A 115,343-nucleotide genomic window follows, 5' to 3' on the forward strand; every position below is an offset into this window, starting at 1 on the left:
TAGCGCGGTGGTCCCACCTGACCCCATGCCGAACTCAGAAGTGAAACGCCGTAGCGCCGATGGTAGTGTGGGGTCTCCCCATGCGAGAGTAGGGAACTGCCAGGCATCAAATTTAGCGTGCTGATATGGCTCAGTTGGTAGAGCGCACCCTTGGTAAGGGTGAGGTCCCCAGTTCGACTCTGGGTATCAGCACCACTTTATTCGGATAAAGTTCGGCACATTGTAAAGAATTTGTCTGGCGGCTTTAGCGCGGTGGTCCCACCTGACCCCATGCCGAACTCAGAAGTGAAACGCCGTAGCGCCGATGGTAGTGTGGGGTCTCCCCATGCGAGAGTAGGGAACTGCCAGACATCAAATAAAACAAAAGGCCCCGTCTAACGACGGGGCCTTTTGTTTATGCATTATTGAATTAGCATTAATAAGAAAGGCCATCCTGACGGATGGCCTTTTATATTGGTATAAAGTGTTAATGAATTACTTGCGACAAGAAGGCGCGGGTACGTTCTGATTTAGGATGCGCAAAGAACTCATCCGGTGGCGCCTGCTCAACAATTTCACCACGATCCATAAAAATCACTCGGTCTGCTACCGTTCTGGCAAAACCCATCTCATGTGTAACGCATAACATCGTCATGCCGGATTGCGCCAGGCCAATCATGGTGTCCAGCACCTCTTTAACCATCTCCGGGTCCAGAGCAGATGTGGGTTCATCAAAAAGCATGATTTTCGGTTTCATACAGAGTGAGCGCGCAATTGCCACGCGCTGCTGCTGCCCGCCGGAGATCTGGCCCGGGAATTTGTGGGCATGCTCGGCGATACGTACACGTTCCAGATAGTGCATCGCCAACGCCTCGGCCTCCTTTTTCGGCATTTTGCGTACCCAGATGGGGGCCAGCGTGCAGTTCTGCAGAACAGTCAAATGGGGGAAAAGGTTAAAGTGCTGAAACACCATGCCTACTTCCTGACGGACACGTTCGACATTGCGAATATCTTCATTCAGCTCAATTCCATCCACCACAATCCGGCCCTGTTGATGCTCCTCCAGGTGATTAATGCAGCGAATCGTTGTTGATTTACCAGAGCCGGATGGCCCGCAAAGTACAATACGTTCCCCCTGTTTAACCTTCAGGTTAATATCCTTTAGCACGTGAAACTGCCCATACCATTTGTTCACATTTTCCAGCGTAATCATCGCGTCAGCGGGTGACATAGTAATCGGGTTCATAATTTCCTCAGTGCGGTGTACGCCCGGTGTTAAAGCGCTTTTCCAGATGCTGGCTATAGCGCGACATGCTAAAACAGAAGATCCAATATATAAGTGCTGCGAAAACATAGCCTTCGGTCGACATCCCCAGCCATGCGGGGTCAACCGTAGCCTGCTGCACGCTGCTGAAAAGATCGAATAACCCGATGATGATCACCAGGCTCGTATCTTTAAAAAGCGCGATGATGGTGTTAACCAGTCCAGGTATTACCAGTTTGAGCGCCTGGGGCAGAATGACTAAGCCCTGTGTTTTCCAGTACCCCAGGGCAAGTGACTCCGCTGCTTCATACTGGCCTTTTGGTAGTGCCTGCAACCCACCGCGGACCACTTCGGCAACATAGGCTGACTGGAACAGAACGACCCCCACCAGGGCGCGGATCAATTTGTCGATGGTCGTTCCTTCTGCCATAAACAGCGGCAACATGACCGAAGACATAAACAAAACAGTAATGAGCGGTACACCACGCCAAAACTCGATGAAGATAACGGAGAGGATACGCACCACTGGCATGGTTGAACGACGGCCCAGCGCCAGTAAAATACCGAGCGGTAGCGCGCCGGCGATCCCGACAGAGGCGATGATCAATGTTAACGTCAGCCCGCCCCACTGACGTGTTTCCACGCGCTCCAGCCCCAGCCATCCGCCATACAGCAACCACCAGACTAAAATGGGATATACCACTGCCCAGCATGCGATGTACCGCCCCCGACGGGGGAGCTGTTTTATGAACATCGGCACAATGGAACACAGCCCAATGATTAAGGCGATGTTGATCCGCCAGCGCTGGTCGTGCGGATAGAGCCCGTACATAAACTGGCCGAAACGTTGATGAATAAAGACCCAACAGGCTCCCTCTTTAGTGCAATCTGCGCGAGTGGTGCCCAGCCAGTTAGCCTGTAAGAAAGCCCAGTTCAGCAAGGGGGGAATCAACGTCCACATTAGCCATAAACAGAAGAGAGTCAGCAGGCTGTTACTCCAGGAGGAGAACAGATTCTTTCGTGCCCAGGCGATAAAACGCCAGCTTCCGATGCTGGACGAACGCGGAGCGTGAGACAGTACGGCTTTAGTCATCATGGCTCCTTAGCGCTCAACCAGCGCGATGCGGCGGTTATAGAGGTTCATCAACAGTGAAATTGTCAGACTGATAATCAGATAGACAGACATGGTGATGGCGATAGTCTCGATAGCCTGGCCAGTCTGGTTCAACACGGTTCCGGCGAACAGTGACACCATATCGGGATAGCCGATAGCGGCAGCCAGCGAGGAGTTTTTAACAATGTTGAGATACTGGCTAGTCAGCGGGGGAATAATCACTCGCATCGCCTGGGGGATGATGACCTGGCGTAGCGTTACCGGGTTAGGTATGCCCAGAGATCGGGCGGCTTCGTGCTGACCATAAGGAACGGCCTGAATTCCGGCGCGAATAATCTCGGCAATAAAGGCAGAGGTATAAATGGATAATGCCAGCGTCAGCGCTGCCAGTTCAGGAATTAACACCATTCCACCGCGGAAATTGAACCCGCGTAGTGCTGGGACGTCCCAGTGTAAAGCTGGGCCAAATATCCAGTGCGTCAGAAGCGGCAGAACAATAAGCAGTCCCAGAGTGACAGGCCAGGTGCGTCGTAACTGACCGGTTTTTATCTGATACGCGCGGTTATAGCGAAACAACCCAATGGAAATGGCAGCCACAATAACCAGCGCGGCGATAAATGGCAGTAAACCTTCGGCCATCTGCGGTGAGGGGATATACAACCCGCGGTTGCTTAAGAAGGCGAGCTCGAACGCATTAACAGCCTGCCGGGGGCCGGGCAGATTACGTAGTACAGCAAAGTACCAGAAAAAGATCTGCAACAGAGGGGGAATATTACGGAACGTCTCAATATAGATCGTCGAGATTTTACGCAGGAGCCAGTTATCGGACAGACGCGCCAGGCCCAGAAAAAAACCCAGGATGGAAGCAAACACAATACAAAGCGCTGAGACCAGCAGCGTATTGAGCAGGCCTACAAGGAAAACGCGGCCGTAAGTGTCGCCCTCATCGTAATCAATTAAATGTTGGACAATACCGAACCCCGCACCACGGTCCAGAAATGCGAAGCCCGAAGTAATACCCCGATTGCTCAGGTTAGTAACGGTGTTATGAATCAGATAGATCGCGACGGCCAGTACAGCAAGAATGGCAAGGATTTGAAACAGCCATGCGCGAACTGCAGGATGAGAAAAAGAGAGCGCGCCTTTGACGGCTGAGCGGCGATGAAACATAGAAACCTCGGTAACCATGACTCTGGGCTGGGCACTGCCGCAGCAGTGCCCGTTACAGCAAAATGCTTAACGTACCGGCGGTGCGTATTGAATGCCGCCATTGTTCCAGAGGTTGTTCTGGCCACGCTTGATCTTCAGCGCGCTCTCCGATCCTACGTTGCGCTCGAAGATCTCCGAGTAGTTGCCCACCTTTTTAATGATGTTGTAGGCCCACTTGTTATCAAGCTTCAAATCTTTGCCGTAATCACCCTCTTTACCCAGCAGGTGAGCCATATCGGGAGTAGAAGGATTCGCGGCTTTTTCATCGACGTTTTTCGAGTTAATGCCCATCTCTTCTGCATTAAGCATGGCAAACAGCGTCCAGCGCACAATAGCGTTCCACTCGTCATCACCTCGACGTACGACCGGACCCAGCGGCTCTTTTGAGATCACCTCCGGCAGAACAATCCATTCAGTCGGGTTGCTCAGTTTAATACGCAGGGCATACAGCTGAGATTGGTCAGAGGCCAGGGTATCGCAACGGCCAGACTCCAGCGCTTTAGCAGATTCGTCGGAGCGGTCAAACGTGACGGGGGTATAGTTCATCTTATTAGACTTGAAGTAATCGGCCACGTTCAGCTCAGTATCTGTACCTGCCTGAATACAGACTGTGGCACCATCCAGCTCTTTCGCGCTTTTCAGCCCTGCTTTATTGTGAGTCAGAAAGCCGATACCGTCGTAATAGGTTACGCCAGTAAATGTCATACCCATTCCTGCATCACGGGAGGAGGTCCAGGTGGTATTACGTGAAAGCAGATCCACTTCGCCGGATTGCAATGCGGTAAAACGCTCTTTCGCCGTCAGCGGGGTATATTTCACTTTTGTATCATCGCCAAACACAGCCGCGGCGACCCCACGGCAAACATCCACATCAATACCCGAGAATTTACCGTTGGCATCGGCATAAGAGAAGCCTGGTAACCCGTCACTGATCCCGCACTGAACGAACCCTTTTTTCTTCACGGCATCCAGAGTTGCCCCCGCGTGAGCCTGGTTAGCGACTACGAGCATGACCGCAACGGCGGCCAGACTGGCTATCATCGTTTTTTTCATATTGCATCCTGTGTGGCGAGAATTATCGTTATAGTGAAGCGCTTATATACGCTTTAACCTGTCTGTGGCTATGGCCAACGTTTTCTAAGCAAACGCAATGCCAGTTTTTGCATTCAACGCAATTAACGAATACGCGATGCGTAATGCTGAGTGTAGACAGCAATAAATATTTCGAGCGCCCTGAAATGGTGCGAAATGACAACCTGCGCCACAATTTAGAGCAAAAGTTTGAATAAAACGTGATGAGGAAATAAAGTGATTTCTAAGGTGAATATTGGCAGGCGAGTTAATTTAAATAACTTGTGAATAGCATCACGCGGTTATTCTGATAAAAGATAAATAAGGCAAAAAAGATGTGAGCAAGAACTAAATATTAATTAACGCAAATGCGTAGCGGAAATTAGACGGGAAAAGCTAAAGCGCGGACAGCTGTCCGCGCTTCAGGATTATTTCGTCAGAGCAACGATACCCAGCGTCAGCCCGGCGAGAGCCGCGGCACCACCTGCGATCGCGCCAGCCGTTTCCCAGTTATCCTGAGTGGTTCCTTTCATGCAGGTGTTGGTGTGAACCAATCTGCCCTGGTCGTCATAGACCGGAACGCAGGGTGAATCATGTGCACAACCCGCGAGGAGTGCAGTAAGCAGGGCAACTGAAATGAATCTTTTCATGATCTTACCTCAAAATTAATTCTTACTTTACGATGCCATCAGCAGGTATTCCGCAAAGCAGGAGGCCATTTTAACATCGGTTTAATGGGGCCATACAGGATGATTAATCTCAAATTATTTGGATTGTAAACTTCGTGGAGAAAAAGGGACTGCGGGGGCTTAATAATGGAGAGATTAGGGAGACACAATATCTGCTCGGGGCGAGCCTGATTTATTAACTGGCTAATCTATTAATTAATCTAAACAATGTTCTGTGACATTAAAGAGGTCCGCGACATGCTCGCAAAGGTAAATTTTGACGTGCCAGCAATCTGTCGCAAAACACACTGTCACCAGGGCTGCGTTAAATACGGGTCGCATTAAGGCGCCTTAGCGTGGCGCCTGTCGTTTAATGCTACGTAGAGAGCAGGGCTTGGGGATCGTGGCATAGCGAGGCAATGGTCTGCGGCGAGACAGGCCGTCCAAGCAGATAACCCTGCAATGTATTGCACCCCAGTTCGGTTAAGAACTCTTGCTGCTGCGGAGTCTCTACGCCTTCTGCCACCACCTTCAGATTAAGCGTTTTGGCCAACGCAACGATGGCCGAAACGATAGTTGCATCGTTACTCTCACCGCTGAGCTCTTTTACAAAGGCGCGGTCGATTTTGAGTTCACAGGCGGGCAACCGTTTTAAATAAAGCAGGCTGGAGTAGCCGGTGCCAAAATCGTCAATCGAGGCTTTTACCCCCGCCTGCGTCAGCTCGGTGAGTACCCTTACGCTCTCCTCCGGATTATTCATCGCCGTGGTTTCTGTCACTTCCAGAATCAGGGTATGCGGTGGAATATGATGGCGCGCAAGGCTGTTCATCACCGTCTCTACCAGTTGCGGTTGTTCAAATTGCAGCGTAGAAAGATTAACGGCCACCGACCACGTCTCGTGGCCTTGCAAATGCCACTCACGGAGCTGGCGGCAGGCCTCATCGATAACCCAGTTACCGATAGGAATGATAAGCCCGCTCTTTTCGGCGAGCGGCAGGAACAGGTCAGGTGAGAGCAGCCCGTCTACAGGATGATGCCAGCGCAGCAGGGCTTCAAAGCCGACCACGGGCCCCACTGGAGCCTTGAACTTTGGCTGATATACCAGTTTTAGCTCGTCACGTTCCAGCGCCATCCAGAGATCGTTCATCAGCTGGAGCTGTTTTTGCGCCAGGGTATTCATCGATGGCTGGAAGAAATGATAGCCGTTACGACCCATATGCTTGGTGTGATACATCGCGGCATCGGCATTGAACATCAATTCACGGGGGTTTTTACCATCGTGAGGGTAAAGGGCAATCCCGATACTGAGGGTCACATTCAGCTCATGAAGATCCAGGCTAAAGGGTTTATCGATAACATGAACCAGCGAGCTGGCCAGCGTCGCGGCATCGTCCGGGGCTTCGATCTCCGCGAGCAGGACAAACTCATCGCCACCAATACGCGCCAGAGTATATTGCCCTTTCAGCGGTTGCTTCATCCGCTCAGTGGCCGCGATCAGCAGTTTATCCCCGGCATCATGTCCCCAGGCATCGTTGACGGCTTTAAAGCCATCCAGATCCATAAACAGCAGGGCAAATGTCCGCCCTTCGCGATCGGCTTTGCTGATTGCCTGATCGAGACGGTCTTCAAGTAATACGCGATTAGGTAAACGGGTCAGGGTATCGTGTAACGCCAACTGGGCCAGCTCACGGTTAGCCTCCGCCAGCGATGACGCCAACAGAGCGGTGCGAGCCTGTAATCTGGCATCGAACATCGATACCAGCAGAGTAATACCGAGAATAGAAAGCGCCACAACGCTCACCAGCACGGCCAGCCAGCTGCCGTTCACCCCCTGGTGCTGCATATGCATCTGAACAGGGAACTGCGCGGCCATCATGCCAGTAAAGTGCATGCCGGCGATGGCGAGTCCCATCAGGATCGCCGCGCCAGCGCGCATGAGTGCAACCTGTGCGGCATCATGACGTAAACGGAAAGTGAGCCACAACGCCGCCAGCGAAGCGAGCATTGCAATCGCGACCGAGAGCACCACCCAGCGTATATTCCAGACGATTGCCGGTTCGACCTGAAGCGCCGCCATACCGGTATAGTGCATCGCTACAATGCCGGTACCCAGAATGAGCGCCCCCAGGAACAGTCGACGTAAGCGCAGTTGCTGCTGGCTGACGAACCAAAGGGCAAAGATCGATGCGCCGATAGCAATCAGCATTGAAACCAGCGTCACGAGCAGGTCATAGTTCATGCGCATCGAGACATCCATCGCCAGCATGCCGATAAAGTGCATGGCCCAGATCCCAATGCCCATAGCAACGCCGCCACCGGTCAGCCAGACGCGGGCTGCGGTTCCGGTACTGCCAGCCACCCGGCCGGCCATGTTCAGCGCAGTGTAAGATGCGAGGATGGCAACAACAAAAGAGATAACCACAAGGACTTGGTCGTAATGACTAACCAGCATGATCACTTCTACTCATACATAGTGAGGTATTCGGTTATACCGGGTAAGAAGGGGGGAGACATTATCATCCAATGGATACGCCTGAAAGGGTTTTAAGTCCGTACTTTTTTAGCGGGAATGTCGTGAGTTCGTCTCTTTTCACTGCATTTGGATGATTATTCCAAATCTGAACAGTTAATCAATTTAAGTGGATTAACGGAATCCATATTGCGGCACTTGTCAGTTTCCGTAGACATCATCTCGATCCACTGCATTAAAAGTGCATCAAAAAGAAAAATGGTGATTGCGAAGACAACGAGCCACCCATACTTACGGATCATGCGGATTTTTCCGGGAATAATTGACAAGAGTGCAGGAAATATACACGAAAAATAGCGGCTGAGAAGAGGGGAAGTCAGGCTTTACGTTTCTGCAGAGAAGAGGGGGATTGTCCGTCATATTTTGCCTGCGCGAGGCATAAAAAAGGCGCTTCCCCATGCCGAGTAGCGCCTTTTTAAACAAGCATTTAGCTAATCGAAATTAGTTCATGCCGTATTTTTTCAGTTTCTTACGCAGAGTACCACGGTTGATACCCATCATCAGCGCAGCGCGGGTTTGGTTACCGCGGGTGTATTGCATCACCATGTCCAACAGTGGCTGTTCAACTTCAGCCAGTACCAGCTCATACAGGTCATTAACATCCTGACCGTTCAGTTGAGCAAAATAGTTCTTCAGTGCCTGTTTAACCGAGTCACGCAGGGGCTTTTGGGTTACCTGGTCCTGAGAGTTAACGGTAGAAACGGTCAGTACGTCAGAATTTACGCGTTGTTCGAACATAGTTCTGTCAGCTCTTTATTTCATTACGCAAGATTTTCGAAGTATGCCTCCAACGCCTCCAGCTGTTCGCTGGCATCCTCTATGGCGTTGAATGTGCGCCGAAACTGGTCATCTGGAGCGTGCTCCTGGAGATACCAGGAGACGTGTTTACGCGCAATTCGGTACCCTTTTGCCTGACCATAATGGTCGTGCAGTTCCCGAATATGCGAACAAAGCAAGCGCTTAACCTCTGCCAGAGGCAGCGGGGCAAGCAGCTCCCCAGTGTCCAGATAATGCTGGATTTCCCGAAAGATCCAGGGTCTTCCCTGAGCGGCACGTCCTATCATCAGAGCATCAGCTCCCGTATAGTCGAGCACAGCTCTGGCTTTAAGCGGGTCAGTAATGTCGCCATTCGCGATAATCGGAATGGAAACCTTCTGCTTGACTGCCCGAATACTGCTGTATTCAGCTTCACCATTGAACAAACAGGCGCGTGTGCGTCCATGAATTGTCAGGGCCTGAATGCCACAGTCTTCGGCCAGTTGGGCAATCTCTACACAGTTACGGTGTTCCGGCGACCAACCCGTGCGAATCTTCAACGTAACAGGAACGTCCACCGCGCTGACAACCGCCGTCAGGATGGACTTCACCTGGTCGGGGTATTGCAGAAGGGCTGAACCTGCAAGCTTGCGATTCACTTTCTTGGCCGGGCAACCCATATTGATATCAATAATCTGGGCGCCACTTTCCACGTTGATACGCGCGGCATCTGCCATCTCTTCAGGAACGCTTCCGGCAATTTGCACGGTGCGGATACCTGGTTCATCAATGTGCACCATCCGAAGACGAGACTTATCGCTTTCCCAAACCTGCGGGTTAGACGACATCATCTCGGATACGGTTAAACCGGCTCCCATCTCGTAACACAGCGTCCTGAACGGCCGGTCGGTAATACCTGCCATAGGGGCTGCAATCAGGCGATTTCTGAGCTGGTGGTTTCCGATGCGCATGAGTTAAGAAATGACCATACTGTGACTGCAAGGCGGCGTATATTACGCATTTTTTGCACGAGATGAAAGGCCAAACTTTGAACAATCACCTGTTGCAGATCATGGAATCCGGAGCGAAGCATAACGAAGAGAATTATATGCGATATAAATCATTAGCTTAACAGAATAAGGTGATTTTATAGCCGCTTACAATTTCCCAAAACTTCTCGTTTTTTCTTAATCAATGAAACCGAAAACCGAATAATCTGCTGTTTTTAGCAGCAGATTTTTCCAGTTCTTTGCGATCTGAGTCGCATTTTAGAACATGATCGCAGTCGGGGAGTTGCCTGTTTTTTGACCGACCTAACAGTTTGAAAAACAGGCGCTCGCATCGTTTTTACTTTTTGCGACCCGTGATACGACACCACTCTTCTTTCTCGACCACAGGATCAAGCGCGAACAGCTCGGTGTAGGCTTCGCAAACACTCTCCGCCTGGCTGGCAAGGATACCTGAAAGTCCCAGCAGACCGCCCTCAACCGGCAGCACGCTGATTAACGGAGCCAGCTCGCGTAACGGGCCCGCCAGGATGTTAGCCACCACGACATCGGCTTTCATGGAAGCTGGCTGGTCTTGCGGCAGATAGAGCTCAAGGCGATCGGAGACGCCGTTACGTTCAGCGTTATCGCGGCTGGCCTGGATAGCCTGGGGATCGATGTCGATCCCGATCGCTTTGGCTGCACCCAGCTTCAGCGCTGCAATCGCGAGGATCCCCGAGCCGCAGCCAAAGTCGATCACGGTCTTGCCTTCCAGATCCAGCCCGTCCAGCCACTGCAGGCACAGCGACGTGGTAGGGTGCGTGCCTGTACCAAATGCCAGACCCGGATCGAGCATCACGTTTACCGCGTTTTCATCGGGAACGTCGCGCCAGCTCGGGCAGATCCACAGGCGTTTACCGAACTGCATTGGATGGAAGTTATCCATCCACTCGCGTTCCCAGTCTTTGTCTTCGATCTGCTCGATCTTATGCACAAAACCAGCACCCAGAAGCGGGTGGTTTTCCAGAATCGCGACAACCTCGTTCATGTCGGTTTCGGCATCGAACAGGCCGATAACGTCGGTGTCGCCCCACAGGCGGGTTTCACCCGGAAGCGGCTCGAAAACCGGCGTATCATGCGTGTCCTGGAAGGTGATGGAAACCGAGCCGGCCTCCATCAGCGCATCGCTCAGCTCTTCGGCATTCGCGCCCGTTGTATTCAGTTTCAGTTGGATCCACGGCATGGCAAAACTCTTTATTTATCAGTAGAAATCATAGCGGGCTGTGGGACGGGTTGACCAAAACGGTTCCCCACCACAAACGCCAGTAAGCTTAACAGTAACGAAGGCACAATCGGATGGAAGCCCAGGTACTGAATATTAAACGTCGCAAGAACGGCGTACAGCACGCCGCCGACAATCATAGCGCTCAGTGCGCCTGCGGCATTGGCTCGCTCCCAGTAAAGCCCCAGCACCAGCGGCCACAGGAAGACCGCCTCAAGCCCGCCGAACGCGAGCAGGTTGAGCCAGATGATCATCTCCGGCGGACGCCAGGCGGCCAGCAGCAGCAATGCCCCTAACAGCAGCGTAATCACGGCTGACATCCGCTTCAGGCGTCGCTCGTTTTCGACCTGCTCCGGGCGCAGGTTCAGATAGAGGTCTTTAATGATCGTAGCGGAACTTTGCAGGAGCTGAGCATTGATCGTCGACATAATGGCGGCCATAGGCGCGGCGAGGAATATCCCGGCGGCAAAAGGTGGAAGCACTTTGACCATCAGCGTTGGGATCACCAAGTCAGGGACCGTCAGGTCCGGGATCACTGCGCGGCCTAACGCGCCTGCCAGGTGCATACCAAACATCAGGATCGCCACAACGATAGTGCCGATGATGATGCCTCTGTGCACCGCTTTGCTGTCTTTATAAGAGATGCATCGCACCGCGGTATGCGGCAGGCCAATCACCCCAAAGCACACCAGCACCCAGAACGAGGTCATAAACGTCGGGGAGAGGATATCGTCCGCGCCCTGCGGCGAGACCAGTTTCGGGTCGATCGCTTCCAGGGTTTCCACGGCATGGCTCAGTCCGCCTGCCGCATGAACAATGCCCACCAGCAGAACGATAGTGCCAATAAGCATCACCATCCCCTGCATCGTATCGTTCAGCACGCTGGCACGGAACCCGCCAAAGGCGGTGTACAGCGCAATACTCACCCCGAAGATGATAAGGCCCGTCTCATAGGGGATCCCCGCTGCCGTCTCCAGCAAACGCGCGCCGCCAATAAACTGTACCGTCATCGCACCAATAAAGGCGACCAGCAGGCTCAGGCTTGCGAGCCACACCAGCAGGCGGCTCTGATAGCGCGCAAACAGCATATCGTTGAGCGTCACGGCGTTATAGCGGCGAGCCAGAATGGCAAATTTTTTGCCAAGAATACCCAAAGAGAGCCAGACGGCAGGCAACTGGATCATTGCCAGCAGCACCCAGCCTAACCCGTATTTATAGGCGGCACCGGGACCACCGATAAACGAGCTGGCGCTGATATAGGTGGCGGTAAGCGTCATGGCCAGCACAACGCCGCCCATCGAGCGGCTACCGAGAAAATACTCATTCAGGAAGGTGCCGGTGGTCCTTTTACGCATCGCATAAACGGACAAACCAAACACCACTAACAGGTAAGCGATAAGCGGCAGAATGACTTCAGGCTGCATCATCGTCCTCCAGCGGAATATCGCGATAAATGAATTTCACCATTGCCCAGCACAGCAGGATAAAGACCAGCGGCACCAGCAGACACGCCATCTCAAACCAGTGAGGCAGGCCGGTAATGCCAATGGCTGAATCAGGTAGGTAAGCAGTTACTAACCAAGCGGCGAGATAGAGAAGGGTTAGCCACAATGCCCAACGGGCTTCTTTATGGGCCTGAACAAAGCGCTTGTCCATTTTTTGTCCCTTGTGGATGAAGAAAGCGGGGATTGTACATGATGGGGCATGGCTCCCCCCAGAAATAAAAAAAGGCCGGATTAACCGGCCTTTTCGCGTTGCTGCAAACTTACTTCTCGTTCAGACCGAGTTTCTTCTCCAGATAGTGGATGTTAGTCCCACCATTCTGGAAGTGCTCGTCGCTCATGATGCGCATCTGCAGATCAACGTTGGTTTTGATACCATCGATAATCAGCTCCTGCAGGGCGTTCTTCATGCGGGCAATCGCCACGTCACGGTTCTCGCCGTAGCAGATGAGTTTACCGATCATTGAGTCATAGTACGGCGGTACGGTGTAACCGGCGTAAATATGAGACTCCCAGCGCACACCAAAGCCACCCGGCGCGTGGAAACGCGTGATTTTACCCGGGCTTGGCAGGAAGGTGTTCGGGTCTTCGGCGTTGATACGGCATTCTACCGCATGGCCTTTGACCACAACTTCGTCCTGTTTGATGGACAGAGGCTGGCCGGCAGCGATACGCAGCTGCTCTTTGATCAGGTCAACGCCGGTGATCATTTCGGTAACCGGGTGTTCAACCTGAATACGGGTGTTCATCTCAATGAAGTAGAACTCGCCGTTTTCGAACAGGAACTCGAAAGTACCCGCGCCGCGATAGCCGATATCCACACAGGCCTTGGAGCAACGCTCGCCGATGTAGCGACGCAGTTCCGGGGTAATGCCCGGCGCTGGTGCTTCTTCGACCACTTTCTGGTGACGACGCTGCATGGAGCAGTCGCGTTCTGCCAGATAGATGGCGTTACCCTGACCGTCAGCCAACACCTGAATTTCGATGTGGCGTGGGTTTTCCAGGTACTTTTCCATGTAAACCATGTCATTGCTGAAAGCCGCTTTCGCTTCCGCTTTTGTCATGGCAATGGACTGGGCCAGCTCTGCATCGCTGCGCACAACGCGCATACCACGACCGCCGCCGCCGCCGGACGCCTTGATGATTACCGGGTAGCCAATGCGTTTTGCATGGGCACGGTTAACATCCATATCGTCGCCCAGAGGGCCGTCGGAGCCTGGTACAGTTGGAACACCGGCTTTCTTCATTGCGGTGATCGCAGACACTTTGTCGCCCATCAGACGAATGGTGTCGGCTTTCGGGCCGATGAAGATAAAGCCAGAGCGTTCAACCTGCTCGGCAAAGTTGGCGTTCTCAGAGAGGAAGCCGTAACCCGGATGAATTGCCACCGCGCCGGTGATTTCAGCGGCGCTGATGATAGCCGGGATGTTCAGATAGCTTTTTACGGACGGAGCCGGGCCAATACAGACCGTCTCATCCGCCAGCAATACGTGTTTTAAATCGCGATCCGCGCTTGAGTGCACGGCCACGGTCTTGATGCCCAGTTCTTTACAGGCACGAAGAATACGCAGTGCAATCTCGCCACGGTTGGCGATAACAATTTTATCCAGCATGTTCGCCTCGTTACTCGATGACGACCAGCGGCTCGTCAAATTCTACCGGCTGACCACTTTCGACCAGAATCGCTTTCACAGTACCTGACTTGTCTGCTTCGATCTGGTTCATCATTTTCATGGCTTCGACGATGCACAGGGTATCGCCAGCATTGACTTTCTGACCCACTTCGATGAACGCTTTCGCGTCCGGGCTCGGGGTGCGGTAGAAAGTACCAACCATTGGGGAACGTACGATGTGACCACTGATTTCTGCGGCTGCGGCAGGTGCAGCTTCTGCTGCTGGCGCAACGGCTGAGGCAAGCGCAGGCTGCTGCTGCATCATTGGTGCTGCATAAGCTTGCTGCATTACCGGGAAGCTAGCGGCTGGGGCTGCACGGCTGATGCGTACAGACTCTTCGCCTTCAGAAATTTCCAGTTCGGAGATGCCTGATTCTTCAACCAGCTCGATCAGTTTTTTAATCTTACGAATATCCATGAGTGGGTTCCGTACTCTTGTTTAGTGTGATTGTGACAGGCGTTTTACCGCTGTCTGTAAAGCGTATGAATAACCGTCTGCACCCAGTCCACAGATAACGCCTGCGGCGATATCCGACAGGTAGGAATGGTGGCGGAACGGTTCTCGGGCATGCACGTTACTCAGATGGATCTCGATAAACGGGATACTCACCGCAAGCAGTGCGTCGCGGATAGCAACACTGGTGTGCGTAAACGCGGCCGGATTGATCAGGATATAGTCCACATTGTCTTTAGCCTGATGAATACGGTCGATGATTGCGTACTCCGCATTTGACTGAAAATGGTCCAAATCCACATCTAATGACGCTGCTTCCGTACCCAGACGGTTAACAATTTCACTCAATGTTAGCGTGCCATACTTCTCTGGCTCACGGGTTCCGAGCATGTTCAGGTTCGGTCCGTTAAGAACTAAGATTTGAAATTTACCAGCCATTATGCCGCTATCTCCTGCGAATCTCGGGTAAAAAACAAAATATACCTTCGATGCGCGATTGTCACCCTTTCAGAGGCCCAAAACCTCTGTCAGGAAAACCAAAGTCGCACATTATAACGATTTCGTAGCATTTGGCAGCTAAATACTGGTCTTATCAGGGAAGATTATCAACCGCAAACCCAAAAAGATTCACGGATGATAAGTATTCTGCGGGAAAACGCACAGTTTCGCGAACTATCGCAACCACTGGCGGAACTTCTTATAACGCCACGCCAGCAGGCCCAACGCCAGCAACGCATAGATGATGGGCTGCGGCGAGAGAATTTTCACCGACCACAGGTAATGAATGGGGGCGAGGATCGCAACAAGATAGACGAAGTTGTGCAGATACTGCCACCGTCGGCCCAGTTTTCGCTGGGCATACTGCGTCGAGGTGAGCGTCAGCGCCAGCAGAATCAGCCAGCTTACAATGCCCAGCGTCAGGTAAGGGCGCGTCACCAGTTCGCGGCCCAGTAGCGACAAATTGTTAATCCCCAGCTCAAGCAGCGCATAGCTGGTGAGATGGATTGTCGCCCAGGCAAAACACCATAGCCCTAACAGACGACGGGTGCGTATCAATAATGGCTGTTTAGCGTAACGCGCCAGCGGTGAGACCAGCAAGGTTGCCAGTAAAAATTTCAGAGCCATCCTACCCGTAAAATGCTGGATATCTTTCGCCGGGTCGGCGCTGAACGCGCCAGCATTCACTGCCCAGAACAGCCATATAAAAGGAAGCGCTCCGGCAAGATGCAGGGCGACCTTCAGCCAGGTAATCTGTTTTGCCGTCAGCCGCACTAGAAATTCTCCCGGAGATCGAGGCCGCGATAGAGCGATGCCACCTGATCGGCATAGCCATTGAAAAGCAGCGTAGGCTGGCGTTTCACATCCAGCGCACCGCCGGAGCCGATAAAACGTTCAGTAGCCTGCGACCAGCGAGGGTGGTCCACATGCGGGTTCACGTTGGCATAAAAACCATATTCATCGGACGCGGCGAGGTTCCAGGTGGTCGGCGGACGTTCACGGGTCAGCTTAATGCTGACGATAGATTTAATCCCTTTAAATCCATACTTCCACGGCACGGTCAGGCGAACAGGGGCACCATTTTGCGGGGGCAGCGCTTTGCCATATACCCCAACGGTCAACAGCGTGAGAGGATGCATCGCTTCGTCAAGACGCAGGCCCTCTACGTAGGGATACTGCAGCCCGCCGCCGATAAAACGATCTTTTTGGCCAGGCATCTGCTCAGGGGAGTAAAGCGTCTGGAAGGCGACATATTTTGCATTGCTGGTCGGCTCTACCATCGCCAGCAGTTTGTGAAGCGGAAAACCGATCCACGGCACCACCATCGACCAGGCTTCTACGCAACGCATACGATAGATGCGCTCCTCCAGCGGAAAGCGGGTGGTGAGGTCATGGTGATCCAGCGTTAAAGGTTTCGCGACTTCACCGTCAATAGTTAACGTCCAGGGATCGGTCTTCATACTGCCGGCATTGGCCGCAGGATCGGCCTTATCCAGGCCAAACTCATAGAAGTTGTTATAGCCGGTGACCTTATCTTCCGGCGTCAGGGCAAGTTTGCTCTGCCATTGATCGGGTCTGGAGAACGTCAGTGGCTTACCAGCGGGGGCTTTCGGACGATCATTGCCTTTGAACCAGTCGAGCAGATCGGCGTGAGCCGAAGGGGTAAGGGTGAGTGCAGTGGCGCTGATGCCAAGCATTTTCAGGATCTGTCGGCGCTGGAGCATAAAAGCCGATTCAGCAGTTACATCGGCTTCCGTCAGTTTTTTCATTTTCATGGCATCCTCCGTCATGCGATGAGGTAAGCATGACGGAGGAGTGAGGTTAATGCGAATATGTCACGAAAAATTGAAGATTAGGCGATTTTAACCAGCGTACGACCCTGGGCCTGGTTGGAGATAATCTTCGCAGCATATTCTGCCGCCTGCTCGAGGCCAATCTGGGTTGCACTCTGGGCAAAGAACGCTTCCGGCAAATCGCGAACCAGCCGCGTCCATGCTTCGGTACGGCGAGCGGCGGGCGTCATAACGGAATCTACCCCCTGCAAACGCACGTTGCGCAGAATAAATGGCATCACCGTGGTGGGCAGTGCAAAGCCGCCCGCCAGACCGCAGGCCGCCACGCAGCCGCCGTAGTTCATCTGAGCCAGCACTTTCGCCAGCACTTTATCGCCGACGGTATCCACCGCACCGGCCCAGAGCTGTTTTTCCAGCGGACGGGTTTCAGCGAATTCGTCGCGGCCCAGAATGCGGCTCGCCCCCAGCTTGCGCAGATAATCATGGGTGCTTTCGCGACCAGAGACCGCCGCGACCTGATAGCCGAGCTTATGTAACAGTGCGACCGCGGTGCTCCCTACGCCGCCGCTGGCGCCGGTCACCACGATTTCGCCCGATTGCGGCGTAACACCCGCCTCTTCGAGCGCCATAACGCAGAGCATGGCGGTGAAGCCGGCGGTGCCGATGATCATGGCTTTACGGCCATCAAGGCCTTTCGGCATAGGAACCAGCCAGTCGCCCTTCACGCGAGCCTGAGCGGCGAGGCCACCCCAGTGATTTTCGCCAACGCCCCAGCCGGTCAGCAGCACCTGCTGCCCGGCATGGAAGCGAGGATCTTCACTGGTATGAACGCGACCCGCAAAGTCGATACCCGGAACCATGGGGAAGTTTCGGATAATTTTACCCGCACCAGTAATGGCGAGCGCGTCTTTGTAGTTCAGGCTCGACCAGTCAATATCAACGGTCACGTCGCCTTCAGGCAGTCGGCTCTCTTCGATGGCTTGCACTGTGGCAAGCGTTTTGCCGTCCTGCTGTTCTAAGATCAAAGCCTGCATACAGGTTCCTTACTAAGCATGATGATGGGAAAATAATTTCTGAAGACTATACTCGCACAGTGAAACGCGATGCCGATTTAACGCAATAAATTGCCAGAAACACCAGGTTTGGTAGTATGCCGCTGTTTAAAGCGAGTTAGCGCTCACTCGCTATCCTCATTCACTCACGGAGTAATCTCAAGGATGCGATTATCGACGAAGTTCTCCGCTTTTATCACCTTGCTGACCGGCATGACCATTTTCGTCATTCTGATTGGCTGTTCACTGAGCTTCTATAACGCCGTTCAGGACAAACTGGTCAACCGCGTGCAGGCCGTGGCCTCGGTCATTGATACACGACTTGTCAGCACGTCGTTTTCCCAGCTCTCCGGCCAGCTTGACGAACTGATGGCACCAACTGACATCGTCAGCATTGAGATAAAGCAGGGCAGAGAGACGGTCTTTCACCATCAGCGCACCGGGGTATACCACTCTGCAGGCATACAGATGCAGTATCGCGAACAGGACATCCATTCGCTGAAAAATCCGGGTATGACCCTCAGACTGATATATCAGGATCCGATGAACAACTACCTCCACTCGCTGATGACCACCGCGCCACTCACCCTCGCCGTTGCCTTTATCGCGTTGTTACTCCTGTTGGCCGTGCGCTGGCTGCGCCGCCAGCTCAACGGGCAGGAGTTACTTGAATCGCGTTCGGCGCGTATTCTGAACGGAGAGCGGGGGGCACAGGTTCGCGGGTCAGTCTATGAATGGCCATCCCGTACCAGCAGCGCGCTCGATGTCCTGCTCTCTGAAATCCAGTTTGCCAGCGATCAGCGCAGTCGCATGGACACCCTGATTCGCTCTTATGCCGCGCAGGACAACAAAACCGGTCTCAATAATCGTCTCTTCTTTGATAACCAGTTGGCCACGCTGCTGGAAGACCAGGAGAAAGTGGGCTCCCACGGCGTGGTTATGTTAGTTCGCCTGCCAGACTTTGATCTGATGAAAGATAACTGGGGACGTACGGTCGCAGAAGAGCATCTGTTTACCCTTATTAATCTGCTCTCAACATTTATTATGCGTTACCCGGGCGCGTTACTGGCCCGCTATCATCGCAGTGATTATGCAGTGTTGCTTCCCCATCGCACGTTGAAAGAATCCGAAAGTATTGCCAGCCTGCTGCTTAAAACCGTGGATGCCCTGCCGCCTACGAAAATGCTCGATCGCGATGATATGGTGCATATTGGCATCTGCGCCTGGCGTGGCGGGCAGACGACGGAGCAAGTAATGGAACACGCCGAAGCCGCTACCCGTAACGCGGTGCTGCAGGGCGCCAACGGTTGGGCCGTGTACGACGACTCCCTGCCGGAGAAGGGGCGCGGCAACGTGCGCTGGCGTACCCTGATTGAGCAGACTCTGAACCGCGGTGGGCCGCGTATTTATCAGAAACCGGCGGTTACAAAAGATGGCATGGTCCATCATCGTGAACTGCTGTGCCGTATTTTTGATGGCAACGAAGAGGTGGTCTCGGCGGAGTACCTGCCGATGATCCTCCAGTTTGGGCTGTCGGAAGAGTACGACCGCCAGCAAATCACGCGCCTGATGCCTTTTTTATCTTTCTGGCCGGAAGAAAATCTGGCGATCCAGATAACCGTTGAATCGCTGATTCGCCCGCGTTTTCAGCGCTGGCTGCGTGATGTTTTGATGCAGTGTGAAAAATCACAGCGAAAACGGATTATTTTTGAACTTGCAGAGGCAGATGTCTGTCAACATATCAGCCGGTTACAAGCGATAGTACGTTTGATCACTGCGCTTGGCGCTCGCGTGGCGGTAACCCAGGCGGGTTTAACGCTGGTCAGTACCAGCTGGATCAAGACCCTTGAGGTGGCACTGTTAAAGCTCCATCCGGGTCTGGTTCGGAACATTGAAAAGCGCACGGAAAACCAGCTGCTGGTGCAGAGTCTGGTGGAAGCGTGCAAAGGGACACAGACGCAAGTATTTGCCACTGGCGTGCGCAGCAGAAGTGAATGGCAGACGTTGACAGAGCGCGGCGTGTCAGGCGGTCAGGGGGATTTTTTTGCTGCCTCTCAGCCGCTTGACAGCAATGTGAAAAAATATTCGCAAAGATACTCTGTTTAACCTGCCGTTTAATTTGTTTTCACGTAGAATATCGCGCCTGTAGCTTGAGTATGACGAGCAAAAAAGACAGTGAACGACCTTTGACTGGTTACAAATGAAAGTGTGAGGAACACTGCTGTTGATTCAGCCCTGAGGGAGTCAGGTGTCGATTTGTAACAAAGGAAACGTACTGCACTAATTTTCACCGTAGCAGATGATTTTTGCGCCTTGTCGCTGCTGCGCGTGGTTGGTAAAGTAAGCGGATTTTGTTTTCCGCCCCAGCTTTCAGGATTATCCCTTAGTATGTTGAAAAAATTTCGTGGCATGTTTTCCAATGACCTGTCCATTGACCTGGGTACCGCGAATACCCTTATCTATGTAAAAGGACAAGGCATCGTACTGAATGAGCCTTCCGTTGTGGCCATTCGTCAGGATCGTGCTGGTTCACCGAAAAGCGTGGCGGCCGTTGGTCATGACGCTAAGCAGATGCTTGGTCGTACCCCAGGTAACATCGCAGCTATTCGCCCGATGAAAGACGGCGTTATCGCTGACTTCTTCGTGACCGAAAAAATGCTTCAGCACTTCATTAAGCAGGTGCATAGCAATAGCTTCATGCGTCCAAGCCCGCGCGTTCTGGTGTGCGTGCCGGTAGGTGCTACCCAGGTTGAGCGTCGTGCTATCCGTGAATCCGCTCAGGGCGCCGGTGCGCGTGAAGTCTTCCTGATTGAAGAGCCGATGGCTGCCGCAATTGGCGCGGGTCTGCCGGTTTCCGAAGCCACCGGTTCCATGGTTGTAGATATCGGTGGTGGTACCACTGAAGTCGCCGTTATCTCCCTGAACGGCGTGGTCTACTCCTCCTCCGTACGTATCGGCGGTGACCGTTTCGACGAAGCCATCATTAATTATGTGCGCCGTAACTACGGCTCTCTGATCGGTGAAGCGACCGCAGAGCGTATCAAGCACGAAATCGGTTCTGCCTATCCGGGCGACGAAGTGCGTGAAATCGAAGTTCGCGGACGTAACCTGGCTGAAGGCGTTCCACGCGGCTTTACCCTGAACTCCAACGAAATCCTCGAAGCGCTGCAGGAGCCATTGACCGGTATCGTGAGCGCCGTGATGGTTGCCCTGGAACAGTGCCCGCCGGAACTGGCTTCCGATATCTCCGAGCGCGGTATGGTTCTGACTGGTGGTGGTGCGCTGCTGCGTAACCTCGATCGCCTGTTGATGGAAGAGACAGGTATTCCTGTCGTAGTTGCAGAAGATCCACTGACTTGCGTAGCCCGTGGCGGCGGCAAGGCGCTGGAGATGATCGACATGCACGGCGGCGACTTGTTCAGCGAAGAGTAGTCGGAAGTGAAAGGGTAGCGGATGCTACCCTTTCTCTCTGACGCGAGAGTACGCATAGCCTATGAAGCCAATTTTTAGCCGTGGCCCGTCGCTACAGTTTCGCCTGATTTTGGCGTTGCTGGTGGCGCTCGGCGTCATTATCGCCGATAGCCGCCTCGGTACGTTCAGCCAGATCCGAACGTACATGGATACCGCCGTCAGTCCTTTCTACTTTATATCAAATGGTCCCCGTGAATTGCTGGATAGCGTCTCCCAGACGTTGTCATCGCGCGACCAGCTCGAACTTGAAAACCGTGCATTACGCCAGGAGTTGCTGCTGAAAAACAGCGAACTGCTGATGCTGGGCCAGTATCGTCAGGAAAATGCTCGTCTGCGTGAGCTGTTAGGATCGCCGCTGCGTCAGGATGAGCAGAAAATGGTTACCCAGGTCATCTCGACCGTTAACGATCCCTATAGCGATCAGGTGGTCATCGACAAAGGCAGCGTAAACGGTGTTTACGAAGGCCAGCCGGTTATCAGCGACAAAGGCGTTGTAGGGCAGGTGGTCGCCGTTGCTAAGCTGACCAGCCGCGTTTTATTGATTTGTGATGCAACGCATGCATTGCCGATTCAGGTATTACGTAACGATATACGCGTGATTGCTGCCGGCAACGGTTGTACTGATGATCTGCAACTGGAGCATCTGCCTGCTAACACCGACATTCGGGTGGGTGATGTACTGGTGACATCGGGTCTGGGGGGGCGTTTCCCGGAAGGTTATCCTGTGGGTGTGGTCTCCTCTGTGAGGCTGGATACTCAGCGCGCCTATACCGTGATTCAGGCTCGTCCAACGGCCGGTCTGCAGCGTCTGCGTTATCTGTTATTGCTCTGGGGCGCAGATCGCAACGGCAGTAACCCAATGACGCCGGAAGATGTGCACCGTGTGGCAAATGAACGTCTGATGCAGATGATGCCGCAGGTGTTACCATCACCGGACGCGATGGGGCCACCGGCGCCCGTTCCGGCGCCAGCGACGGGGCTAACCCAGCCTCAGCCTGCTACGCCGCCACCGCAGCGCTCCCCGGGAGGGCAATAGTGGCAAGTTATCGTAGCCAGGGACGCTGGGTTATCTGGCTCTCGTTTTTAGTCGCACTGCTACTGCAAGTTATGCCCTGGCCGGACGACATTCTTGTCTTCCGGCCAAATTGGGTACTGCTTATTCTGTTGTACTGGATTCTGGCGCTCCCGCACCGCGTAAATGTGGGCACGGGATTCGTGATGGGTGCCATACTGGATCTCATCAGTGGCTCTACGCTTGGCGTGCGCGCTTTGTCCATGAGCATCATTGCTTATCTGGTCGCACTAAAATTCCAGCTTTTTCGCAATCTGGCGCTCTGGCAACAGGCGCTGGTGGTGATGTTGTTATCTCTTGCTGCGGATATCATTGTTTTCTGGGCAGAGTTTTTAGTGATCAACGTCTCTTTCCGACCTGAAGTGTTCTGGAGTAGTGTAGTAAACGGTGTCCTCTGGCCATGGTTATTCCTGCTGATGCGTAAAATTCGCCAGCAGTTTGCCGTGCAATAAAAAGGTTTCTATGACGTCTTTGTATCTCGCTTCCGGCTCACCTCGCCGTCAGGAATTGCTGACCCAGTTGGGCGTAACGTTTGAACGCATCGTCACCGGCATTGAAGAAGTCCGGGCCAGTGGCGAAAGCGCTCAACAGTATGTTTCCCGCCTGGCGCGAGAGAAGGCACAGGCAGGCGTGGCGCAAACGCCGCGTGATTTACCCGTACTGGGCGCAGATACCATCGTTATCCTTAATGGTGAAGTCCTTGAGAAACCGCGCGATGGCGCTCACGCGGCGACCATGCTGCGCAAATTGTCCGGGCATACGCATCAGGTCATGACCGCCGTTGCCATCGCTGACAGCCAGCACGTACTGGATTGCCTGGTCGTTACCGATGTTACGTTCAGAGTGCTCACCGAAGAAGACATTACCGCTTACATCGACAGCGGTGAACCTATGGATAAAGCAGGTGCATACGGTATTCAAGGGTTGGGTGGCTGTTTTGTCAGGAAGATAAATGGCAGCTATCACGCCGTAGTCGGCTTACCGCTGGTGGAAACGTATGAGTTGCTGAGCAATTTTAACTCACTGCGTGAGAGAAGGGATAATTATGACGGCTGAATTGTTGGTAAACGTAACGCCATCGGAAACGCGTGTCGCTTATATTGATGGCGGCATTCTGCAGGAAATCCATATTGAGCGTGAAGCGCGACGCGGAATCGTAGGCAATATCTACAAAGGTCGTGTGAGTCGTGTGCTACCGGGTATGCAGGCGGCATTTGTAGATATTGGTCTGGATAAGGCCGCATTCCTTCATGCTTCTGACATCATGCCGCACACCGAATGCGTGGCGGGTGAAGAGCAAAAACAGTTTACCGTACGTGATATCTCGGAGCTGGTTCGTCAGGGGCAGGATCTGATGGTGCAGGTGGTGAAAGATCCCCTCGGTACCAAAGGTGCGCGTTTAACAACCGACATTACGCTGCCTTCCCGTTATCTGGTCTTTATGCCCGGTGCGTCTCACGTGGGGGTTTCCCAGCGCATTGAGAGCGAAACCGAACGCGAACGCCTGAAAAAAGTCGTCAGTGCCTATTGCGACGAGCAGGGCGGTTTTATCATTCGTACCGCCGCAGAAGGGATTAGCGAAGACGATCTGGCCTCGGACGCCGCCTACCTGAAACGCGTCTGGACCAAGGTGATGGAGCGTAAAAAACGCAACCAGACGCGCTATCAACTGTATGGCGAGCTGGCGCTGGCTCAGCGCGTTCTGCGCGACTTCGCCGACGCTCAGCTTGACCGCATCCGCGTCGACTCCCGTCTGACCTATGAAGCCTTGCTGGAATTTACCAGCGAGTACATTCCTGAAATGCCGGGTCTGCTGGAACACTATGTCGGCAAGCAGCCGATCTTCGATCTGTTCGACGTGGAGAACGAAATCCAGCGCGCGCTGGAGCGTAAAGTGGAATTGAAGTCCGGCGGTTATTTGATTATTGACCAGACCGAAGCCATGACGACGGTGGATATCAATACCGGTGCCTTTGTAGGCCACCGTAATCTTGATGACACCATCTTCAATACCAATATAGAAGCAACCCAGGCTATCGCCCGTCAGCTGCGACTGCGTAATCTTGGCGGCATTATCATCATCGACTTTATCGATATGAGTAATGAAGACCACCGTCGCCGCGTGCTGCATTCGCTGGAGCAGGCGCTCAGTAAAGACCGCGTTAAAACCAGTATTAACGGCTTCTCGCAGCTGGGGCTGGTGGAGATGACCCGCAAACGCACCCGCGAAAGCGTGGAGCACGTGCTCTGTAATGAGTGTCCGACGTGCCACGGCCGTGGCACAGTCAAGACCACCGAGACGGTTTGCTATGAAATCATGCGTGAAATTGTTCGCGTGCATCATGCCTACGACTCCGACCGTTTCCTGGTCTATGCTTCTCCTTCGGTGGCAGAAGCCCTGAAAGGGGAAGAGTCCCACGCATTGGCAGAAGTGGAAATTTTTGTCGGCAAACAGGTGAAAGTACAAATCGAACCGCTCTATAACCCGGAGCAATTCGATGTGGTAATGATGTAATACGCAGGCTGCTGCGATACGAGAACGGCTGACAAGGAGCGACGCGTGAGGCGACTGCCGGGGATTTTATTGCTTACAGGGGCAACGCTGATTGTGATTGTCGCGCTGCTGGTAAGCGGGCTGCGTCTCGTATTGCCGCATCTGGATAGCTGGCGCCCGCAGGTGCTGGCTAAACTGGGATCTGCGACCGGTATGCCGATTGAGGCCAGTAAGCTCAACGCCACCTGGCAAAATTTCGGCCCCACCCTCGACGTTCATGACATCAATGCCGGCCTGAAGGATGGCGGCTATCTGAAAATAAGCCGCGTCACCCTCGCTCTGGATGTCTGGCAAAGCTTGTTGCACCTGCGCTGGCAGTTTCGCGATCTCACCTTTTATCAGCTGAAGTTTGTAACCAATACGCCGTTAAGTAATGACAAACAGAGCGGTGGGTTTGAAGCAAACCGTATTAGCGATCTCTTTTTACGCCAGTTCGATCATTTCGATCTGCGCGACAGCGAAGTGAGTTTTATTACCCTCTCTGGCCAGCGTGCCGAACTGGCGATCCCGCAACTGACCTGGCTTAACGGTAAAGATCGCCATCGCGCCGAGGGACAGGTCAGCCTCTCCAGCCTGAACGGTCAGCACGGGATCGTGCAGGTACGTATGGACCTGCGTGATGATGACAGCGGTCTGCTAAACAATGGCAAAGTGTGGATGCAGGCTGACGACGTAGATGTTAAACCCTGGTTGGGTGAATGGCTGCAGAAAGATATGCAGCTGCAGACGGCGCGGTTCAGCATTGAAGGCTGGATGACCCTCAGTAAAGGCGAGATCGCCGGTGGGGACATCTGGCTGAAGCAGGGCGGCGCGAGCTGGCCGGGTGAAGATCGTCAGCATCGACTTATGGTGGATAACCTCACCGCGCATATTACCCGCGCTGGCGAAGGCTGGCAGTTTGCTATTCCTGATACCCGCATCACGCTGGATGATAAACCCTGGCCGCGTGGCGCGCTGGCGCTGGCGTGGATCCCGGAACAAGAAGTCGGCGGCAAAAATAGCAAGCGCAGCGATGAGTTGCGTATTCGCGCCAGTAACCTCGAGCTGGAAGGGCTTGAAGGATTGCGTTCAATGGCGTCTAAACTCTCACCGGCTCTGGGAGAAGTGTGGCAGGCGACACAGCCGGTCGGGGCCATTAACTCGCTGGCGCTGGATATTCCTCTGCAGGCTACCGAGAAAACCCGTTTCGACATCGCCTGGACCGACCTCGCCTGGAAACAGTGGAAGCTGCTGCCAGGGGCAGAACATTTCAGCGGAACCCTGGAAGGGAGCGTTGAAGATGGCCGTCTGACCGGCCAGATGAATAATGCCGTCATGCCTTATGAAACGGTCTTCCGCGCCCCGCTGGAGATTGAGAAAGGGACCGCAACGCTCAACTGGTTAAAGAACGAAAAAGGGTTCCAGCTGGATGGCCGCCATATTGATGTGAAAGCGAAAGCGGTACATGCCCGGGGCGACTTCCGTTATATGCAGCCTCAGGGCGAAGAACCCTGGCTGGGCATTCTGGCGGGTATTAGCACGGATGATGGGTCGCAGGCCTGGCGCTATTTTCCCGAAAACCTGATGGGCAAGGATCTGGTGGATTACCTGAGCGGTGCGATTCAGGGGGGCCAGGCGGACAACGCTACCCTGGTCTATGGCGGTAACCCGCACCTGTTCCCATACAAACATAATGAAGGCCAGTTCCAGGTGCTGGTCCCGCTGCATAACGCGACCTTTGCCTTCCAGCCGGACTGGCCGGCGCTAAAGAATCTCGATATCGAACTCAACTTCATCAACGACGGCCTGTGGATGAAGAGCGACAGCGTGGCGCTGGGCGGCGTGACTGCCAGCAACCTGAAGGCGGTTATCCCCGATTACTCAAAAGAAAAATTGCTGATTGATGCCGATATCAACGGGCCGGGTAAGGCCGTTGGGCCCTATTTTGCAGAGACTCCGTTGAAGGATTCCCTGGCTACGACCCTGGATGAGCTCCAGCTTGATGGTGATGTGAATGCTCGCTTACATCTGGATATTCCGCTCGACGGTGAAATGACCACCGCTGAAGGCGACGTGCATCTGCACGACAACGATCTGTTTATTAAACCCCTCAATAGCACCATCAATAACCTGAGTGGCCAGTTCAGCTTTGTGAATGGCAATCTGAAGAGTGAACCCCTGACGGCAAGCTGGTTTAAGCAGCCGGTCACTATCGACTTTTCGACCACCGAGGGGGAAAAGGCGTATCAGGTCGCGGTGAATCTGGATGCTAACTGGCAGCCAGCCCGTATGGATGTGCTGCCAAAACCGGTCAGTGAAGCGGTGAGCGGCTCGTTGCCATGGCAGGGGAAAGTGGCAATTGATCTGCCGTACCGTGGCAGCGCGAAATATAAGGTAGATATCACCAGCGATCTGAAGAATGTAAGCAGTCACTTACCTTCTCCGCTGAACAAGAGCGCAGGTGAAGCATTACCGGTCAAAATCAATGTCGATGGCAACCTTAACAGTTTTACCCTGACGGGCAACGCCGGTGCCAATAACCACTTCAACAGCCGCTGGCTGCTGAATCGCAAGCTAACGCTGGATCGGGCAATCTGGACCTCTGATAGCCGCACCCTCCCGCCGCTACCGGATCAGCCTGGCGTTGAACTGAATTTGCCAGCGATGGATGGCGCCGAGTGGCTTGGATTGTTACAAAAAGGGGTGGGGAAAAACGTGGATGATGCCGCGCAATTCCCGGAGCAGATCACCGTTCGGACCCCTTCGCTGGCGCTGGGCGGACAGCAGTGGAACAACTTGAGCATTGTCTCCCGACCGACGCCGACGGGATCGACGGTCGAGGCGCATGGTCGTGAAATCAACGCGACGCTAACGATGCGAGATGCCGCCCCATGGCTGGCTGATATCCGCTACCTCTATTTCAACCCGGCCTCACCGACGGGCAGTAACGACACTAACGCAATCCCCTTCGCGGCGAATAAACGCATCGATTTTACCGGCCTGCCTGACCTTCAACTGCGCTGTGCTGAATGCTGGCTGTGGGGACAAAAATATGGTCGCATCGACGGCGATTTTGCTATTAAGGGCAACACCCTGTCCCTGACGGACGGGCTGCTGGATACTGGCTTTGGCCGTTTGACGGTGAACGGTGAATGGGTAAACAGTGCGAGCGAGCAACGTACCTCGCTGAAAGGGCAGGTGAAAGGTAATAAGCTGGATGCCGCAGCAGGCTTCTTTGGGGTCACCACACCGGTTCGCGATTCGAATTTTGATGTCGATTATGACCTGCACTGGCGCAATCCGCCGTGGCAACCGGATGAGGCCTCGCTGAACGGAATCATCAAAGCGCGGCTTGGAAAGGGCCATATTGCCGACGTAAGCACCGGCCATGCCGGGCAAATTTTGCGTCTGCTGAGTTTTGATGCCCTGCTGCGTAAGCTGCGCTTCGACTTTAGCGATACCTTTAATGAAGGCTTCTACTACGATGCCATCCGTAGCACCGCCTGGATCAAGGACGGGGTACTGCATACGGACGACACCCTGGTTGATGGGCTGGAAGCTGACATCGCTATGAAAGGCTCCGTCAACCTGGTGCGTCGCGAACTGGATATGGAAGCGGTTGTCGCGCCGGAGATCTCCGCTACCGTCGGCGTGGCGGCGGCCTTTGCGGTTAACCCGATTGTGGGCGCTGCGGTGTTTGCAGCCAGTAGGGTGTTAGGACCACTGTGGAACAAGGTCTCGATTCTGCGCTATCGCATCACTGGCCCGGTAGATAAACCGCAGATTAATGAAGTCCTGCGCCAGCCGCGCAAAGATGCACAGCAATGATTTGACGCGGGCAATTAATTGCCTCACTCTCAATAGATAAGATCTTAATTACCGCCTCGTGGGCGGCAACGAACAACGAGTAGCAAAACGATGAGTCTGAACCTGGTAAGTGAACATTTGCTGGCAGCGAACGGCCTGAGTCATCAGGATCTGTTCTCTATTCTTGGTCAACTGACCGAACGCCGTCTCGACTACGGCGATCTCTATTTCCAGTCGAGCTATCACGAGTCCTGGGTGTTAGAAGACAGCATCATCAAAGATGGTTCCTGGAACATCGACCAGGGCGTGGGAGTCCGCGCGGTCAGCGGTGAGAAGACCGGTTTTGCCTATGCTGACCAGATTAGCCTGGCGTCGCTGACTCAGAGCGCACAGGCCGCTCGTACCATCGTGCGTGAGACGGGCAACGGACAAGCAAAAACCCTTGGCGAAGTATCACATACGGCGCTTTATACCAGTATCGATCCGCTGCAGAGCATGAGCCGCGAAGAGAAACTGGACATCCTGCGTCGCGTAGACAAAGTCGCCCGTGCGGCGGATAAGCGCGTACAGGAAGTGAGCGCCAGCCTGAGCGGTGTTTATGAATTGATCCTGGTGGCCGCCACCGATGGCACCCTGGCTGCCGATGTTCGTCCGCTGGTGCGTCTGTCGGTCAGCGTACAGGTTGAAGAGGATGGTAAACGCGAGCGCGGCTCAAGCGGCGGCGGCGGTCGTTTCGGTTATGAGTGGTTCCTTGCCGATGCGGATGGCGAAATGCGTGCCGACGCGTGGGCGAAAGAGGCCGTGCGCATGGCGCTGGTAAATCTCTCCGCCGTTGCAGCACCCGCGGGCACTCTGCCGGTCGTGTTGGGCGCAGGCTGGCCGGGCGTGCTGCTGCACGAAGCGGTCGGTCACGGTCTGGAAGGTGACTTCAACCGTCGCGGTACTTCAGTCTTCAGCGGCCAGATGGGTCAGCTGGTGGCGTCTGAACTTTGTACCGTTGTCGATGATGGCACCATGGCCGATCGCCGTGGCTCTATCTCAATCGATGACGAAGGGACGCCGGGGCAGTACAACGTCTTGATTGAAAATGGTGTGCTGAAAGGCTACATGCAGGACAAACTCAACGCGCGTCTGATGGGCGTGGCACCTACCGGTAACGGTCGCCGTGAGTCTTATGCCCATCTGCCGATGCCGCGTATGACGAACACCTACATGCTGGGTGGAAAATCCACGCCGCAAGAGATCATCGAGTCGGTCGATTACGGTATCTATGCCCCGAACTTTGGCGGTGGCCAGGTGGACATCACCTCCGGTAAATTTGTCTTCTCAACTTCAGAAGCCTATCTGATTGAGAAAGGCAAAGTCACCAAAGCGGTAAAAGGGGCGACGCTGATTGGTTCGGGTATTGAAGCGATGCAGCAAATCTCTATGGTCGGCAACGATCTCAAGCTGGATAACGGCGTGGGCGTGTGCGGCAAAGAGGGGCAAAGCTTGCCGGTTGGCGTAGGCCAGCCGACGCTGAAAGTAGATAACCTGACGGTGGGCGGCACGGCCTGATCCAACTCTGCTCCTCTTCCTGCGGGAAGAGGAGCCTGCTACTCCTTCCTTTTTTCCCGCATTGCCCGATACAGCTCCGCCACGTCCACAAAGTAATCTGTCAGATAGTTAATACAGACCTGCACCTTCAGCGGCAATTTATCCTTTTCAGTATAAAGCGCATAAACCGGACGCGGATCGGATTGATAGCGCGGGAAGAGGATCTCCAGCTCGCCGCTGTTGATCTCATTGATCACCCACATTAGCGGTACATAAGCGATCCCGGCGCCGGCCACCAGCCAGCGCGTTAAGGTCATGGGATCGTTGGTCACAAACCGTCCCTGCGGGATCAACTTTGTCGATAACCCCTCTGGCGCCACCAGCTCAAACGCGTTGTCCGGACGCACGCTGTACTCAAGCCAGGAGTGGTTACTGAGATCGGCAGGTTTATCCGGTATCCCGGCCTGCACAAGGTACTTTTTGGCGGCACAAACCACCATCGGCATGCTACCCAGTCGCCGGGAGAAGAGGCTGGAATCCTGGAGCGCGCCTACGCGGATCACCACGTCCAGACCGTCGGCAATCAGGTCCGGTGCCGGAATGCCGGTCACCAGATCAACTGACAGGCCTGGGTACTCTTTCAACATCTCTGCCGTCATACCGGCGAGGACATTTTGTGCCATAGTGGAAGAGCAACCGATACGCAGGGTACCAATGGGGGTGTTATTAAAGGCGTAGAGTTGCTCGTGCACCTCCTGCGCTTCATGCAGCATACGGCGGCAGCCCTGATAGTAAATTTTACCGGCTTCGGTCAGGCCGATACTGCGGGTACTGCGGTTAAGAAGTTTTACCTGAAGGTCATCTTCCAGTTTAGAGACGGTCTGACTGATCGACGAGACGCTCATCTGTAGTTGCCGGGCAGCGGAAGTAAATGAGCCCAGTTCAACGACTTTGGCAAAAACGGACATGCGTTTTAAACGTTCCATTATTCACTCTGGCTTAAAAGTGATTTAGATCACATATTATAGATAACAGCATAACAGTTACGCTAATATACTATTAATAACCCGGCAGCTACGCCACTCTCGCCCGGCTTTTCTTGCCCTTAATGCGGTGGCGCAGCTCAATAAATCTTTCGCCTGCTCGCTCTCTAACCAAGGTCAACATGAGTCTGTTTCCCGTTATCGTGGTGTTCGGTTTGTCGTTCCCACCGATATTTTTTGAACTGCTTTTATCACTGGCGATTTTTTGGCTGGTGCGTAAGGTGCTGACGCCGACCGGCATTTATGATTTCGTCTGGCACCCTGCATTGTTCAATACCGCGCTGTACTGCTGCCTGTTTTATCTGATATCGCGTTTGTTTGTTTGAGGTAGATGTGAAAACACTAACAAGAAAAATCTCTCGTACCGCTATCACCCTGGCGCTGGTCGTACTGGCGTTCATCGCGATTTTCCGTGCATGGGTCTACTACACCGAGTCACCCTGGACGCGTGATGCGCGTTTTAGCGCCGATATCGTGGCGATTGCGCCTGACGTCGCAGGGCTGATTACCTCAGTGAATATTAAAGACAACCAGCTGGTGAAGAAAGACCAGGTGCTGTTTACCATCGATCAGCCACGTTATCAGAAAGCGCTGGAAGAGGCTGAAGCAGATGTTGCCTACTACAAAGCGCTGGCCGCGGAGAAACGTCGTGAAGCCGGACGCCGTAACAAGTTAGGCGTGCAGGCCATGTCCCGTGAAGAGATTGACCAATCTAACAACGTGCTGCAAACCGTCCTGCATCAGCAGGCAAAAGCTGAAGCGACCCGCGATCTGGCGAAACTGGATCTGGAACGCACCGTGATTCGCGCCCCGGCCGATGGCTGGGTGACGAACCTGAACGTCTATACTGGCGAATTTATTACCCGCGGCTCGACCGCAGTGGCGCTGGTTAAGCAACGCTCTTTCTACGTGCTGGCCTATATGGAAGAGACCAAGCTGGAGGGGGTACGCCCGGGTTATCGGGCAGAGATTACGCCTCTGGGCAGCAACCGCGTACTGAAAGGTACGGTAGATAGCGTGGCGGCAGGCGTGACAAACGCCAGCGCAACCCGTGACAGCAAAGGGATGGCCACCGTTGACTCTAATCTGGAGTGGGTGCGTCTGGCCCAGCGTGTACCGGTACGTATCCGTCTGGATGAAGAGCAAGGCAACCTGTGGCCGGCAGGCACGACGGCAACGGTGGTGATCACCGGCGAGAAAGATCGTGATGCCAGCCAGGATTCATGGTTCCGTAAAATGGCGCATCGCCTGCGTGAGTTCGGTTAATCACTATGGGCATCTTCTCCATCGCCAACCAGCATTTACGCTTCGCCATTAAGTTGGCCTGCGCCATTGTGCTGGCGCTGTTTGTTGGCTTTCACTTCAATCTGGAGACCCCGCGCTGGGCGGTATTGACGGCGGCAATCGTCGCGGCCGGCCCGGCGTTCGCGGCCGGGGGCGAACCCTATTCAGGCGCTATCCGCTATCGCGGGATGTTACGTATTGTCGGTACCTTCATTGGCTGTATCGCCGCGCTGACCATCATCATTCTGATGATCCGCACCCCGCTGCTAATGATTATGGTGTGCTGCATCTGGGCCGGTTTTTGTACCTGGGTCTCCTCATTGATCCGTGTCGAAAACTCCTACGCCTGGGGGCTTTCTGGCTATACGGCGCTGATCATTGTTATCACTATTCAGACCGAGCCGTTGCTCACGCCGCAGTTTGCGGTTGAGCGCTGTAGTGAAATTGTGCTTGGTATTGTCTGTGCGATCGTCGCGGATCTGCTCTTCTCGCCGCGATCCATCAAACAGGAAGTCGACCGTGAGCTGGATGCGCTGATCGTTGCTCAGTATCAGCTGATGCAGCTCTGTATCAAACATGGCGACAGCGAAGCGGTGGATAATGCCTGGGGGGCGCTGGTGCGCCGTACCACCGCGCTGGAGGGGATGCGCAGCAACCTCAATATGGAATCTTCTCGCTGGTCGCGAGCTAATCGGCGCCTGAAAGCGCTTAACACCGTCTCCTTAACGCTGATCACCCAGGCTTGCGAAACCTATCTTATTCAAAATAGCCGCCCGGAAGCCATCACCGACACCTTCCGCGAACTGTTTGAAGAGCCGGTAGAGACGGTGCAGGATGTGCACCGACAGTTAAAACGCATGCGTCGGGTCATTGCCTGGACTGGCGAACGTGATACGCCCATCACCATTTATAGCTGGGTAGGCGCGGCGACACGCTATTTGCTTCTTAAGCGGGGCGTCATCGGTAACACCAAAATCAGCGCTACGGAAGAAGAGGTGCTGGCAGGCGAAGTGGTCGTAAAAGCCGAATCGGCGGAACGCCACCACGCCATGGTCAACTTCTGGCGTACAACGCTTGCCTGTATGCTCGGTACTTTGTTCTGGCTCTGGACCGGCTGGACCTCCGGCAGCGGGGCGATGGTAATGATTGCGGTGGTGACTTCGCTGGCAATGCGACTTCCCAATCCACGCATGGTGGCGCTGGATTTCCTGTATGGCACCATTGCGGCGCTGCCGCTGGGGGCATTCTATTTCCTGGTGGTGATCCCCTCGACTCAACAAAGCATGTTCCTGCTCTGCCTCAGTCTGGCAGTGATGGCCTTCTTTATTGGTATCGAGGTGCAAAAGCGTCGACTGGGATCGCTGGGGGCGCTGGCCAGTACCATTAACATCATCGTGCTGGATAACCCCATGACCTTCCACTTCAGCCAGTTTCTGGATAGTGCGCTGGGGCAGATTGTGGGTTGTTTCCTGGCGATGATGGTGATTCTGCTGGTGCGCGATAACTCGCAGGCCCGCACCGGGCGCGTTTTGCTGAATCAATTTGTTTCGGCCGCCGTCTCGGCGATGACCACCAACACTGCCCGGCGTAAAGAGAACCATCTGCCTGCGCTCTATCAGCAGCTCTTTTTACTGCTGACGAAGTTCCCGGGAGATATCGCCAAGTTCCGTCTGGCGCTGACGTTAATCATTGCCCATCAGCGACTGCGTAATGCGCCGGTACCGGTGAATGACGATCTCTCTGCGTTTCACCGCCAACTGCGTCGCACCGCGGATCACGTGATTGCGGCCTCCAGCGACGACAAACGCCGACGCTACTTTGGCCAACTCCTGGAAGAGCTGGATGTCTATCAGGAAAAACTGCGTATCTGGGAAGCACCGCCGCAGGTGACCGAGCCGGTAAACCGGCTGGTCAGTATGCTGCATCGGTATCAAAATGCCCTTACCGACAGCTAATTCTCCCGCAAAAACCGACGCCCAAAGCGTCGGTTTTTTTGTGGCTATACTTAGTCTGGCAAGTTTTTAAATCCAGAAAGGGAGGACACCATGACAACGCAGACTCTCCAGGACAGTGCGCTTTTTCAAACCGGGTATCTGGTTGATGGCGTCTGGAAAACGCTCGACACCACCTTCGATGTGCTCAATCCGGCTACCGGCGAGGTGATCGCCAAAGTGGCGAAAGCGGGCACCAAAGAGACCGAAGAGGCTATCGCTGCGGCCAGTAAGGCGTTTCCTGCATGGCGGGCGAAAACCGCTAAAGAGCGCTCGACGATACTTTATCGCTGGTATGAACTCATCATCGAAAACAAAAGCTGGCTTGGTCAGTTGATGACCACGGAACAGGGCAAACCCCTGAAAGAGGCCGAAGGCGAGGTAGAATACGCGGCGAGCTTTATCCAGTGGTTTGCCGAGCAGGCCAAGCGTGCAAACGGTGAAATTATCCCACCCATTAAACCCGGCTCCCGGATCCTTGCTACTCGCGAACCCGTTGGCGTGGTGGCAGCCATCACGCCGTGGAACTTCCCCATGGCCATGCTGACCCGCAAGCTCGGTCCGGCGCTGGCTGCCGGCTGTACGGGGGTGATCAAACCGGCGAACAACACTCCCCTTAGTGCCTTTGCACTGTTGACGCTGGCGAAAAAAGCGGGCGTGCCGGATGGTGTGCTGAATGCCGTTGCGGGCAATACGCATGAGATAAGCGACGCCATTATGGCCAGCCATGAGGTGCGAAAAATCTCCTTCACCGGCTCTACTGAGGTTGGAAAAACCCTGGTGCGCAACGCCGCAGAGACCATGAAAAAAGTCTCCATGGAGTTGGGGGGGAACGCGCCGTACATCGTCTTCGACGATGCCGATATTGACGCTGCCGTAAAAGGAGCCATCGCTAACAAATTCCGTAACGCAGGCCAAGTCTGCGTGAGTGTTAACCGTTTCTATATTCAGGAATCGGTGTACGACGAGTTTGTTAACAAGCTTGCTGAGGCGGTCAATGCGCTGAAAGTGGGTAATGGACTGGAGGAGGGCATCGTAGTCGGGCCGCTTATTGAATCCTCTGCCGTGGCAAAGGTGCGCGAGCATGTGGAAGACGCAGTCGCTAAAGGGGCAACCGTGCTGGCAGGCGGTAAACCGCACAGCCTGGGCGGCAATTTCTGGCAGCCTACGGTGCTGGGAGATTGTCATGAAGGTATGAAGCTGGCCAGCGAAGAGACCTTCGGGCCGGTGGCAGCATGCTTCCGCTTTACTACAGAAGATGAGGTGATCCAGCGAGCCAATAACACGCCGTTTGGTCTGGCTGCCTACTTTTATACCCAGAATCTGTCGCGCGTATTTCGGGTGTCTCAGGCCATTGAAAGCGGCATGATCGGTATTAACGAGTGCGCGGTCTCAACTGAGCTTGGACCATTTGGTGGGGTGAAGGAGTCAGGGCTGGGTCGTGAGGGCTCGGTACTGGGGCTGGAAGAGTTTCTTGAAGTCAAAACCCTGCATATCGGGGGATTATAATCGTCGGGGCGGCTATGCCGCCCACCTTTACGGGGTGGCGGACAATGAATATCTACACGTTTGATTTTGATGAAATCGACAGTCAGGAAGACTTTTATCGCGAGTTCTCGCGGGTGTTCGGCATTGAAAAAGGGAAGGTCGCCAACCTGGATTCCTTGTGGGATGTGGTAACGACTCACCCGCTCCCTGTACCGCTGGAGATTGAGTTCATTCATCTCCCCGAGAAGCTACGCAGGCGTTTTGGGGCGTTGGTTTTGCTGTTTGATGAGGCAGAAGAGGAGCTGGAAGGGCAAATTCGGTTCAATGTCCGGCCGTAGACATAAAAAAGCCCCTGACAGGCAGGGGCAAGTCGTACGCGGAGTACGACGAGGGTTTATTTATACAGTTCTGCGGTGGCGTGCCAGTGATCGCCCTGAGTGAGTTCAGTGACGCGATAGCTGCTGGCACCTGCTTTTTCAGCTTTTGCCGCCAGTTCATGGCGAATATCCATTGGCGAGCCAGAAACCTGTGATACGGATACGCTACCCAAGGATTGCAGGTTTTGCGCCTGATCGGCATTCACTTGTTGCACAGCCGCGCTGGCACCGAAGGAAATAACAGAGGCTAAACCCAGTGTGGCGATGATAGATTTCATTTTCATAGTCATTACTCCAGAAGTTGTTTTGCTCAACGGCATGAAGGATTAAACCGCTATTTTTATATCTGCCGCCGTTGAGTGAATTATTAGTGCTTATTACCAGAACTTATTTATACAGCTCTGCGGTTGCGTGCCAGTGGTCACCACTGCGCGCTTCGATCACACGGTAAGAAGAGGCACCCTGTTCTTCCGCTTTTTTGTTCAACATCTGACGCATATCCATTGGTGACGTACCGATTGCACCAACAGAAACGGTGCCGATAGCCTGGCGAGACTGTGCCTGTTCAGCGTTGATGGAATCAGCCGCAAAGGCACCGAAAGAGAGAACGGACAGGACGCTAAGCGCTGCTACAGTTGTTTTGATTTTCATGATTTTTTTCCTCGTCGTATTTTTTATAGGGCCTTTCATTTCGTGACCCTCATCACAAAACCAAGTATACACTAATAACGGCAAAAATTAATACCATGCTAATTGTTTCCCCTGAAATTACGTATTAAGCACGGCGTTTTTTATAACTAAAATGAATTAAAATGGTCACTTCTTCGTCACATTGGTGGTGTATAGCTTTAAAAATCATTGGGATAGGGTACTTTGATTTTTTGTGCGATTTTACGGTTTATCATTCACCACATGAATGTCAAATGGCAGGAAATCGCACTAAATGTGAAAGCAATAAGCAACAGAATGTAGGGAGAAGGGCGTTTGTGGCAGTAGGTTCCCCGCTGCCAGGAGCAGCAGGGAAGGGGGATCAGAGTTCTTGTTCGAACAGCACCAGGATGGCTTCATAAAGGTCTTTGACCGAGAAACCATTGGCCGGGGTGGTGAAGATAGTGTCATCCCCGGCAATAGTGCCAAGAATGCCTTCTGCTTTACCCAGCGAGTCCAGCAGGCGCGCGATAAGCTGTGCAGCCCCCGGGCTTGTGTGAATGACGACAACCGCGTCGTTATAATCGATATCCAGTACCAGATTTTTCAGCGGGCTGGAGGTGGTCGGAACGCCAAGCTCGGCTGGCAGGCAATAAACCATCTCCATTTTGGCATTGCGAGTCCGCACCGCGCCAAACTTCGTTAACATGCGCGAGACTTTCGACTGATTGATGTTATCGAAGCCCTCTTCCTGCAAGGCCTGGACGATTTCACCCTGGGAACTGAATTTTTCTTCTTTAAGTAGCGCTTTAAACGCCTTCACTAATTCTTCTTGTTTTGAAGAGGTTCGCATAAGTCACCCGAAATATGGCGGTAGAAACAACATTATTATGCACATAGATGAATTTTTATGCAAACTATCTGCCCAAACTTAGGCTGAAATAATGTTATGAAAGAGCGGGATTTTATCAAATTTTGTTATCCAGGAACATGCCTGCGTCACGCCTTATAAATAACCTTAAAAGTAAATTAAATGTTATCAAATTGATGTTGTTTTGGTGGCGCGCAGAGGTGTATTGTAACCCCCTCTTGATTCGTTGCTTAGTTCTCGCCAGGCACCTGATAGCCTTCAGGCCGCAGCGAAAAGTGAGTGACCCCTGATTCTGCAGCAACGACGATTGTAATTATTTATCTGCTGAATTAAGGTCGCCGCGACGGAGCAACAGATATTTAGCTCACCATAATAAGGAGTTTAGGATGAAAGTCGCAGTCCTCGGCGCTGCTGGCGGTATCGGCCAGGCGCTTGCCCTACTACTGAAAACCCAGCTGCCTTCAGGCTCAGAACTCTCCCTGTACGATATTGCCCCGGTTACCCCAGGCGTGGCGGTTGACCTGAGCCACATCCCAACGGCTGTTAAAATCAAAGGCTTCTCCGGTGAAGATGCGCGTCCTGCGCTGCAAGGTGCGGACGTGGTTCTCATCTCTGCAGGCGTCGCGCGTAAACCGGGTATGGATCGTTCCGACCTGTTTAACGTTAATGCGGGCATCGTGAAGAACCTGGTTCAGCAGATCGCTGAAACCTGCCCGAAAGCGTGCATCGGTATCATCACTAACCCGGTCAACACCACTGTGGCGATTGCTGCAGAAGTGCTGAAAAAAGCGGGCGTGTATGACAAAAACAAACTGTTTGGCGTGACCACGCTGGACATCATCCGCTCCAACACCTTTGTGGCGGAATTGAAAGGCAAGCAGCCAACCGAGCTGGAAGTGCCGGTTATCGGTGGCCACTCTGGCGTGACTATTCTGCCGCTGCTTTCCCAGATCCCAGGCGTGACTTTCTCTGAGCAGGAAGTGGCTGACCTGACCAAACGTATCCAGAACGCGGGCACCGAAGTGGTGGAAGCGAAGGCGGGTGGCGGTTCTGCGACGCTCTCAATGGGCCAGGCAGCAGCGCGCTTCGGTCTGTCTCTGGTTCGCGCCCTGCAGGGTGAGAAAGGCGTTGTGGAATGTGCTTATGTTGAAGGTGACGGCGAACATGCCCGCTTCTTCTCTCAGCCACTGCTGCTGGGTAAAAACGGTATCGAAGAACGTCAATCTATCGGCACGCTGAGCGCGTTTGAACAACAAGCGATGGCAGGCATGCTAGATACGCTGAAAGGCGATATCAAACTGGGCGAAGAGTTTGTAAACAAGTAATCTCCTCCCAGTGAACAAAAACCGGAGCCCAGGCTCCGGTTTTTTTATTGCTGTCAGTTGGTGGCGGGATATTCCTGAATGGTCACCTGCAGCGTGAGCTTTTTGTCCTCGCGCATCACTTCGACAGGAATGATGGAGCCAGGCCTGATTTCGGCCACCTGATCCATAGTTTCCAGCGCGGAAATCGCCGGTTTGCCATTCACCGAGACAATAACGTCGTTAACCTGCAGACCCGCTGCAGCCGCCGGCCCGCCCGGAGAGACCTCGTTAACCACAATTCCCTGAATCTGATCGATACCGCCGCCGCCCTGTGTGTGCAGTGGCGCGATTTCACGCCCGCCAATACCGATATAGCCGCGGATCACCCGGCCATCGCGAATCAGCTTATCCATGATTTTGGTTGCAAGCTGGAAGGGAATCGCAAATCCCAGCCCTTCCGGCGTTTCACCATCGTTGCTCTTATCGAAGGAGAGCGTATTGATGCCTATCAGCTCCCCCAGGGAGTTGACCAGCGCCCCGCCGGAGTTACCGTGGTTAATGGAAGCATCCGTTTGCAGGAAGTTTTGACGGCCCGAGGGGTTCAGGCCAATTCGGCCGGTGGCGCTAATAATGCCCTGAGTAATGGTCTGCCCAAGGTTATAAGGGTTACCGATGGCCAGCACCACATCGCCAATATGCGGGCTACGTTTGCGGTTGATAGGGATCACCGGCAGGCCGCCGGTGGCCGTGATTTTCAGTACCGCAAGGTCGGTCAGGCTGTCTGAACCGACTAACAGCGCTTCGAACACGCGCCCATCCTGCAAGGCGACAATAATCTGATCGGCGTCGTTGATAACGTGCTTATTGGTAATGATATAGCCGCGTTCATCCATGATCACCCCGGAGCCCAGGGTACGGATCTCTAGTTGATTATGGCTGGTACTGTTCAGACCGCGGTTATAGACATTCACCACCGCAGGCGCGGCGCGGCGTACCGCCTGGTTGTAGCTGGCAGGTGTTTCATCTGCGCTGTCAAACTGCGGCGCAGCCAGCTTATTAAACTGGCGCAAAGAGGGCATGGCGACCAGTAACAGGCCACCAACAGCCAGGCCAATGGCGACCGAACGAATGATCTTCAGAAACATGATGCGGGCGTCGTTAAAGTGAAAACTGCTGCAGCATAACATGACTTTTCCGGACATCACATGCCGTGATGCCCGGAGCAGAAATGCTTATCGCAGAAGAATATAGAGCGTATCGTTACCCCGCACGATCTGCAGGGCGATCACCGCCGGTTTGTTCTCCAGCACTTTGCGCATTTCGGCAATAGACTGTACGCGCGTGCGGTTGACCGCAATGATCACGTCATCTTCATGCAGACCCGCTTGTGCCGCCGGGCTGCTCTTCTCTACGCTCTCAAGTGTGATCCCTTTGGTACCATCTTTCAGTTGGCCATCGCTCAGAGTCGCCCCCTGCAGCGCAGGTGCAATCATCTCGGCGCTGGCAGAGGAGGAGGTGCTTTTATCAAGCGTTACCTCTACGGTCATCGGTTTACCCTCTCGCAGCAGCCCCAGCTTCACTTTGGTGCCAGGCTCGGTGGTGGCGATGCGTGAACGTAGCTCCGCAAAACTGCTCAGCGGCTTGTCGTTAAGGCTAACAATGACATCACCCGACTTAATGCCCGCTTTCGCTGAGCCAGAGTTCGGTAAGACTTCACTGACAAACGCACCGCGCTGGACGTTCAGATTGAACGCTTTGGCGATATCTGCGCTCATCTCCATCCCTTTAATGCCCAGCAGGCCACGTTTCACTTCACCAAAGTCAATAAGCTGTTGGGCCAGCGTCCGGGCCATATTGCTCGGAATGGCAAAGCCGATGCCGACGCTGCCGCCACCCGGCGCGAGAATAGCGGTATTGATACCAATAAGCTCACCGTTCAGGTTCAACAATGCGCCGCCCGAGTTTCCGCGGTTGATGGAAGCATCGGTCTGAATAAAGTTTTCCAGCCCTTCAAGATTGAGGCCGCTGCGCCCCAGCGCAGAGATGATGCCCGACGTCGCAGTCTGCCCAAGGCCAAATGGGTTACCGACCGCAACGGCAAAATCCCCTACGCGCAGCTTGTCAGAGTCGGCAACCGCGATTTGCGTCAGGTTAGTGGCATTCTGGAGCTGTAACAGGGCGATGTCGCTTTGATCATCCCCGCCAATCAGTTTGGCCTCGAATTCACGTCCATCGTTCATCTGGACGCTGATTTTGTCAGCCTCGCTGATGACGTGGTTATTGGTCAGTACATAGCCTTTAGCGGCATCGATGACCACACCGGATCCCAGCCCCTCAAAAGGTTGCGCCTGATCGGCGCCATCCTCGCCGAAATATTTTTTCAGCTCTTCAGGAATGCGCTGGCTTTGTTGCGCCGTGCCTTCCACCTTCACGCTCACCACCGCCGGCAACACTTTCTCCAGCATTGGGGCGAGCGTCGGAAGGGGCGCCTGGCCAGGAACCTGTGAAGGCATGGCTGCATAAACAGGGAAAGATGCCGGAAGAGCGAATCCGACACACAATGCTAACGCGCTTAACAGCTGATTTTTTTTGTTCATTGACGCTGGCTCTCGCAACCTGGGGTAAAGGAATTTCGGCCCAAAAACAGTCTGATGTTATTGAATTTTAAAACGCTGAACAATGAGGTGTTTGACTAAATAATAGCTGGGGTAATGAAGAAAGGACGGGCGCAAAGGCTGCGCCCGTGAAATATATTTGCGCTGTGCGGTTAGTCGCGTTTTACGCCACCGCGCAGCAGACCAGATGCACCGTCAGAATAATCGCGCGGCATCTGTACCGGAGCTTGATCGTTACTGGCTTCGGATTCAGCCAGGCGATTACGGAATGGATTCGTTTCTGCGGTCATTTCCGGCAGCAGGCTGCTGGAGCTTTTTGCCATATGCTGATAGAGCTGACGGTAATCATCCGCCATGTTGTCCAGCAGCTCTGCGCTACGCGCAAAGTGGCTAACCAGCTCTTCACGATACTCTTCCAGTTCAGCTTTGTTCTTTTCCAGTTCGTACTGCAAAGCCTGTTGTTGACGCAATTTGCGATTACCAAAACGCATGGCCACGGCGCCGATAACGATGCCGACGACTAAACCAATTAGCGCATATTCCCAGGTCATGAACTTCTCCCGTTGTCTTGTGGTTCCGTAGGGTATTGGCTCGGCTCCATGCCTGTGCCTGATTATGCCACTATAACCGCTATTTCCGTAGAAGTGGAATCCCGCGGTATCATCGCGTAGTGTAGAACGGCCTTTTTTTCGTCAACAGCGCAGGTTGGCGCGTCTTAATTGAAGGAATAACAACGAGATTATGCAAAGCCTCTCCCCGACAATGCGTTATCAGCAGGCCCTGCAGGAGGGCTCGCATCAGCCGGACGATGTTCAACGCGATGCGGTAAATCGTCTGGAAAAAATCTTTCAGGCGCTGACATCCCGTCCCACCGAGGCCGCACCCGCAGGTGGACTGAAAGCCGCCTTTGGTCGTCTGTTAGGAAAAAAAGAGCCGCAGGCGATCACACCTGTGCGTGGCTTATATATGTGGGGTGGCGTAGGGCGCGGTAAAACCTGGCTAATGGACCTCTTTTATCAGAGCCTGCCGGGCACGCGTAAACAGCGTTTGCACTTTCACCGCTTCATGCTGCGCGTGCATGAAGAGCTCACCGCGCTTCAGGGGCAGAGCGATCCGCTGGATATTGTCGCCGAACGTTTCAAAGCCGAAACCGATGTTCTCTGTTTTGATGAATTCTTTGTTTCCGATATTACCGACGCCATGCTGCTGGGCGGGCTAATGAAAGCGCTTTTTGCCCGGGGCATCACCCTGGTGGCAACCTCGAACATCCCGCCGGATGAACTCTATCGCAACGGTTTACAGCGGGCGCGTTTCTTACCCGCCATCGATGCAATTAAACAGCATTGTGACATCATGAACGTGGATGCGGGCGTTGACTATCGGCTGCGCACGCTGACGCAGGCACATCTCTGGTTGTCCCCCCTCAATGATGATACCCGCCAGCAGATGGATAAACTCTGGCTGGCACTGGCTGGGGCGAAGCGCGAAAACGCCACTGAACTTGAGATTAACCACCGCCCGTTGCCAACGCTGGGCATGGCCAACCAGACGCTGGCCGTCTCCTTCGCGACGCTGTGCGTCGATGCCCGTAGCCAGCATGATTACATTGCACTGTCGCGCCTGTTTCATACCGTCATGCTCTTTGATGTGCCGGTGATGACCATGCTGATGGAGAGTGAGGCTCGTCGCTTTATTGCGCTGGTTGATGAGTTTTACGAGCGTCACGTTAAGCTGGTGGTAAGCGCCGCGGTGCCGCTCTATGAAGTCTATCAGGGCGAGCGGTTAAAGTTTGAGTTCCAGCGCTGTCTGTCGCGTTTGCAGGAGATGCAGAGCGAAGAGTACCTGAAACGCGAGCATATGCCCTGAATGGCTCTTTTCGTTCCGGAAAAGTCGGGCAGTGGGCGGTGCTTTTCGCACCGCTGAAAAACCCTCGTCAAATCACATTTAGGGGTCGATCTTTGACCTCGACTTCTCTATAATCTTGCGACCCCACGTTACAAGAAGGTTTTTTTCCCAAAACTTTCTATGTGTCGGCATTTGCTATTCGAAGGGGTAGGTTTGCCGGACTCTGTCGTGTGAACCTCAACTGATTAAACGTTTGGGTGAACACCTACGTGTAACTTATTTATTTGGGTAAGCTTTTAATGAAAACTTTTACAGCTAAACCAGAAACCGTAAAACGCGACTGGTATGTTGTTGACGCGACCGGTAAAACTCTGGGCCGTCTGGCTACTGAACTGGCTCGTCGCCTGCGCGGTAAGCACAAAGCGGAATACACTCCGCACGTTGATACTGGTGACTACATCATCGTTCTGAACGCAGACAAAGTTGCAGTAACTGGCAACAAGCGTACTGACAAAATGTACTACCATCACACTGGCCACATCGGTGGTATCAAAGAAGCGACCTTTGAAGAGATGATTGCTCGCCGTCCTGAGCGTGTGATTGAAATCGCGGTTAAAGGCATGTTGCCAAAAGGCCCGCTGGGTCGTGCTATGTTCCGTAAACTGAAAGTTTACGCAGGCAACGAGCACAACCACGCGGCACAGCAACCGCAAGTTCTTGACATCTAATCGGGATTATAGGCAATGGCTGAAAATCAATACTACGGCACTGGTCGCCGCAAAAGTTCCGCAGCTCGCGTGTTCATCAAACCGGGCAGTGGTAAAATCGTAATCAACCAGCGTTCTCTGGAACAGTACTTCGGTCGCGAAACTGCCCGCATGGTAGTTCGCCAGCCGCTGGAACTGGTTGATATGGTAGAAAAACTGGATCTGTACATCACTGTTAAAGGTGGTGGTATCTCTGGTCAGGCAGGTGCGATCCGTCACGGTATCACCCGCGCTCTGATGGAGTACGACGAATCCCTGCGTTCTGAACTGCGTAAAGCTGGCTTCGTTACTCGTGACGCTCGTCAGGTTGAACGTAAGAAAGTGGGTCTGCGTAAAGCACGTCGTCGTCCACAGTTCTCCAAGCGTTAATTGCTTTCTGCTTTGGCAGACAACAATTGGCCAAAAACCCGCTTCGGCGGGTTTTTTTATGACCGCTGCTGCGGTTACCTACAGGATAAGCTTGTTTATCTCCTCTTTTTCGGCATTTCCAGAATCGCCTCACCACAAAGCCATCAAAATCTGGTAAACTATCATCCAATTTTATGCCCAAATATCGGTGAATACTCGATTTTTGTTCGCTTTTTGAGCAATGATTTAGGCTCTCCGGGATGGGTGACAAATCATCTGGCTGGCCACGTGGCCGGTAGCAGTAAAAATTCTGAATATACCTGGAGGTTTTCATGGCTGTCGCTGCCAACAAACGTTCGGTAATGACGCTGTTTTCTGGTCCTACTGACATTTATAGCCATCAGGTTCGTATCGTGCTGGCCGAGAAGGGTGTCAGTTTTGAGATCGAGCATGTGGAAAAGGATAACCCGCCTCAGGATCTTATCGATCTCAACCCGAGCCAAAGCGTGCCGACGCTGGTTGATCGTGAGCTGACCCTGTGGGAATCCCGTATCATTATGGAATACCTTGATGAACGTTTCCCTCATCCGCCGCTGATGCCAGTTTATCCGGTTGCGCGTGGTGAAAGCCGCCTGTACATGCAGCGTATCGAGAAAGACTGGTATACGCTGATGAACGTTATCGTGAATGGTAACTCTTCCGAAGCCGATGCCGCGCGCAAACAGCTGCGCGAAGAGCTGCTGGCTATTGCACCGGTGTTTGGTCAGAAGCCTTTCTTCCTGAGCGATGAGTTCAGCCTGGTCGATTGCTACCTGGCGCCGTTGTTGTGGCGTCTGCCGGTAATGGGCGTTGAGTTCAGTGGCCCGGGTGCGAAAGAGCTGAAAGGCTATATGACGCGTGTCTTCGAGCGCGACTCTTTCCTGGCTTCTCTGACAGAAGCCGAACGTGAAATGCGTCTCGGCCGGGGTTAATCATTGTGGAAATGTCACAGTTATCTCCACGCCGTCCTTATTTGCTGCGCGCCTTCTATGAATGGCTGCTGGATAACCAGCTCACGCCGCACCTGGTTGTGGATGTGACGCTGCCCGGCGTACAGGTCCCGATGGAGTATGCGCGCGACGGACAGATCGTTCTCAATATCGCTCCGCGTGCCGTAGGTAATCTGGAGCTGGCAAACGACGAAGTGCGCTTTAATGCGCGTTTTGGCGGCGTGCCACGTCAGGTTTCCGTGCCGCTGGCTGCGGTGCTGGCAATTTATGCTCGTGAAAACGGTGCCGGTACCATGTTTGAGCCTGAAGCGGCTTATGATGAAGATGTGACAAGCCTGAACGATGACGGAGAGACCGCGACTGGCGAGAACGAAACCGTCATGTCGGTTATCGACGGTGATAAGCCTGACCATGACCACGACAACGATCCGGATGACGATCCGCCGCCGCGCGGTGGTCGACCTGCGTTACGCGTTGTGAAGTAAAGTGCGAATGATAAAAAGCCCAAATAGAAATTTGGGCTTTTTTTTATCGGTAAGAAACCTTTAAAGATAAACGAGCGTAATGGTGGCTAATCCATCTAACCCGATAGTGTTGCCGGAAGTGAGGCCACTGGCGATGCTCGCGGATACGCGCAGAGGCACAACTACCGTTGTCACGGGCTGCAGCGTGGTACTGTTTTTGCGGGCAAAGGATAAATACCCGTTCATACCCGATGAGAACGCGGCAGGAGAGGCGATGGACCAGGGGCCGGCCGTGGTGCTGGCACTGACAATGCTTATCGGGACAGCCGAACCCGCATCCTGCGCCTGCACACTCTCCTGGTCGATGACAATGGCATAGCTACCAATATTTTTACCTTCGCTGGTTTTGCCCAGTCCGAACAGACGCTCCGGATTACTGATATTGCCCTGCCCCTGGAAAGGGACGTCAGGGCCGGTATTGCCGTTTCCATCCTGACCATAAGCGACAGAATCGGGTCGCGAATCTCGGGCGGTGATAGCCACGGCCGTGGAGGCTTCGCAGACGATATTCAGCGTGATGTCGCGACTGCCCCACTGTGTGAAATGGGTGGCAGAAAGCAACGCGGCAGAACGTTTTCCGAAGTCCACGATGCCGTTATTACTGAGCGTGGGCGTGCAGGCTGCGGCATCTGTGGTGACAGACACATCAATATTCACGGTGTCCGATGCCCACGTCAGTGAGGTTGATAAAACCAGCCCGATGAGCGTTTTAAGCAGTGTATTCATTGTGCTTCCACCCTGACTCTGATGTTACCGGCATAGCGGGTTGTATCGGTAATGGCTTCGTTTTCAAACTGCGGCGTAACCGTCAGCGTGACGCTCGCCTGGCTTGCCGTCCGTTCGCCACTGTCGATAAACGCTAACCCGTCGTTGACGTTGAGAGACAAGGAGGATTGACCCGCGTCGGTAATGGCCTCGTCGCCAGCGCTCACTTTACTGAGCCGCACGCTACGGTCATCCAGCATTGCCTGGCTCGCCATGACTTTCATTGCTCCGCGACTGCCGAATCCAAACTGGTTGCCGTTGGCCAAACCAGAAGAGACAAACAGACGGATTCGGGAAGGTGTATCGCACACGGCGCGTACCACCACCTGCTTTTCCGTCAGGGTAATCTTTTGGCTACCCTGCAGCTGGCGTTCTGCCGGGCTCATCCGGCCGTAAGAAAGCGAAGACTGACTGGCGGTAATCTGACAATCCGCAAGGGCCAGACTGGACGTGAATAACATCAGGCAGAGTGAATAACGGAGTTTACTTCTCATTTGCATACCCCCTCTGCGGTATCGTAAAAAGTGTTAGGGTCGCTGTTTTCAGGCAATGACGTTTCGATACGGCAAACGCCATTTTCGAGTCTTGCCGCCAGGATCTGTCTCGGCAGAATGTTATTAATGAAAACGATACCGTCTTCGACCACGGTGGTGATGTATTTCCCGTCAGTATCTTCAATGGCAATGCCTCTCGGCAGCTTGCTACCATCAGGAAGGGTGACGTAGAGGAGTGCCCGACGCTGTTCCAGTAATTTGAAATTGACGTTTCCGACAGCACCGCGGCCCTGTTTCATGCGCTTACTTCCGTTACTGACGTCCACATTGCGCGGCAGGGTTTCTGTATCAATTTGCACTAACGCATTACGGTAGGGGGGCAGCGCCGGAATGATGGCCTGACCCCATCTGTCAGTCCAGACCGGACCTTGTGGCGTCTTAATTCTGACCCCGGAAATATTGCTATCCAGGCGAGCAACGGCGAAGGTGTCGTTGATCTGCCACGGAGAGAAGGTCACACCGTTGCCGTGGGCCACAATTCCCCCCTGCATCGATGCGCTGTAGGTCCGATTTCGATCGTTGTCTGCGCTGGCGTTCAGGTTCAACTGGGTATAATGCAGATTGGCGTTAATACCGCCGTTGACGGCGTTAACGTTATCTTTGGTGCCTCTTTCCGCGCCGACCGAGTAGTTCAGCTCGTCAGAGACATTGGCGTTCATCGTGGCGCCAAAATGGGTGTTGTTGCTATCATGGCGGCTATACAGGTTGGCCGATTTCTCTCCCAGCGGTATGCTGAGATTCACGTACACCAGATCCTTATCGTTTCCTGCCGTGTTATTTTTGCCATTGCCGCTGTCATAGTGGAGCTGGCCGTTGGTCCCTAACTGGTGCTGCCAGCTCACGGATAACATGGCGCGACGGAAGGCTTTCGACCAGCTCAGCGCAAGATAGCGAGTATCGTTATCGCGCTGGTAACTGTCCGTCTGATAGTAGCTCAGGCCCAGGCTGCCGATCGCCTCGGTCGCCAGGCTTATCCCTGCAGAGTATTCATTTTTGTTTTGCGCCACAAAATCGTTGTCGAGTGTGTCCGACAAGGTGCGGTAATCACGCGTCGCGTGCGCAGCACTGGCCCGCAGGCTGATGTTTGACGTAAGCGCATAGTTTGCCGAAACCGAGGCTTTTTGCCCCTGAAGGGTGTATTCCCGATCGTTTGATACCGCCAACTGCGTCGTCGTGCTCAGGCGTGTAAGCAGCCAGTCGACGTTAATCGCGGCATTTTGATAATCCTGTGCGCCGATCAGGCCGCCGCTCAGGTTAAGGTTATGGGTTAAACGTGTGCCCATCGACACGCTACCCACCCAGGGCTTTTTCTTGTAATCATCATCGACGCGCCCAAATGCTACGTGGATGCCCGTCGGCGTGCCGCTCCCCCGGTTATATTGTGTTGCCGGTACGATAAAGCGTTGCTGCGAACCGTCCGATTCCACCACCGTCACCGACAGATCGCTGCTGCGATCGAGCAGTTGAAGATCCGTGAGCGTAAAGGGTCCCTGAGGAACAAGGTTGGAGGCGATGAGCTTATTACCCTGACGAATCTCCACGCGAGCCTGGGAAGAGTTGGCGATACCGCTTACCTGGACACCAGCATCATTGGGAGACAATGCGCTATCCGGTGAGAACGATACGCCGTAAATGGATGCTCCATCCAGTAAGCTATTATTGAGACTGACCTCACCCACTTTCATGGTGCTGCCAAGCCCAACAAAGGTATGCTGTATCCATGTTGAGGAGCTTGTGGTGCTGTATCTGCCGTCGTTATAGCTCAGCATTTGGTGCGAGCGCACCATCCAGTCGAGGATGTTGAAACCGCCGTCAATCGTCGCCTGTGAATAGTCGGATTGCGAATCAGCAAACTGGTTTCGGGTCGTGAAAAGGGAATAATTTAACATTCCCGCCGCGCCACCCGTTACGTAATCACCCAGATCGTCCGCCTGACTGTCCAGCGCGTCAGTCGGTACGATGATTTCCAGTTCTTCCTTTTCAGGATGCTGTTTGATGATCGTATTGGGCCAGGTTTTGCGAAAGTCATAGCAAGGCGTGTCGTTAATATCGCTGGGTATTTTCAGCGCCGCCTGCTTAAGCAACCCTTCATCGAAGCAGAGTTCGCCTTTCTCAGAAAAACGAGCGATAAAAGCACCTTTCGAAGTGCCATTCACTTTCAATGCCAGAGGGACTTCACCGGGCGCAAAGCGAGCTTCTTTCTCAAAATATTTGGAGATGGCAGGGTCCATGCCCAACGCTTTGAGCGTCTCACGATCAAAATCTACCGCCTGACTTTCATCCGCGGAAGCAACGGTCGGATAAATGACTACAGGCAGCGTACCAAGCGTAATAACAATTAATTTTTTTAAGAACGATCCATGTAACCACATTCTATTCCCTTTTATTGTAATGCGGTGGTATAACTTTCTCCTGTGTAGCCATAGCGGCTGGCCGGGAAGAATTTAATTTTAGAGTCGGTTGTCTGCGGTAATTTCACTGTGATGTGAGTGCCGGGTAGAATATAGGTTGCCGGAAGATGACCTTCTTTCCCTGAAGGCATGGAAATAAACCTTGGTGACATCCGAACGACATATTTTCCGGGATTAACTATATCAATATCACTGCCTTTTTTTTGCCATTGCAGATGCTTCCAGGGTTGTAAGTCTTCTGGAAGAGAGGTTGGCTGAATAATTACCGGTAAATCCTGGCGTATCGTGACGGCGAGACGGTTGCCATCCTTCGTTTTGGCCGGGATCCCTTCAAAACTTACACGTTTCATTTCCTGCTGCTGTAACGGACCGGATGTTTGCAACATAAAGCGCACACGCTGTACCTGGCCTGCTTCTAAGCGAACCACTGGCTGAGTAGCCACCAGACGGGTAGTGCTCTTACTGCCCGGTAGCTCTGTGACGCGGGTATATAAAAGCGCAGGGGTGCTGTCCGTATTGGTAATATTAATACTGGCTTCGCCTTTGCTTTCATCGACCAGAAGCATTGTGGTTTCAGGAACCATTCCTGACGCCAGACTTTGCGCCGAATAAAGAATAAGCAGGGTGGGTAGGAAATGTTTTTTCATAAACACATCAGCTAAAAAAATAGTAAAAAGGCCTGCGAACGTTCCGTTCGCAGGCCGGCGTATTACAGGTAAATCAGACCGATAGTTGCATTACCACTCAGAGTAATGCTTTCACTTGCGCTGCTGAAGGCAGACATTGGTTGTACAGCGGCAGTGATGGTCAGCGGTACGCTCGCGGTTTTAATAGCGACCGGAGCCAGGGTACCGGTACGCGCAAAGGTGACGATATTTGCACTGGTACCATTAAAGGGACTCAACATGCCGGTATTCGCTTTGCTCCAGGTAGTGATGCCTGCACGAACGGAGAGCATATCTACAGGCAGGTTGGCATCAGCGCCATCGGTCGCGGTGATGTCACTCATTTTCATGGCAATGGTGTATGCACCGATCTTCGTTGTCCCAACGGTACCCAGACCAAACGCCTGAGAACTGTTGCCTACGGAGTAGTTGGTCTGGTTAGGGCTGGCGTTGGCAATAAAAGTATCAGTGCTCAGCGGAACGACAGATTCGAGGCGGTTGTCGTTAGCGGCAAATGCCACTCCCGTTGCGCCGGTGCAGGCAATAGAAAGAGTAATATCACGTGAACCCAGCTGGTTCAGTGCAGGCGCTACTGCGGTCAGGGTGGAAGCAGTGATGGTGCCGAAGTCAATCTCAGCTGCGCTCAGGGTTGGCGTGCAAGAACCCGGGGTAATAGAGCCTTTTACGCCCATGGTTACGCTGCCAGCGGCTGCTGCATTAAAAGTTGCAAATGACAGTGCAGAGCACAGCGCGACTGCAGAAATTTTCCATTTCATGTTCATAGTATCAAATATCCTTACTGATAAAATTACGGTGTGTTAATAAAAGCGTTGTAGTGAATTAAGATTCGTTACAACAATGCCATTCAGGGATTAACGATCATCCTGTTAAGATGATTATTAACGCTTAATTGGCATGGGTTAGAGTGTGTTGCTTTAGCTATTCCTATATTAAATACTCTTTAGGCTAATGTGAATTAGCAACTCGAGTATTAAGAATTCATTTGGTTCGTATTGATTTGTTGAATGTATTTATACTAAACCATCTGTTTTTAAAGCTTTTAATAACCAATTAAAATTATCTGGACGTTATTATTTAATGTCTCTACCGAGGCCATTTAAGGGTTTTTATTATAAGCGTGATTTTATTTAAAGCCGTAAAAGCGGCAATTACGCTGCTGGATAATTTTATGCAAAAATCATCTTGCAAAATTTAAATGGTTATTACTGGAGTAAGAGGGCTATTTTTAGGTGGGAAAATCATTAACTGATGAATGTGACAGGCCATCTTTAATAGACGAGATGGCCTGTCTTTACGCGTTTTATACTTCCAGGTAGTTCATAATGCCGTCAGCCGCTTTGCGCCCTTCGGCAATCGCCGTGACCACCAGGTCAGAACCGCGAACGATATCGCCACCGGCGAAGATTTTCGGGTTGCTGGTCTGGAAGGCGTTGTCGCTGCCTTCCGGGGCAATCACGCGACCCTGCGAATCCAGCTCAACGCTGTGCTTCGCCAGCCACTCCATGCTGTGGGGACGGAAACCAAACGCCATCACCACCGCATCTGCCGGGATCACATGCTCGGAGCCGGCAACGATTTCTGCACGACGACGACCTTTCGCATCCGGCGCCCCCATCTCGGTACGCGCCATCTTCACGCCGCTCACCTTGCCGTTTGCATTCACTTCAATACCCAGCGGCTGGATGTTGAACTGGAACTCGACACCCTCTTCACGCGCGTTTTTCACTTCGCGTCTTGAGCCTGGCATGTTCTCTTCATCACGACGGTAGGCGCAGATAACGTGCGCCGCATTCTGACGAATAGAGGTTCGCACGCAGTCCATCGCGGTATCGCCGCCGCCCAGCACCACGACGCGTTTACCTTCCATGCTCACGAAGGGCTCGTTGGTCGTTTCACCGTAGCCCATTAGCTGTTTGGTGTTGGCAATCAGGAACGGCAGGGCGTCGTACACGCCTGGCGCATCTTCATTCTCCAGACCACCGCGCATGGACTGATAGGTACCCACGCCCAGGAATACGGCGTCGTAATCCTTCAGCAGGTCGTCGAGCTGCACGTCGCGGCCCACTTCCACATTCAGTTTGAACTCAATGCCCATGCCGGTGAAGATTTCGCGGCGGCGGGTCATGACCTCTTTTTCCAGCTTGAAGGCCGGGATGCCGAAGGTCAGCAGGCCGCCGATTTCCGGATGTCGGTCGAAGACCACCGCTTTGACGCCGTTACGGGTCAGGACGTCGGCACAGGCCAGGCCCGCCGGGCCTGCACCAATGATCGCCACGCGCTTGTCGGTTTGACGCACGCCGGTCATATCCGGACGCCAGCCCATCTCGAACGCTTTATCGTTGATATAACGCTCAATGTTACCGATGGTCACCGCACCAAACTCGTCGTTCAGCGTACAGGAGCCTTCACACAGGCGGTCCTGCGGGCAGACGCGACCGCACACTTCCGGCAGGGTGTTGGTCTGGTGAGACAGTTCGGCGGCTTCAAAAATACGTCCTTCATTGGCCAGCTTCAGCCAGTTCGGGATGTAGTTATGGACCGGGCATTTCCATTCGCAGTAAGGGTTACCGCAGGACAGGCAGCGGTCTGCCTGCGCTTTGGCCTGGCCTTCTGAAAACGGCTCATAGATTTCTACAAATTCAATTTTACGGATCTTCAGCGGTTTCTTTGGCGGATCAACACGCTGCAGGTCGATAAACTGGTATACGTTCTGGCTCATTGCTACCCCTTACTGCGCCTGCACGCGCAGCTCTGCTGCGCTACGACTACGGTGACCCAACAGGGCTTTAACATCGCTGGACTTCGGTTTAACCAGCGCGAATTTCGAGGAGAAGGCTGGCCAGTTCGCCAGAATCTCTTCGCCGCGTGAAGAACCGGTATGCTGCACGTGTTCGGTAATCAAACCGCGCAGATGCTCTTCGTGGATCGCCAGGGATTCAACATCCAGCACTTCAACCAGCTCCGGGTTTACACGTTTACGGAAATCACCGCTTTCGTCCAGCACGTAGGCGAAGCCGCCCGTCATACCGGCACCGAAGTTCACACCGGTTTTGCCCAGAACACAGACGATCCCGCCGGTCATATACTCACAACCGTTGTCGCCAATACCTTCTACCACGGTGATAGCACCGGAGTTACGCACTGCAAAACGCTCACCCGCACGACCGGCTGCAAACAGACGACCGCCGGTCGCGCCGTACAGACAGGTGTTACCGATAATGCTGGCTTCGTGGCTACGGAAGGCAGAACCGACCGGCGGACGTACCGCCAGCAGACCACCCGCCATGCCTTTACCCACGTAGTCGTTGGCATCGCCGGTCAGGTACAGCTCCACGCCGCCCGCGTTCCAGACGCCGAAGCTCTGACCCGCCGTGCCGCTGAAGTGCGCGGTAATCGGATCGGACGCCAGGCCCTGGTCGCCGTGCGTTTGCGCGATGTAACCGGAGAGCGATGCGCCGACGGAGCGGTCAGTATTGCGGATATCAAACCAGAAAGTTTTGCTCTGCTTATCATCCACATACGGCTTCGCCTGCTGCAGCAACTGTGCATTCAGCACGCCGTTGTCAAACGGCGGGTTTTTCTCGGTGCAATAGACCGCTTTGCCAGGGTGCGGCTGCGCGGTTTCCAGCAGCTTGCTCAGCTCCAGTTTCTGCTGTTTGGCGGTAAATCCTTCCAGCTCTTTCAGCAGATCGGTACGGCCAATCAGATCCACCAGACGCTTCACGCCCAGCTGCGCCATCAGCTCGCGCGTTTCGCGGGCAATAAATTCAAAGTAGTTGGTCACTTTGAAGGGAAGACCATGGTAATGGTTCTTACGCAGCTTCTCGTCCTGGGTTGCCACACCTGTTGCGCAGTTGTTGAGGTGGCAAATACGCAGGTATTTACAGCCCAGCGCCACCATCGGGCCGGTGCCGAAGCCAAAGCTTTCTGCACCCAGAATCGCCGCCTTGATGATGTCGAGGCCGGTTTTCAGACCCCCGTCTACCTGCAGGCGGATCTTGTGGCGCAGGCCGTTCGCCACCAGCGCCTGCTGGGTTTCCACCAGGCCCAGCTCCCACGGACAGCCAGCGTATTTCACGGAGGAGAGCGGGCTTGCGCCGGTACCACCGTCGTAGCCGGCAATGGTGATCAAGTCTGCGTAGGCTTTTGCCACGCCGGTCGCGATGGTGCCGACGCCCGGCTCGGAAACCAGCTTCACGGAGATCATCGCCTGCGGATTAACCTGTTTCAGGTCGAAAATCAGCTGCGCTAAGTCCTCGATAGAGTAGATATCGTGGTGCGGCGGCGGGGAGATCAGCGTCACGCCCGGCACCGAGTAGCGCAATTTAGCGATGTACGGCGTGACTTTATCACCCGGTAACTGACCACCTTCGCCCGGTTTTGCCCCCTGAGCGACTTTAATCTGAATCACGTCGGCGTTAACCAGGTACGCAGGCGTTACGCCAAAGCGACCGGATGCCACCTGCTTGATGCGGGACACTTTATTGGTGCCGTAGCGCGCAGGATCTTCGCCGCCTTCGCCGGAGTTCGAGTTGCCGCCGATGCTGTTCATGGCTTCTGCCAGCGCTTCATGAGCTTCCGGGCTGAGCGCGCCGATAGACATCGCCGCGGTATCGAAGCGCTTGAACAGCTCGGACGCTGGTTCAACGTCATCGATGCTGACCGCTTCATCACCCGGATTCAGGGCAATCAGGTCGCGCAGCGTTGCCGCCGGACGGTTATTGACCAGTTCAGCGTACTGCTGATAGTCGCTGTACTCGCCGCTCTGCACTGCCTGCTGCAGCGTGCGCACAACGTCCGGGTTATAGGCGTGGTATTCGCCCCCGTGAACGTATTTCAGTAGACCACCTTGTTCCAGTGGTTTACGCGCCAGCCATGCACGTTTGGAGAGGTTGAGCAGGTCTTGCTGGAAATCAGCAAAGCCCGCGCCGCTGATGCGGCTGATCACGCCCTGGAAGCAGAGTTCTGCCACATCGTCATGTAGACCCACGGCTTCAAACAGCTTCGAACAGCGGTAAGAGGCAATAGTCGAGATGCCCATCTTGGACATGATCTTGTACAGACCTTTGTTGATACCGTTGCGGTAGTTCAACATGACAGTGCGGTAATCTTTGTCGATGGCACGGCTGTCGACCAGCTTCGCCAGCGTTTCGTAGGCCAGGTACGGGTAGATGGCCGTCGCACCAAAGCCTAACAGCACGGCGAAGTGGTGCGGATCGCGGGCGCTCGCGGTTTCAACAATGATGTTGGCATCGCAGCGCAGGCTCTTGTCGACCAGACGGGTTTGAATCGCTCCCACCGCCATCGGCGCAGGCACTGGCAGACGGTTTTTGGCAATGTTGCGGTCAGAGAGCACCAGCAGCACGGTACCGTTACGTACCATCTGCTCCGCTTTGTCGCACAGCGCTTTCACCGTCTCTTCGAGTGTCGCTTCGGTCACGTCGAAGGTAATATCAAGCGTGTCGGCGCGATAGTGATCCTCTTGCAGCGTCGTAAGCTGTTTGAAATCGGAATAGAGCAGAATCGGCGATTTAAAGGTCAGACGGTGCGCCTGGCCTTCGGCTTCGCAGAAGACGTTCATCTCGCGGCCGATGCTGGTGGCCAGCGACATGACGTGCGCTTCACGCAGCGGATCGATTGGCGGGTTGGTTACCTGCGCAAACTGCTGGCGGAAGTAGTCATAAATAATACGCGGCTGGCTGGAGAGGACGGCAAATGGGGTATCGTCACCCATTGATCCGACCGCTTCCTGGCCATTTTCGCCCAGTACGCGGATAACCGAGTCCAGCTCTTCCGCGCTGTAGTTAAACTGTTTCTGGAAGCTCGCGAGCGCATCGTCATCCATCTCACGGCTACCCACTTCTTCGTCCGGCAGCTCTTCAAAAGGCACCAGACGACGAACGTTTTTCTCCATCCACTCTTTGTACGGGTGGCGGCTTTTCAGATCGTTATCGGTTTCAGCGGAGTGAAGAATACGCCCGCCACGGGTATCGATAACCATCAGCTCGCCCGGGCCGACGCGGCCTTTCTCGACCACTTCGTCAGGCTGGTAATCCCAGATGCCGACTTCAGACGCGCAGGTGATGAGCTTATCTTTGGTAATGACGTAGCGCGCAGGACGCAGGCCGTTACGGTCCAGGTTACAGGCGGCAAAGCGGCCATCGGACATAACAATGCCCGCCGGGCCGTCCCACGGCTCCATGTGCATGGAGTTAAAGTCGAAGAACGCGCGCAGTTCAGGATCCATGTCCGGGTTGTTCTGCCAGGCCGGTGGCACAAGCAGACGCATGGCACGGACGATGTCCATCCCGCCAGCCAGCAGCAGCTCAAGCATGTTATCCATGGAGCTGGAGTCCGAGCCGGTTTCGTTCACGAACGGTGCGGCGTCGTGCAGATCGGGGATCAGCGGCGTCTGGAACTTATAGGTACGGGCGCGCGCCCACTGGCGGTTACCGGTGATGGTGTTGATCTCGCCGTTGTGTGCCAGATAGCGGAACGGCTGAGCCAGCGGCCAGCGTGGAACGGTGTTGGTGGAGAAGCGCTGGTGGAACAGGCAAATGGCCGATTCCAGACGCAGGTCCGCCAGGTCCAGGTAGAAGCGCGGCAGGTCAGCCGGCATACACAGACCTTTATAGATGTTCACCAGGTTGGAGAGGCTACAGACGTAGAACTCTTTGTCTTCCTGGAGACGTTTTTCAATGCGGCGACGCGCAATGAACAGACGGCGTTCCATATCGCGTGGACGCCAGCCCGCAGGCGCGTTGACAAAAATCTGTTCAATACGAGGCAGCGAGGAGAGGGCGATTTCACCGAGCACCCCTTCGTTGGTAGGCACATCGCGCCAGCCGACGATGGACAGAGTTTCTCGTTGAAGTTCTTCTTCGACGATGCGGCGTGAAGCGGCAGCTTTTTCAGGATCCTGATTCAGGAACAGCATGCCGACAGCGTAGTTTTTGGCTAAACGCCAGCCGCGTTCTTCCGCTACGATGCGGAAGAAACGATCCGGTTTTTGCAGCAGCAGACCGCAACCGTCGCCGGTTTTACCATCGGCAAGGATGGCACCACGGTGCTGCATGCGGGCCAGTGCGTGAATGGCAGTACGCACTACCTTGTGGCTAGGTTCGCCTTCTATGTGGGCGATCAGGCCGAAACCACAGTTATCCTTCTCAAGGGATTTATCGTACAACATATCAGTGAACCTCCCCAGGCTCGTCGGGCTTCCCACTGAACTTAACCGTGGCGCACAGGCACAGAAAGAGCATGGCGACGGGGTTTGCGTTTCATACGCGTACCTCGCATTCGCCCTCTTTTTCATCCTTTCGCGCAGGTAAACAAGTTTGAGGACTTGCTTCAGAGGGAATCTCAATTACTGCATAAATATGATGAGCAGACTGCTCATCCAGAAAGCTTCCAGCGGATTTCCAACTTATCGGGAATCGGTTATCAGGTCAAATGGCAATCTTATTTATACGAAAATGTGCTAAAGCATGTTTAATTGATTGAAATAAAAAGGTATTTAACGAATTTTACAACCACAAAAGGCCAAGGGAGGGAGCGGGGTAGTGTGATCTGACTCACTATCTGAAAGCGGTATTATCCACGTGGGATGCTGAAAAGCTTGTTTTTGGCAGGATATTACTCTGGGGTGGCGATCAAACCCGCATAATCACACTGTTTTTCAGCAGTGACGCTATAAATGAAAAAAAGCGGCTGAACATAAGGAAAAGTAATTGGCGAATGCTTGAATGAAATTGCAGTAATCTTGATTTTTTATTCAAATGAATAATAGCCGTCCAGGGCGATTGATCCAGGTCATCGCCGACTGTGGCTAAAAATGGCAGGCTAGGCCCCTTTCAGCGGGGCGGTCTATCAGATTATGCAGTTACAGAAATTAGTCAATATGTTTGGTGGGGATCTTTTACGTCGTTATGGCGAAAAGGTCCATAAGCTGACGCTGCATGGTGGTTTCAGCTGCCCCAACCGCGATGGAACTATTGGCCGTGGCGGCTGTACCTTCTGCAACGTGGCCTCTTTCGCCGATGAAACACAGCAGCAGCGCTCCATCGCTGAACAGCTGGCGCATCAGGCGAGCCGGGTCAATCGCGCCAGACATTATCTGGCCTACTTCCAGGCTTATACCAGCACCTGGGCAGAGGTGCAGGTACTGCGCGCCATGTATCAGCAGGCCGTAAGCCAGGCGAATATGGTCGGGCTATGTGTCGGCACGCGTCCGGATTGTGTCCCCGATGCCGTATTAGACCTGCTGAGCGAATACCACGCGCAGGGCTATGAAGTCTGGCTGGAGCTGGGGTTACAGAGCGCGCACGACAAAACGCTGCACCGTATTAATCGCGGCCATGACTTTGCCTGCTACCAGCGCACTACGCGGCTGGCGCGTGAACGGGGGCTTAAAGTGTGTTCGCACCTGATTGTAGGCTTGCCCGGAGAGGGGCTCCAGCAGGGACTCGAGACGCTGGAAAACGTGGTCGAAACCGGCGTGGATGGCATCAAGCTGCATCCGCTACATATCGTGACCGGCAGTATTATGGCAAAGGCCTGGCAAGCGGGAAGGGTAAACGGAATTACACTCGAAGAGTACACCGTGACGGCGGGGGAGATGATCCGCCATACGCCGCCAGAAGTGGTTTACCACCGTATATCCGCCAGCGCCCGCCGTCCAACGCTGCTGGCACCGCTCTGGTGCGAGAACCGCTGGACGGGGATGGTGGAAATCGATAAATACCTCAATGAGCACGGGGTTCAGGGGAGTGCCCTGGGGCGCCCGTGGGTATCACCTTTAGCGTCTACGTCCGCCTAACAAGCTGCCCAGCATGCCGCGTACGATCTGATTGGTGACCTGGCGTGCTGCGCTTTTCGCCATAGTTTGTACCACGCCGTCGCGCTTACCCCCTCGCGGCCCGGTGCTGCCAAACAGAATATCTTTGAGCCCGCCCAGAATGCCATCGTCCGTGGCCGCTGCATCGCCTTTCGCAGTGGGTGCACTCTGCTGCTGCGGGCTTGCCTCTATCCCCGCCTGTAACTTTTCAAAAGCCGATTCCCGATCGATCTCGTCTTCGTATTTGCCGTAAACCGGAGAGTGGTTAATTAGCCCGTTACGTTCATCGTCAGTGACGGGCCCCATACGTGAGTTGGGTGCGATCACCATTGCGCGCTCTACCACTGAGGGGCTGCCTTTGACATCCAGGAAGGAGATCAAGGCTTCACCGGTGCCCAGCGCCTGAATTGCCTCTTCCGTACTGAACGCTGGATTGGCGCGCATGGTCTCTGCGGCCGCTTTAACTGCCTTTTGATCTTTTGGCGTGAAGGCGCGCAGGGCGTGCTGTACGCGGTTACCTAACTGACCCAGTACGTTGTCAGGGATATCGGACGGATTTTGCGAAACAAACCAGACGCCGACCCCTTTCGAGCGGATCAAACGGATCACTTGTTCAATCTTGTCCAGTAAGACCTGCGGAGCATCGCTGAACAGCAGATGTGCTTCGTCAAAGAAGAACACCAGTTTGGGTTTTTCCAGATCGCCCGCTTCAGGGAGTTGTTCATATATTTCAGAGAGCATCCACAGCAGACTGGCGGCGTACAGTTTGGGCATCTGATAGAGCTTTTCCGCGCTCAGAATGTTGATGATGCCCTTACCGTTACTGTCGGTGCGCATCCAGTCCTTAATATCCAGCATCGGTTCGCCGAAGAAGTGCCCGGCGCCTTGCTGTTCAAGCGTGAGCAATCCACGCTGAATAGCGCCAATCGAGGCGGAACTGATGTTGCCATACTGGGTCTGGAAAGATTTGGCGTTATCGCCAATATAGTGGGTGATAGCGCGTAGATCTTTGAAATCCAGCAGCAGTAATCCCTGTTCGTCGGCAATACGAAAGATGATATTAAGCACGCCAGACTGCACCTCGTTCAGATTGAGCAGCCGTGCCAGCAGCAGCGGGCCCAGATCGGAAACGGTGGCACGTACCGGGTGGCCTTTTTCGCCGAAGATATCCCACAAGACGACCGGGTTACCCTGCGGTTGCCAGTCGGTCACACCGATGTTTTTCAGTCTGGCGAGCAGCTTCTCTGAGCCAACGCCCTCCTGCGCAATGCCGGTCAAATCGCCCTTCACATCGGCCATAAATACCGGTACGCCACAGCTTGAGAATGATTCAGCCAGCTTTTGTAGGGTGACGGTTTTGCCCGTGCCGGTGGCACCGGTAATGAGCCCGTGTCGGTTTGCCATTGCAGGGAGGAGAAACAGCTCGTGATCCAGCGTACGAGCAATTAGCAGAGGAGTACTCATGATCCAATTCCTTTTCTGGGCACTGGGTGGAGTATAGGCAACCTGATGCGCAAATTCCTTTGTTTGCTGCGCATTACCCAGTGCGGACTATGCTTTTCCATACGGTTATCAACTTTTTGGGAAATTATGTCCAGATTCTTTTTTAACGACCGCGAACAGCTGGTCAACGACGCCATTGAAGGCATGCTGATTTCTACACCACACGCTAATCTCGCCAGGCTTGATATCGACCCGGCTATTCGCGTTGTCGCCCGTGCTGACTGGGATAAAAGCCGCGTGGCGGTTATTTCCGGCGGTGGTTCGGGTCATGAACCCGCCCATGCCGGGTTTGTGGGCAAGGGGATGCTCACCGCAGCGGTGTGCGGCGATCTTTTTGCTTCGCCGAGCGTTGACGCGGTGTTGAATGCGATCATGGCGGTAACGGGCGAGCATGGCTGCCTGTTGATCGTCAAAAACTATACCGGCGATCGTCTGAACTTTGGCCTCGCGGCGGAAAAGGCCAAGGGCTACGGGCTGAACGTCGAAATGGTGATTGTGGCCGACGACATTGCTCTGCCTGATAACAAACAGCCGCGCGGCATTGCGGGTACGGTGCTGGTGCATAAGATAGCCGGTTACGCTGCCGAGCAGGGGAAATCGCTCCGTGAGGTTCGGGATCTTGCCCAACAGGCCTGCGATAACCTCTGGAGCCTCGGTGTGGCGATGCGCACATGCAGTCTGCCCGGCAGCGATGAAGAGGAGGGACGTATCCAGCAGGGGCAAGTCGAGCTGGGTCTCGGGATCCACGGTGAGCCGGGTGCGTCGATTGTCGATACCCAAAACAGTAAAACAATCATCGACACCCTGGTGAAACCGCTGCAGGAGCAGGCTGGCGCCGGGCGGCTGGCGGTTATGATCAATAACCTCGGCGGCGTATCTGCGCTGGAGATGGCGCAGCTTACCAAAGAGCTGGCGCACTCAGCGGTAAAAGACCAGATTGACTGGCTTATCGGCCCGGCGACGCTGGTCAGTTCGCTGGATATGAAAGGCTTTTCGCTCTCGTGTTTGAAGCTGAACGACACCTTTGAGCAGGCACTCAATTCGCCAGTGGAGACCCTGGGCTGGCAAAAACCCGTCGCCTTTGCGCCAATGCGTACGGTATCGCACGAGGTTGTGCGCGACAAAGTGGAATTTACCCCCTCCGATAATGCGCAAATTGCCGCGTGGGTGGGCGCAGCGACGCAGACGCTGCTGGATCTGGAAAACCGGCTCAACGCGCTGGATGCGAAAGTAGGCGATGGCGATACCGGATCTACCTTTGCGCAAGGTGCGAAGGAGATAGCCCAACGCCTTGCGCAAAAGCAGCTGCCGCTAAATGATCCCGCGAAGTTGTTATTGCTGGTGGGTGAAAGACTGGCGACGGTGATGGGCGGCTCGAGCGGCGTATTGATGTCGATCTTCTTTACTGCCGCCGGGCAGTCGTTACTGGAGGGTAAAACCGTGCCAGAGTCGTTGTTGAGCGGGTTGGCACAAATGAAGCATTACGGCGGGGCCGCGCCTGGGGATCGCACCCTGATCGATGCGCTCCAGCCCGCGCTGGAAGCTTTGCAGCAAGCAGATATTCAGGCTGCTGCACAGGCCGCTCAGCAGGGTGCAGAGGCGACGGCCAGCATGCACAAAGCCGGCGCGGGGCGTTCATCCTATGTCAATAAAGAGAATCTGCAGGGGGTGACCGATCCGGGTGCGGTGGCGGTGGCGGAGGTGTTTAAAGCGCTGGCGAAGTAGCGAAGAGAACCGGGTGGGGCGATGCCGCCACCCGGCGTAGTCACATCAGAAATCGGCTTTTAACACCACGCGGTAACGGGCCTTGCCGTCGCGCACGTGCTGGATAGCCTCATTGATTTTCGACATTGGATACAGTTCGGTGGTTGGGGACACTTTGGTGCGTCCGGCAAACTTCATCAGTTTGCGCAACTCAAACGGTGTGCCGGTTGCAGAGCCAGATACGCTGCGATCGCCACCAATCAGGGTAAACGCCGGAACCGGCAGCGGCTTCAGCACTGCCCCAACGGTATGGAAGTTACCGCCGTAGGCCAGCGCTTCAAAGTACGGCTGCCAGTCGAGATCGACGTTCACGGTGTTGATGATCAGATCGAACTGACCCGCCAGCGCTTTCAGGGCTTCCGGATCGCGGCTGTTCACCACTTTATCGGCGCCCATTGCCAGCACTTCCTGCTCTTTCGCCGGGTTAGAGCTGAACGCCGTCACTTCGCAGCCCATGGCGTGCAGTAACTTAATGGCAATGTGGCCCAGTCCGCCAATACCAATTACGCCCACGCGACTGGTGGCGGTGATGTGGTGCATCAGCAGCGGTTTAAATACCGTAATACCGCCGCACAGCAGCGGGCCTGCGGATTCGATATCAATGCTGTCCGGTAGCGGGATCACCCACTGCCAGTCGGCGCGCAGTTTGTCGGCGAACCCGCCCTTATTGAGAATGGTAGGTACCGTGCCTTCCAGACAGTTAATCTGGTTGCCGCTGATACAGGCATCACAATGTCCACAGCTGCGTGCCGTCCAGCCAATGCCCACGCGCTGGCCAACTTTCAACCCTTTGTCCTGCGCGGCAGTGCCCAGCGCAACCACACGGCCGATGACCTCATGCCCGGCAACCAGGGGATAATTTGAAAAGCCCCATTCGTTGTCGATCATCGACAGATCCGAGTGGCAAATGCCGCAATAATCTACCTGAACTTCGACGTCTTCTGCTTTTAGCTCACCCGCATCGTACTCGTACAGCTCAAGTTCTGCACCCGCCTGCGGCGCGGCATAGCTTTTTATCATCGACATCTTTATTCCCCCGTTATGGTGTTGAACTGAGAGTGTAGAGCATTCAGTTTACAGCCGCTTAACAGAATGGGGGCAGTATCAGAGGGTCTTTAGCATCCGCACTTCGCAGTCGACGTGGCCGGTGCAGCCCAGCGGCGCGTCAATATGTTCGAAGCCCAGGTGTTCATACAGGCCAATGGCCTCTTTGAGGAACGCGGTGGTTTCGAGATAACAGCGGGTGAAGCCCTCAGCGCGCGCGTGTTCAAGCGCAACCAGCGCCAGCTTTTTCGCCAGCCCCTGGCCGCGAATGGCGGGCAGAAAGTACATCTTCTGCAGTTCACAGATATCGGGCTCGCTGCAGGTCAAAGGCGCCACGCCGCCACCGCCCACAACCTTGCCTGCCTGCTCAATGATCCAGTAGGCGTGGCCTGGCTGGCTGTATAGCTGGAACAGCTCATCGAGGTTAGGATCGGCTACGGTGTAGCCTTTATCGGCCGTAAGGCCATATTCGGCGGAAACGGTGCGGATAACGGCGGCGATGGCCGGGTTGTCCTGTTCAGTGATACGACGCATCGTCGTCGCGACGGGGGCAATCACGCTCATAGCATTACTCATGACAAAAATTGACACACAGCTGCTGTTAATAGCACTGGAGCAAAGGGAGTGCAAGCGAGGAGTTTTCAGGGAGGAAACCCCTTACGCCCTGAAGCGTAAGGGGTAAAAGCATTACAGGGCTGCGATAACCGCCTGCTGCTCAATCAGTTTGGTTTTTGCATCGGCGAAAGCAACCAGACGCTCACGCTCTTTGGCGATGACCGCTTCCGGCGCGCGGGCGACAAAGCCTTCGTTCGCCAGTTTGCTTTCGATTTTGCCAATTTCCACGTCGACTTTCGCCACTTCCTTCGCCAGACGCGCCAGCTCGGCATCTCTGTCGATCAGACCCGCCATTGGGATCAGCAGCTCGGCGCCGTCGATGATTTTGGTCACAGAAACCGGACCTTTGTCATCGGCAGGCAGCACGGTGATGCTCTCCAGACGCGCCATGGTTTTCAGGAAGGTGCTGTTCTCATTCACACGACGAACGGCAGCCTCGCTGCAACCGCGCAGCAGCAGTTCCAGCGGCTTGCTCGGGGCGATATTCATTTCTGCACGAACGTTACGCACAGCAACAATCGCCTGTTTCAGCCATTCGGTATCAGCTGATGCGGCTTCATCTACTTTAGCGGCATCGAACTCCGGGAACGGCTGCAGCATGATGGTGTCGGCGTTGATACCTGCAATCACCTTCACACGCTGCCAGATGGTTTCGGTAATGAACGGAATGACCGGGTGCGCCAGGCGCAGCAGACCTTCCAGCACGGTGATCAGCGTATTACGCGTACCGCGCAGTTCTGCTTCAGAACCACCGTTCATCACCGGCTTCGCCAGCTCCAGATACCAGTCGCAGAACTGGTTCCAGGTGAATTCGTACAGAATGCCTGCCGCGATGTCGAAGCGGAAGCTGTCCAGCGCGTCACGGAAGGCTTTCACCGTCTGGTTGAATTCCGCCAGGATCCAGCGGTCTGCCAGCGACAGCGTCATCTCGCCGCCGTTAAAGCCGCAATCCTGGTCTTCGGTATTCATCAGCACGAAACGGCTGGCGTTCCACAGCTTGTTACAGAAGTTACGGTAACCTTCCAGACGCTTCATGTCCCAGTTGATGTCGCGGCCGGTAGAGGCCAGCGCCGCCAGGGTGAAGCGCAGGGCGTCGGTACCGTGAGACTCAATCCCGTTCGGGAACTGCTTCTCGGTACGCTTGCGGATCTTCTCGGCCAGCTGCGGCTGCATCATGTTGCCGGTACGTTTTTCCAGCAGCTCTTCCAGCGAGATACCGTCGACCATATCCAGCGGGTCAATAACGTTACCCTTGGATTTAGACATCTTCTGGCCTTCGTCGTCGCGGATAAGGCCAGTCATGTAGATCGTCTTAAACGGGATCTGCGGTTTGCCGTCTTCATCTTTAATAAAGTGCATGGTCATCATGATCATGCGGGCGATCCAGAAGAAGATGATGTCGAAGCCGGAAACCATCACGCTGGTTGGGTGGAACTGACGCAGGGCGTCGGTATTTTCCGGCCAGCCGAGGGTAGAGAAGGTCCAGAGTGCGGAGGAGAACCAGGTATCCAGCACGTCTTCGTCCTGACGCAGGGCAACGTCAGCGCCCAGGTTGTTTTCCTGACGCACTTCGTCTTCGGTGCGGCCAACGTAGACGTTGCCTTCGTTGTCATACCACGCCGGAATACGGTGGCCCCACCACAGTTGACGGGAGATACACCAGTCCTGAATGTCACGCATCCAGGAGAAGTACATGTTTTCATACTGCTTCGGTACGAACTGGATGCTGCCGTTTTCAACCGCTTCAACAGCAGGTTTAGCCAGCACGTCGGCACGGACATACCACTGGTCGGTTAACATTGGCTCGATAACCACACCACCACGGTCGCCGTACGGCACGGTCAGATCGTGAGGCTTGATCTCTTCCAGCAGGCCGAGTGCGTCTACGGCAGCGACAATCGCTTTACGCGCGGCGAAGCGTTCCAGCTTCTGGAACTCGGCCGGGATGTCGCTGGCGTAAACGTCAGATTCGTTGCCTTTAGTGTCATACACTTCTGCGCTTTCACGGATATCGCCGTCGAAGGTCAGAATGTTGATCATTGGAAGCTGATGACGACGACCCACTTCGTAGTCGTTGAAGTCGTGGGCCGGGGTGATTTTCACGCAGCCGGTGCCTTTTTCCATGTCGGCGTGTTCGTCGCCCACAATCGGAATACGGCGGTTAACCAGCGGCAGGACCACAAATTTACCGATCAGATCTTTGTAGCGCGGATCTTCCGGGTTAACGGCCACACCGGTATCGCCCAGCAGGGTTTCCGGACGGGTGGTAGCAACCACCAGGTAATCTTTACCGTCTGCGGTTTTTGCGCCGTCGGCCAGCGGATAGCGGATGTGCCACATCGAGCCTTTTGACTCGCGGTTTTCCACTTCAAGGTCAGAGATGGCGGTGCGCAGTTTCGGGTCCCAGTTTACCAGGCGCTTGCCACGGTAAATCAGGTCCTCTTTATACAGACGGACAAACACTTCTTTCACAGCGTTGGAGAGGCCTTCGTCCATGGTGAAGCGCTCGCGCTCCCAGTCCACGGAGTTGCCAAGACGACGCATCTGGCGGGTAATGGTGCCGCCAGATTCTGCCTTCCACTGCCAGATTTTGTCGATGAACGCGTCGCGACCGTAGTCGTGGCGGGTTTTACCCTCTTCAGCGGCAATTTTACGCTCAACGACCATCTGGGTCGCGATACCCGCGTGGTCAGTTCCCGCCTGCCACAGGGTGTTTTTACCCTGCATGCGCTGGTAGCGGATCATGGTGTCCATGATGGTCTGCTGGAAAGCATGACCCATATGCAAACTGCCGGTGACGTTCGGCGGCGGGATCATGATGCAGAAGGACTCTTTGCTTTCATCGCCGTTAGGCTTGAAATAGCCCTGCTGTTCCCAGTGCTCGTAAAGCGGCTGTTCGATATCGCGTGGGTTATATGTCTTTTCCATTATTTCCAGGTTGCCGTATTCAGGTTAAAACCAGCCAGGCGGTACGCTTTATAGCGTTCGCGCGCCAGTTGTTTCAGGGAATCTTCGTAGGGGACAAAGTCTACCACTTCTGTGAAAGCGGTGGCAAAATCTGCAAAGCCAGTACGCAGGCTTATCAGGATATCGCGCGCGCTGCTGTTACGTTTTTGTGGCCAGGCTATCTCCACCGGGGCACCGCCGCGCGGCCCTTCACCCGACAGATTGTGCGGGACAAAACTCTCGGCAGGTCGCGCCCATAGCGCCTCATCAAGACGAATGGCTTGCTGCTCATCTTCACAGGCGATGAGCACGCGCTTGCCGCTGCGCCAACGTTCTGCGGCAATGTCACACACCAGTTGTTCAACGGCGCTCAGGCCATCCTGTTGTGTATCGTTGTCCAGAATATAGAACGTTGCGTTTTTCATGATATGGGGCTTCTTGTGGTGATTTTAAATGCGAAACCGGGTGGCATCTGCCACCCGGCTTTCGGGTTTACTCTTCGCCGTTAAAGCCGGCGCGGTTGAGCAGGAACTGCGACAGCAGCGCAACCGGACGACCGGTGGCGCCTTTGGCTTTGCCGGAGCGCCATGCGGTACCCGCGATGTCGAGGTGTGCCCAGTTGTACTTACGGGTGAAACGCGACAGGAAACAGCCCGCGGTGATGGCACCACCCGGACGGCCGCCGATATTCGCCATATCCGCGAAATTCGACTCCAGCTGATCCTGGAACTCGTCGGCCAGCGGCAGTCGCCATGCGCGGTCGCCAGCCTGCTCGGACGCGCCAATCAACTCGTGCGCCAGCGGATTGTGGTTCGACATCAGGCCGGTGATGTGGTGGCCCAGCGCAATGACGCAGGCCCCGGTCAGGGTTGCCACATCGATAACCGCTTCAGGTTCGAAGCGCTCAACGTAGGTCAGGACGTCGCACAGCACCAGGCGGCCTTCGGCATCGGTATTCAGCACTTCAACGGTCTGACCGGACATGGTGGTCAGCACGTCGCCTGGGCGGTATGCGCGGCCACCCGGCATGTTTTCACAGCCGGCCAGTACGCCGATAACGTTAAGCGGCAGTTGCAGCTCCGCCACCATACGCATGACACCGTACACGGCCGCCGCACCGCACATGTCGTACTTCATCTCATCCATGCCTTCGGCAGGTTTGATGGAGATACCGCCGGAGTCAAAGGTCAGGCCTTTACCCACCAGCACGATAGGGCGTGCGTCTTCCGATGGATTGCCCTTGTATTCAATGACCGACATCAGGGATTCGTTCTGGGAACCATTTCCCACCGCGAGGTAGGAGTGCATGCCCAGCTCTTTCATCTGCTGCTCGCCAATCACGCGGGTGATGACGTTTTTGCTGTAAGAGTCGGCCAACTGACGCGCCTGCGAGGCCAGATAGCCAGCGTTACAGATGTTTGGTGGCATATTACCCAGATCTTTCGCGGCTTTGATACCGGCCGCGATGGCCAGGCCATGCTGAATCGCACGTTCACCGCTGGTCAGTTCGCGGCGGGTAGGCACGTTAAAGACCATTTTACGCAGCGGACGACGGGGTTCGCTTTTATTGGTTTTCAGCTGATCGAAGCTGTACAGCGACTCTTTTGCCGTCTCAACGGCCTGACGCACTTTCCAGTAAGTGTTACGGCCTTTAACGTGCAGCTCGGTGAGGAAGCAGACCGCTTCCATTGAGCCAGTATCATTCAGCGTATTGATAGTTTTCTGAATAACCTGTTTGTACTGGCGCTCATCCAGCTCACGTTCTTTACCGCAGCCGATCAGAAGAATACGCTCGGACAGCACGTTCGGAACATGATGCAGTAATAAGGTCTGTCCCGGTTTGCCTTCCAGTTCGCCACGGCGCAGCAGGGCACTAATATAGCCGTCGCTGATTTTGTCGAGTTGCTCGGCGATGGGGGAGAGGCGGCGGGGCTCAAAGACACCCACAACGATACAGGCGCTCCGCTGTTTCTCCGGGCTGCCGCTTTTTACACTGAACTCCATGCACTACGCTCCTGAATCTTAAAGACAACAGCGGCCGCTACGGATAGAATTGAAACCTTTCGTAACTCATGCCCGCTGTTGCGGTGACTTCGTGTTAATCTTACGTTATTACGGTTTCGACACATCATTACATCTTCTGAAGCGCGAATCCGTCGGGTGTTCTAATCTTAGCGATGATTTCGACGACTCAAGAGAATAAATGACGTTTAAGCCATGAAACAAGCGATTTTCCAGCAAAAAGACGGGTTTTTACGGGCGTATTTAATGTGATAATCATAAGATATCTGGTGCGGGAGACGCTCAAAAGCCAGCTGGCAATACTCTTCATCCTGCTTCTGATTTTTTTCTGTCAGAAACTGGTGAGGATCCTCGGTGCAGCGGTCGACGGCGAAATTCCTACAAATCTGGTGCTTTCCCTCCTCGGGTTAGGCGTGCCTGAAATGGCGCAGCTGATCCTGCCGTTGAGCCTTTTCCTCGGATTGCTGATGACGCTCGGTAAACTCTATACCGAAAGTGAAATCACCGTCATGCACGCCTGTGGACTGAGCAAAGCGGTACTGGTAAAAGCCGCCATGGTACTGGCGTTGTTTACCGGTATCGTTGCCGCCGTCAACGTGATGTGGGCAGGCCCCTGGTCATCGCGCCATCAGGATGAAGTGCTGGCTGAAGCGAAAGCCAACCCCGGCATGGCTGCCCTGGCCCAGGGACAGTTCCAGCAAGCCAGCGACGGCAACTCGGTCCTGTTTATCGAAAGCGTTGACGGTAGCCGGTTCAACGACGTTTTCCTCGCGCAAATTCGACCGAAAGGCAATGCCCGTCCCTCCGTGGTGGTGGCTGATTCAGGCCAGCTTTCTCAGACTAAAGATGGGTCTCAGGTCGTCACGCTGAACAAAGGCACCCGCTTTGAAGGCACTGCCATGTTGCGCGATTTCCGTATTACCGACTTCCAGAACTACCAGGCGATCATTGGTCACCAGGCGGTCGCGCTGGACCCGAGCGATACGGATCAGATGAACATGCGTACGCTCTTCACCACCGATACCGATCGCGCCCGGGCAGAGTTGCACTGGCGTATTACGTTGGTATTCACCGTGTTTATGATGGCACTGATGGTGGTTCCGCTGAGCGTGGTCAACCCGCGTCAGGGACGTGTGCTGTCAATGCTGCCGGCGATGCTGCTCTATCTGGTGTTCTTCCTGCTGCAGACCTCCATAAAATCGAACGGTGGGAAAGGCAAAATCGACCCGGTTATCTGGACCTGGGCGGTCAACGTGCTGTATCTGTTGCTGGCCATAGCGCTTAACCTTTGGGATACCGTGCCGATGCGCCGTTTCAGATCCCGTTTTATGCGTAAAGGAGCGGTGTAATGCAGGCTTTTCGCGTTTTAGACCGCTATATCGGTAAAACCATTTTTACCACCATCATGATGACGTTATTCATGCTGGTCTCCCTCTCCGGCATCATCAAGTTTGTTGATCAGCTGAAAAAGGCCGGGCAGGGGAGTTACGACGCTCTGGGTGCAGGTATGTATACCCTGCTCAGCATGCCAAAAGATGTGCAGATCTTCTTCCCGATGGCGGCGTTGTTAGGTGCCCTGCTGGGTCTGGGGATGTTGGCACAGCGCAGTGAACTGGTTGTCATGCAGGCCTCTGGCTTTACCCGTATGCAGGTGGCGCTGTCGGTCATGAAAACCGCCATTCCACTGGTGCTGCTGACCATGGCCATTGGCGAATGGGTGGCACCGCAGGGCGAGCAGATGGCGCGTAACTACCGTGCGCAGGCCATGTACGGCGGCTCGCTGCTCTCAACCCAGCAGGGGCTGTGGGCGAAAGACGGAAATAACTTTGTCTATATCGAACGCGTGAAGGGCGACAACTCCCTTGGCGGCGTAAGCATTTATAGCTTTAACGATCAGCGCCGCCTGCAGGCGGTACGTTATGCGGCATCGGCGACCTTTGATGCAGAGAATAAACTTTGGCGTCTGTCGCAGGTTGACGAGTCTAACCTGCAGGATCCAAAACAGATCACGGGCTCGCAAACCGTCAGTGGCACCTGGAAAACCAACCTGACGCCGGACAAGCTCGGCGTGGTGGCGCTGGATCCGGACGCGCTCTCTATCAGTGGCCTGCACAACTATGTGAAGTACCTGAAGTCGAGTGGCCAGGATGCCGGCCGTTATCAGCTCAATATGTGGAGCAAAATCTTCCAGCCGCTCTCCGTGGCGGTCATGATGTTGATGGCTCTCTCCTTTATCTTCGGGCCGCTGCGTAGCGTAGCCATGGGCGTGCGCGTCGTCACCGGGATTAGCTTTGGCTTTGTCTTCTACGTGCTGGACCAGATCTTCGGTCCGCTGACCCTGGTGTATGGCATACCGCCGGTGATTGGTGCCCTGCTGCCAAGCGCATCTTTCTTCGTTATCAGCCTCTGGCTGATGCTAAAACGCTCCTGACCTGCTTTACCCCTCCCTCCCGGTCGTGGGAGCGAGGGGTATCTCCCGCTCTACCCCGCACTTTTTCGCACAACCTTCAACGTCTTGCCTGAAATTTGAGTATGATTGTGCGATGAAGCCGTGAAGGAATCCTCTATGAAGCAAATTCGAATGCTGGCGCAGTACTACGTCGATCTCATGATGAAGCTTGGCCTGGTACGCTTCTCCATGTTGCTCGCTCTGGCGCTGGTAGTGCTGGCGATTGTGGTACAGATGGCGGTGACCATGGTGCTGCATGGGCAGGTCGAAAGTATCGACGTGATCCGCTCTATTTTCTTCGGTCTGTTGATTACCCCCTGGGCGGTCTACTTCCTGTCGGTGGTGGTCGAGCAGCTCGAGGAGTCGCGTCAACGCCTCTCCCGGCTGGTGGAGAAACTGGAGGAGATGCGCGAGCGTGATCTGAAGCTCAATGTTCAGTTGAAGGACAACATTGCACAGCTTAATCAGGAAATTTCAGATCGTGAAAAAGCCGAAGCAGAGCGCCGCGTAACGCTGGAGCAGCTGAAGGTCGAGATGAAAGAGCGTGAAGAGACGCAGATCCAGCTCGAACAGCAATCCTCTTTCCTACGTTCGTTTCTTGATGCTTCACCGGATCTGGTCTTCTACCGTAATGAGGATAAAGAGTTCTCCGGCTGCAACCGGGCAATGGAACTGCTGACCGGCAAAAGTGAAAAACAGCTGGTTAGCCTCAAACCGCAGGACGTCTATTCCGAAGAGGCGGCGGCAAAAGTCATTGAAACGGATGAAAAAGTCTTCCGTCACAACGTCTCTCTCACCTACGAACAGTGGCTGGATTATCCGGATGGGCGCAAAGCCTGCTTTGAGATCCGCAAAGTTCCCTATTACGACCGCGTGGGTAAACGCCATGGCCTGATGGGCTTTGGCCGCGATATTACCGAACGTAAGCGCTATCAGGATGCGCTGGAGCGCGCCAGCCGGGATAAGACCACCTTTATCTCGACCATCAGCCATGAGCTGCGTACGCCTCTAAACGGTATCGTCGGGCTAAGCCGTATTCTGCTTGATACCGAGCTGTCTGCCGAGCAGGAGAAATACCTTAAGACTATCCATGTTTCAGCCGTGACGTTGGGGAATATTTTCAACGATATTATCGATATGGATAAAATGGAGCGGCGTAAAGTTCAGCTGGATAACCAGCCGGTAGACTTCACCAGCTTCCTGGCCGACCTGGAAAATCTGTCAGGCCTGCAAGCGCAGCAGAAAGGTCTACGCTTTGTGCTGGAGCCCACCTTGCCGTTGCCCCATAAAGTGGTCACCGATGGTACGCGTCTGCGCCAGATTCTGTGGAATCTGATCAGTAACGCCGTCAAGTTTACGCAGGCAGGGCAGGTGTCGGTGCGGGTTCGCTACGGCGAAGGGGAGATGCTGCATTTTGAGGTTGAAGACTCAGGGATCGGCATTCCGCAGGAAGAGCAGGATAAGATCTTTGCCATGTACTATCAGGTGAAAGATAGCCAGGGCGGTAAGCCTGCCACCGGCACCGGTATAGGTCTGGCAGTATCGCGTCGTCTGGCGAAAAGCATGGGCGGCGATATCACCGTCTCCAGCAACCCGGGTAAGGGCTCGCTGTTTGCTCTGAGCGTGCATGCTCCGGCGGTGGCAGAAGAGGTGGAAGATACCTTCGCTCACGATGATTTACCGCTGCCCGCGCTGCACGTCTTGCTGGTAGAAGATATTGAACTTAACGTCATTGTGGCGCGCTCGGTGCTGGAAAAGCTGGGCAGTAGCGTGGATGTCGCCATGACCGGGACTGCCGCGCTGGAGATGTTCACGCCAGGCGAATATGACCTGCTGTTGCTTGATATCCAGTTGCCGGATATGACCGGGCTGGATATTTCGCGTGAGCTCACGCGTCGCTACAGCCGTGACGAGCTGCCGCCGCTGGTGGCGCTGACCGCGAACGTGCTGAAGGATAAAAAAGAGTATCTGGAGGCCGGGATGGACGATGTGCTGAGCAAGCCGCTGTCCGTACCTGCTCTCACTGCCATGATTAAGAAGTACTGGGATACCTGTGACGAAGAGGAGAGCACCATGACGAAGGTTGATACCGATAAAGCGCATACCTTGCTGGATATCGCCATGCTTGAACAATACATCGAACTGGTTGGCCCGAAGCTGATTACCGATGGGCTGGCGGTCTTCGAGAAGATGATGCCTGGCTATTTAGCGGTGCTGGAGTCGAACCTGACCGCGCGCGATCAGAAAGGCATCGTGGAAGAGGGGCATAAAATTAAAGGCGCAGCGGGCTCGGTAGGTTTGCGTCATCTGCAACAGCTTGGTCAGCAGATCCAGAGCCCCGATCTTCCTGCCTGGTCCGATAATGTCGGTGAATGGGTCGAAGAGATGAAGCAAGAGTGGCAGAACGATGTGGCGGTATTGAAAGCGTGGGTAGAAAGCAGAAAAAAATGACCCCGGCTAAACCGGGGTGCGCGAATACTGCGCCAACACCAGGGAAATCTTGGCTGCGCCTGTAGAGAACATTGTTATCATTTTGGGACCAGACGCCGCCTCAAAATTTAGGCCGCACGCAGTTAAGATAGCAAATCTTAAATACTTTGTTACATGAATCAGTGAAATATGTGAAGCATAGCGTTTTAATCAGAATTATTAATAAGCTTCAGTCACTTGCTATAAGGAATCGGCATGATGAAAAAAGTTGGCGTAGTGCTTAGCGGTTGTGGTGTTTATGACGGGGCTGAAATCACCGAGTCCGTCCTTACGCTCCTGGCGTTGTCCCGGGCAGGTGCGCAGGCAATCTGTTTTGCCCCCGATAAAGTCCAGTCCGACGTCATTAATCATCTGACTGGCGAAGCGATGGCCGACAGCCGTAACGTGCTGATCGAAGCGGCGCGCATCGCCCGTGGAGATATCCATCCGCTCAATATGGCGAAGGCAGAGGCGCTGGATGCGCTGATCGTACCGGGCGGATTCGGTGCGGCAAAAAACCTGAGCAACTTTGCTGCGCAGGGAAGCCAGTGTGAAGTTGATGACGATCTGAAAGCGCTGGCGCAGCAGATGCACCAGCAGGGCAAACCCCTGGGTTTTATCTGCATTGCACCGGCCTTGCTGCCAAAGATTTTTGATTTCCCGCTGCGCCTGACCATCGGCACCGATATCGATACTGCCGAGGTGATCGAGGAGATGGGCGGTGAACATGTTCCCTGCCCGGTGGAAGATATCGTTGTCGATGAAGATAACAAAATCGTCACCACACCTGCGTATATGTTGGCACAGACTATCGCCGAAGCCGCTGCGGGCATTGATAAACTGGTCGCACGCGTACTGGTGCTGACGGAATGATTGTGAAGATGTTCAAGCGCTGGCTGCTGCGGATTGTGTTGGTGCTGGCGGTATTCTGGGGCGGCGGCATTGCGCTGTTCAATATTCTACCGGTGCCATTTTCTGCGGTAATGGTAGAGCGTCAGCTTAGTGCCTGGTTCGCGGGAAACTTCAGCTATGTGGCGCATTCCGACTGGGTGAGCATGGATGAGATCTCCCCCTGGATGGGGCTGGCAGTGATAGCCGCTGAAGATCAGAAATTCCCGGAGCACTGGGGGTTTGACATGGGCGCCATTGAAAAAGCGTTGGCGCATAACGAACGCAATGAGAACCGGATCCGTGGTGCATCGACGCTTTCCCAGCAAACGGCCAAGAACCTCTTTTTGTGGGATGGACGTAGCTGGGTGAGAAAAGGGCTGGAAGCCGGGCTGACGTTAGGTATGGAGACCGTCTGGAGTAAGAAGCGGATCCTGACGGTGTATCTCAACATCGCCGAGTTTGGTGAGGGGGTATTTGGTGTGGAGGCTGCGTCTCAACGCTATTTCCATAAACCTGCCAGTAAGCTAAGCCCCGCTGAAGCCGCGCTTCTCGCAGCCGTTCTGCCAAACCCAATTCGCTTTAAGGCCAGCGCACCGACGGGTTACGTGCGTAGCCGCCAGGCGTGGATCCTGCGGCAGATGCGGCAGTTAGGCGGCGAAGGCTTTATGCAGGCGCACAAGCTCTACTAATCTTCGTCGAACCCGGCGTTAAACAGCGCAATGACCGCGGCCAGCGCCTCTTCTTCCTGAGGCCCCGTCGCTTCAATTTCAATCTGGCGGCCCTTAGCGGAATCGAGCATTAGCAGTGCAATCACGCTGTTCGCTTCCGCTTCGGTACCTTCGTCGTTACGTAGCAGAACCTCTGCGTCGAAGCCCTGCATCAGCTCAAATAGCTTCATGGCCGGGCGGGCGTGCATTCCCAGCTTATTGGTGACTTCCACGGTCTGCTTTACGGTCATGTTTTACGTTTTTCCAGCGTGCGATGACGCGACTGAACGTTTTTACCGCGAGAGCGGAAATAGTCAGCCAGTTGCTCGGCAATGTAGACCGAACGGTGTTTACCGCCCGTACAGCCAATCGCCACAGTCAGATAGCTGCGGTTATTGGTCTCCAGCATAGGTAACCATAGCTCAAGATAGCTACGAGTCTGGTAGATAAAGTTATGGACTTCAGTATGCCGATCAAGGAAGGCCGCTACCGGCTTATCCAGACCCGTCATTGGGCGCAGTTTAGGATCCCAGTGTGGGTTTGGCAGGAAGCGTACGTCAAAGACGTAGTCGGCATCGATAGGGATACCGTGCTTGAAGCCAAAGGACTCAAACACCATGGTCAACTCGCGTTCGCGTTTACCCAGCAGGCGGGTACGCAGCATCTCGGCCAGCTCATGCACTGACATCTCAGAGGTATCTACGATCAGATCCGCGCGGGAACGCAGCGGCTCCAGTAGATCGCTCTCTTCATCAATAGCGCTTTCCAGCGACAGATTCTTACTGGAAAGAGGGTGCAGACGACGGGTGTCGCTATAACGACGGATTAACGTATTGCGGTCGGCATCAAGGAAGAGCAGCTGCGGGGAAAACGCTTCCGGCAGGCTGCTCATCGCCTGTTCGAAGATCTCCGGGGATTCCGGCATATTTCGTACGTCGATACTGACGGCCGCCGAGATTTGTCTGTCTGCCAGCGTTCGTGCCAGGTCGGGCAACAGCACCACCGGCAGGTTATCTACGCAGTAAAAGCCCATATCTTCCAGCGCACGCAGGGCGACGGATTTACCCGACCCGGAACGTCCGCTGACGATCATCAGCACCATGAAACTTTTCTCCTCAGGACAGCAAATGTCATAGCCATTACCCGATTACGCATCATCCTGGTTGCCTTCCGCTTCCGTGATAATTTGATAAAGTTCTTCGTCACTCTGCGCAGCGCGCAGGCGGCGACAAATGGTTTTGTCTGCCAGGCGTCTGGCGACCAGCGACAGCGTATGCAGATGGGTTTTCGTTTGATCGGCAGGAACCAGCAGCGCAAACAGCAGGTCGACAGGCTGATTGTCGATGGCATCAAAGGCGATCGGCGTTTCCAGCTGGACAAAGACGCCCACGGCGCGCAGGGTGTCCTCTTCCAGCTTGCCATGCGGAATGGCGATGCCGTTACCGATACCGGTACTGCCCATTTTCTCACGGGTCAGGATGGCTTCAAACACCACTTGCGGCGCTAAGCCCAGCTGTTTAGCCGCCAGTTCGCTGATGATCTCCAGCGCACGTTTTTTGCTCTGGCAATGAACGGCACTGCGGGTACATTCCTGGTTAAGGACATTGCTCAGTTGAAGAGCGGAATCGTTATTTATCATAATTTCACCTAAGCGCTAACGATACAAAGGGCCTGATGTGTTTCACAACAGGCCGGCCTGCATCCGTTAACTGCCCGGACAATTAGTGTTGTTTCAGTTTATCTTTATGTTTATTTAGCTGTCGGGCCAGCTTATCAATCAAGCCGTCGATAGCCGCATACATGTCCTGCCCTTCCGCACTGGCATGGAGCTCGCCACCGTTAACATGCAGGGTGGCGTCCGAGATATGAGTCACTTTCTCCACTTTCAACACAATGTAGACCTGGTTGATCCTCTCGAAATACTGTTCAAGTTTGGCAAATTTTGTATTCAAAAATTCGCGCAGCGCCTCGGTAATTTCGACGTTATGTCCAGTGATGTTGAGCTGCATAGTGTCTTCCTTATCGGTTGTGTCAGACCAGCTGTTTACGCTGGTTAGACGGCGGAATGGATAAAGACTCTCGATACTTCGCAACAGTGCGGCGAGCCACCATGATACCTTGATCCGACAGCATGGTGGTTAACTTACTGTCACTCAGTGGTTTCGCGGGGTTTTCCGCGGCGATCAATTTCTTCACCAGCGCACGGATGGCTGTCGACGATGCTTCGCCGCCGCCTTCGGTATTAACATGGCTAGAGAAGAAATACTTAAGCTCAAAAATACCGCGTGGGCTATGCAGATACTTCTGCGTAGTGACGCGGGAAATCGTGGATTCGTGCATTTCGACGGCCTGGGCGATATCCGCCAGCACCATCGGTTTCATGTACTCTTCGCCCCGTTCGAAAAAGGCCTGCTGTTGCTCGACGATACAGCGGCTGACGCGAAGCAGGGTATCGTTACGGCTCTCAAGGCTTTTAATCAGCCAGCGCGCTTCCTGCAGATTACTGCGAATAAACTGGTTATCGGAGTCGTTGCGCGAGCTGGTGCACATTGAGGCGTATTGCTGGTTAATTTGCAGGCGGGGAATGCTGTCGGAGTTAAGTTCTACGGTCCACAGACCGTTATGTTTTCGCACCAGCACGTCGGGGATAACATACTCGGGCTCGCTGGTCTGGATCGACTGACCCGGACGGGGATCCAGTGACTGAATCAGATTCACGGCGGCCTTGAGCACATCTTCTTTTAGCCGCGTCACCCGCATTAAGGCCCGGAAGTCATGATTTGCCAGCAGATCCAGATGATCGCTGACGATCAGTCTGGCCTCTTCGAGCCAGGGCGTCTCTTTCACAAACTGCGACAGCTGTATAAGCAGGCAGTCACGCAAATCTCTCGCCGCTACGCCAATGGGATCAAAGCGCTGAACTCGCTTCAGAACCGCTTCGACCTCTTCCAGATCGATATCGGCATCGCCAATGCTTTCCAGAATATCTTCCAGCGGTACGGTGAGATAACCGGTGTCATCAACAGCATCGACGATAGAGGTGGCGATGGCGCGATCGGTATCGGAGAACGGGGTCAGCTCCACCTGCCACATCAGATAATCCTGCAGTGACTGGGTCGTTTCCCCCTGATAAACCGGCAGTTCATCGTCCTGGTAATCCACGCGGTTACCGGAAGGGGTGCCGGCGGTGTAGATCTCATCCCAGCTGGCATCCAGCGGCAGCTCGTCGGGCATCTCTTTCTGCTCAAGGGCATCGGCGGTATCAAGTGCCTCGGTGTCCTGGGACTGCTGGGTTTCTACCTCATCGTGAAGATCGGTTTGCTCAAGCAGAGGATTGCTCTCCAGCGCTTGCTGGAGCTCCTGCTGCAGTTCAAGCGTAGACAATTGCAACAGGCGGATTGCCTGCTGTAATTGTGGCGTCATTGCCAGCTGCTGGCTGAGCCTTAATTGCAAACCTTGCTTCATATTCAGAGCATTTTTCTCCGGTTACGCGTTGTTGTACCTCTTACCCTATCAGAGTCTGAAGTCTTCCCCAAGATACACGCGCTTAACATGCTCGTCTTCCAGGATCGCCTGCGGCGTGCCATGAGAAATCAGATGCCCCTGGCTCACAATGTATGCACGTTCGCAGACGGCCAGCGTTTCGCGCACGTTATGGTCCGTGATCAATACGCCGAGGCCGCTGTCGCGCAGATGCTCGATAATGCGTTTGATATCGATTACGGAAATGGGGTCAACGCCCGCAAAGGGTTCATCAAGAAGAATGAATTTTGGGTTGGCAGCCAGCGCTCGGGCAATCTCAACGCGACGACGTTCGCCGCCCGAGAGCGCCTGACCGAGGCTGTCACGCAGATGTTCAATGTGGAACTCTTCCATCAGCTCGTTAGCGCGATCTTCACGCTGCTCGGCGGTAAGATCGTCACGGATCTGCAAGACGGCCATCAGGTTGTCGAAGACGCTCAGGCGACGGAAGATGGACGCTTCCTGCGGCAGATAGCCGATACCACGACGGGCACGGGCGTGCAGTGGCAGCAGACTGATGTCTTCGTCATCGATAATGATGTTGCCTGCATCGCGCGGCACAATACCGACCACCATGTAGAAAGTGGTGGTTTTACCCGCACCGTTCGGCCCCAGAAGCCCGACGATCTCACCAGAGTTTACGGTCAGACTGACATCTTCCACGACGCGGCGGCCCTTATAGGCCTTCGCAAGATTCTTTGCAGTTAATGTTGCCATAACGAATTAGTTACTCTTTTTCTGTGCCGGAGCCTGATTGCTGTTTTTGTCCTGCAGCTGCGACGGAACAAGTACGGTGGTGACGCGTTTGCCTTTTTCACTGAAGGCCTGCATTTTCTGCTCTTTCACCAGGTAGGTGATCTTGTCGCCGGTGATATTACTGTCCAGCTGCTCCAGGAATGCGTTGCCAGTGAGCACGACAAAATCTTTTGCCAACTCATAGTGCATGTGCGACGCGTGGCCTTTTACCGGTTTGCCATTGTCCTGCATCTGATAGAAGGTGGCCGGATTGCCGTAACCATCGATAATCTCTTTACCATCTTCGCCACCCGGACGGGTCACGACGACTTTGTCTGCATTGATTTTGATGGTGCCCTGAGTCACCACCACATTGCCAGTGAACGTCACCACATTGCCCTGCATATCAAGAGACTGGGTGTCTGACTCGATATGAATCGGCTGCTCGGTATCACCTGTCACAGCAAGCGCAGGCAGACTGGCGGCCAGCAGTGCGCTGGCGATGACGAAATTAAGGCTGAGTTTGTTTGTTTTGAATTTCATAGGAGGTTCTAACCTTTTCAATCAGCTCTGCGTTCTTGCTGCGTAAGTTCCCGCGCATTCTGAGGCCGCTGGAATTAAATGTTGTGCCGTATAAAGTGACCAGATCCTGGGATGTGACATCCTGGGTGACCAGGTTGATCTGTGCGTTGTCAGTGGTGATTTTGCGCAATTGCGCATCAGGGGTCAGCGCATTCACTTCCACATGGCCATAAAGATAAAGCATACGGTCATTCGTCAGTTTTGCCCGATCTGATTTGATGGACCATGTCTGAACTTTATCTTTGTCAAACGTGGTCAGCACCGGCTGGGTAAACCACGAATCACCCTGCTCAGAGAAATATTCAACGTGCTGGGCGATAAGGCGATAATTCAGTGCGCCTTCCGGGCTATAAACCACGGTATTGCTTTGATCGCTTTTATAGGTTGGATCGCTCGTGTTCACCGTCGGCGCTTCGGTGTCATCCCGATCGGCAAGATTCACGCCAATCAGTACCAGTGCCAACAGCGAAAGCAGAATAATAACCCAACGTCTGGTTTTACTCATATCGATTGCCCTTTGGCCTCATCAAGCTTGCCTTGCGCCAGTAACAGGAGATCGCACACCTCACGAACCGCGCCCCGGCCACCGTTGATCCGGGTGACATAGTCAGCGCGGGGGAGTAAAAGCGGATGCGCATCGGCAACGGCAATGCTCAGCCCCACTTCAGCCATTACTGGCCAGTCAATCAGATCGTCGCCTACATAGGCTACGTTTTCTGTGGCAATAGCCAGTTTATCCAGCAAATCCCTGAAAGCGACCCTCTTATCGGATTGTCCCTGATAAAGATGGGTGATGCCCAGCGTGTCGCAACGGTCTTCTACTAGTTTAGCCTTCCGGCCGGTGATAATGGCAACTTCTATGCCAGAAGTCAGTGCGCAGCGAATGCCGTAGCCATCACGCACATTAAAGGCCTTAAGCTCCTCGCCGTTATTACCCATATAGATCAGGCCGTCGGAGAGGACGCCGTCCACGTCCAGAATCAGCAAACGAATCTTTTCCGCTTGCGCCATCATTTGTGCACTGACCGGGCCGTAACAGGTTGCAAGCGAAGCACCCGCATTACTCATTGTCTTATCCTTCATTACACTACGCCTGCGCGCAGAAGATCATGCATATGTACCACACCCAGCAACTGGTCGCCATCGGCAACCATGACCGCGGTAATATGGCGGGACTGCATCAGGTTGAGCGCATCGACCGCCAGCGTCCCCGGACGCACACGAATTCCGCCGCTGGTCATCACATCGGCGATACCCAGCGTACGTACATCGACGCCCATATCAAATACCCGGCGCAGGTCCCCGTCGGTGAAGATACCTTCGATCTTCATCGTCTCATCACAGATGACCGTCATGCCCAGGTTTTTACGGGTGATTTCCAGTAACGCATCACGTAAGGGAGCGTCTTTACTGACGTGCGGAATTTCCTCGCCAGTATGCATGATGTCGTTGACGCGTAACAGCAATTTGCGTCCAAGCGCACCGCCAGGGTGGGAGAGGGCGAAATCTTCCGCCGTAAAACCGCGGGCCTCAAGCAGCGCGACGGCAAGGGCGTCGCCCATCACCAGTACCGCGGTGGTGCTGGATGTGGGAGCCAGACCCAGCGGGCATGCCTCTTTAGGGACTTTCACGCACAGGTGCACATCTGCGGCGCGCGCCATGCTGCTCTCGGGGCGGCTGGTAACGCAGATAAGCTTAACCTGCAGCCGCTTTAGGACCGGGATCAGCGCCAGAATTTCGTTAGATTCACCTGAGTTGGATAAGGCAATAACCACATCCTGCGGCGTGACCATACCGAGATCGCCGTGAGCGGCTTCGCCTGGGTGGACGAAAAAGGCCGTTGTCCCGGTGCTGGCAAAGGTTGCCGCCATCTTGCGGCCGATATGACCTGATTTACCCATCCCCATTACCACGACTTTGCCGCTACAGCGAAACAGCATTTCGCACGCCAGCGTAAAATCCTGATTAATGTATTGGTCTAACTGCGCCAGACCTTCACGTTCAATCTCCAGAACCGCTTTTCCTGCTTTCTGAAAGTCAAAGTCCGGCTGCAATTCTATGTGCGACATAATCCGTATCCGTTTACCCAGAGAGAAGAGGCGAGAGCCAGTACAGCATCGCCATCCATACGATAAAACCCGCGGTCAGTAGCGCGCCTGCGCCTTTACCAATCTGCCGTTTGCGGCGCCAGCAGAGTAGGGCAAAGATGGCGCTGACCAGCACCATCACCCCGTAATCTCGCGAGAAAGCCAGCGGGTTGAATACGCCAGGTGAGAGCAACGCTGGCAGGCCGAGCACAATCGCGATATTAAAAATGTTCGAACCGATGATGTTACCAATGGCGATATCGTCCTCGCCTTTACGCGCTCCCGCGATGGCGGTTGCCAGTTCGGGCAGACTGGTACCAATGGCGATAACCGTCAGGCCGATGGTGAGCTCGCTCATGGCAAAGTAGTTTGCCAATACCGTAGCGTTATCGACGATCATCCGCGTCGCCATGGGCATGATGATCAATGCGATCCCCAGCCAGAGTAGCGCCACGGGCAGCGTGCCTTCGCGCGGTAGCTCCGCCATCTGTTCTCGGGTCAGGCTATCATTGCCCTGTTTTTCTGCGGCGCGGGCGAGCTTAACAATGTAAAGCAGCCAGACCGTCGCCAGCGCCAGCAGGAATATGCCATCGCTCATCGTCAACTGCCCGTCGTACAATACGCAGCCTGCCAACAGACTTACGATCAACATTAGCGGCAATTCGCGGCGCAGAACATCAGAATGCACGCGAAATGGGTGCAACAGTGCGGCAAGCCCTAATATCAATAATATATTGACGATATTGGAGCCAATGGCGGTACCGACGGCGAGATCCAACTGGTCGTGCATCGAAGCGGCGACCGACACGATGATCTCAGGAAGGGAGGTGCCAACGCTGACCACCGTCATGCCAATAATCAAAGGGGGAATGCCAAAGAGACGACAGAGTATTGATGCTGAAAACACCAGACGATCGGCACTGTAGACGACCAAAAGTAAACCAATTATTAACAGTGCTGTTGCGAGAAGCATCAAAAGTCCTTTCTTCAGGTATACTCGCCGGTCCACTGAGAGAAAATCTCTGGCTGCATACAGTCTGTAGACGTAACGAATTCTTAATTTTGACTTTATGCGCCGTAAAAGTAAAACAAATGCCAGCTTTCGCTTACCTCAGTGTGAAATATTCTGTAAAAATGCTGGGTTTGGAGCTGAATCAAGCATCATGCTTATCCTGAGCCGGCAATAGAAAGGAAATATACATGAGCCTGAACGGGGCGAATTTAGTCGATGTTCGCGGCGTAAGTTTTACGCGCAGCGACCGGGTCATTTTTGACAATATTTCTCTGACCGTGCCGCGCGGCAAGATCACCGCCATCATGGGGCCTTCTGGCATTGGTAAAACCACGCTGCTGCGCCTGATCGGCGGCCAGATCCCCCCAGACAGCGGCGAGATCCTTTTCGATGGCGAAAACGTTTCAGCCATGTCACGTTCACGCCTCTATACCGTGCGTAAACGCATGAGCATGCTTTTCCAGTCGGGGGCGCTTTTTACCGATCTTAACGTCTTCGATAACGTGGCTTATCCGCTGCGTGAACACACACGTCTGCCCGCGCCGCTGCTGAAAAGCACGGTAATGATGAAACTCGAGGCCGTGGGGCTACGTGGGGCGGCAAAGTTAATGCCTTCTGAGCTCTCTGGCGGGATGGCGCGCAGGGCAGCGCTTGCCCGTGCCATTGCCCTTGAACCGGATCTGATTATGTTCGACGAACCTTTTGTCGGGCAGGATCCCATCACCATGGGAGTGCTGGTTAAACTGATCTCGGAACTGAACAGTGCGCTCGGCGTGACCTGTATTGTGGTGTCGCACGATGTTCCGGAAGTACTGAGCATCGCTGACTATGCATATATCGTGGCCGATAAAAAGATCGTCGCTCACGGCAGTGCGCAGTCCCTGAAGGAGAACGACGACGCGCGCGTGCGCCAGTTCCTCTACGGTATTGCTGATGGGCCGGTTCCGTTCCGTTATCCGGCGGATGATTATCATCAAGATTTATTAGGAATAGGGAGTTAAGCCGCTCATGCTGTTAAATGCGTTGGCCGCTTTAGGACACCACGGCATAAAAACCGTCAGGACGTTCGGGCGTGCCGGATTGATGTTATTCAATGCGCTGGTCGGCAAACCGGAGTTCCGTAAACACACCCCGCTACTGATACGTCAGCTCTATAATGTTGGCGTACTGTCGATGGTTATCATCATCGTTTCGGGAGTGTTCATCGGAATGGTGCTGGGGTTGCAGGGATATCTTGTCCTGACCACCTATAGTGCAGAAACCAGCCTCGGTATGCTGGTGTCGCTTTCATTGCTGCGTGAACTTGGGCCGGTAGTGGCCGCGCTGCTCTTTGCGGGGCGGGCGGGTTCTGCGCTCACGGCGGAGATTGGTTTGATGCGCGCGACCGAGCAGCTTTCCAGTATGGAGATGATGGCGGTCGACCCTCTGCGTCGGGTGATTTCACCGCGCTTCTGGGCTGGGGTTATCTCTCTGCCGCTGCTGACCATTCTCTTCGTCGCGGTGGGCATTTGGGGAGGTTCGCTGGTGGGCGTGCAGTGGAAGGGCATCGATGCCGGCTTCTTCTGGTCTGCTATGCAGGATGCTATCGATCTGCGAATGGATTTGGTGAACTGCCTGATAAAAAGCATTGTGTTTGCCATCACCGTTACCTGGATTGCCTTATTTAACGGTTACGATGCTATCCCGACGTCTGCAGGGATCAGCCGCGCAACAACACGTACTGTCGTGCATTCGTCGCTGGCCGTATTGGGTCTGGATTTTGTGCTCACCGCACTGATGTTTGGGAATTGAGTTCATGCAAACGAGAAAAAGTGAAATTTGGGTTGGTATCTTTGTTTTGCTGGCGCTGCTGGCGGCCTTGTTTATTTGCCTGAGAGCGGCAGATATCACCTCTGTTCGTACCGAGCCTACGTACCGAATTTATGCCACCTTCGATAATATTGGCGGCCTGAAGGCACGTTCGCCGGTGCGCATCGGCGGCGTGGTGATTGGGCGGGTAGCGGATATCTCGCTGGACGAGAAAACCTATCTGCCTCGCGTAGCGCTGGATATCGAAGAGCGCTACAACCACATTCCGGATACCAGCTCGCTCTCCATTCGTACCTCTGGCCTGCTCGGCGAGCAATATCTGGCGCTGAATGTCGGTTTTGAAGACCCTGAACTGGGAACGACTATTCTTAAAGATGGCGGCGTTATTCAGGATACCAAGTCAGCCATGGTACTTGAGGATATGATTGGTCAGTTCCTTTACAACAGTAAGGGAGGTGACGAGAACAAATCTGCTGAAGCGCCCGCAGAATCAGATGTCACGCCACCTGCTGGCACGACGAATTCATCTCAGGAGAAGTAATTCATGATTAAACGACTGTTAATGGTTGCCATGCTGATGATTGCCCCACTCACAGCGGCAAATGCGGCTGGTCAGGCTAACCCTTACCAACAGATGAATGAGGCGGCCAAGAAAACCTTCGATCGCCTTAAAAACGAACAACCTAAAATTCGCTCTAACCCGGATTATCTGCGTGATATCGTCGATCAAGAGCTGCTGCCGTACGTACAGATTAAGTATGCCGGTGCGCTGGTTCTGGGCCGCTACTACAAAGACGCCACCCCAGCGCAGCGTGACGCCTACTTTGCTGCGTTTCGTGAATATCTGAAGCAGGCATACGGTCAGGCATTGGCAATGTATCACGGCCAGACTTACCAGATCGCCCCTGAGCAGCCGCTGGGTGATGCCACTATCGTGCCGATTCGCGTAACCATTATCGATCCGAACGGCCGTCCGCCGGTACGCCTGGATTTCCAGTGGCGTAAAAACAGCCAGACGGGCAACTGGCAGGCCTATGACATGATCGCTGAAGGCGTTAGCATGATTACCACCAAGCAGAACGAGTGGAGCGACCTGCTGCGTACCAAAGGTATTGACGGCCTGACCGCTCAGCTGCAATCCATCTCTCGCCAGAAAATTACCCTGGACGAGAAAAAATAATGACGCAGCCACTCAGCTGGATCCGTGATGGCGAAAAGCTGTTGCTATCAGGCGAGCTGGATCAGGATTATCTGAATCCTCTGTGGGATGCGCGCGACCAGGCGATGCAAGGGGTGACCTGCATCGATCTTGGCGGGATCTCTCGCGTGGATACGGCCGGCGTCGCACTGCTGGCACATCTTGTCGCTGCCGGTAAGAAGCAGGGGCTACAGGTCTCTCTGGCAGGCATCAGCGATAACGTCATCACGCTGGCTCAGCTCTATAATCTGCCGCAAGACGTTTTGCCTCGCTAATTTTTTCAGTACGTTACTATCAAAAGCCTCGACAGTTTCATTGTCGGGGCTTTTTGCTTGTTTAAGACAGCGCCACTTTGCTCTAAGATGTTGGGCTTGTTTTCACTACCAGATGATATAGAACCCATGGAAAATAATGAAATCCAGGCAGTGCTGATGAATGCACTCTCCCTTCAGGAAGCCCACGTCTCCGGCGATGGCAGTCACTTCCAGGTTATTGCTGTGGGTGAGATTTTTGACGGCATGAGCCGCGTGAAGAAACAGCAGGCTGTTTATGCGCCGCTGATGGAATATATCGCGGATAATCGTATCCATGCCCTGTCGATTAAGGCGTTTACCCCACAAGAGTGGGCTCGCGATCGCAAACTAAACGGTTTTTGAGCTGAGGGCGATTAGCCAGCAGCACGGTTGAATTCATACAGAGAGCAAATAATGGACAAATTTCGTGTACAGGGGCCGACGCGTCTCCAGGGCGAAGTGACAATCTCCGGCGCCAAAAACGCCGCGCTGCCAATCCTCTTCGCCGCACTGCTTGCGGAAGAGCCGGTAGAGATCCAGAACGTACCAAAATTGAAAGACATCGACACCACCATGAAGCTGCTGACTCAGCTCGGCACGAAGGTGGAGCGCAACGGATCCGTGTGGATCGATGCCAGCAACGTGAACAACTTCTCTGCGCCTTACGATCTGGTAAAAACCATGCGTGCCTCTATCTGGGCCCTGGGTCCACTGGTGGCGCGTTTTGGTCAGGGGCAGGTCTCACTGCCTGGCGGCTGTGCTATCGGCGCGCGTCCGGTTGATCTGCACATCTACGGCCTGGAAAAACTGGGCGCGGATATCAAACTGGAAGAGGGTTACGTAAAAGCCTCTGTTAATGGCCGTCTGAAAGGCGCGCACATTGTCATGGACAAAGTGAGCGTTGGCGCCACGGTAACCATTATGTCTGCCGCCACGCTGGCAGAAGGCACCACGGTTATCGAGAACGCCGCACGCGAGCCGGAAATTGTGGATACCGCAAACTTCCTGGTCGCGCTTGGCGCGAAGATCACCGGCCAGGGTACCGATCGCATCACCATCGAAGGCGTTGAGCGTCTGGGTGGCGGCGTTTACCGCGTACTGCCTGACCGTATCGAAACCGGTACTTTCCTGATTGCTGCCGCGATTTCAGGCGGCAAAATTGTCTGCCGCAATGCACAGCCCGATACCCTGGATGCCGTACTGGCTAAACTGCGTGACGCAGGGGCCGATATCGAGATCGGTGAAGACTGGATCAGCCTGGATATGCACGGCAACCGTCCTAAAGCGGTAAACGTCCGTACCGCGCCTCATCCGGCATTCCCGACCGATATGCAGGCACAGTTCACTCTGCTGAACCTCGTGGCGGAAGGAACCGGCTTCATCACTGAAACCATCTTTGAGAACCGCTTCATGCACGTACCGGAACTTATCCGTATGGGCGCACACGCGGAGATTGAGAGCAATACCGTTATTTGCCATGGCGTTGAAACACTGTCTGGCGCACAGGTGATGGCGACCGATCTGCGCGCGTCAGCGAGTCTTGTGCTGGCGGGTTGTATTGCCGAAGGTACAACGATTGTCGATCGTATTTATCACATCGATCGCGGTTACGAACGTATCGAAGATAAACTGCGCGCGCTGGGTGCCAATATCGAGCGTGTGAAGGGCGAGTAATCGTTCCTGGCAGCCCCCTGCCTTTAAGACCGGGGGGTTGCTATTCCTGCTAAAAAAGCGTCACTCCTGGCGCTTTCTCTCTTCTCTTTTCCGCCGCATCAACCGCGTTCTGTCAACAAATTCGTGGGTTATGGGATCGTGATAACGCGATGGCCATATCACCCAGGGATCGGTGCCCAGTGCAGTGGCAATGATCAACTCACCTTTCGGCCATGAGCGCGTTAACGCGTTAGCTAAAGTGGATGAGCTAAGACCATTACGGCGAGACTCCGCAGCCAGTGAAGTTCCTTTTTTACGCAGCGCGGCAATAATATCGGCCGGATGCCAGTCGATAAATTTCTTATCCATGTTGCTGTCCCTCTGTTCAGGTGCGTCCACGTCATTTCGAGTTAAATGACGTTGTTACTATACCTTCTTCGAACAGCGGTTCTAAAAAGTTCGCGGCATGCGGAGTGACATTCAGATTATGCCAATCCTTTATTCATGCGGGTTGTAAGCGAATTCATTAACAACGTTATGGATAAAACTGGAGCTTATAAGAACTCTCTTTTTCCGAATCGAGAGTTCTTATTCAGATCAACGATCGCGTTGTACCGCAATGTGCGCCAGGCCAATAAGCGCCTCACGCCAAGGGCTTTCAGGCAGAACCTGAAGGGCAGCGATCGCTTTGTCTGCTTCCTCTTCGGCGCGCTGACGCGTCCATTCCAGAGAGCCGCAAGCTGCCATTGTTTCCAGCACGGGTTCCAGAAGGTGTCGCCCATTACCCTGTTCTATCGCATCACGGATCTGCTTCGCTTGTTCAGGCGTACCGTTACGCATGGCATGCAGCAAGGGTAGTGTTGGTTTGCCTTCGTTCAGGTCATCACCCACGTTTTTACCCAGCGTTTCGCCATCGGCGCTGTAGTCGAGTAGATCGTCAATCAGCTGGAAAGCCGTACCCAGGTAACGTCCATAGTCTTGCAGACCCTTTTCTTGCGCCTCAGAGCAGCCGCCAAGAATACCCGAGCACTGTGCCGCCGCTTCGAACAGACGCGCCGTCTTGCTGTAGATGACGCGCATGTAGTTCTCTTCGGTGATGTCCGGATCGTTGACGTTCATCAGCTGCAACACTTCACCTTCGGCGATGACGTTAACGGCTTTAGACATCACTTCCAGGATCTTTAAGGATCCCAGACTCGTCATCATCTGGAACGCACGCGTGTAAATAAAATCGCCGACCAGAACGCTGGCGGCATTGCCAAACGCGGCGTTCGCGGTGGCTTTACCCCGGCGCATGTCCGATTCATCCACCACATCGTCGTGGAGCAACGTTGCGGTATGGATAAATTCGATCAGGGCTGCAATCGTAACGTGCGCATTTTCCTGATAGCCCACCGCGCGCGCGGCAAGCACAGCGATCATTGGACGGATGCGTTTCCCGCCTCCACTGACGATGTAGTAACCCAACTGATTGATAAGCTGAACATCAGAGTTGAGCTGTTCCAGGATTGCTGCATTCACACCCGCCATATCCTGCGCGGTTAACTCATTGATTTTTTCTAAATTCATCGTAAAAGCCGGGCTTTTAGTCCTGTAGGCCCCATTTTAAATGGGTTAACAAAGGGTTCGGTTAATCAATAGTAGCGCCGATTGTACTGAAAAAACGCCTCAGATAAACGTTGCCGTACGTGTTGTGTTTTTTTTCTTCATGTATTGACGGTAGCACTTGTCAAAGGCTCGCGTTTTGCGTAATATTCGCGCCCTATTGTGAATATTTATAGCGCACTCTGAATCATACGAGGATGTGCGCGGAAGCGGAGTTTATATGTACGCGGTTTTCCAAAGTGGTGGTAAACAACACCGAGTAAGCGAAGGTCAGACCGTTCGCCTGGAAAAGCTGGACATCGCAACTGGCGAATCTGTTGAGTTCGCAGAAGTTCTGATGATCGCAAACGGTGAAGAAGTCAAAATCGGCGTTCCTTTCGTTGATGGCGGCGTTATCAAAGCTGAAGTTGTTGCACACGGTCGTGGCGAGAAAGTTAAAATCGTTAAGTTTCGTCGTCGTAAACACTACCGTAAGCAGCAGGGCCACCGTCAGTGGTTCACTGATGTGAAAATTACTGGCATCAGCGCCTAAGACCTGAGGAGAGATTTAAATGGCACATAAAAAGGCTGGCGGCTCCACACGTAACGGTCGCGATTCAGAAGCTAAACGCCTGGGCGTTAAGCGTTTCGGTGGCGAAACTGTACTGGCGGGTAGCATCATCGTTCGTCAGCGTGGCACCAAATTCCACGCTGGTAACAACGTAGGTTGCGGTCGTGACCACACTCTGTTTGCTAAAGCAGACGGTAAAGTGAAATTTGAAGTTAAAGGCCCGAACAACCGTAAATACATCAGCATCGTTGCTGAGTAAGGTTTTCTCGGTCCGGTAACGGATTAAAGCCCCGCAACCTGTTGCGGGGCTTTTTACATTGGAAACCCGGCAATTTTTTCTGTAGGGAAAACGGGCATGAAGCAGCAGGCCGGCATTGGTATTCTTTTGGCGCTCACTACCGCAATGTGCTGGGGTGCACTGCCAATCGCAATGAAGCAGGTTCTGGAGGTGATGGAGCCGCCCACCGTGGTATTTTATCGCTTCCTGATGGCAAGTATTGGCCTCGGTGCGATCCTCGCGATAAGAGGCAAGCTCCCACCACTACGGCTCTTCCGTAGTCCGCGCTGGCTGGTGTTACTGGCTATCGCGACGGGGGGGTTATTCGGTAACTTCATCTTGTTCAGCTCTTCCCTGCAATATTTAAGCCCTACGGCATCGCAGGTGATTGGTCAGCTTTCCCCTGTGGGCATGATGGTAGCCAGCGTGTTTATTCTCAAAGAGAAGATGCGTGGCACCCAAATTATTGGGGCATGTATGCTGTTATGTGGGCTGGTGATGTTCTTTAACACCAGTCTGGTTGAGATTTTCACCCGCCTGACGGATTACACCTGGGGTGTGATTTTTGGGGTAGGTGCAGCGATGGTCTGGGTGAGTTATGGCGTCGCGCAAAAGGTGTTATTGCGGCGTCTGGCGTCACAGCAGATCCTCTTTTTGCTGTACACTTTATGTACTATTGCATTGCTGCCACTTGCGAAGCCGGGCGTCATTGCTCAGTTGAGCGACTGGCAACTGGCGTGTCTGATCTTTTGTGGTCTGAACACGTTGGTGGGTTATGGTGCGCTCGCTGAGGCGATGGCGCGCTGGCAAGCAGCACAGGTGAGCGCCTTAATCACGCTTACCCCGCTGTTTACGCTATTATTTTCAAATTTGTTATCAGTGGCCTGGCCCGATTTCTTCGTCAAACCGATGTTAAACCTTCTGGGGTATCTCGGTGCGTTTGTCGTGGTTGCGGGCGCGATGTATTCCGCCATTGGTCATCGTCTTTGGGGACGTTGGCGCAAAAATGAAGCGGTTGTAGTCATGCCCCGCTCAGGCGAATGAGTTACGGAGAGTAAAATGAAGTTTGTTGATGAAGCAACGATCCTGGTTGTTGCAGGTGATGGCGGTAATGGTTGCGTAAGCTTCCGCCGTGAAAAATACATTCCACGCGGCGGCCCGGACGGCGGCGATGGCGGGGATGGCGGCGATGTGTGGCTGGAGGCGGATGAAAACCTCAACACGCTGATCGACTACCGTTTCGAGAAATCTTTCCGCGCGGAACGTGGCCAGAATGGCCAGAGCCGTGATTGCACCGGTAAACGCGGTAAAGACGTAAGCATTAAAGTGCCGGTAGGGACGCGCGTCATCGATCAGGGCACCGGCGAAACCATGGGCGACATGACGAAGCATGGTCAGCGCCTGATGGTCGCTAAAGGTGGCTGGCACGGCCTGGGCAACACCCGCTTCAAATCCTCTGTGAACCGTACACCTCGTCAGAAAACGATGGGGACGCCGGGCGATAAGCGCGATCTGCAGCTGGAGCTGATGCTGCTGGCCGACGTGGGGATGCTGGGCATGCCGAACGCCGGTAAATCGACCTTTATCCGTGCCGTCTCTGCTGCCAAGCCGAAAGTAGCTGATTATCCGTTTACCACGCTGGTGCCAAGCCTGGGCGTGGTTCGTATGGATAACGAGAAGAGCTTCGTTGTGGCTGATATTCCTGGCCTGATCGAAGGTGCTGCCGAAGGTGCGGGTCTGGGTATTCGCTTCCTGAAGCACCTCGAGCGTTGCCGCGTCCTGCTGCACCTGATCGATATCGATCCTATCGACGGTTCTGATCCGGTTGAAAACGCCCGTATCATCATCGGTGAGCTGGAAAAATACAGCGACAAGCTGGCGGCGAAACCGCGCTGGCTGGTCTTTAATAAGATCGACCTGATGGACAAAGCCGAGGCCGAAGCCAAGGCGAAAGCGATTGCCGACGCGATGGGCTGGGAAGATAAATACTATCTGATCTCTGCGGCAAGCCAGGTTGGCGTTAAAGATCTCTGCTGGGATGTGATGACCTTTATCATCGAGAACCCGATCGCTCAGGCAGAAGAGGCGAAACAGCCAGAGAAAGTCGAGTTCATGTGGGACGATTATCATCGTCAGCAGCTCGAAGAGCAGCAAGAAGATATCGAAGATGACGAAGACTGGGATGACGACTGGGATGAAGATGACGAAGAAGGCGTCGAATTCATCTACAAACGTTAAGACCGTCTGTGACCCCCTTATCAAGGGGGTTTTTTTTTATCTCAGTTTTGCAGGGAGCCAGCAGCTCACTATTAGCCCGCCTTCAGGACGATTCTCCAGATGCAGGGTGCCGCGATGCAGTTGCAGGATACGTTGAACGATACTCAGCCCCAGACCACTGCCGCCATAACGTTGATCAATACGGCGGAACGGCTCAGTAATAGACTGTCGGTGCGCCTCATCAATACCCGGCCCCTGGTCAAGTACGCTGACTCTCGTCCCGTCGCCCGTCTCTTCTAACTTCACCTCGATTACGGTGCCTTTTGGGCTGTAACGAACGGCGTTCTCCAGCAGATTACGCAGCATCAGGCGCAGCAGGATGGCATCACCCTCGGCCACGAGAGGACTTTGCGGGGGCCAGATAAGCCTGTGCTCTTTAGCATCATGTTCCAGCGCCAAAGGCGCGAATATCGTGTCGCTCCAGCTCAGCGTCTGATAGTGACCACTCGCCATCGCCTGTCCCGCACGGGCCAGCATTAAGAGCTGCTCTACCGTGTGCATCAACTGGTCAATACGTGTAATCAATGGCTCCGCCTGAGGCGTGCCAGACTTCGCCATTAACTCCAGATGCAGACGAATGCCAGCCAGCGGCGTTCGCAACTCGTGTGCGGCGTCAGCGGTGAATAAGCGCTCCTGCTGCAGAGTATGGTCAAGACGGGCCAGCAGCTGGTTTAGCGTGCGGGTTACGGCACTGATCTCCAACATGTCGGAATAGACTGGCAGCGGCGTGAGATTGTCGGCAGAACGGTTTGCCAGGCTGGTACGCAACTGATTGAGTGGACGGGTAATCCAGGTGATTGCCCAGAACGAGAAAAGCAGGGTAAAGCCAATCATCACCAGCGAGGGAACCAGCAAAGAAGCGATCGCTTCATGGATCTCCTTCTCAACGTGCTGGTTTCGCGATTTCGCTGACAAGGTTTCATTGACTAAAAAGCCGATCTGCTCCCGGCTTTCATGCCAGAGCCAGACGACGCTAATCAGTTGAAAAAAGAGTAAAATAATAGCAAGCAACACCATCAGCCGACGGCGCATACTGTTCATTTTTGGCTTTCCAGTCGATAGCCGACGCCGCGGACGGTTTTAATACGATCTTTACCGAGTTTGCGTCGCAAATTATGGATATGAACTTCAAGGGTGTTAGATCCGGGATCATCCTGCCAGGAGTAGATATCCTGCTGCAGGGTTTCTCGGTGCACGGTTTGCCCGCTGCGCATAATGAGGCGAGTGAGCAGGGCAAACTCCTTCGGCGTCACCTCAACCGGTAGCGTCTGCTGCAATACCTGCTGCGTTTGCAAATTGAGGGTGAGATCGCCATCGCTCAGCAAATTATCGCTGTGTCCCTGATAGCGACGAATCAGCGCCCGAACGCGAGCTTGCAGCTCTGCCAGGGCAAAAGGCTTAACCAGGTAGTCATCAGCGCCTGAATCAAGCCCATTGATGCGATCCGCCAGCGCATCGCGTGCGGTGAGGATCAGTACGGGATTAGAGATGCCCCGACGACGCCACTGGCTAAGTAGCGTTGCCCCGTCTTTATCCGGCAGACCAAGGTCAAGGATCACCAGGCTGTACTCACCACTCTGGATCAAGCCATCCGCTTCTGCCGCCGTAGCCGCGCAGTCAAGAGTATAGCCCTCAGCAGTAAGGGCTAGCGCCAGCCCTTCCTGTAACAACATATCATCTTCAACAATAAGCAGTTTCATCGTTAATTATTCTGATAGATGTCTTTATAAAGGCGGCTTTCGAAGCGCACCAGTGGAATACGGCGATTACGTTGATCCGCGGGCTCGACAGCATAACCTGACAGATATTGTACAAACGCCATGCGTTGGCCGCTGGCGGTGGTAATAAACCCGGCAAGGTTATATACCCCCTGCAGCGAACCGGTCTTGGCGGAGACTTTGCCATCGACACCAGCCGCGTGCAGGCCAGCGCGATATTGCAGTGAACCGTCATAACCTGCCAGCGGCAGCATTGAAATGAAGTTTAGCTCAGTGTCGTGCTGGGCAATGTATTGAAGCACCTGCATCATCGTGGCGGGGGAGATGAGGTTATGGCGTGACAGGCCTGAACCATCCACCGCAATGGTATTACCCAGATCGATACCCGCCTGCTGACGCAAAATCTGACGTACCGCATCGGAGCCCGCGCGCCAGGTGCCGGGTACGCCGAAGCGGGCATGGCCAATCATGCGGAATACGGTATCGGCAATCATATTGTCTGACTTTTTCAGCATAATCTTCAGCAGATCATGCAGGGGCGCCGACTGTTTGCTGGCCAGGACGGTTCCCGGTTCGTTAGTCAGCGTCTGGCGCAGTAGTGTTCCGGAATAGCTTATGTTCGCTTGTTTCAGCTCATCTTTCAGAATGGCCCCGGCGTAGCTGGCGCCGTCCTGAATGGCAAACGCCAGCGGCAGCGGATCGGCGCGCTGGGTTAGACACCCTGTAAGCGTAAAGCGATTTAAATCACCGGGCACCACGTCCAGTTCGCAATACTGGGCTTCTGAGGAGCCTTTCGCTAAGGTGCGTACCTGGCTGAACATATTGACTGGGTAATAAGAGGCGACGCGTATAAACGCGAGGTCATTGGCTTTAGGCGCGCTATACAGCGAGACTGAGAAACAGTTGCGATCAACAATCGCGGCGGCAGGAGGGGCGCTGAAGCATTGAGTCATGTCATTCCAGGGCCAACCCGGGGCTTTATCATGACTGGCAAAAATCGAGGTATCTATCAGCACATTGCCTTCGATTCGCTGGACTCCGGCTTTTTTCATCACCGCAACCATATTGCGAATATCCTGACGCTTTAACGTAGGATCGCCGCCAAATCGCGCCGTAAGGTCACCTTTTAGTACACCGCCATCAATGTTACCCTTGCTTTCCAGCGTAGTGGTAAAGCGAAAATCAGGGCCAAGTTGCAGTAGCGCCGCTAGCCCGGTGATGACCTTTTGGGTACTGGCGGGCAACGCCATCTGTTGGCTGTGATACTCTATTTCAGGAGTCTGGGCACCGACCTTCTGCACCATAAGGGCAAGGTTGGCGCCGGCAGGGAGCTGGTTAACGTACTCATCGACATTAGCAGCCTGGGCAGTAAACGCTATACTGGTGGTCAATCCGATGACAAATCTGGAAAATCGCATAATCTCGCGCTAACAAGCTGGAAAGAAGCCGTCATACTAAGGCGCAACGCCCTGCAAAGTAAACGATGACCCATAGTGAACTTCAGGGTAAAATACGTATCAAACTGAAAAATTGCCGCTGACCTGGAACTTCGTTTCCGGGTCAGTTTTCTTTTGCTTCTGCCCCGCTGAACGTCAGGGTGGCAGGGGCCGGAGCAGGTGACGCTGCCCCCAACAGGAATGTTTAAGAGGTATAACAAATGCAAGCTATTCCGATGACCTTACGTGGTGCCGAAAAACTGCGTGAAGAACTGGATTTCCTGAAATCTGTTCGCCGCCCTGAAATCATCGCTGCCATCGCGGATGCCCGCGAGCACGGCGACCTGAAAGAGAATGCTGAGTATCATGCCGCGCGTGAACAGCAGGGCTTCTGTGAAGGTCGCATCAAGGATATCGAAGCAAAACTGTCTAACGCGCAGGTGATTGATATCACAAAAATGCCTAATAACGGCCGCGTGATTTTCGGTTCAACCGTGACGGTGATTAATCTCGACACGGACGAAGAGCAGACTTACCGCATCGTGGGCGATGACGAAGCTGATTTTAAGCAAAATCTGATCTCCGTGAACTCGCCGATTGCGCGTGGACTGGTCGGTAAAGAGCAGGACGACGTAGTTACCATCCGTACCCCGGGTGGTGAAGTGGAGTATGAAATTACAAAGGTTGATTACCTGTAATTCGCATCTCCCGCAAGATGTTGATACATTGTAAAGAAAGGAAAAAGGCCGCATAGCGGCCTTTTATCAACTCAAGGAGCATGGCATTTTGCTCACCTGCTAAAGGAAAACCCCTCGTTTTACACAGAAACTGTGTTCAATTCAGGATAATCTTAGCGTGGCAGCGAGATTTTACGCTCTTTAGATGGGCGGTAGAGCACCAGCGTTTTACCGATGACCTGTACATTACAGGCGCCGGTTTCGCGCACGATGGCTTCCACGATCAAGTTTTTGGTCTCTCTGTCTTCAGAGGCGATTTTCACCTTGATCAGCTCGTGGTGCTCCAGCGCTTGTTCAATCTCGGCCAGTACCCCTTCGGTCAAACCATTGTTGCCAAGCATAACTACAGGCTTGAGCGGATGTGCCAGACCTTTAAGGTGCTGTTTTTGTTTAGTACTCAGATTCATCGTATATTTTTGCTTACGTTGGGATTGAAAACGGTTCATTCTACCGCCATCTCCCATATATCGCCAAATTGCTATGTGGAAATTTACACCACTGGCGACGATGAACCAGGACGGAATGTTAAATGACAGGTAAAAAGCGTTCTGCTAGCTCGAGCCGCTGGCTCCAGGAACACTTTAGCGATAAATATGTTCAACAGGCACAGAAAAAGGGGTTACGTTCCCGTGCCTGGTTTAAACTTGATGAAATACAGCAAAGTGACAAACTTTTTAAACCGGGAATGACGATTGTCGATCTCGGTGCAGCACCAGGCGGATGGTCTCAGTATGCGGTGACGCAAATCGGCGGAACGGGCCGAATCATTGCATGCGATCTTTTACCAATGGATCCTATCGTTGGTGTTGACTTCCTTCAGGGCGACTTTCGTGATGAATTAGTGCTGAAAGCGTTACTTGAGCGTGTAGGTGACAGTAAAGTACAGGTTGTCATGTCTGATATGGCGCCAAATATGTGCGGAACACCGGCGGTGGATATTCCTCGCTCCATGTATCTGGTAGAACTGGCGTTAGAAATGTGTCGTGATGTATTGGCGCCAGGTGGTAGTTTTTTAGTAAAGGTGTTCCAGGGCGAAGGTTTCGAGGAGTATCTAAAGGAAATTCGCTCCCTGTTTACGAAGGTCAAAGTTCGTAAGCCGGACTCTTCTCGTGCGCGTTCACGCGAAGTGTATATTGTAGCGACCGGGCGAAAATGATAGTCGGTGAGTTTCAGACGAAAGTTTGAAATAAATCGGATACAGAGTATCCTGACGCTGTTTTTAACACAGTTGTAATAAGAGGTTAATCCCTTGAGTGACATGGCGAAAAACCTAATACTCTGGCTGGTCATTGCCGTTGTGCTGATGTCAGTATTCCAGAGCTTTGGGCCCAGCGAGTCTAATGGCCGCAAGGTGGATTATTCTACCTTCCTGCAAGAGGTCAACCAGGATCAGGTTCGCGAAGCGCGTATCAACGGACGTGAGATCAACGTTACCAAGAAAGATAGTAACCGTTACACGACTTACATCCCGGTGAACGATCCTAAGCTGCTTGATAACCTTCTGACTAAAAACGTCAAGGTGGTCGGTGAGCCGCCGGAAGAACCAAGCCTGCTGGCTTCTATCTTCATTTCGTGGTTCCCGATGCTGCTGCTTATCGGCGTCTGGATCTTCTTTATGCGCCAGATGCAGGGCGGCGGTGGCAAAGGCGCCATGTCGTTCGGTAAGAGTAAGGCACGCATGCTGACGGAAGACCAGATCAAAACCACTTTTGCCGACGTAGCAGGTTGTGACGAAGCAAAAGAAGAGGTGGGTGAGCTGGTTGAATATCTGCGTGAGCCGAGCCGTTTCCAGAAACTGGGCGGTAAGATCCCGAAAGGCGTTCTGATGGTCGGCCCTCCAGGTACCGGTAAAACCCTGCTGGCGAAAGCCATTGCGGGTGAAGCGAAGGTGCCGTTCTTTACCATTTCTGGTTCCGACTTCGTGGAAATGTTCGTGGGTGTGGGTGCATCTCGTGTCCGCGACATGTTCGAACAGGCCAAGAAAGCGGCACCGTGCATCATCTTCATTGATGAAATCGACGCCGTAGGCCGCCAGCGTGGCGCAGGCCTGGGCGGTGGTCACGATGAACGTGAACAGACCCTTAACCAGATGCTGGTTGAGATGGATGGCTTCGAAGGTAACGAAGGTATTATCGTTATTGCAGCGACTAACCGTCCGGACGTACTTGACCCAGCACTGCTGCGTCCAGGCCGTTTCGACCGTCAGGTTGTGGTCGGTCTGCCGGATGTTCGTGGTCGTGAACAGATTCTGAAAGTACACATGCGTCGCGTTCCGCTGGCGCCAGATATCGATGCGGCAATCATTGCGCGCGGTACGCCGGGCTTCTCCGGTGCTGATCTGGCTAACCTGGTGAACGAAGCGGCTCTGTTTGCGGCTCGCGGTAACAAGCGCGTGGTTTCCATGGTGGAGTTCGAGAAAGCGAAAGACAAAATCATGATGGGTGCGGAACGTCGCTCCATGGTGATGACGGAAGCGCAGAAAGAGTCCACGGCTTATCACGAAGCAGGCCACGCCATTATTGGTCGCCTGGTACCGGAACATGATCCGGTACACAAAGTGACGATTATTCCGCGCGGTCGTGCGCTGGGTGTGACCTTCTTCCTGCCAGAGGGCGACGCGATCAGCGCCAGCCGTCAGAAGCTGGAAAGTCAGATTTCGACCCTCTACGGTGGTCGTCTGGCAGAAGAGATCATCTACGGTGCGGAACATGTTTCTACCGGTGCGTCCAACGATATTAAAGTTGCGACTAACCTGGCGCGTAACATGGTGACCCAATGGGGCTTCTCTGACAAACTCGGTCCTCTGCTGTATGCGGAAGAAGAGGGTGAAGTTTTCCTGGGCCGTTCTGTAGCGAAAGCCAAACATATGTCCGATGAAACAGCACGTATCATCGATCAGGAAGTGAAATCGCTTATCGAGCGTAACTATGCTCGTGCTCGTCAAATCCTGAATGACAATATGGACATCCTGCATGCGATGAAAGATGCGCTCATGAAATATGAAACCATCGATGCGCCGCAGATCGACGACCTGATGGCTCGCCGTGATGTGCGTCCGCCAGCAGGCTGGGAAGACCCAGGCGCTTCCAACAATTCTGACAACAATGGCACTCCGCGTGCACCGCGTCCGGTCGATGAACCGCGTACGCCAAACCCGGGTAACACCATGTCAGAACAGTTGGGCGACAAATAAGTCACTGCTGTTGATGCGTTTGTCTTAACTTCAAAACCCTGGAGCTTGCTCCGGGGTTTTTCTTTTCCGCTAAACCATACAGTTACCAGGGATTTTTGCCATGAAACTTTTCGCCCAGGATTCGCATCTTGAACTCTCACATCCTCATGTGATGGGTATCCTGAACGTTACCCCTGACTCCTTCTCCGACGGCGGGACGCACAACACGCTTATCGAGGCGGTGAGACACGCGAATTTGATGATCAACGCGGGTGCCACCATTATTGATGTCGGCGGGGAGTCCACGCGCCCAGGGGCGGTGGATGTTTCGGCAGACGAAGAATTAGCGCGCGTCGTTCCAGTGGTTGAGGCGATTGCTCAACGTTTTGAAGTGTGGATTTCCGTCGACACCTCTAAGCCTGAAGTGATTCGCGAAGTGGCGAGAGTAGGTGCTCACATTATCAATGACATTCGCTCGCTGACCGAGCCGGGCGCGCTTGAGGCGGCAGCAGAAACCGGGCTACCGGTGTGCCTGATGCACATGCAGGGGCAGCCGAAAACGATGCAGGAAGCGCCTAAGTATGCAGATGTCTTTGCCGATGTTAATCGCTTCTTTATTGAGCATATCGCACGCTGTGAGCGTGCAGGCATCCCAAAAGAGAAATTGCTACTCGACCCGGGATTCGGTTTCGGTAAGAATCTCTCCCATAACTACGAACTTCTTGCGCGCTTATCTGAGTTTCACCATTTTGGCCTACCGCTGCTGGTTGGGATGTCGAGAAAATCAATGATAGGACAGTTGCTGAACGTGGGCCCTTCCGAGCGCCTGAGCGGCAGCCTGGCTTGCGCCGTTATTGCAGCGATGCAGGGAGCTCATATTATTCGCGTCCATGACGTAAAAGAGACTGTTGAAGCCATGCGTGTAGTGGAAGCTACACTGGCAGCGAAGGAAAACAAACGCTATGAGTGAACGTAAATATTTTGGTACCGATGGCATCCGTGGGCGCGTAGGCGATGCACCAATCACCCCTGATTTTGTCCTGAAGCTGGGCTGGGCAGCTGGTAAAGTGCTGGCGCGTCACGGCTCACGCAAAATCATCATTGGCAAAGATACGCGTATCTCCGGTTATATGCTGGAATCGGCATTAGAGGCTGGGCTGGCCGCTGCGGGACTTTCTGCCTCCTTTACAGGACCGATGCCGACCCCTGCAGTGGCTTATCTCACCCGCACCTTCCGCGCGGAAGCGGGTATTGTTATCTCTGCTTCCCATAACCCGTTTTATGACAACGGCATCAAATTCTTCTCCATCGACGGTACTAAACTGCCGGATGAAGTAGAGGAAGCCATTGAAGCGGAGATGGAAAAAGAGATCACCTGCGTGGATTCTGCTGAGCTGGGTAAAGCGAGCCGCATTGTGGATGCTGCGGGCCGCTACATTGAATTCTGCAAAGGTACCTTCCCTAACGAGCTGAGCCTTAGCCATCTCAAAATCGTTGTCGACTGTGCGAACGGCGCGACCTACCACATTGCACCGAATGTGTTCCGCGAACTGGGCGCGAAAGTGATTACTATCGGCTGTGAACCGGATGGCGTGAACATCAACGAAGGCGTTGGGGCAACCGACGTCCGGGCCCTGCAGGCCCGTGTGCTGGCAGAAAAAGCCGATCTGGGGATTGCGCTGGACGGCGACGGCGACCGCGTCATCATGGTCGACCATGAGGGTCACAAGGTCGATGGCGACCAGATCTTGTATATCATTGCGCGTGAAGGGCTGCGCCAGGGACAACTGCGCGGCGGTGCTGTTGGTACGCTGATGAGTAACATGGGTCTGGAACTGGCGCTGAAACAGCTCGGTATTCCGTTTGTCCGCGCAAAAGTGGGCGACCGCTATGTACTGGAAAAACTGCAGGAGAAAGGGTGGCGCATTGGGGCTGAAAACTCCGGTCACGTTATTCTGCTGGATAAAACCACCACGGGCGATGGCATCGTGGCGGGCCTGCAGGTTGTGGCGGCGATGGTCCGTAACCATATGTCCTTGCACGACCTCTGCAGCGGCATGAAAATGTTTCCGCAGATTTTGGTCAACGTACGTTTCTCTGCAGGTAGCGGCGATCCGCTGGAAAATGAGAACGTGAAAGCCGTCATGGCCGAGGTTGAAGCCGCGCTGGGCTCACGTGGCCGTGTGTTGCTGCGTAAATCTGGTACTGAACCGCTGATCCGCGTGATGGTAGAGGGTGAAGACGAAGCTCAGGTGACTGAATTTGCTCACCGTATCGCCGATGCGGTAAAAGCGGCATAATCATTCAGGTTAAGTGTTTAAAAAGGCGGCGATTGCCGCCTTTAAATTGCGCAGATGTGCGGCTTTTGCTGTTTTTTTCCGCACTTGATACAATGCGCTGAAATTGCCCTTGCGAAGGTCATTCGCTTTGGTTAGTATTCACACCCGCTTCAGTGGGAAAGAGAAATTCCTGCTTATTGGTCGAAGCATTGGTATGCGGCAAATCCGCAAGGAACAGGTTGATTATGTACGAAGCTCTTTTGGTTGTTTTCCTTATTGTGGCCATCGCACTCGTTGCGCTGATTATGCTGCAGCAAGGTAAAGGCGCTGACATGGGAGCCTCCTTCGGAGCAGGCGCTTCCGGTACGCTGTTCGGTTCAAGTGGTTCTGGTAACTTCATGACCCGTGCAACGGCGATTCTGGCGACGCTGTTTTTCATCATCAGCCTGGCGCTTGGCAATATCAACAGCAACAAGACCAGTAAGGGAAGTGAGTGGGAAAACCTGAGCGCGCCGGCGAAATCCGAGCAGACTCAGCCAGCTGCACCGGCTAAGCCGACCAGCGATATCCCGCAGTAAGTAAGTATTCCGTACCGAGGTGGTGGAATTGGTAGACACGCTACCTTGAGGTGGTAGTGCCCTAACGGGCTTGTGGGTTCGAGTCCCATCCTCGGTACCAATATTCCGAAAGAAAGACGCTGAAAAGCGTCTTTTTTTTCGTCTGTCCTTTATCACCTGACAGTGACGATAATGGGTTAGATACTATCGACGCGCCCCGTTAAAGGGCAAAAAAAAAGCGCCTGGCAGGCGCTTTTTTTCTTTCGGAGTAACGATTACGGCTTATCGTTATGATCCTGATTCTCAACCTGCGGCAAACCATTTCCACCGGATACCGAGAGCAGACCGTTCTCAGTATAGGTGAACAGCTTGGCACGGGTATCGGTGATATCCAGATTACGCATAGTCAGCTGGCCGATACGATCGTCCGGAGAGAAGACTGAATCGCCTTTCTCCATGGTCAGACGTTCTGCCTGGTAGGTCAGGTTGTCAGAGACCGTGTTAAGGATGGAGTAGTCATTACCGCGACGCAGCTCCAGCGTCACTTCGCCCGTGATGGCGCTTGCCACCCAGCGCTGCAACGCATCACGCAGCATCAGTGCCTGCGGGTCGAACCAGCGGCCCTGATACAGAAGTTTACCTAACTGACGACCATGAGAGTGATACTGCTCGATGGTATCTTCGTTGTGAATACCGGTCAGCAGACGTTCATAGGCAATGTGCAGCAGCGCCATCCCCGGAGCTTCATAGATGCCACGGCTTTTCGCTTCGATAATACGGTTCTCAATCTGGTCGCTCATGCCCAGACCGTGACGTCCGCCGATGCGGTTCGCTTCGAGCATCAGCTCGACATCGTCAGAGAAGGTTTTGCCGTTCAGGGCAACCGGATGGCCGCGCTCGAAACGCACCGTCACTTCTTCGGCCTGGATTTTGACGTTTTCGTCCCAGAACTTAACGCCCATGATCGGGTTAACGATCTTCACGCTGGAGTTCAGGTACTCCAGGTCTTTCGCTTCGTGCGTCGCACCCAGCATGTTTGAGTCTGTTGAGTAAGCTTTCTCGACGGACATCTTATAATCGAAGCCGCAGGCAATCATAAATTCAGACATTTCATGACGACCACCCAGCTCATCGATGAAATCGGTATCCAGCCAGGGTTTGTAGATCTGCAGTTCAGCGTTGGTCAGCAGGCCATAGCGATAGAAACGCTCAATGTCGTTGCCTTTATAGGTGCTGCCGTCGCCCCAGATATTGACGCCGTCTTCTTTCATCGCAGCAACCAGCATAGTACCGGTCACGGCGCGACCCAGAGGCGTGGTATTGAAATAAGTCAAACCGCCGGTGGTGTTATGAAACGCGCCACACTGAATGGCTGCGATACCTTCAGCAACCAGTTGCTTACGGCAGTCAATCAGACGGGCGTTCTCTGCACCATACTCCATGGCGCGACGCGGGATGGCTTCATAATCGTCCTCATCCGGCTGACCCAGGTTCGCAGTATATGCATAAGGAACCGCTCCCTTTTGGCGCATCCACAGCAGTGCAGCGCTGGTATCCAGGCCGCCCGAAAAAGCGATGCCAATACGTTGTCCTTGCGGAAGATGCTTGAGAATCGTCGTCATAAAATAAAACCCTGCTTGATTGACTGATGAGTTATCCTTTTCACCTGAATTGCATTTTTATGCAAAATAAGTGAGTTTTCATTTAATCATCTTTTGACGATGACCGGAAGACATTCGTGTACTTTTTGTAAAAATATCTTAGCCTTTCCACTGTCGGTTACAGGGTTGACAGCCAACCCATACTATCAATATACTAAACGCCGATTTTACGTCCCGTCCTCGGTACCAAATCCCAGCATTATTTGCATTTTTTACCCAAAACGAGTAGAATTTGCCACGTTTCAGGCGCGGGGTGGAGCAGCCTGGTAGCTCGTCGGGCTCATAACCCGAAGGTCGTCGGTTCAAATCCGGCCCCCGCAACCACTTTCCCATTAAGTTCTTTTTCAAATATACTGTGAAGACTCAGAGCCTTCGTAGCTGGATTTGAAAGAATTCTTTCGGAGAGTGCTCCAGGCCGCAGTTGCGGCTATAGGGTTCAGTTATCTAAAGCCCCGATTTATCGGGGTTTTTTGTTATCTGACTACAGAATAACTGGGCTTTATGCCCTTTTTTTATGTCTTGGGGGTGGGCTTGTCCACATTAGAGCAAAAATTAACAGAGATGATTACAGCACCGGTCGAAGCACTGGGCTACGAACTGGTCGGCATCGAATTCGTTCGCGGCCGTACATCGACGCTGCGCATCTATATTGATAGTGAAGATGGCATCAATGTTGACGATTGTGCTGATGTCAGCCACCAGGTGAGTGCGGTTCTTGACGTTGAAGACCCGATTACTGTTGCATACAACCTGGAAGTTTCCTCACCTGGCCTCGATCGTCCAATGTTCACGGCCGAGCACTATGTGCGTTTTACCGGTGAAGAAGTGGCTCTCGTTCTGCGTATGGCTGTACAGAACCGCCGTAAATGGCAGGGCGTTATCAAAGCCGTTGATGGTGAAATGATCACGGTGACAGTCGAAGGCAAAGATGAAGTGTTCGCGCTGAGTAATATCCAGAAGGCGAACCTGGTTCCCCACTTTTAACAGTCTGGATTGAGGTGAAAAGCCCGCGATGAACAAAGAAATTTTGGCTGTTGTTGAAGCCGTTTCCAATGAGAAAGCGCTGCCGCGTGAGAAGATTTTCGAAGCGCTGGAAAGTGCACTGGCTACAGCAACCAAGAAAAAATACGAGCAAGAGATCGATGTTCGCGTTGAAATCGATCGCAGAAGCGGTGACTTCGACACGTTCCGCCGTTGGGTGATCGTGGAAGAAGTGACTCAGCCGACTAAAGAGATCACGCTGGAAGCAGCACGTTTCGAAGATGAAAGCCTGAATGTTGGCGAGTATGTTGAAGATCAGATTGAATCTGTGACCTTCGACCGTATCACTACCCAGACGGCGAAGCAGGTTATCGTGCAGAAAGTACGTGAAGCCGAGCGCGCTATGGTGGTTGATCAGTTCCGCGATCAGGAAGGTGAAATCGTTACTGGCGTGGTGAAGAAAGTTAACCGCGACAACATTTCCCTGGAAATCAAATCTGAAGGCATGGCGGGTAACGCTGAAGCCGTCATCCTGCGTGAAGACATGCTCCCGCGTGAAAACTTCCGTCCGGGTGACCGTATCCGTGGCGTACTTTACGCTGTGCGTCCAGAAGCACGCGGTGCCCAGCTGTTCGTAACGCGTTCTAAACCAGAAATGCTGGTTGAACTGTTCCGCATTGAAGTGCCGGAAATCGGCGAAGAAGTTATCGAAATCAAAGCGGCCGCTCGCGATCCTGGTTCCCGTGCGAAAATCGCGGTAAAAACCAACGACAAGCGTATCGATCCGGTTGGCGCATGCGTAGGTATGCGTGGTGCTCGCGTGCAGGCGGTCTCGACCGAACTGGGCGGCGAACGTATCGATATCGTTCTGTGGGACGACAACCCGGCGCAATTCGTGATCAACGCGATGGCGCCGGCTGACGTAGCTTCCATTGTTGTGGACGAAGATAAGCACACCATGGATATCGCTGTTGAAGCGGGTAACCTGGCGCAGGCGATTGGCCGTAACGGTCAAAACGTGCGTCTGGCGTCTCAGCTGAGCGGCTGGGAACTCAACGTAATGACCGTTGATGACCTGCAGGCTAAGCATCAGGCTGAAGCCCACGCGGCGATCGATACCTTCACTAAGTACCTGGACATTGACGAAGATTTCGCCACTGTACTGGTTGAAGAAGGCTTCTCTACGCTGGAAGAACTGGCCTATGTGCCAATGAAAGAGCTGCTGGAAATTGACGGTCTGGATGAGCCAACCGTTGAAGCCCTGCGTGAACGCGCTAAAAACGCACTGACCACCCTGGCACTGGCTCAGGAAGAAAGCCTTGGTGATAAGAAGCCGGCTGATGACCTGCTGAATCTGGAAGGTCTTGATCGTGCGATTGCGTTCAAGCTGGCTGCCCGTGGTGTTTGTACGCTGGAAGATCTCGCTGAACAAGGCGTTGATGACCTGGCCGATATCGAAGGTTTAACCGACGAGAAAGCCGGCGAACTCATCATGGCCGCACGTAATATTTGCTGGTTTGGCGACGAAGCGTAATAAACTGTAGCAGGAAGGAACAGCATGACTGATGTAACTGTAAAAACGCTGGCTGCCGAGATTCAGACCTCCGTGGATCGCCTGGTACAGCAATTTGCTGATGCAGGGATCCCGAAGTCCGCTGATGATTCGGTAACCGCGCAAGAGAAACAAACCTTGTTAGCGCACCTGAACCGTGAACATGGTTCTACGCCTGACAAGTTAACGCTGCAGCGCAAAACGCGCAGTACGTTGAATATCCCTGGTACCGGTGGTAAAAGCAAATCGGTACAAATCGAAGTCCGCAAGACGCGCACCTTTGTAAAACGTGATCCGCAAGAGGCAGAGCGCCTTGCTGCGGAAGAGCAGGCACAGCGTGAAGCGGAAGAACAAGCTCAGCGTGAGGCAGAAGCAACTGCCAAACGTGAGGCAGAATTAAAAGCTGAACGTGAGGCCGCAGAAAAAGCGAAACGCGACGCCAGTGATAAAGCGAAGCGTGAAGCTGCGGAAAAAGACAAAGTGAGCAATCAACAGACTGACGAAATGACCAAAACAGCCCAGACGGAAAAAGCCCGTCGTGAAAATGAAGCAGCTGAACTGAAGCGTAAAGCGGAAGAAGAAGCTCGCCGTAAGCTGGAAGAAGACGCACGTCGTGTTGCTGAAGAAGCGCGCCGTATGGCAGAAGAAAACGAGAAAAACGGCGTGAATACCGCTGAACAGACTGAAGACACCAGCGATTACCACGTAACCACTTCCCAGCATGCACGCCAGGCAGAAGACGAAAACGACCGTGAAGTTGAAGGTGGTCGTGGCCGTACCCGCACCGCGTCGAAGACTGCCCGTCCTCAGAAGAAAGGCAACAAGCACGCTGAATCCAAAGCCGATCGCGAAGAAGCGCGTGCAGCGGGTCGCGGTGGGAAAGGCGGTAAGCGTAAAGGTTCCGCTCTGCAGCAGGGCTTCCAGAAGCCAGCGCAGGCTGTTAACCGTGACGTTATCATTGGCGAAACCATCACCGTTGGCGATCTGGCGAACAAGATGGCCGTGAAAGGCTCTCAGGTCATCAAAGCGATGATGAAGCTGGGCGCGATGGCGACCATCAACCAGGTTATCGATCAGGAAACCGCACAGCTGGTTGCCGAAGAGATGGGCCACAAAGTTATCCTGCGTCGTGAAAACGAGCTGGAAGAAGCAGTAATGAGCGACCGTGACACTGGCGCTGCGGCTGAACCGCGTGCACCGGTTGTGACCATCATGGGTCACGTTGACCACGGTAAAACCTCTCTGCTCGACTACATTCGTTCTACTAAGGTTGCCTCCGGCGAAGCGGGTGGTATTACCCAGCACATCGGTGCTTACCACGTAGAAACCGATAACGGCATGATCACCTTCCTGGATACCCCGGGCCACGCCGCCTTTACCTCAATGCGTGCTCGTGGTGCGCAGGCAACGGATATCGTGGTACTGGTTGTTGCAGCCGACGACGGCGTGATGCCACAGACCATCGAAGCTATCCAGCACGCGAAAGCGGCGCAGGTGCCACTGGTTGTTGCAGTCAACAAAATCGACAAACCAGAAGCTGACATGGACCGCGTTAAAAACGAACTCTCTCAGTACGGCGTTATGCCGGAAGAGTGGGGCGGTGAAGCACAGTTCATCCCAGTATCTGCAAAAGCGGGTACCGGTATCGACGACCTGCTGAACGCTATCCTGCTGCAGGCTGAAGTTCTGGAGCTGAAAGCGGTTCGTAAAGGTATGGCGAGCGGCGCGGTTATCGAGTCCTTCCTGGATAAAGGTCGTGGCCCGGTTGCAACCGTACTGGTACGCGAAGGTACCCTGAATAAGGGTGACATCGTACTGTGTGGCTTCGAGTATGGCCGTGTTCGTGCAATGCGTGACGAACTGGGCCAGGAAGTAATGGAAGCAGGTCCGTCCATTCCGGTGGAAATCCTGGGTCTGTCCGGCGTGCCGGCAGCGGGTGACGAAGTGACCGTAGTGCGTGACGAGAAGAAAGCACGTGAAGTTGCGCTGTATCGTCAGGGCAAATTCCGTGAAGTTAAACTGGCTCGTCAGCAGAAATCTAAACTCGAGAACATGTTTGCCAACATGACCGAAGGCGAAGTTCACGAAGTGAACGTGGTTCTGAAAGCCGACGTTCAGGGTTCTGTGGAAGCGATCTCCGACTCCTTGCTGAAACTGTCTACCGACGAAGTGAAAGTGAAGATCATCGGTTCAGGCGTAGGTGGTATCACCGAAACCGACGCGACCCTGGCTGCTGCTTCCAACGCTATCCTGGTTGGCTTCAACGTTCGTGCTGATGCGTCCGCGCGTAAAGTTATCGATGCTGAAAGCCTGGATCTGCGTTACTACTCCGTCATCTATCATCTGATCGACGAAGTGAAAGCAGCGATGAGCGGTATGCTCTCTCCTGAGCTGAAACAGCAGATCATCGGTCTGGCTGAAGTCCGTGACGTGTTCAAATCACCGAAGTTTGGTGCTATCGCGGGCTGTATGGTTACTGAAGGTACCATCAAACGTCACAACCCAATCCGCGTACTGCGTGACAACGTGGTTATCTACGAAGGCGAGCTGGAATCTCTGCGCCGCTTCAAAGATGACGTTAACGAAGTCCGTAACGGTATGGAATGTGGTATCGGCGTGAAGAACTACAACGATGTTCGCGTTGGCGACATGATCGAAGTGTTCGAGATCATCGAAATTCAGCGTACCATCGCGTAATCGTCGTCGACTTTTGGGCCGCCACTGTGTTGGCGGCAAACCAAAATCCGTAGATGATTAATTCGCGTAGGCCGGGTAAGCGAAGCGCCACCCGGCAATAATTTCAAAAGGGGCTTTTAGCCCCTTTTTTGTCTGGAGAATTTATTATGGCGAAAGAATTTGGTCGCCCTCAGCGCGTAGCGCAGGAAATGCAGAAAGAGATCGCGCTCATTCTGCAACGCGAAATTAAAGACCCACGCGTGGGTATGATGACCACCGTGTCCGGCGTTGAAATGTCCCGTGACCTGGCCTATGCCAAAGTGTTCGTGACCTTCCTGAACGATCAGGACGAAGCGGCAGTAAAAAACGGCATTAAAGCGCTGCAGGAAGCTTCGGGTTTCATCCGTTCCCTGCTTGGCAAAGCAATGCGCCTGCGTATCGTGCCTGAGCTGACCTTCTTCTATGACAACTCGCTGGTAGAAGGTATGCGCATGTCCAACCTGGTGACCAGCGTGGTTAAGCACGACGACGAACGTCGTGTAAACCCGGACGACAATAAGGAGGACTAATGAGTCGTCCTCGTCGTCGCGGTCGCGACGTGCATGGCGTGCTGTTACTGGATAAACCGCAAGGGGCATCCAGCAACGACGTTCTGCAAAAGGTAAAGCGTCTATATAACGCCAACCGAGCCGGCCATACCGGTGCGCTGGACCCCCTGGCGACCGGCATGCTGCCAGTTTGTCTTGGCGAAGCGACAAAGTTTTCTCAGTATCTGCTGGATTCTGATAAGCGCTATCGCGTCATCGCAAAGCTGGGTCAGCGTACCGATACCTCTGATGCTGATGGTCAGGTCGTGGAAGAGCGTCCTGTCACTTTTAGCGCAGAGCAGCTTGCTGATGCGCTGGAAAGCTTCCGTGGCGAGACTCAGCAGGTGCCCTCTATGTATTCGGCGCTGAAATACCAGGGCAAGAAGCTCTACGAGTATGCGCGTCAGGGTATCGAGGTGCCGCGTGAGGCTCGCCCGATCACCGTTTACGAGCTGCTGTTTATCCGCCACGAAGGCGACGAGCTGGAGCTGGAAGTGCACTGTTCAAAGGGCACTTACATCCGCACCATTATCGACGACCTGGGCGAAAAACTGGGTTGCGGCGCGCACGTCATCTACCTGCGTCGCCTTGCCGTCAGCAACTATCCCGCTGAGCGGATGGTGACGCTTGAGCAGCTTGGTGCGCTGGTGGAGCAGGCGGAACAGCAGGGTCTCTCTGCCGCCGAGCTGCTGGACCCGATTTTGATGCCTATGGACAGTCCGGCCGCGGACTATCCGGTCGTGAATTTGCCGTTAACATCGTCCGTTTACTTTAAAAACGGCAACCCTGTTCGCACCTCAGACGCACCGGCTGATGGCCTGGTTCGCGTCACGGAAGGTGATGAAGGTAAGTTCATCGGTATGGGTGAAATGGATGACGAAGGGCGTGTCGCACCCCGTCGTCTGGTGGTCGAATATCCCGCATAACCTCACGCCTCAACTTGCGATAAGCAGGGGAGGCGGGTAGAATATTGCGGCTTAACGTCTCGCAAATTGTTTAACAATAGGCTGGCGTTATACTCGGGATAGCTGAATTAGAGATCGGCATCCTTTCATTCTTTATACTTTGGAGTTGTAAAATGTCTCTAAGCGTTGAAGCTAAAGCTAAAATCGTTTCTGAGTTTGGTCGTGATGCTAACGACAGCGGTTCTACCGAAGTTCAGGTTGCACTGCTGACTGCACAGATTAACCACCTGCAGGGTCACTTTGCAGAGCACAAAAAAGATCACCACAGCCGTCGTGGTCTGCTGCGTATGGTTTCTCAGCGTCGTAAACTGCTCGACTACCTGAAACGTAAAGATGTTGCACGCTACACCGCGCTGATCGAGCGTCTGGGTCTGCGTCGCTAAGTCTTGCGAGTTTCAGAAAAGGGGGCCTTATGGCCCCTTTTTTCAATCAGACGCAGCAATTCACTGGAAACTAATGTATTGTTGCTTTAAATGATCTGCATTGCAGAGGTTCGCGCGGCTAATGAGAGGCTTCACCCATAAGGGTGTCGGTTGTCATTAGTCGCGAGGATGCAGAGTAGATCCGGTTAAATCGTCAGCACGCCAGGGGTGTGCGGACACTTATTTAAGAAAGGACAGAATCTTGCTGAATCCGATCGTTCGTAAATTCCAGTACGGTCAACACACCGTTACGCTGGAAACCGGCATGATGGCGCGTCAGGCGACTGCTGCCGTAATGGTAAGCATGGATGACACCGCGGTATTCGTGACCGTTGTCGGCCAGAAAAAAGCTAAACCAGGTCAGGACTTTTTCCCGCTGACCGTTAACTACCAGGAGCGTACCTACGCTGCCGGTAAAATCCCGGGTGGTTTCTTCCGTCGTGAAGGCCGTCCAAGCGAAGGCGAAACCCTGATCGCGCGTCTGATTGACCGCCCGGTTCGCCCGCTGTTCCCGGAAGGCTTCGTTAACGAAGTACAGGTTATCGCCACTGTTGTTTCTGTTAACCCACAGGTTAACCCGGACATCGTTGCGATGATCGGCGCATCTGCTGCGCTCTCCCTGTCTGGTATTCCGTTCAATGGCCCAATCGGTGCTGCACGTGTTGGTTATATCAATGACCAGTATGTACTGAACCCAACTCAGGAAGAGCTGAAAGAGAGTAAGCTGGACCTGGTAGTTGCGGGTACTGAAGCGGCTGTGCTGATGGTTGAATCCGAAGCTGAGCTGCTGAGCGAAGACCAGATGCTGGGTGCTGTAGTATATGGCCACGACCAGCAGCAGATCGTTATCCAGAACATCAACGACCTGGTGAAAGAAGCCGGTAAACCACGTTGGGACTGGCAGCCAGAAGCGGCAAACGACGCGCTGAACGCACGCGTAGCGGCTCTGGCAGAATCTCGCCTGAGCGATGCTTACCGTATCACTGACAAACAAGAGCGTTATGCTCAGGTTGACGTGATCAAATCTGAAACCGTTGCGAAGCTGGTGGCTGAAGACGAAACGCTGGATGCTAACGAGCTGAGCGAAATCCTGCACGCTATCGAGAAAAACGTTGTTCGTAGCCGTGTACTGGCAGGCGAGCCGCGCATCGATGGCCGTGAGAAAGACATGATCCGTGGTCTGGATGTGCGTACTGGCGTTCTGCCACGTACTCACGGTTCCGCACTGTTCACCCGTGGCGAAACTCAGGCGCTGGTTACCGCGACCCTGGGTACTGCACGTGACGCGCAGAACATCGATGAACTGATGGGTGAGCGTACTGACAGCTTCCTGTTCCACTACAACTTCCCTCCGTACTCCGTTGGTGAGACCGGTATGGTAGGTTCGCCGAAGCGTCGTGAAATTGGTCACGGTCGTCTGGCGAAACGTGGCGTGCTGGCGGTTATGCCAGAAGCTGATAAATTCCCGTACACCGTGCGTGTGGTTTCTGAAATCACCGAATCCAACGGTTCTTCCTCCATGGCTTCCGTATGTGGCGCATCCCTGGCGCTGATGGACGCAGGTGTGCCAATCAAAGCCGCCGTTGCGGGTATTGCGATGGGTCTGGTGAAAGAAGGCGACAACTTCGTTGTTCTGTCTGACATCCTGGGCGACGAAGACCACCTGGGTGATATGGACTTCAAAGTGGCGGGTTCCCGCGACGGTATCTCTGCACTGCAGATGGATATCAAAATTGAAGGTATCACCAAAGAGATCATGCAGGTTGCGCTGAACCAGGCTAAAGGTGCGCGTCTGCACATCCTGGGCGTGATGGAACAGGCGATCAACGCGCCGCGCGGCGACATCTCTCAGTTCGCTCCGCGTATCCACACGATTAAGATCAGCCCGGACAAGATCAAAGACGTTATCGGTAAAGGCGGTTCTGTTATCCGTGCTCTGACCGAAGAGACTGGCACCACTATCGAAATCGAAGATGACGGTACTGTGAAGATCGCAGCAACCGACGGCGAGAAAGCAAAATACGCAATCCGTCGCATCGAAGAAATTACTGCGGAAATCGAAGTGGGCCGCATCTACAATGGTAAAGTGACCCGTATCGTTGACTTTGGCGCATTTGTTGCCATCGGTGGCGGTAAAGAAGGTCTGGTTCACATCTCTCAGATCGCCGACAAGCGCGTTGAGAAAGTGACCGATTACCTGCAGATGGGTCAGGAAGTACCGGTTAAGGTTCTGGAAGTTGACCGTCAGGGCCGTATCCGTCTGAGCATTAAAGAAGCGACCGAGCAGTCACAGCCTGCCGCCGCGCCGGAAGCTCCGGCAGCGGAACAAGGCGAGTAAGGTTGCCATTTGCCCTCCGCTCAGGCGGAGGGCTTATTATCAGGCAGGACGCCTTGTTGAGCCGCCGGGGGACAGGACGTTCATCCAATTGTTGTCTTCGGGAGTGGGAAATGAAGCCTTTTCTGCGCTGGTGTTTCGTTGCGACAGCTTTAACGCTGGCAGGATGCAGCAACTCTGCCTGGCGTAAAAGTGAAGTCCTCGCGGTACCATTGCAACCGACTTTGCAGCAAGAAGTGATTCTGGCTCGCATGGAACAAATTCTTGCCAGTCGGGCTTTAACCGATGACGAACGCGCACAGCTTTTATATGAGCGCGGAGTGTTGTATGATAGTCTCGGTCTGAGGGCACTGGCGCGAAATGATTTTTCACAAGCGTTAGCCATCCGACCCGATATGCCTGAAGTATTCAATTACTTAGGCATTTATTTAACGCAGGCAGGCAATTTTGATGCTGCCTATGAAGCGTTTGATTCTGTACTTGAGCTTGATCCAACTTACAACTACGCGCACTTGAATCGCGGTATCGCCCTGTATTACGGCGGTCGTGACAAGTTAGCGCAAGATGATCTGCTGGCGTTTTATCAAGACGATCCGAACGATCCTTTCCGTAGCCTGTGGCTTTACATCGTTGAGCAGAAGCTTGATGCGAAGCAGGCC

Annotated in this window: 107 protein-coding genes, 3 tRNA genes and 2 rRNA genes (1 of these 112 running past the window's edge); 56 read left to right on the forward strand and 56 right to left on the reverse strand. The window is 53.9% G+C overall.

Annotated features, from left to right (window positions below):
- From rrf (B3B59_RS08270) to rrf (B3B59_RS08280), 3 genes are all read left to right on the forward strand, one after another.
- Window positions 1-105 (forward strand): 5S ribosomal RNA (gene rrf / locus B3B59_RS08270); the annotation flags it as partial.
- A 14-nt stretch (window positions 106-119) separates the two neighbouring features.
- Window positions 120-195, forward strand: a tRNA-Thr gene (locus B3B59_RS08275).
- Window positions 196-234: 39 nt separating this feature from the next.
- Window positions 235-350: ribosomal RNA gene (gene rrf / locus B3B59_RS08280) — 5S ribosomal RNA — on the forward strand.
- 116 nt (window positions 351-466) lie between these two features.
- On the opposite strand, the gene B3B59_RS08285 is transcribed toward rrf (B3B59_RS08280), so the two are convergent.
- The 18 genes from B3B59_RS08285 to B3B59_RS08370 form a co-directional block, all read right to left on the reverse strand.
- Complete coding sequence (locus tag B3B59_RS08285) at window positions 467-1,225, reverse strand: amino acid ABC transporter ATP-binding protein (protein ID WP_040073810.1); 759 nt, start codon at window positions 1,223-1,225, stop codon at window positions 467-469.
- Window positions 1,226-1,232: 7 nt separating this feature from the next.
- Complete coding sequence (locus B3B59_RS08290; protein ID WP_286808832.1) at window positions 1,233-2,336, reverse strand: amino acid ABC transporter permease; 1,104 nt, start codon at window positions 2,334-2,336, stop codon at window positions 1,233-1,235.
- A gap of 9 nt (window positions 2,337-2,345) precedes the next feature.
- Window positions 2,346-3,527, reverse strand: a complete 1,182-nt coding sequence (locus tag B3B59_RS08295) for an amino acid ABC transporter permease (protein WP_286808686.1) — start codon at window positions 3,525-3,527, stop codon at window positions 2,346-2,348.
- 66 nt (window positions 3,528-3,593) lie between these two features.
- On the reverse strand, window positions 3,594-4,619 hold the full coding sequence (locus tag B3B59_RS08300; RefSeq protein ID WP_286808688.1) for an amino acid ABC transporter substrate-binding protein: 1,026 nt from the start codon (window positions 4,617-4,619) through the stop codon (window positions 3,594-3,596).
- A 446-nt stretch (window positions 4,620-5,065) separates the two neighbouring features.
- Window positions 5,066-5,287 (reverse strand): lipoprotein, encoded by a 222-nt coding sequence (locus B3B59_RS08305; protein ID WP_040073814.1) that lies wholly within the window; start codon window positions 5,285-5,287, stop codon window positions 5,066-5,068.
- Window positions 5,288-5,681: 394 nt separating this feature from the next.
- On the reverse strand, window positions 5,682-7,757 hold the full coding sequence (locus B3B59_RS08310; RefSeq protein ID WP_286808689.1) for a putative bifunctional diguanylate cyclase/phosphodiesterase: 2,076 nt from the start codon (window positions 7,755-7,757) through the stop codon (window positions 5,682-5,684).
- Window positions 7,758-7,912: 155 nt separating this feature from the next.
- Complete coding sequence (locus B3B59_RS08315; RefSeq protein ID WP_040073816.1) at window positions 7,913-8,077, reverse strand: DUF2556 family protein; 165 nt, start codon at window positions 8,075-8,077, stop codon at window positions 7,913-7,915.
- 199 nt (window positions 8,078-8,276) lie between these two features.
- Complete coding sequence (fis, locus tag B3B59_RS08320; protein WP_000462905.1) at window positions 8,277-8,573, reverse strand: DNA-binding transcriptional regulator Fis; 297 nt, start codon at window positions 8,571-8,573, stop codon at window positions 8,277-8,279.
- 23 nt (window positions 8,574-8,596) lie between these two features.
- Entirely contained in the window at window positions 8,597-9,562 is a 966-nt protein-coding gene (gene dusB / locus B3B59_RS08325) for a tRNA dihydrouridine synthase DusB (protein WP_286808690.1), read from the reverse strand.
- Between the two features lie 376 nt (window positions 9,563-9,938).
- On the reverse strand, window positions 9,939-10,820 hold the full coding sequence (gene prmA, locus B3B59_RS08330; protein ID WP_207292491.1) for a 50S ribosomal protein L11 methyltransferase: 882 nt from the start codon (window positions 10,818-10,820) through the stop codon (window positions 9,939-9,941).
- Window positions 10,821-10,831: 11 nt separating this feature from the next.
- The gene (gene panF / locus B3B59_RS08335; RefSeq protein WP_046885748.1) at window positions 10,832-12,283 is read right to left on the reverse strand and encodes a sodium/pantothenate symporter; all 1,452 of its coding nucleotides are present in this window, start codon (window positions 12,281-12,283) and stop codon (window positions 10,832-10,834) included.
- On the reverse strand, window positions 12,273-12,515 hold the full coding sequence (locus tag B3B59_RS08340; protein WP_006178860.1) for a YhdT family protein: 243 nt from the start codon (window positions 12,513-12,515) through the stop codon (window positions 12,273-12,275). Before B3B59_RS08340 ends, panF begins: the two co-directional genes overlap by 11 nt.
- A gap of 109 nt (window positions 12,516-12,624) precedes the next feature.
- Window positions 12,625-13,974 carry an acetyl-CoA carboxylase biotin carboxylase subunit gene (accC, locus tag B3B59_RS08345; protein WP_006178859.1) on the reverse strand — a complete coding sequence of 450 codons (1,350 nt, stop codon included), beginning with the start codon at window positions 13,972-13,974 and terminating at the stop codon, window positions 12,625-12,627.
- A gap of 10 nt (window positions 13,975-13,984) precedes the next feature.
- Window positions 13,985-14,452 (reverse strand): acetyl-CoA carboxylase biotin carboxyl carrier protein, encoded by a 468-nt coding sequence (gene accB, locus B3B59_RS08350; protein WP_046885749.1) that lies wholly within the window; start codon window positions 14,450-14,452, stop codon window positions 13,985-13,987.
- 21 nt (window positions 14,453-14,473) lie between these two features.
- Window positions 14,474-14,926, reverse strand: a complete 453-nt coding sequence (gene aroQ / locus B3B59_RS08355; RefSeq protein ID WP_006178857.1) for a type II 3-dehydroquinate dehydratase — start codon at window positions 14,924-14,926, stop codon at window positions 14,474-14,476.
- 234 nt (window positions 14,927-15,160) lie between these two features.
- Window positions 15,161-15,760, reverse strand: a complete 600-nt coding sequence (gene msrQ / locus B3B59_RS08360) for a protein-methionine-sulfoxide reductase heme-binding subunit MsrQ (RefSeq protein WP_046885751.1) — start codon at window positions 15,758-15,760, stop codon at window positions 15,161-15,163.
- Window positions 15,760-16,761, reverse strand: a complete 1,002-nt coding sequence (gene msrP / locus B3B59_RS08365) for a protein-methionine-sulfoxide reductase catalytic subunit MsrP (RefSeq protein ID WP_040073825.1) — start codon at window positions 16,759-16,761, stop codon at window positions 15,760-15,762. The genes msrQ and msrP overlap by 1 nt, the downstream gene beginning before the upstream one ends.
- Window positions 16,762-16,838: 77 nt before the next feature.
- Complete coding sequence (locus tag B3B59_RS08370) at window positions 16,839-17,813, reverse strand: MDR family oxidoreductase (RefSeq protein WP_286808694.1); 975 nt, start codon at window positions 17,811-17,813, stop codon at window positions 16,839-16,841.
- A gap of 183 nt (window positions 17,814-17,996) precedes the next feature.
- Between B3B59_RS08370 and csrD the strand changes: the two genes are divergently transcribed.
- The 8 genes from csrD to tldD all read left to right on the forward strand — a co-directional run bounded on the left by csrD (window position 17,997) and on the right by tldD (window position 30,271).
- Window positions 17,997-19,937 carry an RNase E specificity factor CsrD gene (gene csrD, locus B3B59_RS08375; protein ID WP_286808696.1) on the forward strand — a complete coding sequence of 647 codons (1,941 nt, stop codon included), beginning with the start codon at window positions 17,997-17,999 and terminating at the stop codon, window positions 19,935-19,937.
- Window positions 19,938-20,219: 282 nt separating this feature from the next.
- A complete protein-coding gene (mreB, locus tag B3B59_RS08380) occupies window positions 20,220-21,263 on the forward strand; it encodes a rod shape-determining protein MreB (RefSeq protein WP_000913396.1) in 1,044 nt (347 codons plus the stop codon).
- A 61-nt stretch (window positions 21,264-21,324) separates the two neighbouring features.
- Window positions 21,325-22,338, forward strand: coding sequence for a rod shape-determining protein MreC (gene mreC, locus B3B59_RS08385; protein WP_040073828.1), 1,014 nt, complete (start codon window positions 21,325-21,327; stop codon window positions 22,336-22,338).
- A complete protein-coding gene (mreD, locus tag B3B59_RS08390; RefSeq protein ID WP_040073829.1) occupies window positions 22,338-22,826 on the forward strand; it encodes a rod shape-determining protein MreD in 489 nt (162 codons plus the stop codon). The genes mreC and mreD overlap by 1 nt, the downstream gene beginning before the upstream one ends.
- 10 nt (window positions 22,827-22,836) lie before the next feature.
- Window positions 22,837-23,430 carry a Maf family protein gene (locus B3B59_RS08395; RefSeq protein ID WP_046885754.1) on the forward strand — a complete coding sequence of 198 codons (594 nt, stop codon included), beginning with the start codon at window positions 22,837-22,839 and terminating at the stop codon, window positions 23,428-23,430.
- The gene (rng, locus tag B3B59_RS08400) at window positions 23,420-24,889 is read left to right on the forward strand and encodes a ribonuclease G (RefSeq protein WP_040073831.1); all 1,470 of its coding nucleotides are present in this window, start codon (window positions 23,420-23,422) and stop codon (window positions 24,887-24,889) included. Before B3B59_RS08395 ends, rng begins: the two co-directional genes overlap by 11 nt.
- Before the next feature lie 45 nt (window positions 24,890-24,934).
- A complete protein-coding gene (gene yhdP / locus B3B59_RS08405; RefSeq protein WP_286808698.1) occupies window positions 24,935-28,735 on the forward strand; it encodes an AsmA2 domain-containing protein YhdP in 3,801 nt (1,266 codons plus the stop codon).
- 90 nt (window positions 28,736-28,825) lie between these two features.
- Window positions 28,826-30,271 (forward strand): metalloprotease TldD, encoded by a 1,446-nt coding sequence (tldD, locus tag B3B59_RS08410; RefSeq protein ID WP_286808700.1) that lies wholly within the window; start codon window positions 28,826-28,828, stop codon window positions 30,269-30,271.
- A 38-nt stretch (window positions 30,272-30,309) separates the two neighbouring features.
- Here tldD and aaeR read toward each other — a convergent pair whose 3' ends face one another.
- The gene (gene aaeR, locus B3B59_RS08415; RefSeq protein WP_040073834.1) at window positions 30,310-31,236 is read right to left on the reverse strand and encodes an HTH-type transcriptional activator AaeR; all 927 of its coding nucleotides are present in this window, start codon (window positions 31,234-31,236) and stop codon (window positions 30,310-30,312) included.
- 179 nt (window positions 31,237-31,415) lie between these two features.
- Between aaeR and aaeX the strand changes: the two genes are divergently transcribed.
- From aaeX to B3B59_RS08440, 5 genes are all read left to right on the forward strand, one after another.
- Entirely contained in the window at window positions 31,416-31,619 is a 204-nt protein-coding gene (gene aaeX, locus B3B59_RS08420) for a p-hydroxybenzoic acid efflux pump operon protein AaeX (RefSeq protein WP_040073835.1), read from the forward strand.
- Window positions 31,620-31,626: 7 nt separating this feature from the next.
- Window positions 31,627-32,559: a p-hydroxybenzoic acid efflux pump subunit AaeA gene (gene aaeA, locus B3B59_RS08425; RefSeq protein ID WP_040073836.1), complete on the forward strand. Its 933-nt coding sequence runs from the start codon at window positions 31,627-31,629 to the stop codon at window positions 32,557-32,559.
- A gap of 5 nt (window positions 32,560-32,564) precedes the next feature.
- A complete protein-coding gene (gene aaeB, locus B3B59_RS08430) occupies window positions 32,565-34,532 on the forward strand; it encodes a p-hydroxybenzoic acid efflux pump subunit AaeB (protein ID WP_212476793.1) in 1,968 nt (655 codons plus the stop codon).
- 90 nt (window positions 34,533-34,622) lie between these two features.
- A complete protein-coding gene (locus tag B3B59_RS08435) occupies window positions 34,623-36,077 on the forward strand; it encodes an NAD-dependent succinate-semialdehyde dehydrogenase (RefSeq protein ID WP_286808704.1) in 1,455 nt (484 codons plus the stop codon).
- Window positions 36,078-36,121: 44 nt separating this feature from the next.
- Window positions 36,122-36,394: a barstar family protein gene (locus B3B59_RS08440; RefSeq protein ID WP_040073839.1), complete on the forward strand. Its 273-nt coding sequence runs from the start codon at window positions 36,122-36,124 to the stop codon at window positions 36,392-36,394.
- Window positions 36,395-36,450: 56 nt separating this feature from the next.
- Here the strand turns inward: B3B59_RS08440 and yhcN (B3B59_RS08445) are convergent, their stop codons facing one another.
- The 3 genes from yhcN (B3B59_RS08445) to argR all read right to left on the reverse strand — a co-directional run bounded on the left by yhcN (B3B59_RS08445) (window position 36,451) and on the right by argR (window position 37,934).
- Entirely contained in the window at window positions 36,451-36,717 is a 267-nt protein-coding gene (gene yhcN, locus B3B59_RS08445) for a peroxide/acid stress response protein YhcN (protein ID WP_046885759.1), read from the reverse strand.
- A 103-nt stretch (window positions 36,718-36,820) separates the two neighbouring features.
- The gene (yhcN, locus tag B3B59_RS08450; RefSeq protein ID WP_040073841.1) at window positions 36,821-37,084 is read right to left on the reverse strand and encodes a peroxide/acid stress response protein YhcN; all 264 of its coding nucleotides are present in this window, start codon (window positions 37,082-37,084) and stop codon (window positions 36,821-36,823) included.
- 379 nt (window positions 37,085-37,463) lie between these two features.
- The gene (gene argR, locus B3B59_RS08455; RefSeq protein ID WP_046885760.1) at window positions 37,464-37,934 is read right to left on the reverse strand and encodes a transcriptional regulator ArgR; all 471 of its coding nucleotides are present in this window, start codon (window positions 37,932-37,934) and stop codon (window positions 37,464-37,466) included.
- Window positions 37,935-38,338: 404 nt separating this feature from the next.
- Here argR and mdh point away from each other — a divergent pair, with 404 nt between their 5' ends.
- Window positions 38,339-39,277: a malate dehydrogenase gene (gene mdh, locus B3B59_RS08460; protein ID WP_040073843.1), complete on the forward strand. Its 939-nt coding sequence runs from the start codon at window positions 38,339-38,341 to the stop codon at window positions 39,275-39,277.
- 53 nt (window positions 39,278-39,330) lie between these two features.
- Here the strand turns inward: mdh and degS are convergent, their stop codons facing one another.
- The 3 genes from degS to zapG form a co-directional block, all read right to left on the reverse strand.
- Window positions 39,331-40,401 (reverse strand): outer membrane-stress sensor serine endopeptidase DegS, encoded by a 1,071-nt coding sequence (gene degS, locus B3B59_RS08465; RefSeq protein WP_286808833.1) that lies wholly within the window; start codon window positions 40,399-40,401, stop codon window positions 39,331-39,333.
- Window positions 40,402-40,488: 87 nt separating this feature from the next.
- Complete coding sequence (gene degQ, locus B3B59_RS08470) at window positions 40,489-41,853, reverse strand: serine endoprotease DegQ (RefSeq protein WP_286808707.1); 1,365 nt, start codon at window positions 41,851-41,853, stop codon at window positions 40,489-40,491.
- Window positions 41,854-42,023: 170 nt separating this feature from the next.
- Window positions 42,024-42,422 carry a Z-ring associated protein ZapG gene (gene zapG, locus B3B59_RS08475; protein WP_040073845.1) on the reverse strand — a complete coding sequence of 133 codons (399 nt, stop codon included), beginning with the start codon at window positions 42,420-42,422 and terminating at the stop codon, window positions 42,024-42,026.
- A gap of 190 nt (window positions 42,423-42,612) precedes the next feature.
- Here zapG and zapE point away from each other — a divergent pair, with 190 nt between their 5' ends.
- The 5 genes from zapE to sspB all read left to right on the forward strand — a co-directional run bounded on the left by zapE (window position 42,613) and on the right by sspB (window position 46,305).
- Entirely contained in the window at window positions 42,613-43,737 is a 1,125-nt protein-coding gene (gene zapE / locus B3B59_RS08480) for a cell division protein ZapE (protein WP_046885762.1), read from the forward strand.
- A 278-nt stretch (window positions 43,738-44,015) separates the two neighbouring features.
- Window positions 44,016-44,444, forward strand: coding sequence for a 50S ribosomal protein L13 (rplM, locus tag B3B59_RS08485; RefSeq protein ID WP_040073847.1), 429 nt, complete (start codon window positions 44,016-44,018; stop codon window positions 44,442-44,444).
- A 15-nt stretch (window positions 44,445-44,459) separates the two neighbouring features.
- Window positions 44,460-44,852 carry a 30S ribosomal protein S9 gene (gene rpsI / locus B3B59_RS08490; protein ID WP_003860436.1) on the forward strand — a complete coding sequence of 131 codons (393 nt, stop codon included), beginning with the start codon at window positions 44,460-44,462 and terminating at the stop codon, window positions 44,850-44,852.
- Between the two features lie 311 nt (window positions 44,853-45,163).
- Window positions 45,164-45,802 (forward strand): stringent starvation protein SspA, encoded by a 639-nt coding sequence (gene sspA / locus B3B59_RS08495; RefSeq protein WP_286808710.1) that lies wholly within the window; start codon window positions 45,164-45,166, stop codon window positions 45,800-45,802.
- Between the two features lie 5 nt (window positions 45,803-45,807).
- Entirely contained in the window at window positions 45,808-46,305 is a 498-nt protein-coding gene (gene sspB / locus B3B59_RS08500; RefSeq protein ID WP_046885763.1) for a ClpXP protease specificity-enhancing factor, read from the forward strand.
- Window positions 46,306-46,365: 60 nt separating this feature from the next.
- On the opposite strand, the gene B3B59_RS08505 is transcribed toward sspB, so the two are convergent.
- The 7 genes from B3B59_RS08505 to gltB all read right to left on the reverse strand — a co-directional run bounded on the left by B3B59_RS08505 (window position 46,366) and on the right by gltB (window position 57,949).
- Window positions 46,366-47,070, reverse strand: coding sequence for a DUF1120 domain-containing protein (locus B3B59_RS08505; protein WP_286808712.1), 705 nt, complete (start codon window positions 47,068-47,070; stop codon window positions 46,366-46,368).
- Entirely contained in the window at window positions 47,067-47,603 is a 537-nt protein-coding gene (locus B3B59_RS08510; protein ID WP_286808714.1) for a hypothetical protein, read from the reverse strand. Before B3B59_RS08510 ends, B3B59_RS08505 begins: the two co-directional genes overlap by 4 nt.
- Window positions 47,600-50,035, reverse strand: coding sequence for a fimbrial biogenesis usher protein (locus B3B59_RS08515; protein ID WP_286808716.1), 2,436 nt, complete (start codon window positions 50,033-50,035; stop codon window positions 47,600-47,602). The genes B3B59_RS08510 and B3B59_RS08515 overlap by 4 nt, the downstream gene beginning before the upstream one ends.
- A gap of 11 nt (window positions 50,036-50,046) precedes the next feature.
- Window positions 50,047-50,721: a fimbria/pilus chaperone family protein gene (locus B3B59_RS08520; RefSeq protein ID WP_040073851.1), complete on the reverse strand. Its 675-nt coding sequence runs from the start codon at window positions 50,719-50,721 to the stop codon at window positions 50,047-50,049.
- A 62-nt stretch (window positions 50,722-50,783) separates the two neighbouring features.
- Complete coding sequence (locus B3B59_RS08525) at window positions 50,784-51,521, reverse strand: DUF1120 domain-containing protein (protein WP_046885767.1); 738 nt, start codon at window positions 51,519-51,521, stop codon at window positions 50,784-50,786.
- 539 nt (window positions 51,522-52,060) lie between these two features.
- Window positions 52,061-53,479, reverse strand: coding sequence for a glutamate synthase subunit GltD (gltD, locus tag B3B59_RS08530; protein ID WP_040073853.1), 1,419 nt, complete (start codon window positions 53,477-53,479; stop codon window positions 52,061-52,063).
- A gap of 9 nt (window positions 53,480-53,488) precedes the next feature.
- Window positions 53,489-57,949 carry a glutamate synthase large subunit gene (gene gltB / locus B3B59_RS08535; RefSeq protein WP_046885768.1) on the reverse strand — a complete coding sequence of 1,487 codons (4,461 nt, stop codon included), beginning with the start codon at window positions 57,947-57,949 and terminating at the stop codon, window positions 53,489-53,491.
- A 687-nt stretch (window positions 57,950-58,636) separates the two neighbouring features.
- Between gltB and B3B59_RS08540 the strand changes: the two genes are divergently transcribed.
- Window positions 58,637-59,578 (forward strand): TIGR01212 family radical SAM protein, encoded by a 942-nt coding sequence (locus B3B59_RS08540; protein ID WP_286808720.1) that lies wholly within the window; start codon window positions 58,637-58,639, stop codon window positions 59,576-59,578.
- Here B3B59_RS08540 and B3B59_RS08545 read toward each other — a convergent pair.
- Window positions 59,558-61,060 (reverse strand): helicase HerA-like C-terminal domain-containing protein, encoded by a 1,503-nt coding sequence (locus B3B59_RS08545; RefSeq protein WP_212476781.1) that lies wholly within the window; start codon window positions 61,058-61,060, stop codon window positions 59,558-59,560. The two genes, B3B59_RS08540 and B3B59_RS08545, sit on opposite strands and share 21 nt — an antisense overlap.
- Window positions 61,061-61,186: 126 nt before the next feature.
- On the opposite strand from B3B59_RS08545, the gene B3B59_RS08550 reads away from it, so the two are divergent.
- Window positions 61,187-62,824, forward strand: a complete 1,638-nt coding sequence (locus tag B3B59_RS08550; protein ID WP_286808722.1) for a glycerone kinase — start codon at window positions 61,187-61,189, stop codon at window positions 62,822-62,824.
- A gap of 45 nt (window positions 62,825-62,869) precedes the next feature.
- Here the strand turns inward: B3B59_RS08550 and ahr are convergent, their stop codons facing one another.
- From ahr to pepA, 5 genes are all read right to left on the reverse strand, one after another.
- Window positions 62,870-63,889, reverse strand: coding sequence for an NADPH-dependent aldehyde reductase Ahr (gene ahr, locus B3B59_RS08555; protein ID WP_046885772.1), 1,020 nt, complete (start codon window positions 63,887-63,889; stop codon window positions 62,870-62,872).
- Window positions 63,890-63,967: 78 nt separating this feature from the next.
- Entirely contained in the window at window positions 63,968-64,471 is a 504-nt protein-coding gene (locus tag B3B59_RS08560) for a GNAT family N-acetyltransferase (RefSeq protein WP_046885773.1), read from the reverse strand.
- 123 nt (window positions 64,472-64,594) lie between these two features.
- Window positions 64,595-67,450 carry a valine--tRNA ligase gene (locus B3B59_RS08565; RefSeq protein WP_286808725.1) on the reverse strand — a complete coding sequence of 952 codons (2,856 nt, stop codon included), beginning with the start codon at window positions 67,448-67,450 and terminating at the stop codon, window positions 64,595-64,597.
- A complete protein-coding gene (gene holC, locus B3B59_RS08570) occupies window positions 67,450-67,893 on the reverse strand; it encodes a DNA polymerase III subunit chi (RefSeq protein ID WP_040073860.1) in 444 nt (147 codons plus the stop codon). The genes B3B59_RS08565 and holC overlap by 1 nt, the downstream gene beginning before the upstream one ends.
- A 67-nt stretch (window positions 67,894-67,960) precedes the next feature.
- Window positions 67,961-69,472 (reverse strand): leucyl aminopeptidase, encoded by a 1,512-nt coding sequence (pepA, locus tag B3B59_RS08575; RefSeq protein ID WP_040073861.1) that lies wholly within the window; start codon window positions 69,470-69,472, stop codon window positions 67,961-67,963.
- A gap of 266 nt (window positions 69,473-69,738) precedes the next feature.
- Here pepA and lptF point away from each other — a divergent pair, with 266 nt between their 5' ends.
- From lptF to mtgA, 5 genes are all read left to right on the forward strand, one after another.
- Window positions 69,739-70,839, forward strand: a complete 1,101-nt coding sequence (lptF, locus tag B3B59_RS08580; RefSeq protein ID WP_040073862.1) for an LPS export ABC transporter permease LptF — start codon at window positions 69,739-69,741, stop codon at window positions 70,837-70,839.
- On the forward strand, window positions 70,839-71,921 hold the full coding sequence (gene lptG, locus B3B59_RS08585) for an LPS export ABC transporter permease LptG (RefSeq protein ID WP_040073863.1): 1,083 nt from the start codon (window positions 70,839-70,841) through the stop codon (window positions 71,919-71,921). The genes lptF and lptG overlap by 1 nt, the downstream gene beginning before the upstream one ends.
- 135 nt (window positions 71,922-72,056) lie before the next feature.
- A complete protein-coding gene (gene arcB, locus B3B59_RS08590) occupies window positions 72,057-74,390 on the forward strand; it encodes an aerobic respiration two-component sensor histidine kinase ArcB (RefSeq protein ID WP_046885776.1) in 2,334 nt (777 codons plus the stop codon).
- A 237-nt stretch (window positions 74,391-74,627) separates the two neighbouring features.
- Window positions 74,628-75,281: an isoprenoid biosynthesis glyoxalase ElbB gene (gene elbB, locus B3B59_RS08595; RefSeq protein ID WP_046885863.1), complete on the forward strand. Its 654-nt coding sequence runs from the start codon at window positions 74,628-74,630 to the stop codon at window positions 75,279-75,281.
- A gap of 8 nt (window positions 75,282-75,289) precedes the next feature.
- Window positions 75,290-75,988, forward strand: coding sequence for a monofunctional biosynthetic peptidoglycan transglycosylase (gene mtgA, locus B3B59_RS08600; RefSeq protein WP_286808834.1), 699 nt, complete (start codon window positions 75,290-75,292; stop codon window positions 75,986-75,988).
- Here the strand turns inward: mtgA and npr are convergent.
- The 11 genes from npr to B3B59_RS08655 form a co-directional block, all read right to left on the reverse strand.
- Window positions 75,985-76,257, reverse strand: coding sequence for a PTS phosphocarrier protein NPr (npr, locus tag B3B59_RS08605; RefSeq protein ID WP_040073866.1), 273 nt, complete (start codon window positions 76,255-76,257; stop codon window positions 75,985-75,987). The two genes, mtgA and npr, sit on opposite strands and share 4 nt — an antisense overlap.
- Window positions 76,254-77,108, reverse strand: a complete 855-nt coding sequence (gene rapZ, locus B3B59_RS08610) for an RNase adapter RapZ (protein WP_040073867.1) — start codon at window positions 77,106-77,108, stop codon at window positions 76,254-76,256. Before rapZ ends, npr begins: the two co-directional genes overlap by 4 nt.
- Before the next feature lie 45 nt (window positions 77,109-77,153).
- The gene (gene ptsN / locus B3B59_RS08615) at window positions 77,154-77,645 is read right to left on the reverse strand and encodes a PTS IIA-like nitrogen regulatory protein PtsN (RefSeq protein WP_040073868.1); all 492 of its coding nucleotides are present in this window, start codon (window positions 77,643-77,645) and stop codon (window positions 77,154-77,156) included.
- Window positions 77,646-77,727: 82 nt separating this feature from the next.
- Window positions 77,728-78,015 (reverse strand): ribosome hibernation promoting factor, encoded by a 288-nt coding sequence (gene hpf / locus B3B59_RS08620; protein ID WP_010436063.1) that lies wholly within the window; start codon window positions 78,013-78,015, stop codon window positions 77,728-77,730.
- 22 nt (window positions 78,016-78,037) lie between these two features.
- Window positions 78,038-79,471 (reverse strand): RNA polymerase factor sigma-54, encoded by a 1,434-nt coding sequence (gene rpoN / locus B3B59_RS08625; RefSeq protein ID WP_286808728.1) that lies wholly within the window; start codon window positions 79,469-79,471, stop codon window positions 78,038-78,040.
- A gap of 48 nt (window positions 79,472-79,519) precedes the next feature.
- Window positions 79,520-80,245 (reverse strand): LPS export ABC transporter ATP-binding protein, encoded by a 726-nt coding sequence (gene lptB / locus B3B59_RS08630; RefSeq protein ID WP_286808730.1) that lies wholly within the window; start codon window positions 80,243-80,245, stop codon window positions 79,520-79,522.
- A 6-nt stretch (window positions 80,246-80,251) separates the two neighbouring features.
- Entirely contained in the window at window positions 80,252-80,806 is a 555-nt protein-coding gene (lptA, locus tag B3B59_RS08635) for a lipopolysaccharide ABC transporter substrate-binding protein LptA (RefSeq protein WP_040073871.1), read from the reverse strand.
- Window positions 80,775-81,350 carry an LPS export ABC transporter periplasmic protein LptC gene (lptC, locus tag B3B59_RS08640; protein WP_040073872.1) on the reverse strand — a complete coding sequence of 192 codons (576 nt, stop codon included), beginning with the start codon at window positions 81,348-81,350 and terminating at the stop codon, window positions 80,775-80,777. The genes lptA and lptC overlap by 32 nt, the downstream gene beginning before the upstream one ends.
- Window positions 81,347-81,913, reverse strand: a complete 567-nt coding sequence (kdsC, locus tag B3B59_RS08645) for a 3-deoxy-manno-octulosonate-8-phosphatase KdsC (RefSeq protein ID WP_286808835.1) — start codon at window positions 81,911-81,913, stop codon at window positions 81,347-81,349. Before kdsC ends, lptC begins: the two co-directional genes overlap by 4 nt.
- A gap of 14 nt (window positions 81,914-81,927) precedes the next feature.
- The gene (gene kdsD, locus B3B59_RS08650; RefSeq protein ID WP_046885778.1) at window positions 81,928-82,914 is read right to left on the reverse strand and encodes an arabinose-5-phosphate isomerase KdsD; all 987 of its coding nucleotides are present in this window, start codon (window positions 82,912-82,914) and stop codon (window positions 81,928-81,930) included.
- Between the two features lie 13 nt (window positions 82,915-82,927).
- On the reverse strand, window positions 82,928-83,905 hold the full coding sequence (locus B3B59_RS08655; protein WP_040073875.1) for a calcium/sodium antiporter: 978 nt from the start codon (window positions 83,903-83,905) through the stop codon (window positions 82,928-82,930).
- A 227-nt stretch (window positions 83,906-84,132) separates the two neighbouring features.
- On the opposite strand from B3B59_RS08655, the gene mlaF reads away from it, so the two are divergent.
- From mlaF to murA, 7 genes are all read left to right on the forward strand, one after another.
- On the forward strand, window positions 84,133-84,945 hold the full coding sequence (mlaF, locus tag B3B59_RS08660) for a phospholipid ABC transporter ATP-binding protein MlaF (protein WP_040073876.1): 813 nt from the start codon (window positions 84,133-84,135) through the stop codon (window positions 84,943-84,945).
- Window positions 84,946-84,952: 7 nt separating this feature from the next.
- Window positions 84,953-85,735 (forward strand): lipid asymmetry maintenance ABC transporter permease subunit MlaE, encoded by a 783-nt coding sequence (gene mlaE / locus B3B59_RS08665; RefSeq protein ID WP_040073877.1) that lies wholly within the window; start codon window positions 84,953-84,955, stop codon window positions 85,733-85,735.
- A gap of 4 nt (window positions 85,736-85,739) precedes the next feature.
- Entirely contained in the window at window positions 85,740-86,294 is a 555-nt protein-coding gene (gene mlaD, locus B3B59_RS08670; RefSeq protein ID WP_040073878.1) for an outer membrane lipid asymmetry maintenance protein MlaD, read from the forward strand.
- Between the two features lie 3 nt (window positions 86,295-86,297).
- Window positions 86,298-86,933 carry a phospholipid-binding protein MlaC gene (mlaC, locus tag B3B59_RS08675; RefSeq protein WP_040073879.1) on the forward strand — a complete coding sequence of 212 codons (636 nt, stop codon included), beginning with the start codon at window positions 86,298-86,300 and terminating at the stop codon, window positions 86,931-86,933.
- Window positions 86,933-87,226 (forward strand): lipid asymmetry maintenance protein MlaB, encoded by a 294-nt coding sequence (gene mlaB, locus B3B59_RS08680; protein WP_040073880.1) that lies wholly within the window; start codon window positions 86,933-86,935, stop codon window positions 87,224-87,226. The genes mlaC and mlaB overlap by 1 nt, the downstream gene beginning before the upstream one ends.
- Window positions 87,227-87,352: 126 nt before the next feature.
- The gene (gene ibaG, locus B3B59_RS08685) at window positions 87,353-87,607 is read left to right on the forward strand and encodes a BolA family iron metabolism protein IbaG (protein ID WP_014071941.1); all 255 of its coding nucleotides are present in this window, start codon (window positions 87,353-87,355) and stop codon (window positions 87,605-87,607) included.
- 51 nt (window positions 87,608-87,658) lie between these two features.
- Window positions 87,659-88,918 (forward strand): UDP-N-acetylglucosamine 1-carboxyvinyltransferase, encoded by a 1,260-nt coding sequence (murA, locus tag B3B59_RS08690; RefSeq protein WP_040073881.1) that lies wholly within the window; start codon window positions 87,659-87,661, stop codon window positions 88,916-88,918.
- A 60-nt stretch (window positions 88,919-88,978) separates the two neighbouring features.
- On the opposite strand, the gene sfsB is transcribed toward murA, so the two are convergent.
- Window positions 88,979-89,266, reverse strand: a complete 288-nt coding sequence (gene sfsB / locus B3B59_RS08695) for a DNA-binding transcriptional regulator SfsB (protein ID WP_040073882.1) — start codon at window positions 89,264-89,266, stop codon at window positions 88,979-88,981.
- 228 nt (window positions 89,267-89,494) lie between these two features.
- Window positions 89,495-90,466 carry an octaprenyl diphosphate synthase gene (ispB, locus tag B3B59_RS08700; RefSeq protein ID WP_040073883.1) on the reverse strand — a complete coding sequence of 324 codons (972 nt, stop codon included), beginning with the start codon at window positions 90,464-90,466 and terminating at the stop codon, window positions 89,495-89,497.
- 256 nt (window positions 90,467-90,722) lie between these two features.
- Between ispB and rplU the strand changes: the two genes are divergently transcribed.
- The 4 genes from rplU to cgtA all read left to right on the forward strand — a co-directional run bounded on the left by rplU (window position 90,723) and on the right by cgtA (window position 93,567).
- Complete coding sequence (gene rplU, locus B3B59_RS08705) at window positions 90,723-91,034, forward strand: 50S ribosomal protein L21 (RefSeq protein WP_003025032.1); 312 nt, start codon at window positions 90,723-90,725, stop codon at window positions 91,032-91,034.
- 19 nt (window positions 91,035-91,053) lie between these two features.
- Complete coding sequence (gene rpmA / locus B3B59_RS08710) at window positions 91,054-91,311, forward strand: 50S ribosomal protein L27 (RefSeq protein ID WP_007673187.1); 258 nt, start codon at window positions 91,054-91,056, stop codon at window positions 91,309-91,311.
- Between the two features lie 96 nt (window positions 91,312-91,407).
- Entirely contained in the window at window positions 91,408-92,373 is a 966-nt protein-coding gene (locus B3B59_RS08715) for a DMT family transporter (protein WP_286808733.1), read from the forward strand.
- A gap of 15 nt (window positions 92,374-92,388) precedes the next feature.
- Window positions 92,389-93,567, forward strand: coding sequence for an Obg family GTPase CgtA (gene cgtA / locus B3B59_RS08720; RefSeq protein WP_040073885.1), 1,179 nt, complete (start codon window positions 92,389-92,391; stop codon window positions 93,565-93,567).
- 36 nt (window positions 93,568-93,603) lie between these two features.
- On the opposite strand, the gene pmrB is transcribed toward cgtA, so the two are convergent.
- The 3 genes from pmrB to dacB are packed head-to-tail and all read right to left on the reverse strand — an operon-like array spanning window position 93,604 to window position 96,742.
- On the reverse strand, window positions 93,604-94,647 hold the full coding sequence (gene pmrB, locus B3B59_RS08725; RefSeq protein ID WP_046885781.1) for a two-component system sensor histidine kinase PmrB: 1,044 nt from the start codon (window positions 94,645-94,647) through the stop codon (window positions 93,604-93,606).
- The gene (gene pmrA / locus B3B59_RS08730) at window positions 94,644-95,306 is read right to left on the reverse strand and encodes a two-component system response regulator PmrA (protein WP_046885782.1); all 663 of its coding nucleotides are present in this window, start codon (window positions 95,304-95,306) and stop codon (window positions 94,644-94,646) included. Before pmrA ends, pmrB begins: the two co-directional genes overlap by 4 nt.
- Window positions 95,307-95,308: 2 nt before the next feature.
- Window positions 95,309-96,742 carry a serine-type D-Ala-D-Ala carboxypeptidase gene (gene dacB, locus B3B59_RS08735; protein WP_207292470.1) on the reverse strand — a complete coding sequence of 478 codons (1,434 nt, stop codon included), beginning with the start codon at window positions 96,740-96,742 and terminating at the stop codon, window positions 95,309-95,311.
- A gap of 239 nt (window positions 96,743-96,981) precedes the next feature.
- Between dacB and greA the strand changes: the two genes are divergently transcribed.
- A complete protein-coding gene (gene greA / locus B3B59_RS08740; protein ID WP_046885784.1) occupies window positions 96,982-97,458 on the forward strand; it encodes a transcription elongation factor GreA in 477 nt (158 codons plus the stop codon).
- 152 nt (window positions 97,459-97,610) lie between these two features.
- Here the strand turns inward: greA and yhbY are convergent, their stop codons facing one another.
- A complete protein-coding gene (gene yhbY / locus B3B59_RS08745) occupies window positions 97,611-97,904 on the reverse strand; it encodes a ribosome assembly RNA-binding protein YhbY (protein WP_040078387.1) in 294 nt (97 codons plus the stop codon).
- Window positions 97,905-98,026: 122 nt separating this feature from the next.
- Between yhbY and rlmE the strand changes: the two genes are divergently transcribed.
- The 6 genes from rlmE (at window position 98,027) to B3B59_RS08775 (ending at window position 103,626) form a co-directional block, all read left to right on the forward strand.
- A complete protein-coding gene (rlmE, locus tag B3B59_RS08750) occupies window positions 98,027-98,653 on the forward strand; it encodes a 23S rRNA (uridine(2552)-2'-O)-methyltransferase RlmE (protein ID WP_039031646.1) in 627 nt (208 codons plus the stop codon).
- A gap of 102 nt (window positions 98,654-98,755) precedes the next feature.
- On the forward strand, window positions 98,756-100,690 hold the full coding sequence (ftsH, locus tag B3B59_RS08755) for an ATP-dependent zinc metalloprotease FtsH (RefSeq protein ID WP_046885785.1): 1,935 nt from the start codon (window positions 98,756-98,758) through the stop codon (window positions 100,688-100,690).
- 100 nt (window positions 100,691-100,790) lie between these two features.
- Entirely contained in the window at window positions 100,791-101,639 is an 849-nt protein-coding gene (gene folP, locus B3B59_RS08760) for a dihydropteroate synthase (protein WP_286808735.1), read from the forward strand.
- Window positions 101,632-102,969, forward strand: coding sequence for a phosphoglucosamine mutase (glmM, locus tag B3B59_RS08765; protein WP_046885787.1), 1,338 nt, complete (start codon window positions 101,632-101,634; stop codon window positions 102,967-102,969). The genes folP and glmM overlap by 8 nt, the downstream gene beginning before the upstream one ends.
- A 224-nt stretch (window positions 102,970-103,193) precedes the next feature.
- Entirely contained in the window at window positions 103,194-103,526 is a 333-nt protein-coding gene (gene secG, locus B3B59_RS08770) for a preprotein translocase subunit SecG (protein WP_032614427.1), read from the forward strand.
- Between the two features lie 13 nt (window positions 103,527-103,539).
- Window positions 103,540-103,626: transfer RNA gene (locus B3B59_RS08775), tRNA-Leu, on the forward strand.
- A 154-nt stretch (window positions 103,627-103,780) separates the two neighbouring features.
- Here the strand turns inward: B3B59_RS08775 and argG are convergent.
- Window positions 103,781-105,127, reverse strand: coding sequence for an argininosuccinate synthase (argG, locus tag B3B59_RS08780; RefSeq protein ID WP_212476761.1), 1,347 nt, complete (start codon window positions 105,125-105,127; stop codon window positions 103,781-103,783).
- A gap of 286 nt (window positions 105,128-105,413) precedes the next feature.
- Between argG and B3B59_RS08785 the strand changes: the two genes are divergently transcribed.
- The 9 genes from B3B59_RS08785 to nlpI form a co-directional block, all read left to right on the forward strand.
- Window positions 105,414-105,490: transfer RNA gene (locus B3B59_RS08785), tRNA-Met, on the forward strand.
- Window positions 105,491-105,697: 207 nt separating this feature from the next.
- Entirely contained in the window at window positions 105,698-106,150 is a 453-nt protein-coding gene (gene rimP, locus B3B59_RS08790) for a ribosome maturation factor RimP (protein ID WP_040078388.1), read from the forward strand.
- 28 nt (window positions 106,151-106,178) lie between these two features.
- Window positions 106,179-107,681 carry a transcription termination factor NusA gene (gene nusA / locus B3B59_RS08795; protein WP_040073894.1) on the forward strand — a complete coding sequence of 501 codons (1,503 nt, stop codon included), beginning with the start codon at window positions 106,179-106,181 and terminating at the stop codon, window positions 107,679-107,681.
- 24 nt (window positions 107,682-107,705) lie between these two features.
- The gene (gene infB, locus B3B59_RS08800; RefSeq protein WP_040073895.1) at window positions 107,706-110,396 is read left to right on the forward strand and encodes a translation initiation factor IF-2; all 2,691 of its coding nucleotides are present in this window, start codon (window positions 107,706-107,708) and stop codon (window positions 110,394-110,396) included.
- A gap of 146 nt (window positions 110,397-110,542) precedes the next feature.
- A complete protein-coding gene (rbfA, locus tag B3B59_RS08805) occupies window positions 110,543-110,944 on the forward strand; it encodes a 30S ribosome-binding factor RbfA (protein WP_040073896.1) in 402 nt (133 codons plus the stop codon).
- The gene (truB, locus tag B3B59_RS08810) at window positions 110,944-111,888 is read left to right on the forward strand and encodes a tRNA pseudouridine(55) synthase TruB (RefSeq protein ID WP_286808738.1); all 945 of its coding nucleotides are present in this window, start codon (window positions 110,944-110,946) and stop codon (window positions 111,886-111,888) included. The genes rbfA and truB overlap by 1 nt, the downstream gene beginning before the upstream one ends.
- A gap of 152 nt (window positions 111,889-112,040) precedes the next feature.
- The gene (gene rpsO, locus B3B59_RS08815) at window positions 112,041-112,310 is read left to right on the forward strand and encodes a 30S ribosomal protein S15 (RefSeq protein WP_032614416.1); all 270 of its coding nucleotides are present in this window, start codon (window positions 112,041-112,043) and stop codon (window positions 112,308-112,310) included.
- Between the two features lie 241 nt (window positions 112,311-112,551).
- Complete coding sequence (gene pnp / locus B3B59_RS08820) at window positions 112,552-114,687, forward strand: polyribonucleotide nucleotidyltransferase (RefSeq protein WP_286808740.1); 2,136 nt, start codon at window positions 112,552-112,554, stop codon at window positions 114,685-114,687.
- A gap of 110 nt (window positions 114,688-114,797) precedes the next feature.
- A protein-coding gene (gene nlpI / locus B3B59_RS08825) for a lipoprotein NlpI (RefSeq protein WP_040073899.1) crosses the window boundary here: on the forward strand, window positions 114,798-115,343 show its 5' portion. It continues 339 nt past the right edge of the window; only the first 546 of its 885 coding nucleotides appear in the window; its start codon is at window positions 114,798-114,800; its stop codon lies beyond the right edge, outside the window.

It is taken from the genome of Leclercia sp. UBA2479, from assembly GCF_002341985.1.
GTDB classification, from domain to species: Bacteria; Pseudomonadota; Gammaproteobacteria; order Enterobacterales; family Enterobacteriaceae; genus Enterobacter; species Enterobacter pneumoniae.

Coding starts and splice junctions, on each gene's coding strand:
- mlaF (WP_040073876.1), top strand. CDS start 84,133: ATGAGCCTGAACGGGGCGAATTTAGTCGATGTTCGCGGCGTAAGTTTT.
- B3B59_RS08565 (WP_286808725.1), bottom strand. CDS start 67,450: ATGGAAAAGACATATAACCCACGCGATATCGAACAGCCGCTTTACGAG.
- rpmA (WP_007673187.1), top strand. CDS start 91,054: ATGGCACATAAAAAGGCTGGCGGCTCCACACGTAACGGTCGCGATTCA.
- mlaB (WP_040073880.1), top strand. CDS start 86,933: ATGACGCAGCCACTCAGCTGGATCCGTGATGGCGAAAAGCTGTTGCTA.
- mreB (WP_000913396.1), top strand. CDS start 20,220: ATGTTGAAAAAATTTCGTGGCATGTTTTCCAATGACCTGTCCATTGAC.
- hpf (WP_010436063.1), bottom strand. CDS start 78,015: ATGCAGCTCAACATCACTGGACATAACGTCGAAATTACCGAGGCGCTG.
- mlaC (WP_040073879.1), top strand. CDS start 86,298: ATGATTAAACGACTGTTAATGGTTGCCATGCTGATGATTGCCCCACTC.
- kdsD (WP_046885778.1), bottom strand. CDS start 82,914: ATGTCGCACATAGAATTGCAGCCGGACTTTGACTTTCAGAAAGCAGGA.
- rbfA (WP_040073896.1), top strand. CDS start 110,543: ATGGCGAAAGAATTTGGTCGCCCTCAGCGCGTAGCGCAGGAAATGCAG.
- mdh (WP_040073843.1), top strand. CDS start 38,339: ATGAAAGTCGCAGTCCTCGGCGCTGCTGGCGGTATCGGCCAGGCGCTT.
- cgtA (WP_040073885.1), top strand. CDS start 92,389: ATGAAGTTTGTTGATGAAGCAACGATCCTGGTTGTTGCAGGTGATGGC.
- accC (WP_006178859.1), bottom strand. CDS start 13,974: ATGCTGGATAAAATTGTTATCGCCAACCGTGGCGAGATTGCACTGCGT.
- prmA (WP_207292491.1), bottom strand. CDS start 10,820: ATGCCGTGGATCCAACTGAAACTGAATACAACGGGCGCGAATGCCGAA.
- B3B59_RS08395 (WP_046885754.1), top strand. CDS start 22,837: ATGACGTCTTTGTATCTCGCTTCCGGCTCACCTCGCCGTCAGGAATTG.
- rplU (WP_003025032.1), top strand. CDS start 90,723: ATGTACGCGGTTTTCCAAAGTGGTGGTAAACAACACCGAGTAAGCGAA.
- arcB (WP_046885776.1), top strand. CDS start 72,057: ATGAAGCAAATTCGAATGCTGGCGCAGTACTACGTCGATCTCATGATG.
- elbB (WP_046885863.1), top strand. CDS start 74,628: ATGAAAAAAGTTGGCGTAGTGCTTAGCGGTTGTGGTGTTTATGACGGG.
- argR (WP_046885760.1), bottom strand. CDS start 37,934: ATGCGAACCTCTTCAAAACAAGAAGAATTAGTGAAGGCGTTTAAAGCG.
- rpoN (WP_286808728.1), bottom strand. CDS start 79,471: ATGAAGCAAGGTTTGCAATTAAGGCTCAGCCAGCAGCTGGCAATGACG.
- degS (WP_286808833.1), bottom strand. CDS start 40,401: ATGTTTCTGAAGATCATTCGTTCGGTCGCCATTGGCCTGGCTGTTGGT.
- B3B59_RS08285 (WP_040073810.1), bottom strand. CDS start 1,225: ATGAACCCGATTACTATGTCACCCGCTGACGCGATGATTACGCTGGAA.
- rplM (WP_040073847.1), top strand. CDS start 44,016: ATGAAAACTTTTACAGCTAAACCAGAAACCGTAAAACGCGACTGGTAT.
- lptG (WP_040073863.1), top strand. CDS start 70,839: ATGCAGGCTTTTCGCGTTTTAGACCGCTATATCGGTAAAACCATTTTT.
- dusB (WP_286808690.1), bottom strand. CDS start 9,562: ATGCGCATCGGAAACCACCAGCTCAGAAATCGCCTGATTGCAGCCCCT.
- tldD (WP_286808700.1), top strand. CDS start 28,826: ATGAGTCTGAACCTGGTAAGTGAACATTTGCTGGCAGCGAACGGCCTG.
- yhcN (WP_040073841.1), bottom strand. CDS start 37,084: ATGAAAATCAAAACAACTGTAGCAGCGCTTAGCGTCCTGTCCGTTCTC.
- zapG (WP_040073845.1), bottom strand. CDS start 42,422: ATGACCTGGGAATATGCGCTAATTGGTTTAGTCGTCGGCATCGTTATC.
- rng (WP_040073831.1), top strand. CDS start 23,420: ATGACGGCTGAATTGTTGGTAAACGTAACGCCATCGGAAACGCGTGTC.
- sfsB (WP_040073882.1), bottom strand. CDS start 89,266: ATGGATAAGAAATTTATCGACTGGCATCCGGCCGATATTATTGCCGCG.
- aaeR (WP_040073834.1), bottom strand. CDS start 31,236: ATGGAACGTTTAAAACGCATGTCCGTTTTTGCCAAAGTCGTTGAACTG.
- B3B59_RS08440 (WP_040073839.1), top strand. CDS start 36,122: ATGAATATCTACACGTTTGATTTTGATGAAATCGACAGTCAGGAAGAC.
- zapE (WP_046885762.1), top strand. CDS start 42,613: ATGCAAAGCCTCTCCCCGACAATGCGTTATCAGCAGGCCCTGCAGGAG.
- gltD (WP_040073853.1), bottom strand. CDS start 53,479: ATGAGCCAGAACGTATACCAGTTTATCGACCTGCAGCGTGTTGATCCG.
- truB (WP_286808738.1), top strand. CDS start 110,944: ATGAGTCGTCCTCGTCGTCGCGGTCGCGACGTGCATGGCGTGCTGTTA.
- dacB (WP_207292470.1), bottom strand. CDS start 96,742: ATGCGATTTTCCAGATTTGTCATCGGATTGACCACCAGTATAGCGTTT.
- panF (WP_046885748.1), bottom strand. CDS start 12,283: ATGCAGCCTGAAGTCATTCTGCCGCTTATCGCTTACCTGTTAGTGGTG.
- argG (WP_212476761.1), bottom strand. CDS start 105,127: ATGACGACGATTCTCAAGCATCTTCCGCAAGGACAACGTATTGGCATC.
- rlmE (WP_039031646.1), top strand. CDS start 98,027: ATGACAGGTAAAAAGCGTTCTGCTAGCTCGAGCCGCTGGCTCCAGGAA.
- degQ (WP_286808707.1), bottom strand. CDS start 41,853: ATGAACAAAAAAAATCAGCTGTTAAGCGCGTTAGCATTGTGTGTCGGA.
- B3B59_RS08510 (WP_286808714.1), bottom strand. CDS start 47,603: ATGAGAAGTAAACTCCGTTATTCACTCTGCCTGATGTTATTCACGTCC.
- mtgA (WP_286808834.1), top strand. CDS start 75,290: ATGTTCAAGCGCTGGCTGCTGCGGATTGTGTTGGTGCTGGCGGTATTC.
- kdsC (WP_286808835.1), bottom strand. CDS start 81,913: ATGAGTAATGCGGGTGCTTCGCTTGCAACCTGTTACGGCCCGGTCAGT.
- B3B59_RS08560 (WP_046885773.1), bottom strand. CDS start 64,471: ATGAGCGTGATTGCCCCCGTCGCGACGACGATGCGTCGTATCACTGAA.
- B3B59_RS08540 (WP_286808720.1), top strand. CDS start 58,637: ATGCAGTTACAGAAATTAGTCAATATGTTTGGTGGGGATCTTTTACGT.
- aroQ (WP_006178857.1), bottom strand. CDS start 14,926: ATGGCTGGTAAATTTCAAATCTTAGTTCTTAACGGACCGAACCTGAAC.
- B3B59_RS08305 (WP_040073814.1), bottom strand. CDS start 5,287: ATGAAAAGATTCATTTCAGTTGCCCTGCTTACTGCACTCCTCGCGGGT.
- nusA (WP_040073894.1), top strand. CDS start 106,179: ATGAACAAAGAAATTTTGGCTGTTGTTGAAGCCGTTTCCAATGAGAAA.
- ftsH (WP_046885785.1), top strand. CDS start 98,756: ATGGCGAAAAACCTAATACTCTGGCTGGTCATTGCCGTTGTGCTGATG.
- npr (WP_040073866.1), bottom strand. CDS start 76,257: ATGACCGTAAAGCAGACCGTGGAAGTCACCAATAAGCTGGGAATGCAC.
- folP (WP_286808735.1), top strand. CDS start 100,791: ATGAAACTTTTCGCCCAGGATTCGCATCTTGAACTCTCACATCCTCAT.
- fis (WP_000462905.1), bottom strand. CDS start 8,573: ATGTTCGAACAACGCGTAAATTCTGACGTACTGACCGTTTCTACCGTT.
- accB (WP_046885749.1), bottom strand. CDS start 14,452: ATGGATATTCGTAAGATTAAAAAACTGATCGAGCTGGTTGAAGAATCA.
- rpsO (WP_032614416.1), top strand. CDS start 112,041: ATGTCTCTAAGCGTTGAAGCTAAAGCTAAAATCGTTTCTGAGTTTGGT.
- ptsN (WP_040073868.1), bottom strand. CDS start 77,645: ATGATAAATAACGATTCCGCTCTTCAACTGAGCAATGTCCTTAACCAG.
- aaeB (WP_212476793.1), top strand. CDS start 32,565: ATGGGCATCTTCTCCATCGCCAACCAGCATTTACGCTTCGCCATTAAG.
- B3B59_RS08520 (WP_040073851.1), bottom strand. CDS start 50,721: ATGAAAAAACATTTCCTACCCACCCTGCTTATTCTTTATTCGGCGCAA.
- B3B59_RS08370 (WP_286808694.1), bottom strand. CDS start 17,813: ATGCAGGCTTTGATCTTAGAACAGCAGGACGGCAAAACGCTTGCCACA.
- B3B59_RS08715 (WP_286808733.1), top strand. CDS start 91,408: ATGAAGCAGCAGGCCGGCATTGGTATTCTTTTGGCGCTCACTACCGCA.
- B3B59_RS08545 (WP_212476781.1), bottom strand. CDS start 61,060: ATGAGTACTCCTCTGCTAATTGCTCGTACGCTGGATCACGAGCTGTTT.
- mlaD (WP_040073878.1), top strand. CDS start 85,740: ATGCAAACGAGAAAAAGTGAAATTTGGGTTGGTATCTTTGTTTTGCTG.
- rpsI (WP_003860436.1), top strand. CDS start 44,460: ATGGCTGAAAATCAATACTACGGCACTGGTCGCCGCAAAAGTTCCGCA.
- B3B59_RS08295 (WP_286808686.1), bottom strand. CDS start 3,527: ATGTTTCATCGCCGCTCAGCCGTCAAAGGCGCGCTCTCTTTTTCTCAT.
- holC (WP_040073860.1), bottom strand. CDS start 67,893: ATGAAAAACGCAACGTTCTATATTCTGGACAACGATACACAACAGGAT.
- mlaE (WP_040073877.1), top strand. CDS start 84,953: ATGCTGTTAAATGCGTTGGCCGCTTTAGGACACCACGGCATAAAAACC.
- B3B59_RS08300 (WP_286808688.1), bottom strand. CDS start 4,619: ATGAAAAAAACGATGATAGCCAGTCTGGCCGCCGTTGCGGTCATGCTC.
- lptA (WP_040073871.1), bottom strand. CDS start 80,806: ATGAAATTCAAAACAAACAAACTCAGCCTTAATTTCGTCATCGCCAGC.
- msrP (WP_040073825.1), bottom strand. CDS start 16,761: ATGAAAATGAAAAAACTGACGGAAGCCGATGTAACTGCTGAATCGGCT.
- rapZ (WP_040073867.1), bottom strand. CDS start 77,108: ATGGTGCTGATGATCGTCAGCGGACGTTCCGGGTCGGGTAAATCCGTC.
- B3B59_RS08505 (WP_286808712.1), bottom strand. CDS start 47,070: ATGAATACACTGCTTAAAACGCTCATCGGGCTGGTTTTATCAACCTCA.
- mreC (WP_040073828.1), top strand. CDS start 21,325: ATGAAGCCAATTTTTAGCCGTGGCCCGTCGCTACAGTTTCGCCTGATT.
- yhbY (WP_040078387.1), bottom strand. CDS start 97,904: ATGAATCTGAGTACTAAACAAAAACAGCACCTTAAAGGTCTGGCACAT.
- pepA (WP_040073861.1), bottom strand. CDS start 69,472: ATGGAGTTCAGTGTAAAAAGCGGCAGCCCGGAGAAACAGCGGAGCGCC.
- B3B59_RS08315 (WP_040073816.1), bottom strand. CDS start 8,077: ATGATCCGTAAGTATGGGTGGCTCGTTGTCTTCGCAATCACCATTTTT.
- yhcN (WP_046885759.1), bottom strand. CDS start 36,717: ATGAAAATGAAATCTATCATCGCCACACTGGGTTTAGCCTCTGTTATT.
- B3B59_RS08290 (WP_286808832.1), bottom strand. CDS start 2,336: ATGACTAAAGCCGTACTGTCTCACGCTCCGCGTTCGTCCAGCATCGGA.
- secG (WP_032614427.1), top strand. CDS start 103,194: ATGTACGAAGCTCTTTTGGTTGTTTTCCTTATTGTGGCCATCGCACTC.
- B3B59_RS08655 (WP_040073875.1), bottom strand. CDS start 83,905: ATGCTTCTCGCAACAGCACTGTTAATAATTGGTTTACTTTTGGTCGTC.
- B3B59_RS08525 (WP_046885767.1), bottom strand. CDS start 51,521: ATGAACATGAAATGGAAAATTTCTGCAGTCGCGCTGTGCTCTGCACTG.
- B3B59_RS08435 (WP_286808704.1), top strand. CDS start 34,623: ATGACAACGCAGACTCTCCAGGACAGTGCGCTTTTTCAAACCGGGTAT.
- lptB (WP_286808730.1), bottom strand. CDS start 80,245: ATGGCAACATTAACTGCAAAGAATCTTGCGAAGGCCTATAAGGGCCGC.
- lptC (WP_040073872.1), bottom strand. CDS start 81,350: ATGAGTAAAACCAGACGTTGGGTTATTATTCTGCTTTCGCTGTTGGCA.
- csrD (WP_286808696.1), top strand. CDS start 17,997: ATGCGATTATCGACGAAGTTCTCCGCTTTTATCACCTTGCTGACCGGC.
- pmrB (WP_046885781.1), bottom strand. CDS start 94,647: ATGAACAGTATGCGCCGTCGGCTGATGGTGTTGCTTGCTATTATTTTA.
- B3B59_RS08550 (WP_286808722.1), top strand. CDS start 61,187: ATGTCCAGATTCTTTTTTAACGACCGCGAACAGCTGGTCAACGACGCC.
- ispB (WP_040073883.1), bottom strand. CDS start 90,466: ATGAATTTAGAAAAAATCAATGAGTTAACCGCGCAGGATATGGCGGGT.
- aaeX (WP_040073835.1), top strand. CDS start 31,416: ATGAGTCTGTTTCCCGTTATCGTGGTGTTCGGTTTGTCGTTCCCACCG.
- B3B59_RS08340 (WP_006178860.1), bottom strand. CDS start 12,515: ATGGACAAGCGCTTTGTTCAGGCCCATAAAGAAGCCCGTTGGGCATTG.
- ahr (WP_046885772.1), bottom strand. CDS start 63,889: ATGTCGATGATAAAAAGCTATGCCGCGCCGCAGGCGGGTGCAGAACTT.
- greA (WP_046885784.1), top strand. CDS start 96,982: ATGCAAGCTATTCCGATGACCTTACGTGGTGCCGAAAAACTGCGTGAA.
- pmrA (WP_046885782.1), bottom strand. CDS start 95,306: ATGAAACTGCTTATTGTTGAAGATGATATGTTGTTACAGGAAGGGCTG.
- glmM (WP_046885787.1), top strand. CDS start 101,632: ATGAGTGAACGTAAATATTTTGGTACCGATGGCATCCGTGGGCGCGTA.
- infB (WP_040073895.1), top strand. CDS start 107,706: ATGACTGATGTAACTGTAAAAACGCTGGCTGCCGAGATTCAGACCTCC.
- B3B59_RS08310 (WP_286808689.1), bottom strand. CDS start 7,757: ATGCTGGTTAGTCATTACGACCAAGTCCTTGTGGTTATCTCTTTTGTT.
- gltB (WP_046885768.1), bottom strand. CDS start 57,949: ATGTTGTACGATAAATCCCTTGAGAAGGATAACTGTGGTTTCGGCCTG.
- B3B59_RS08515 (WP_286808716.1), bottom strand. CDS start 50,035: ATGTGGTTACATGGATCGTTCTTAAAAAAATTAATTGTTATTACGCTT.
- murA (WP_040073881.1), top strand. CDS start 87,659: ATGGACAAATTTCGTGTACAGGGGCCGACGCGTCTCCAGGGCGAAGTG.
- sspA (WP_286808710.1), top strand. CDS start 45,164: ATGGCTGTCGCTGCCAACAAACGTTCGGTAATGACGCTGTTTTCTGGT.
- ibaG (WP_014071941.1), top strand. CDS start 87,353: ATGGAAAATAATGAAATCCAGGCAGTGCTGATGAATGCACTCTCCCTT.